Annotated in this window: 98 protein-coding genes, 3 tRNA genes and 1 pseudogene (1 of these 102 running past the window's edge); 70 read left to right on the top strand and 32 right to left on the bottom strand. The window is 64.8% G+C overall.

The window, feature by feature from the left end:
• The 8 genes from sdhC to H3H39_RS18460 form a co-directional block, all read left to right on the top strand.
• Positions 1 to 7 carry the end of a succinate dehydrogenase, cytochrome b556 subunit gene (sdhC, locus tag H3H39_RS18495; protein WP_182155233.1) on the top strand. The gene continues 416 nt to the left of window position 1, outside the view, so the window shows 7 of its 423 coding nt (coding positions 417-423); its start codon lies off the left edge, out of view; it ends in the stop codon at positions 5 to 7.
• Positions 7 to 372 (top strand): succinate dehydrogenase, hydrophobic membrane anchor protein, encoded by a 366-nt coding sequence (gene sdhD / locus H3H39_RS18490; protein WP_182155231.1) that lies wholly within the window; start codon positions 7 to 9, stop codon positions 370 to 372. Before sdhC ends, sdhD begins: the two co-directional genes overlap by 1 nt.
• A gap of 2 nt (positions 373 to 374) precedes the next feature.
• The gene (sdhA, locus tag H3H39_RS18485; protein WP_182155229.1) at positions 375 to 2153 is read left to right on the top strand and encodes a succinate dehydrogenase flavoprotein subunit; all 1779 of its coding nucleotides are present in this window, start codon (positions 375 to 377) and stop codon (positions 2151 to 2153) included.
• A 10-nt stretch (positions 2154 to 2163) separates the two neighbouring features.
• A complete protein-coding gene (locus H3H39_RS18480; protein WP_182155227.1) occupies positions 2164 to 2874 on the top strand; it encodes a succinate dehydrogenase iron-sulfur subunit in 711 nt (236 codons plus the stop codon).
• A gap of 78 nt (positions 2875 to 2952) precedes the next feature.
• Positions 2953 to 3234: an FAD assembly factor SdhE gene (locus H3H39_RS18475; RefSeq protein ID WP_182155225.1), complete on the top strand. Its 282-nt coding sequence runs from the start codon at positions 2953 to 2955 to the stop codon at positions 3232 to 3234.
• A 103-nt stretch (positions 3235 to 3337) separates the two neighbouring features.
• Positions 3338 to 4642, top strand: coding sequence for a citrate synthase (gene gltA / locus H3H39_RS18470; RefSeq protein ID WP_182155223.1), 1305 nt, complete (start codon positions 3338 to 3340; stop codon positions 4640 to 4642).
• Between the two features lie 143 nt (positions 4643 to 4785).
• Positions 4786 to 5490 (top strand): DUF6058 family natural product biosynthesis protein, encoded by a 705-nt coding sequence (locus H3H39_RS18465; protein ID WP_182155222.1) that lies wholly within the window; start codon positions 4786 to 4788, stop codon positions 5488 to 5490.
• A gap of 87 nt (positions 5491 to 5577) precedes the next feature.
• A complete protein-coding gene (locus tag H3H39_RS18460; RefSeq protein WP_182155220.1) occupies positions 5578 to 5868 on the top strand; it encodes a hypothetical protein in 291 nt (96 codons plus the stop codon).
• Between the two features lie 51 nt (positions 5869 to 5919).
• Here H3H39_RS18460 and H3H39_RS18455 read toward each other — a convergent pair whose 3' ends face one another.
• Positions 5920 to 6297, bottom strand: coding sequence for a MerR family transcriptional regulator (locus H3H39_RS18455; RefSeq protein ID WP_182155218.1), 378 nt, complete (start codon positions 6295 to 6297; stop codon positions 5920 to 5922).
• Between the two features lie 108 nt (positions 6298 to 6405).
• Here H3H39_RS18455 and H3H39_RS18450 point away from each other — a divergent pair, with 108 nt between their 5' ends.
• Together H3H39_RS18450 and H3H39_RS18445 are read left to right on the top strand one after the other, a co-directional pair.
• Positions 6406 to 7233 (top strand): SDR family NAD(P)-dependent oxidoreductase, encoded by an 828-nt coding sequence (locus H3H39_RS18450; protein WP_182155217.1) that lies wholly within the window; start codon positions 6406 to 6408, stop codon positions 7231 to 7233.
• Positions 7234 to 7307: 74 nt separating this feature from the next.
• Complete coding sequence (locus H3H39_RS18445) at positions 7308 to 8108, top strand: PhzF family protein (protein WP_182155215.1); 801 nt, start codon at positions 7308 to 7310, stop codon at positions 8106 to 8108.
• An 83-nt stretch (positions 8109 to 8191) separates the two neighbouring features.
• Here H3H39_RS18445 and H3H39_RS18440 read toward each other — a convergent pair whose 3' ends face one another.
• The 7 genes from H3H39_RS18440 to H3H39_RS18410 all read right to left on the bottom strand — a co-directional run bounded on the left by H3H39_RS18440 (position 8192) and on the right by H3H39_RS18410 (position 16157).
• The gene (locus H3H39_RS18440) at positions 8192 to 10333 is read right to left on the bottom strand and encodes a TonB-dependent receptor plug domain-containing protein (protein WP_182155213.1); all 2142 of its coding nucleotides are present in this window, start codon (positions 10331 to 10333) and stop codon (positions 8192 to 8194) included.
• A gap of 143 nt (positions 10334 to 10476) precedes the next feature.
• Positions 10477 to 11427, bottom strand: a complete 951-nt coding sequence (locus H3H39_RS18435; protein ID WP_182155211.1) for a PfkB family carbohydrate kinase — start codon at positions 11425 to 11427, stop codon at positions 10477 to 10479.
• Positions 11428 to 11481: 54 nt separating this feature from the next.
• A complete protein-coding gene (locus H3H39_RS18430) occupies positions 11482 to 12735 on the bottom strand; it encodes an ROK family transcriptional regulator (RefSeq protein ID WP_229218126.1) in 1254 nt (417 codons plus the stop codon).
• The gene (locus H3H39_RS18425; protein ID WP_182155209.1) at positions 12732 to 13184 is read right to left on the bottom strand and encodes an RbsD/FucU family protein; all 453 of its coding nucleotides are present in this window, start codon (positions 13182 to 13184) and stop codon (positions 12732 to 12734) included. Before H3H39_RS18425 ends, H3H39_RS18430 begins: the two co-directional genes overlap by 4 nt.
• Positions 13177 to 13971 carry an ATP-binding cassette domain-containing protein gene (locus H3H39_RS18420; RefSeq protein WP_220459833.1) on the bottom strand — a complete coding sequence of 265 codons (795 nt, stop codon included), beginning with the start codon at positions 13969 to 13971 and terminating at the stop codon, positions 13177 to 13179. Before H3H39_RS18420 ends, H3H39_RS18425 begins: the two co-directional genes overlap by 8 nt.
• 5 nt (positions 13972 to 13976) lie before the next feature.
• Positions 13977 to 14936 carry an ABC transporter permease gene (locus H3H39_RS18415; RefSeq protein WP_182155205.1) on the bottom strand — a complete coding sequence of 320 codons (960 nt, stop codon included), beginning with the start codon at positions 14934 to 14936 and terminating at the stop codon, positions 13977 to 13979.
• 228 nt (positions 14937 to 15164) lie between these two features.
• On the bottom strand, positions 15165 to 16157 hold the full coding sequence (locus H3H39_RS18410) for a sugar ABC transporter substrate-binding protein (RefSeq protein ID WP_182155203.1): 993 nt from the start codon (positions 16155 to 16157) through the stop codon (positions 15165 to 15167).
• Between the two features lie 214 nt (positions 16158 to 16371).
• Here H3H39_RS18410 and H3H39_RS18405 point away from each other — a divergent pair, with 214 nt between their 5' ends.
• Both H3H39_RS18405 and H3H39_RS18400 read left to right on the top strand, forming a co-directional pair.
• On the top strand, positions 16372 to 16992 hold the full coding sequence (locus tag H3H39_RS18405) for a nucleoside/nucleotide kinase family protein (protein WP_182155202.1): 621 nt from the start codon (positions 16372 to 16374) through the stop codon (positions 16990 to 16992).
• Between the two features lie 108 nt (positions 16993 to 17100).
• Entirely contained in the window at positions 17101 to 18351 is a 1251-nt protein-coding gene (locus tag H3H39_RS18400) for an ROK family transcriptional regulator (protein ID WP_182155201.1), read from the top strand.
• A gap of 33 nt (positions 18352 to 18384) precedes the next feature.
• Here H3H39_RS18400 and H3H39_RS18395 read toward each other — a convergent pair whose 3' ends face one another.
• From H3H39_RS18395 to H3H39_RS18385, 3 genes are all read right to left on the bottom strand, one after another.
• Entirely contained in the window at positions 18385 to 19662 is a 1278-nt protein-coding gene (locus H3H39_RS18395) for a maltoporin (protein WP_182155200.1), read from the bottom strand.
• A gap of 185 nt (positions 19663 to 19847) precedes the next feature.
• Positions 19848 to 22229, bottom strand: a complete 2382-nt coding sequence (locus H3H39_RS18390) for a TonB-dependent receptor (protein ID WP_182155199.1) — start codon at positions 22227 to 22229, stop codon at positions 19848 to 19850.
• Positions 22230 to 22615: 386 nt separating this feature from the next.
• Entirely contained in the window at positions 22616 to 23500 is an 885-nt protein-coding gene (locus tag H3H39_RS18385; RefSeq protein ID WP_182155198.1) for an MBL fold metallo-hydrolase, read from the bottom strand.
• A gap of 103 nt (positions 23501 to 23603) precedes the next feature.
• Here H3H39_RS18385 and H3H39_RS18380 point away from each other — a divergent pair, with 103 nt between their 5' ends.
• The 7 genes from H3H39_RS18380 to H3H39_RS18350 all read left to right on the top strand — a co-directional run bounded on the left by H3H39_RS18380 (position 23604) and on the right by H3H39_RS18350 (position 32788).
• Positions 23604 to 24497 carry a LysR family transcriptional regulator gene (locus H3H39_RS18380; RefSeq protein ID WP_182155197.1) on the top strand — a complete coding sequence of 298 codons (894 nt, stop codon included), beginning with the start codon at positions 23604 to 23606 and terminating at the stop codon, positions 24495 to 24497.
• 275 nt (positions 24498 to 24772) lie between these two features.
• Positions 24773 to 27628: a 2-oxoglutarate dehydrogenase E1 component gene (locus H3H39_RS18375; RefSeq protein WP_182155196.1), complete on the top strand. Its 2856-nt coding sequence runs from the start codon at positions 24773 to 24775 to the stop codon at positions 27626 to 27628.
• Between the two features lie 99 nt (positions 27629 to 27727).
• A complete protein-coding gene (gene odhB, locus H3H39_RS18370) occupies positions 27728 to 28966 on the top strand; it encodes a 2-oxoglutarate dehydrogenase complex dihydrolipoyllysine-residue succinyltransferase (RefSeq protein ID WP_182155194.1) in 1239 nt (412 codons plus the stop codon).
• Between the two features lie 62 nt (positions 28967 to 29028).
• Positions 29029 to 29370 carry a PspC domain-containing protein gene (locus tag H3H39_RS18365; protein WP_182155192.1) on the top strand — a complete coding sequence of 114 codons (342 nt, stop codon included), beginning with the start codon at positions 29029 to 29031 and terminating at the stop codon, positions 29368 to 29370.
• 7 nt (positions 29371 to 29377) lie between these two features.
• A complete protein-coding gene (gene lpdA, locus H3H39_RS18360; protein WP_182155190.1) occupies positions 29378 to 30811 on the top strand; it encodes a dihydrolipoyl dehydrogenase in 1434 nt (477 codons plus the stop codon).
• Between the two features lie 100 nt (positions 30812 to 30911).
• On the top strand, positions 30912 to 32009 hold the full coding sequence (gene zapE, locus H3H39_RS18355) for a cell division protein ZapE (RefSeq protein WP_182155188.1): 1098 nt from the start codon (positions 30912 to 30914) through the stop codon (positions 32007 to 32009).
• A gap of 53 nt (positions 32010 to 32062) precedes the next feature.
• Positions 32063 to 32788 (top strand): hypothetical protein, encoded by a 726-nt coding sequence (locus H3H39_RS18350; protein ID WP_182155186.1) that lies wholly within the window; start codon positions 32063 to 32065, stop codon positions 32786 to 32788.
• 1 nt (position 32789) lies between these two features.
• Here H3H39_RS18350 and H3H39_RS18345 read toward each other — a convergent pair whose 3' ends face one another.
• Positions 32790 to 33596, bottom strand: coding sequence for a PP2C family protein-serine/threonine phosphatase (locus tag H3H39_RS18345; RefSeq protein ID WP_182155184.1), 807 nt, complete (start codon positions 33594 to 33596; stop codon positions 32790 to 32792).
• Positions 33597 to 33793: 197 nt separating this feature from the next.
• Between H3H39_RS18345 and H3H39_RS18340 the strand changes: the two genes are divergently transcribed.
• Positions 33794 to 33994 (top strand): YdcH family protein, encoded by a 201-nt coding sequence (locus tag H3H39_RS18340; RefSeq protein ID WP_182155475.1) that lies wholly within the window; start codon positions 33794 to 33796, stop codon positions 33992 to 33994.
• 107 nt (positions 33995 to 34101) lie between these two features.
• Positions 34102 to 36147: a DNA repair helicase YoaA gene (gene yoaA, locus H3H39_RS18335; protein WP_375540445.1), complete on the top strand. Its 2046-nt coding sequence runs from the start codon at positions 34102 to 34104 to the stop codon at positions 36145 to 36147.
• Between the two features lie 119 nt (positions 36148 to 36266).
• Here yoaA and H3H39_RS18330 read toward each other — a convergent pair whose 3' ends face one another.
• Complete coding sequence (locus H3H39_RS18330) at positions 36267 to 37247, bottom strand: NADPH:quinone oxidoreductase family protein (protein ID WP_182155182.1); 981 nt, start codon at positions 37245 to 37247, stop codon at positions 36267 to 36269.
• Between the two features lie 184 nt (positions 37248 to 37431).
• Here H3H39_RS18330 and H3H39_RS18325 point away from each other — a divergent pair, with 184 nt between their 5' ends.
• The 10 genes from H3H39_RS18325 (at position 37432) to pbpC (ending at position 52434) form a co-directional block, all read left to right on the top strand.
• Positions 37432 to 38046, top strand: coding sequence for a tetratricopeptide repeat protein (locus tag H3H39_RS18325; RefSeq protein ID WP_182155180.1), 615 nt, complete (start codon positions 37432 to 37434; stop codon positions 38044 to 38046).
• A gap of 116 nt (positions 38047 to 38162) precedes the next feature.
• Entirely contained in the window at positions 38163 to 38900 is a 738-nt protein-coding gene (gene surE / locus H3H39_RS18320) for a 5'/3'-nucleotidase SurE (protein ID WP_182155178.1), read from the top strand.
• A complete protein-coding gene (locus tag H3H39_RS18315; RefSeq protein ID WP_182155176.1) occupies positions 38897 to 39799 on the top strand; it encodes a protein-L-isoaspartate(D-aspartate) O-methyltransferase in 903 nt (300 codons plus the stop codon). The genes surE and H3H39_RS18315 overlap by 4 nt, the downstream gene beginning before the upstream one ends.
• A 78-nt stretch (positions 39800 to 39877) precedes the next feature.
• Positions 39878 to 40807 carry a peptidoglycan DD-metalloendopeptidase family protein gene (locus H3H39_RS18310; RefSeq protein ID WP_182155174.1) on the top strand — a complete coding sequence of 310 codons (930 nt, stop codon included), beginning with the start codon at positions 39878 to 39880 and terminating at the stop codon, positions 40805 to 40807.
• A gap of 9 nt (positions 40808 to 40816) precedes the next feature.
• A complete protein-coding gene (rpoS, locus tag H3H39_RS18305) occupies positions 40817 to 41842 on the top strand; it encodes an RNA polymerase sigma factor RpoS (protein ID WP_182155172.1) in 1026 nt (341 codons plus the stop codon).
• A 202-nt stretch (positions 41843 to 42044) separates the two neighbouring features.
• Positions 42045 to 43385 carry a 23S rRNA (uracil(1939)-C(5))-methyltransferase RlmD gene (gene rlmD / locus H3H39_RS18300; protein ID WP_182155171.1) on the top strand — a complete coding sequence of 447 codons (1341 nt, stop codon included), beginning with the start codon at positions 42045 to 42047 and terminating at the stop codon, positions 43383 to 43385.
• An 81-nt stretch (positions 43386 to 43466) separates the two neighbouring features.
• Complete coding sequence (locus H3H39_RS18295) at positions 43467 to 44087, top strand: nucleotidyltransferase domain-containing protein (protein WP_182155170.1); 621 nt, start codon at positions 43467 to 43469, stop codon at positions 44085 to 44087.
• Positions 44029 to 44337: a hypothetical protein gene (locus H3H39_RS18290; protein ID WP_182155169.1), complete on the top strand. Its 309-nt coding sequence runs from the start codon at positions 44029 to 44031 to the stop codon at positions 44335 to 44337. The genes H3H39_RS18295 and H3H39_RS18290 overlap by 59 nt, the downstream gene beginning before the upstream one ends.
• 184 nt (positions 44338 to 44521) lie before the next feature.
• On the top strand, positions 44522 to 50326 hold the full coding sequence (locus H3H39_RS18285; RefSeq protein WP_182155168.1) for an alpha-2-macroglobulin family protein: 5805 nt from the start codon (positions 44522 to 44524) through the stop codon (positions 50324 to 50326).
• Complete coding sequence (pbpC, locus tag H3H39_RS18280) at positions 50326 to 52434, top strand: penicillin-binding protein 1C (protein ID WP_182155167.1); 2109 nt, start codon at positions 50326 to 50328, stop codon at positions 52432 to 52434. The genes H3H39_RS18285 and pbpC overlap by 1 nt, the downstream gene beginning before the upstream one ends.
• A 121-nt stretch (positions 52435 to 52555) precedes the next feature.
• Here pbpC and H3H39_RS18275 read toward each other — a convergent pair whose 3' ends face one another.
• Positions 52556 to 53239 (bottom strand): Bax inhibitor-1/YccA family protein, encoded by a 684-nt coding sequence (locus H3H39_RS18275; RefSeq protein ID WP_182155166.1) that lies wholly within the window; start codon positions 53237 to 53239, stop codon positions 52556 to 52558.
• Between the two features lie 251 nt (positions 53240 to 53490).
• On the opposite strand from H3H39_RS18275, the gene ndk reads away from it, so the two are divergent.
• From ndk to H3H39_RS18190, 17 genes are all read left to right on the top strand, one after another.
• On the top strand, positions 53491 to 53916 hold the full coding sequence (gene ndk / locus H3H39_RS18270; protein ID WP_182155165.1) for a nucleoside-diphosphate kinase: 426 nt from the start codon (positions 53491 to 53493) through the stop codon (positions 53914 to 53916).
• 97 nt (positions 53917 to 54013) lie between these two features.
• A complete protein-coding gene (rlmN, locus tag H3H39_RS18265; protein WP_182155164.1) occupies positions 54014 to 55186 on the top strand; it encodes a dual-specificity RNA methyltransferase RlmN in 1173 nt (390 codons plus the stop codon).
• On the top strand, positions 55186 to 55998 hold the full coding sequence (gene pilW / locus H3H39_RS18260) for a type IV pilus biogenesis/stability protein PilW (protein ID WP_182155162.1): 813 nt from the start codon (positions 55186 to 55188) through the stop codon (positions 55996 to 55998). The genes rlmN and pilW overlap by 1 nt, the downstream gene beginning before the upstream one ends.
• A 13-nt stretch (positions 55999 to 56011) precedes the next feature.
• Complete coding sequence (locus H3H39_RS18255) at positions 56012 to 57025, top strand: helix-turn-helix domain-containing protein (protein ID WP_182155160.1); 1014 nt, start codon at positions 56012 to 56014, stop codon at positions 57023 to 57025.
• A gap of 31 nt (positions 57026 to 57056) precedes the next feature.
• Entirely contained in the window at positions 57057 to 58325 is a 1269-nt protein-coding gene (gene ispG / locus H3H39_RS18250) for a flavodoxin-dependent (E)-4-hydroxy-3-methylbut-2-enyl-diphosphate synthase (protein ID WP_182155158.1), read from the top strand.
• Between the two features lie 16 nt (positions 58326 to 58341).
• The gene (gene hisS / locus H3H39_RS18245) at positions 58342 to 59691 is read left to right on the top strand and encodes a histidine--tRNA ligase (protein WP_182155156.1); all 1350 of its coding nucleotides are present in this window, start codon (positions 58342 to 58344) and stop codon (positions 59689 to 59691) included.
• 55 nt (positions 59692 to 59746) lie between these two features.
• A complete protein-coding gene (locus H3H39_RS18240) occupies positions 59747 to 60400 on the top strand; it encodes a YfgM family protein (RefSeq protein WP_182155154.1) in 654 nt (217 codons plus the stop codon).
• Positions 60401 to 60472: 72 nt separating this feature from the next.
• A complete protein-coding gene (gene bamB / locus H3H39_RS18235; RefSeq protein WP_182155152.1) occupies positions 60473 to 61609 on the top strand; it encodes an outer membrane protein assembly factor BamB in 1137 nt (378 codons plus the stop codon).
• Positions 61610 to 61613: 4 nt separating this feature from the next.
• Positions 61614 to 62957, top strand: a complete 1344-nt coding sequence (der, locus tag H3H39_RS18230) for a ribosome biogenesis GTPase Der (protein WP_182155150.1) — start codon at positions 61614 to 61616, stop codon at positions 62955 to 62957.
• Between the two features lie 171 nt (positions 62958 to 63128).
• On the top strand, positions 63129 to 63365 hold the full coding sequence (hfq, locus tag H3H39_RS18225; protein ID WP_182155148.1) for an RNA chaperone Hfq: 237 nt from the start codon (positions 63129 to 63131) through the stop codon (positions 63363 to 63365).
• Positions 63366 to 63407: 42 nt separating this feature from the next.
• On the top strand, positions 63408 to 64634 hold the full coding sequence (hflX, locus tag H3H39_RS18220; RefSeq protein WP_182155146.1) for a GTPase HflX: 1227 nt from the start codon (positions 63408 to 63410) through the stop codon (positions 64632 to 64634).
• Positions 64635 to 64636: 2 nt separating this feature from the next.
• Positions 64637 to 65947, top strand: a complete 1311-nt coding sequence (gene hflK / locus H3H39_RS18215; RefSeq protein ID WP_182155144.1) for an FtsH protease activity modulator HflK — start codon at positions 64637 to 64639, stop codon at positions 65945 to 65947.
• Positions 65947 to 66852 (top strand): protease modulator HflC, encoded by a 906-nt coding sequence (gene hflC / locus H3H39_RS18210; protein ID WP_182155142.1) that lies wholly within the window; start codon positions 65947 to 65949, stop codon positions 66850 to 66852. Before hflK ends, hflC begins: the two co-directional genes overlap by 1 nt.
• A gap of 187 nt (positions 66853 to 67039) precedes the next feature.
• Positions 67040 to 68200 carry an ATP phosphoribosyltransferase regulatory subunit gene (locus H3H39_RS18205; RefSeq protein WP_182155141.1) on the top strand — a complete coding sequence of 387 codons (1161 nt, stop codon included), beginning with the start codon at positions 67040 to 67042 and terminating at the stop codon, positions 68198 to 68200.
• A 4-nt stretch (positions 68201 to 68204) separates the two neighbouring features.
• Positions 68205 to 69518 carry an adenylosuccinate synthase gene (locus H3H39_RS18200; RefSeq protein ID WP_182155140.1) on the top strand — a complete coding sequence of 438 codons (1314 nt, stop codon included), beginning with the start codon at positions 68205 to 68207 and terminating at the stop codon, positions 69516 to 69518.
• A gap of 29 nt (positions 69519 to 69547) precedes the next feature.
• Positions 69548 to 70093, top strand: a complete 546-nt coding sequence (locus H3H39_RS18195) for a phosphoribosyltransferase (RefSeq protein ID WP_182155139.1) — start codon at positions 69548 to 69550, stop codon at positions 70091 to 70093.
• A gap of 121 nt (positions 70094 to 70214) precedes the next feature.
• The gene (locus H3H39_RS18190) at positions 70215 to 70811 is read left to right on the top strand and encodes a MarC family protein (protein ID WP_182155138.1); all 597 of its coding nucleotides are present in this window, start codon (positions 70215 to 70217) and stop codon (positions 70809 to 70811) included.
• 88 nt (positions 70812 to 70899) lie between these two features.
• On the opposite strand, the gene uvrB is transcribed toward H3H39_RS18190, so the two are convergent.
• A complete protein-coding gene (uvrB, locus tag H3H39_RS18185; RefSeq protein ID WP_229218125.1) occupies positions 70900 to 72987 on the bottom strand; it encodes an excinuclease ABC subunit UvrB in 2088 nt (695 codons plus the stop codon).
• A 114-nt stretch (positions 72988 to 73101) separates the two neighbouring features.
• Between uvrB and H3H39_RS18180 the strand changes: the two genes are divergently transcribed.
• From H3H39_RS18180 to H3H39_RS18170, 3 genes are all read left to right on the top strand, one after another.
• Positions 73102 to 74310 (top strand): amino acid aminotransferase, encoded by a 1209-nt coding sequence (locus H3H39_RS18180; protein WP_182155137.1) that lies wholly within the window; start codon positions 73102 to 73104, stop codon positions 74308 to 74310.
• A gap of 121 nt (positions 74311 to 74431) precedes the next feature.
• Positions 74432 to 74507: transfer RNA gene (locus H3H39_RS18175), tRNA-Asn, on the top strand.
• 117 nt (positions 74508 to 74624) lie between these two features.
• A complete protein-coding gene (locus tag H3H39_RS18170; RefSeq protein WP_220461605.1) occupies positions 74625 to 75791 on the top strand; it encodes a DUF6447 family protein in 1167 nt (388 codons plus the stop codon).
• A gap of 45 nt (positions 75792 to 75836) precedes the next feature.
• On the opposite strand, the gene H3H39_RS18165 is transcribed toward H3H39_RS18170, so the two are convergent.
• The gene (locus H3H39_RS18165) at positions 75837 to 76409 is read right to left on the bottom strand and encodes a hypothetical protein (protein WP_229218124.1); all 573 of its coding nucleotides are present in this window, start codon (positions 76407 to 76409) and stop codon (positions 75837 to 75839) included.
• 7 nt (positions 76410 to 76416) lie between these two features.
• On the opposite strand from H3H39_RS18165, the gene H3H39_RS27985 reads away from it, so the two are divergent.
• From H3H39_RS27985 to H3H39_RS18155, 3 genes are all read left to right on the top strand, one after another.
• The gene (locus H3H39_RS27985; RefSeq protein ID WP_229218123.1) at positions 76417 to 76671 is read left to right on the top strand and encodes a hypothetical protein; all 255 of its coding nucleotides are present in this window, start codon (positions 76417 to 76419) and stop codon (positions 76669 to 76671) included.
• Between the two features lie 227 nt (positions 76672 to 76898).
• Positions 76899 to 76974 (top strand) — tRNA-Asn (locus tag H3H39_RS18160).
• Between the two features lie 343 nt (positions 76975 to 77317).
• Positions 77318 to 77893 (top strand): PEP-CTERM sorting domain-containing protein, encoded by a 576-nt coding sequence (locus H3H39_RS18155; protein ID WP_182155135.1) that lies wholly within the window; start codon positions 77318 to 77320, stop codon positions 77891 to 77893.
• Between the two features lie 90 nt (positions 77894 to 77983).
• Here the strand turns inward: H3H39_RS18155 and H3H39_RS18150 are convergent, their stop codons facing one another.
• Both H3H39_RS18150 and H3H39_RS18145 read right to left on the bottom strand, forming a co-directional pair.
• Positions 77984 to 78847: a substrate-binding periplasmic protein gene (locus H3H39_RS18150; RefSeq protein WP_182155134.1), complete on the bottom strand. Its 864-nt coding sequence runs from the start codon at positions 78845 to 78847 to the stop codon at positions 77984 to 77986.
• Positions 78848 to 78925: 78 nt separating this feature from the next.
• The gene (locus tag H3H39_RS18145) at positions 78926 to 79795 is read right to left on the bottom strand and encodes a substrate-binding periplasmic protein (protein WP_182155133.1); all 870 of its coding nucleotides are present in this window, start codon (positions 79793 to 79795) and stop codon (positions 78926 to 78928) included.
• Between the two features lie 267 nt (positions 79796 to 80062).
• Between H3H39_RS18145 and H3H39_RS18140 the strand changes: the two genes are divergently transcribed.
• The 4 genes from H3H39_RS18140 to H3H39_RS18125 all read left to right on the top strand — a co-directional run bounded on the left by H3H39_RS18140 (position 80063) and on the right by H3H39_RS18125 (position 85661).
• Positions 80063 to 82042: a DUF6351 family protein gene (locus tag H3H39_RS18140; RefSeq protein ID WP_182155132.1), complete on the top strand. Its 1980-nt coding sequence runs from the start codon at positions 80063 to 80065 to the stop codon at positions 82040 to 82042.
• Positions 82043 to 82154: 112 nt separating this feature from the next.
• The gene (locus H3H39_RS18135; protein ID WP_182155131.1) at positions 82155 to 82922 is read left to right on the top strand and encodes a substrate-binding periplasmic protein; all 768 of its coding nucleotides are present in this window, start codon (positions 82155 to 82157) and stop codon (positions 82920 to 82922) included.
• A gap of 386 nt (positions 82923 to 83308) precedes the next feature.
• A complete protein-coding gene (locus H3H39_RS18130) occupies positions 83309 to 85495 on the top strand; it encodes a TonB-dependent receptor (protein WP_182155130.1) in 2187 nt (728 codons plus the stop codon).
• 90 nt (positions 85496 to 85585) lie between these two features.
• A tRNA-Asn gene (locus H3H39_RS18125) sits at positions 85586 to 85661 on the top strand.
• Positions 85662 to 85807: 146 nt separating this feature from the next.
• On the opposite strand, the gene H3H39_RS18120 is transcribed toward H3H39_RS18125, so the two are convergent.
• Positions 85808 to 86569: a substrate-binding periplasmic protein gene (locus H3H39_RS18120; RefSeq protein WP_182155129.1), complete on the bottom strand. Its 762-nt coding sequence runs from the start codon at positions 86567 to 86569 to the stop codon at positions 85808 to 85810.
• A 218-nt stretch (positions 86570 to 86787) separates the two neighbouring features.
• Positions 86788 to 87606 (bottom strand): delta-class carbonic anhydrase, encoded by an 819-nt coding sequence (locus H3H39_RS18115; RefSeq protein ID WP_182155128.1) that lies wholly within the window; start codon positions 87604 to 87606, stop codon positions 86788 to 86790.
• A gap of 235 nt (positions 87607 to 87841) precedes the next feature.
• Between H3H39_RS18115 and H3H39_RS18110 the strand changes: the two genes are divergently transcribed.
• From H3H39_RS18110 to H3H39_RS18100, 3 genes are all read left to right on the top strand, one after another.
• A complete protein-coding gene (locus H3H39_RS18110) occupies positions 87842 to 88054 on the top strand; it encodes a FitA-like ribbon-helix-helix domain-containing protein (RefSeq protein ID WP_182155127.1) in 213 nt (70 codons plus the stop codon).
• Between the two features lie 8 nt (positions 88055 to 88062).
• Positions 88063 to 88473, top strand: coding sequence for a type II toxin-antitoxin system VapC family toxin (locus H3H39_RS18105; RefSeq protein WP_182155126.1), 411 nt, complete (start codon positions 88063 to 88065; stop codon positions 88471 to 88473).
• 251 nt (positions 88474 to 88724) lie between these two features.
• Positions 88725 to 89408 (top strand): DUF3334 family protein, encoded by a 684-nt coding sequence (locus H3H39_RS18100; RefSeq protein WP_182155124.1) that lies wholly within the window; start codon positions 88725 to 88727, stop codon positions 89406 to 89408.
• Between the two features lie 98 nt (positions 89409 to 89506).
• Here H3H39_RS18100 and H3H39_RS18095 read toward each other — a convergent pair whose 3' ends face one another.
• Entirely contained in the window at positions 89507 to 90316 is an 810-nt protein-coding gene (locus H3H39_RS18095; protein WP_182155123.1) for a hypothetical protein, read from the bottom strand.
• A gap of 130 nt (positions 90317 to 90446) precedes the next feature.
• Here H3H39_RS18095 and H3H39_RS18090 point away from each other — a divergent pair, with 130 nt between their 5' ends.
• The 3 genes and pseudogenes from H3H39_RS18090 (at position 90447) to tssA (ending at position 93417) form a co-directional block, all read left to right on the top strand.
• Entirely contained in the window at positions 90447 to 91286 is an 840-nt protein-coding gene (locus H3H39_RS18090; protein ID WP_182155121.1) for a M15 family metallopeptidase, read from the top strand.
• Between the two features lie 512 nt (positions 91287 to 91798).
• Positions 91799 to 92335 (top strand): annotated as a pseudogene (locus H3H39_RS27980) (AAA family ATPase); the annotation flags it as partial.
• Positions 92336 to 92349: 14 nt separating this feature from the next.
• Complete coding sequence (tssA, locus tag H3H39_RS18080; protein WP_182155117.1) at positions 92350 to 93417, top strand: type VI secretion system protein TssA; 1068 nt, start codon at positions 92350 to 92352, stop codon at positions 93415 to 93417.
• Here tssA and H3H39_RS28385 read toward each other — a convergent pair.
• The gene (locus H3H39_RS28385) at positions 93414 to 93716 is read right to left on the bottom strand and encodes a PEP-CTERM sorting domain-containing protein (RefSeq protein WP_311196940.1); all 303 of its coding nucleotides are present in this window, start codon (positions 93714 to 93716) and stop codon (positions 93414 to 93416) included. The genes tssA and H3H39_RS28385 overlap by 4 nt on opposite strands.
• Positions 93717 to 93922: 206 nt before the next feature.
• Between H3H39_RS28385 and H3H39_RS18070 the strand changes: the two genes are divergently transcribed.
• A complete protein-coding gene (locus H3H39_RS18070) occupies positions 93923 to 94579 on the top strand; it encodes a tRNA-uridine aminocarboxypropyltransferase (protein ID WP_182155115.1) in 657 nt (218 codons plus the stop codon).
• Positions 94580 to 94604: 25 nt separating this feature from the next.
• On the opposite strand, the gene H3H39_RS18065 is transcribed toward H3H39_RS18070, so the two are convergent.
• The 3 genes from H3H39_RS18065 to H3H39_RS18055 are packed head-to-tail and all read right to left on the bottom strand — an operon-like array spanning position 94605 to position 99963.
• Positions 94605 to 97544 (bottom strand): Hsp70 family protein, encoded by a 2940-nt coding sequence (locus tag H3H39_RS18065; protein WP_182155113.1) that lies wholly within the window; start codon positions 97542 to 97544, stop codon positions 94605 to 94607.
• Between the two features lie 2 nt (positions 97545 to 97546).
• Positions 97547 to 99400: an Hsp70 family protein gene (locus H3H39_RS18060; protein WP_182155111.1), complete on the bottom strand. Its 1854-nt coding sequence runs from the start codon at positions 99398 to 99400 to the stop codon at positions 97547 to 97549.
• Positions 99397 to 99963 (bottom strand): DUF2760 domain-containing protein, encoded by a 567-nt coding sequence (locus tag H3H39_RS18055; protein ID WP_182155109.1) that lies wholly within the window; start codon positions 99961 to 99963, stop codon positions 99397 to 99399. The genes H3H39_RS18060 and H3H39_RS18055 overlap by 4 nt, the downstream gene beginning before the upstream one ends.
• Positions 99964 to 100223: 260 nt before the next feature.
• Between H3H39_RS18055 and H3H39_RS18050 the strand changes: the two genes are divergently transcribed.
• Positions 100224 to 101387 (top strand): PA0069 family radical SAM protein, encoded by a 1164-nt coding sequence (locus H3H39_RS18050; RefSeq protein ID WP_229218122.1) that lies wholly within the window; start codon positions 100224 to 100226, stop codon positions 101385 to 101387.
• Between the two features lie 111 nt (positions 101388 to 101498).
• On the opposite strand, the gene H3H39_RS18045 is transcribed toward H3H39_RS18050, so the two are convergent.
• The 3 genes from H3H39_RS18045 to H3H39_RS18035 form a co-directional block, all read right to left on the bottom strand.
• Positions 101499 to 102077, bottom strand: a complete 579-nt coding sequence (locus H3H39_RS18045) for a gamma-glutamylcyclotransferase (RefSeq protein ID WP_182155107.1) — start codon at positions 102075 to 102077, stop codon at positions 101499 to 101501.
• A gap of 150 nt (positions 102078 to 102227) precedes the next feature.
• Positions 102228 to 102824 (bottom strand): NAD(P)H-dependent oxidoreductase, encoded by a 597-nt coding sequence (locus H3H39_RS18040; protein WP_182155105.1) that lies wholly within the window; start codon positions 102822 to 102824, stop codon positions 102228 to 102230.
• Positions 102825 to 102982: 158 nt separating this feature from the next.
• Complete coding sequence (locus H3H39_RS18035; RefSeq protein WP_182155103.1) at positions 102983 to 103897, bottom strand: LysR family transcriptional regulator; 915 nt, start codon at positions 103895 to 103897, stop codon at positions 102983 to 102985.
• A gap of 94 nt (positions 103898 to 103991) precedes the next feature.
• Here H3H39_RS18035 and H3H39_RS18030 point away from each other — a divergent pair, with 94 nt between their 5' ends.
• From H3H39_RS18030 to maiA, 4 genes are all read left to right on the top strand, one after another.
• Entirely contained in the window at positions 103992 to 104534 is a 543-nt protein-coding gene (locus H3H39_RS18030; protein WP_182155101.1) for a VOC family protein, read from the top strand.
• Entirely contained in the window at positions 104534 to 105556 is a 1023-nt protein-coding gene (locus H3H39_RS18025) for a fumarylacetoacetate hydrolase family protein (protein ID WP_182155099.1), read from the top strand. The genes H3H39_RS18030 and H3H39_RS18025 overlap by 1 nt, the downstream gene beginning before the upstream one ends.
• Before the next feature lie 79 nt (positions 105557 to 105635).
• Complete coding sequence (locus tag H3H39_RS18020) at positions 105636 to 106988, top strand: MFS transporter (protein WP_182155097.1); 1353 nt, start codon at positions 105636 to 105638, stop codon at positions 106986 to 106988.
• Positions 106989 to 107017: 29 nt separating this feature from the next.
• A complete protein-coding gene (gene maiA, locus H3H39_RS18015; RefSeq protein ID WP_182155095.1) occupies positions 107018 to 107662 on the top strand; it encodes a maleylacetoacetate isomerase in 645 nt (214 codons plus the stop codon).
• Positions 107663 to 107692: 30 nt separating this feature from the next.
• Here maiA and H3H39_RS18010 read toward each other — a convergent pair whose 3' ends face one another.
• From H3H39_RS18010 to H3H39_RS17995, 4 genes are all read right to left on the bottom strand, one after another.
• Positions 107693 to 109762 (bottom strand): TonB-dependent receptor, encoded by a 2070-nt coding sequence (locus H3H39_RS18010; protein ID WP_182155093.1) that lies wholly within the window; start codon positions 109760 to 109762, stop codon positions 107693 to 107695.
• A gap of 83 nt (positions 109763 to 109845) precedes the next feature.
• Positions 109846 to 111717 (bottom strand): IucA/IucC family protein, encoded by a 1872-nt coding sequence (locus H3H39_RS18005; protein ID WP_182155091.1) that lies wholly within the window; start codon positions 111715 to 111717, stop codon positions 109846 to 109848.
• The gene (locus H3H39_RS18000; RefSeq protein WP_182155089.1) at positions 111714 to 113030 is read right to left on the bottom strand and encodes an MFS transporter; all 1317 of its coding nucleotides are present in this window, start codon (positions 113028 to 113030) and stop codon (positions 111714 to 111716) included. The genes H3H39_RS18005 and H3H39_RS18000 overlap by 4 nt, the downstream gene beginning before the upstream one ends.
• Positions 113027 to 114805 (bottom strand): IucA/IucC family protein, encoded by a 1779-nt coding sequence (locus H3H39_RS17995; protein ID WP_182155087.1) that lies wholly within the window; start codon positions 114803 to 114805, stop codon positions 113027 to 113029. Before H3H39_RS17995 ends, H3H39_RS18000 begins: the two co-directional genes overlap by 4 nt.
• Positions 114806 to 115046: the final 241 nt, after the last annotated feature.

Genomic DNA, 115046 nt, shown 5'->3' with positions numbered 1-115046 from the left:
TTTCTGATGGCAAATAACAATATCGGCCCCAAGCGCCTCGTCGTGGGCGCGGGCTACGGCCTGAAAGACTGGCTGGCGCAGCGCATGACCGGCATCCTGATGGTGGTCTACACCGTCACCCTGCTGGTGTCCTTCTTGACCGGCAGCAACTTCAGCTATGAAGGCTGGGCTGGCCTGTTCGCCCAACAATGGTTCAAGCTGTTCAGCGCCGTGACCCTGTTCGGCCTGTTCTACCACGCCTGGGTTGGCGTGCGCGACATCTGGATGGACTACGTCAAAGCCGTCGGTCTGCGTCTGACCCTGCAAATTGCCACCATCCTGTGGCTGATCGCGTGCGCGTTCTACGCAGTGCAAATTCTCTGGAGTGTCTAATCGTGGCAGCAATCAAATCTGCAATCCCAACCCGCCGCTTTGACGCGGTAATCGTCGGCGCCGGCGGCTCCGGCATGCGCGCATCCCTGCAACTGGCCGAAGCCGGTTTGAACGTGGCGGTGCTGTCGAAAGTGTTCCCGACCCGCTCGCACACCGTGGCGGCGCAGGGCGGTATCGGCGCCTCGCTGGGCAACATGGCCGAGGACAACTGGTTCTGGCACATGTTCGACACCGTCAAGGGCGGCGACTATCTGGGCGACCAGGACGCGATCGAATTCATGTGCCGCGAAGCACCGAAGGTCGTGTACGAGCTGGAACACTTCGGCATGCCGTTCGACCGTAACCCCGACGGCACCATTTACCAGCGTCCGTTCGGCGGCCACACCGCCAACTTCGGCGAAAAAGCCGTGCAGCGCGCCTGCGCCGCGGCCGACCGTACCGGTCACGCCCTGCTGCACACCCTGTACCAGCGCAACGTGCGCGCCCGCACCCACTTCTTCGTTGAATGGATGGCGCTGGACCTGATCCGCGACGCCGACGGCGACGTGGTCGGCGTGGTCGCGCTGGAAATGGAAACCGGCGAATGCATGATCCTGGAAGCGAAGACCACCATCTTCGCCACCGGCGGCGCTGGCCGTATCTTCGCCGCTTCCACCAACGCCTTCATCAACACCGGCGACGGCATGGGCATGGCGGCGCGCGCCGGCCTGCCGCTGCAGGACATGGAATTCTGGCAGTTCCACCCGACCGGCGTGGCCGGCGCGGGCGTCTTGATCACCGAAGGTGTGCGCGGCGAAGGCGGTATCCTGATCAACTCGGAAGGCGAGCGCTTCATGGAACGCTACGCACCGACCCTGAAAGACCTGGCGCCACGCGACTTCGTGTCCCGTTCGATGGACCAGGAGATCAAGGAAGGCCGCGGCTGCGGTCCGAACAAGGATCACGTGATGCTGGACCTGCGCCACATCGGCGCCGACACGATTCAAAAGCGTCTGCCATCGATCCTGGAAATCGGCCACAAGTTCGCCAACGTGGACGCCACCAAGGAACCGATCCCAGTCGTGCCGACCATCCACTACCAGATGGGCGGTATTCCAACCAACATCCACGGCCAGGTCGTCACCCCGGCCGGCGACGGCAGCCAGAAAGTGGTCAACGGCCTGTACGCGATCGGCGAATGCGCCTGCGTGTCGGTGCACGGCGCCAACCGCCTGGGCACCAACTCGCTGCTGGACCTGGTGGTGTTCGGCCGCGCGGCCGGCAATCACGTGGTCGCGTCGAACCTGAAGCAGAAGGAAAACAAACCGCTGCCGAAGGATGCCGCCGACTACGCGATGGGCCGCCTGAACAAGCTGGAAACCTCGACCGGCTCGGAAAAAGTGCAGGGCGTCGCCAACGACATCCGCGCCACGATGCAGAAATACTGCGGCGTGTTCCGTACCGACGACCTGCTGAAGCAGGGTTACGACGAAATCATGAAGCTCGACGAACGCCGCAAGCACGTCTCGTTCAAGGACAAATCCAAGGTGTTCAACACCGCCCGCGTGGAAGCGCTGGAACTGGACAACCTGATCGAAACGGCCAAGGCCACCATCACTTCGGCCGTGGCCCGCAAGGAATCGCGCGGCGCCCACGCGCACAGCGATTTCCCTAACCGCGACGACGACAACTGGATGAAACACACCCTGTGGTTCTCGGAAGGCAACCGCCTGGAATACAAGCCAGTGGTCACCAAGCCGCTGACGGTCGATACCTTCAAACCGAAACCACGTACTTTCTAAGGGTCAGAACATGGCACGCACTCTCAAATTCAAGATTTACCGCTACGATCCTGACCAGGACAGCAAGCCTTACATGCAAGACCTGACGGTCGAGCTGAAAGACACCGACAAGATGCTGCTGGACGCGCTGCAGCGCATCAAGTCGGACGTGGACGATTCGCTGGCCCTGCGCCGCTCCTGCCGTGAAGGCGTGTGCGGTTCGGACGCCATGAACATCAACGGCAAGAACGGCCTGGCCTGCACCACCAACCTGAACGAGCTGACCGAGCCTATCGTGCTGCGTCCGCTGCCTGGCCTGCCCGTGATCCGCGACCTGATCGTCGACATGACCCAGTTCTTCAAGCAGTACGACTCGATCAAGCCGTTCCTGATCAACGACTCGATCCCGCCCGAGAAAGAGCGCCTGCAGTCGCCCGCCGAGCGCGAAGAGCTCGACGGCCTGTACGAGTGCATCCTGTGCGCTTGCTGCTCGACCTCGTGCCCGTCGTTCTGGTGGAATCCGGACAAGTTCGTCGGCCCGGCCGGCCTGCTGCAAGCCTACCGCTTCATCGCCGACTCGCGCGACGAAGCCACCGGCGCGCGTCTGGACAACCTGGAAGATCCATACCGCCTGTTCCGCTGCCACTCGATCATGAACTGCGTCGATGTTTGCCCTAAGGGTCTGAACCCGAACAAGGCGATCGGCAAGATCAAGGAATTGATGGTACGCCGCGCGATCTAAGCGCGGCCTGGCAGGTTCCCTCGCGGGCGGCGCTGGCCGCCGCCCGCTGTAGTACTCGCTGCAAGGTGCGAAATCAACATGACAGTATCGAATACCGCTGCGCATCAGTCCGACCCGGTCAACCGCGCGCGCCTGCGCTGGCGTGCCCGCCGTGGCCTGCTGGAGAACGATCTTATCCTGACCCGTTTTCTCGATGCGCATGAAACCGAATTGACCGACGAGGAAGTGGACGCATTCACGCGGCTCCTCGATTTGTCGGACAATGCCCTGATGGATCTGGTGCTGGCTCGAAAAGAGCCGGAAGGCGAAGTCGACCTGCCGCATGTGCATGCACTGCTGCAACGTCTGCGCCAAGCTTGACGGCTGAGCGGTCACGCCGCGCACGATGTGGCGCCCGCCGGTCTGCATGTCCAGAATTAACGCCCTTTTTTAATTGCCCCATCTCTCCAAGAAGGAAGAGTCCATGAACACCTCTGACAACAAAGCTACTCTGTCGTTCTCCGACGGCAGCCCATCGATCGACTTCCCCATCTACAAGGGCACCGTTGGCCCGGACGTGATCGACATCCGCAAGCTGTACGCCGGCACCGGCAAGTTCACCTACGACCCAGGCTTCATGTCGACCGCCGCCTGCAACTCGTCGATCACCTACATCGACGGCGACAAGGGCGAGCTGCTGTACCGCGGCTACCCGATCGAACAGCTGGCCGTGAACGCCGACTTCATGGAATCGTGCTACCTGCTGCTGAACGGCGAACTGCCTAACGTCGAACAGAAGAAGAAGTTCGTCGACACCGTCTCCAAGCACACCATGGTGCACGAGCAGATGCAATTCTTCTTCCGCGGCTTCCGTCGCGACGCGCACCCGATGTCGGTGCTGGTGGGTACGGTCGGCGCGCTGGCCTCGTTCTACCACGACTCGCTGGACATCAACGACCCGCACCACCGCGAAGTGTCGGCCATCCGCCTGATCGCCAAGATGCCGACCCTGGTCGCCATGTCGTACAAGTACTCGATCGGCCAGCCGTTCGTGTACCCACGCAACGACCTGTCGTACAGCGCCAACTTCATGCGCATGATGTTCGGCAACCCATGCGAAGAATACAAGGTCAACGACGTGCTGGTGCGCGCCCTGGACCGCATCCTGATCCTGCATGCGGATCACGAGCAGAACGCTTCGACCTCGACGGTTCGTCTGTCCGGTTCGTCGGGCGCCAACCCGTTCGCCTGTATCGCTGCCGGTATCGCCTGCCTGTGGGGCCCTGCCCACGGCGGCGCCAACGAAGCGGCCCTGAACATGCTGAAAGAAATCGGCACGGTCGACAAGATCCCCGAGTTCATCGCCAAGGTCAAGGACAAGAACTCCGGCGTCAAGCTGATGGGCTTCGGTCACCGCGTGTACAAGAACTTCGACCCACGCGCCAAGCTGATGCGCGAAACCTGCCACGAAGTGCTGAACGAACTGGGCCTGCACGACGACCCGCTGTTCAAGCTGGCCATGGAACTGGAAAAGATCGCCCTGAACGACGAATACTTCGTGTCGCGCAAGCTGTACCCGAACGTCGACTTCTACTCGGGCATCGTGCAATCGGCGCTGGGCATCCCCGTGTCGCTGTTCACCGGTATCTTCGCCATGGCCCGCACCATCGGCTGGATCGCCCAGTGGAACGAAATGATCTCCGATCCAGAGCAGAAGATCGGCCGCCCACGTCAGCTGTTCGTCGGCTCGACCACGCGCGAAGTACTGCCGATCGACAAGCGCGCGTAAGCGAGGCTGTCAGGTTGGAACAAAAAGCGGGCTGCGGCCCGCTTTTTTTATTTTAAGGCATGACACCATTTTCGCTTTTCGAATACTACTGTATATAAAAACAGTATAAAATAACTCCCTGTGTTCACTGAGGGAGCCACCGCATGTCTGAATTGGATGTTTATTTATCGCAGCATTTCTTCGATACGGAGCAGATGGCGAATGCGTCCCAGCTGTCCGTGGCGGAATTCCTTGCGCTGGTGCGTGAGCGGCTCGTGCCTGGTCCTTCGTATGTGGTGTCCAACGGCACCGCGCTGAAATCCTACGTGTTTGGCGAGATGGCAACCAGCGGGGCGAAGGATGGCAGTTACTTTCATCCGGCGACCACGGTCTGGGTGGAGCGGGCCATGCAAGTCATCGCCAAAGTGGGACGGGAGCAAGCCGGCGTTGCGCTGCGAGCCAGATTCGCTGATCAGATGCAGGCGGCGCTGGCCGAGTTGAACGCTTCGACCTGGCGCCTGCCTGACTGCTTCGCCGAGGATGGCACGGTGCTCGCCGAAGGTATCGCCAAGCGCATGCAAAGCATCTGGGCGCATTTCATGCACGGCACCTTTGGCTTGTGCGTGGCCAATCCCGTGTCGGAAGGGGCGATAGCGCGCAAGGAGGTGCTGCAGGAAAAGCTCACCGCGCTGAGCACGAACGGAACCCGGTTCGCTTATTCAGCCGACGAGGCGCTGGTCATGCTGGACTTGATCGACGAATTTGCCGACAGCGCCATGCCGTTCTCGCCTATCGAATACCCGGTGAGCAGCCGCAAGCGGCTGGTGGAGAACCTGGCGGCGCGCATCCGGGTCGGATTGGCCGCTTGATGATCGTCGGTTGGCCGGCGGTTGCGGACGACGCGAACCCCTCGCCAGCGGAGTAAGATAGCTAAGAGTGAATTGAAGGAGCAAGCCATGGATATGTCGGACGAACCATTACGAATTTCGCTTGCAGCCCCGGTTGCGCGGAAGGTTGCTGACGCTGCCAGCCGGCTCGGCACCAGTGTTGATGAAATTGTCGAACAGGCGTTGCATCTCTACCTGCTGCGCGCTGAGCAACGGCAAGCCTTCATTGATGATGGAATGAAATCGTTGGCGCACTATCAGGCAACCGGCTTGCACGTAACTGGCGCGGAAGTGGATGCGTGGATCGAACAATTGGAGGCGGGTGACTATGCAGCGTCATTACCGCCATGCCACTCGTAACGTGGAGTGATGTCGCCCGAGCCAATCTGAGACGCCCTCGCCAACAGTGCCTCACCATGCGATATCTTCTTCGGTACAATCGCCGCCAACTTTGGCCAGCGCGTTGAGCAGCCCTGCGCGCAGCGTGGCCAGCGCGCGGCTCTTCTCGTCGAGTTCCGTGAGCTTCGCTTGCAGGCACTCGACCTTTTTCGCGATACCGAACGTGGGACTGTCCCACACATGAATGACGTCGCCAATTTCCGCAAGCGTGAAGCCCAACGCCTTCGCGTGGACGATCAGCCGTATCCGCTGTAACGAGCGTTCGGAATAGTGCTTGTAGGTATTTGTCGTGTGCGGTTGTGTCGCCTTGTCCAGCAGCCCGGTACGTTCGTAAAAGCGCACGGTATCGTGCGAAACGCCGGCCCGCTTGCATAGTTCGCCGATGCGCATGCCGTCTCCTTTCAATGTTGTGCGCCGCCATTCTAAACCTAGCCTTGACCGTTGCCTATGGTCGACGGTTTAGACTCCAGCTCACCTTCCACTACATGAGCGGACTTTATGAAAAATCGTTTCAATTTTCACGGAAAAACAGCGCTTATCACGGGCGCATCGTCGGGCATCGGGCGCGCGTTCGCTTATGCGTTGGCCGAACGGGGTGCGCGCCTGCTGCTGGTCGCGCGCTCTCACGACAAGCTGCACGATCTGGCGGCGGAACTGCGACGCGACTATGCGTGCGACGCCGATTTCCTGACGGTCGACCTGAGCGCAACCGGCGCCATACAGACGATCGATCGCCACCTGAAGGAAACCGGCAGTATCGTGGATGTACTGATCAATAATGCGGGCTTTGCTGCCTACGGCCGCTTCGAAACGGTTCCGTGGGCGCGCCAACGCGATGAAGTGCTGGTGAATTGCATGGCCGCGATCGAACTCACGCATCTTCTGCTGCCGGGGATGCAGGCGCGTTCCGATGGCGCGGTCATCAACGTCGCGTCGACCGCCGCATTCCAGCCCGATCCTTATATGGCCATCTACGGCGCAAGCAAGGCCTTCCTTTTGTCGTTCTCGGAAGCCGTTTGGGCGGAGAACCGGCAGCGCGGCGTCCGCGTCGTCGCCTTGTGTCCCGGGGCGACGCAAACGGCCTTTTTCGACGTCGTTGGCGCCAAGGAGGCGGCTGTCGGCACGCCGATGCCTGTCGCGGCTGTGGTGCAGGATGCCTTGTGGGCGCTGGATCGCAACCGGAGCTATCGGATTGTTGGGACCCAGAACCGTCTGCTTGCCAATTTGCAGCGACTGTTGAGCCGCGAGACGTCGGCGCGACTGGTCGAGAAAATCCTCAGGCCGAGAGACGCCCAGGGGCTGGTGCCGGGCGGGAGCAAGGCCTAGCGTGCGGTCGCTGTACAAATATTGATGAGGCCGATAAGATCGGCCACCACCTCTATTCGAAGGGGCACAATACGATGAAGCTACCGATCTACCAAGTGGATGCTTTCACTAACGAGATATTCAGAGGCAATTACGCGGCCGTCATACCACTCGACCAGTGGCTGCCCAAGCAGTTGATGCAATCGATCGCCTCCGAGAACAACGTGTCGGAAACGGCGTTCTTTGTTCGGAACGCCGAAGGGGCCTACGAGATACGCTGGTTCTCGCCGATCACGGAAATCGATTTTTGCGGCCATGCAACCCTTGCCGCCGCGTACGTCATCTTCCGTCGTGACGCCGCTGACTCGATCACATTTGCCGCGAACTCGGTCGGCACATTGACCGTCTGGCACGAGGCAGACGGTCGCATTAAAATGCGCTTCCCACGCCGGCATTCCGAGCCCGTCACCGCCGTGCCGCAAGCGCTGCTGCAAGGATTGTCGATCCCGCCGAAGGAAGTGCTGGTCAATCAACAGGCCTATGTCGCCATCTACGAGAGCGAGCAGGATATACACGCGCTCGTGTCGGCATCCGACCAGTTGAAGACGCTAGGTCCACGCGATGTCGTCGTGACGGCGCCTGGTCATCAGCATGATTTTGTCTCGCGTTACTTCTGGCCCGCGAATGGCGGCGACGAAGACCCGGTGACGGGGTCGATCCACGCGGCGCTGGCACCGATCTGGGCTGAGCGTCTCGGCAAGCGCGAACTCGTGGCGCTACAGGCTTCGCACCGCGGGGGATTGCTGCATTGCAGTGTCGAAGCCGACCATGTCTTCGTGAGCGGCCACGCCGTCCAGTATCTCGAAGGCACAATTGAAGTCCCGGTTGGCGATTAAGCGCTTGTCGCCGCGTCCCGGGCCACTACACGTCAGGCGCGTGCAAGCATGGGCGGGGATTGATGCGCAGCCACCGCCACGAGTCAAAGTTTGATGCTGGCCTGGAGCGTGAAAGTGCGCGGCGATACCGGGATGTCGAACGGCAGTGCCAGGCCGGGCGCCAGGCTCGGTTCGCGCGCGTCGGCGTTGAACAGATTGTTTACCGTGGCCGACAGGGTCCAGCCGTGCGCCAGCTGGCACGTGAGCGTGGCGTCCACGGTGCGGTAGTTCGCCACAGGCGCGCGCGCGTCGCCTGCCGCGCGGCGGCGGCCGGCCACCCAGTTCAATTGCGGTGTGAGACGCCAGCCCGGGCTTACACTCCAGTCCAGGCGGGTATTGGCGTGGTGGCGCGGCGCATAGCCCGGGTCCTGGCCCGTGGCCTGGTCGCGCGCATTCTGGCGCGCGTAGTTGGCCAGCCAGCGCAGGTCCTGGGCCAGCTCCCAGGTCAGCTCGATCTCGCCGCCATTGCCGTTCACGCTGCCGCTGTTCTGGTAGCTGGCGCCGGGCGCGGGCGCCGGGTTCGCCACGGAACGGATCAGGTCTTTCATCGCATAGCGGAACAGGCTGAGGTTGGCCGACAGGTCGGGGCGCGCCTGCCATGTCAGCGCCGCTTCCGTGGTGGCGATGGTCTCCGGACGTACCTCTGGATTACCCATGTTGACCGGGTTAATGCCGCGCTGCTCGTTAAAGCTGGGCGAGCGGAAAGCGCGGCCATGGAGCAGCTTGACCGTCAGGTTCAGGTCGGCGTCCCACACCAGTGCCAGGCGCGGATTGGTGGTGCCGCCGAAGTCGGAAAAATGGTCGTGCCGTACGCCGGCCGTCAACGCCCAATCGGGCGCGAACTGCCATTCGTCCTGCAGGTAGGCATAGTTGTTGGTGCGCCGCTGGGGCTGGATGTGCGGCTGGATGGCGCCATAGTCGATCACCGGACCGGTCGGTATCGGCAAGCCCGCTGGACTGAGCAGGAAGTTCTTCATGGTGCTGACCTGGTACAGGTTCTGGTCATCATGGCCCGCCCCCAGGCGCAGCGCGTGCCCCCGCCAGCCGCTGTAAGTGGCGTAGGCGGTGCCGCGCAGATTGCGTTCCCAGCGGCCGGGGCCGCCGATCATGCCGTTGGGGAAAAAGCTGGGGCCGATGCGCGCGCCGGCCGGGAACAAGCCCAAACCGTCCGGTGTCTGTTCCGTGAAGAACATATAGCTGAGCGAGCCGCCCACGCTCCAGGTATCGGAAAAGTCGGGCGCGGTCCACGCCAGTTCGCTCAGCGCGAAGCCGCTGCGGGCTTTGTGGTCGGGGTCCAGCGCCGAATTGGCGCCCAGGCCGATGCCCACGTCGCCGCGCCATTTGAGGTTGCTGCGCCAGCGCCAGCGCTGGTAGGTCAGGTCGAGCGCGCCGTCCACGGCATGGTAGCCGGCGTTGATGGAACCGGGGGCCTTGCTGACATGCGTGCCGAAGCGGCGGTCGTTCAGGGTTTGCGCGTCGGCCTCGACCACCTGGTCCGTACCGTCGGTGCGGCCCACTTCCAGATAGGCGGCGACGGCCAGTTGCTCCTGCTTGTGGCCGTACTCGAGCCACGCGTCACTCGACCGCAACGTGCCGGCCCGGGCGCCCACGCGCAGTCCCGGCATCTGTTCCGGCGTCTTGGTGATGATGTTGACGACGCCGGCGAAGGCGTCGGCCCCGTACAGCGCCGAACCGGGACCGCGGATGACTTCGATGCGCGCCACGTTGGTCAGCGGCATGCTGATCCACATATTGCCTTTATCGCCGCCGAAGTCGGTGTTCATCCGCAGGCCGTTGAGCAGGACCAGCACCTGTGGATTGGTGACGCCGCCGGCGCCGATGCCGCGGATGATGTAGTTGGACGCGTACAGCGTCGCCCCGCGCGTGACGTGGATGCCGGCCACCGTCTCCAGCACCTGATTCAGGTCGGTCGCGCCCATGGCGGCGATATCCACGGCCGTGATCACGGATGCCACCGCCGGCGCGCGCCGCAGCGACTGCTCGGAGCCGGTCGCCAGGCTGATGGCGGAGCGGTCCATGCCATACAGGGCCGCGTCTTCGTCCTCCGGCTGCGATGCCCCTGACGCCAGGGGGGGGCATGCCAGGACCAGCAGGGCGGTCAGCCAGGGGAGGCTGTTGCCGGCCAGGCGCGGGCCTGTGGCGTGCAGGGGAGGGGACAGTTTCATTTTGCTAGTCTTACAACCGGGATAGCACCACAATACACGGGCGTGGGCATTTCAACAAATGGCTGTTGTCAATTTACCTCAGGCTTTCCCGCCGGCGCTACGCTTGATGCGCTGCCTCTTGCTATTTGGGCCGCCCACTGCCCTTAAGCTTCGGCGCGCGCGATGAAGCCCGCCACCTCGTCCGCCGTGGGTGGATTGCAGCCTTCGCGCATGGCGTTCAGGCTGGCGCTGGCGATGGCGCGCCCCAGGGCCGGCCGCAGCGTTTCCTCGCCGGCGTCGGCCAGCGCGGCGGCCGACAGGCTTTCCTGCGCGGCCAGCGCGGCCACCAGGCCGGCCAGGAAGCAGTCGCCGCAGCCGACCGTGTCGCGTACCGCGATCCCGGCTGGCGCGGGCAGGGCGATCGTGGCGTCGCGCGACAGCAGGATGGCGCCGTCGGCGCCCAGCGTCAGCGCGATCAGCTCCACCTGGGGCAAGTCCAGCAGCGTGCGGGCCGCTTCCAGCGGCGGCTGCGCCGTCAGGCCCAGGTGCACCAGGTCTTCTTCGCTGACCTTGATCAGGTGCGCCTGGCGCAGCGCGCGCCGCACGCCGGCCGCGTAGGCGGGCAGGTTGTCGCAGGCCAGCGGACGCATGTTGGCGTCGATCGAGATCAGCGCGCCCGCTTCGGCGGCGGCGGCCACGATCTCCAGCGTCGCGTCCAGGTCTTCCGGCACCAGCGCCAGGCCACCCGTGTGGAACAGCCGCACGCCCGCGGGCAGCGCGGCGCGGGCCTGCGCGGGCGTGATGTCGCGGTCGGCCACGCCCTGGCGGTGGAAGGCGTAGCTGGGCGACTTGTTCTCGTCCAGCGTGACGATGGCCAGCGAGGTGGGGCGGGCGCTGCGCACCGGGCTGCCCAGGCGTACGTGGGCCTGGTCCAGCATGCGCGCGAAGCCATTGCCGAAGCTGTCCACCGACAGCGGGTTCAGATACGTCACCGCCAGCGCCTGGCGTGCGCTGGCCAGCGTGAAGTTGCATACGGCGCCGCCGAGGGCGGCGCCAAAGCGGCCGTCCGGCATTTCTATCATGTCCACCAGCGCTTCGCCGTAGGTCACTATCATGGTTCTCTCCTGAGTATATCGTTGTCGTTGGGTGGTGATGGGCGCGGCCGCTGCTCAGGGGGCGGCCGTGTGCAGCAATTTCAAAAACAGTTCGCGGTCGGGCGCGAAGTTGGCATGCAGCGGCAACAGCGCGGCGCCGATGGCGCGCGCGTCCGCGCCGATGACGCCACCGCGCAGCGTGGGCTGGCGCACGCCTTCCCAGCTATAGCGTTCCAATGCCTGCCGCGTTTGTTCCAGCAGCCGCGCCAGCAGGGTGGGGTGGCTGGAGCCGTCCAGCACCACTTCGTCCAAATCCAGCAGGCAGGTGCCGTTGCTGACGGCCAGCGCGATGGCGCGGGCGGCGTCGTCCAGCCACGCTTCCGTGTGAGTCAGCCATGGTTGCGCCATGGCGCGCGCGTCGTAGGCGGCCGTTTCGTCCAGGCTGGCCGCCGCGTACAGCTGTTCCAGGCTGAATAGCGAAGCGGTGCTCAGCATCTGTTCGGGCGGCGCGCCGGCGCCCGGCGCCAGTTGCAGCGGCATGGAACCGAGCGCGCCGGCATTGCCGGACAAGCCGGCATGCACGGCGCTGTCGAGCACCAGGCCGCCGCCGATGAAGGTGCCGACGAAAATGTACAAATAGCTGCCGATGCTGCGGCCCCGCCCCGCCACCAGTTCGGCCACGCAGGCGGCCATGGTGTCCTTGGCGAACACCACCGGCACCGCGCTCACGGCCTGGATTTCGGCGCGGATGTCGAGCCGTTCCCACTGGCCGGCCTGCGCCGGGGCGCTGCCCAGCAAGGCTTGCCAGCCGCCCAGGCCCAGCGGCGCGGCCACGCCGATGCCGGCCAGGCGCGCGGCCCGTAGCGGCCCCAGTTGGTCCAGCAGCTCGCGCTGCAAGGTGGCGATCTGGCCGAACAGCAGTTGCGGGTCGGGATAGCGGTAGGTGAGGGCGCGGCGCGCCCGCACGTCGCCATGAAAGTCGATCAGCAGCAGATCCAGGCTGCGGCGGCCGATCTTGATGCCGATGAAGTAGGCGCCATCGGGATTGAGCATCATGGGCACGGACGGTTGTCCCACCTTGCCCCGTTGCGGCGCGCGCTTGAGCACCAGTCCCTGTTCCAGCAGGCGGTTGATGATGAGCGAGACGGTCTGGGTGCTCAGGTGCGTGAGCCGCGCCAGGTCGGCCTTGGCCAGGCTGCCATTCAGCCGGATCGCCTGCAGCACCACCCGTTCGTTGAACTGTCCCATGCCGCTCTGGTTGGAGCCGCGCGGACGCAGCCAGATGCTGGCGTCGGACGGCGCGGCGGCGGCCTGGGACAAGTTCATCATGCTGGCTGCGCTCCCGTCAGCACGCCTTTGCGGAACAGGAAGTTGGCGTACGGTTGCAGCTCGCCCGTTTGCACGATGGCGTAGGCTTGCTTGACGCGCTCGTAGAACGCGAACCGCTCCACCGCTTCGCACTGTTCCGGCAGCGCGTCGCCGGCCCGCTGGCACAGGGCCAGCATGTCCTGCTGCAGCGGCGTGCGGTAGCCTTCGGGCTGGCCGCAGACGGCCATGAAGTCCACCGGCCGTTCGGCCAGGTCGAGCGGGAACACGGACAGCACGGCGCTGGCGGCGCGCGCCAGGTCCACGCCCGGCAGGCGGATCACCGGTTTGCCCCGTCCCAGCGTGGTGGCCGTAAAGTTGGCGTCCACCAGCACCACGGCGTCGCCATGGCCCATCTCGGCCAGCACCTTGAGCAGCTCGGGGCTGAGCAGGGGATCGATACCTTTAAGCATGAGCCTGCTCCGGTAAATCCTTCGGGTCCTTGGCGCCCGTCATCACGGCCACCGTGTCGGACATGCTGATGTGCTTGGGATCGACCACGGCCACGCGCTTGCCCAGCCGCTGGATGTGGATGCGGTCGGCGATCTCGAACACGTGCGGCATGTTGTGGCTGATGAGGATCACGGGCAGGCCGCGGTCGCGCACGCGCCGTATCAGTTCCAGCACCATATTGCCTTCCTTGACGCCCAGCGCGGCCGTCGGCTCGTCCAGGATCACCACGTGCTTGGCGAACGCCGTGCTGCGCGCCACGGCCACACCCTGGCGCTGGCCGCCCGACAGCGTGCCCACTGCCTGCTTCATGGAGCGGATGCCGATCTTCAAATCCTGCATGTGGCCCACGGCTTCGGCCAGCATGCGCTTCTTGTCGATCAGGCGCAGCCAGCGGCCCAGCAGGCCGGGGCGCAGGATCTCGCGGCCCAGGAACAGGTTTTCCGCGATGGTCATGGCCGGCGCCACGGCCAGGTCCTGGTACACGGTTTCGATGCCGTGGCGGCGCGCGTCGATGGGGGACTTGAAGCGCACTGGCTCGCCATCGAGCGTCAGCTGGCCTTCGTCCGGGATCACGGCGCCCGACAGGGCCTTGATCAGCGAGGATTTGCCGGCGCCGTTGTCGCCGATCACGGCCAGGATTTCACCGGCGCGCAAGTCGAAGTCGGTGCCGTCCAGCGCGGTCACGCCGCCGTAGCGTTTGACCAGGCCGCGTGCCTGGAAGATGGTCGCGGGTATCGTTGCGGTCATGATCATTAGCCTTTCTTGTGCGTCAGTTGGTCGGTGGCGACAGCCAGGATCACCAGCACGCCCGTCACGAGGATTTGGTACACGGAAGGCACGCCCATCAGGGTCAGGCCGTTGCGGAACACGCCCACGATCAGCACGCCGATAAAGGTGCCCACGACGGAGCCGCGCCCGCCGAACAGGCTGGTGCCGCCCAGCACCACGGCCGTGATGCTGTCCAGGTTATCGGTCTGGCCGCCTTGCGGATCGCCCACGCCCATGCGGGCCACGGACAGCATGGCCGCCACGCCGTAGAACAGGCCGGCCATCATGTACACGCCCAGCAGCACGCGCGAGGTGGCGATACCGGTCAGGCGGGCCGCTTCCGGGTTGTTGCCGACCGCGTACAGGTGGCGGCCGGGCGCCGTCTCGCGCAGGAACAGCCAGGTCAGCACATACAAGGCCAGCATCAGCACGGTGCCGTAGGTGAGGGTGGTCTGGCCCAGGTGGAAGGTGTTGCCGAAGAAGGTCATCGCGTCCGGCAGGCCGGTCACGGTCTGGGCTTGCGAGTAAATCTGGGTCACGGCGAAGGCGATGTTCATGGTGCCCAGCGTGACGATGAAGGGCGGCAGCTTGATCGAAGTGACCAGCGCGCCGTTGATGTAGCCGATCAGCATGCACACGCCCATGCCGCACAGTACGGCCAGGTAGGGATGCATGCCGTAGTCGACGGCGAACTTGGTGGCCACCACCGAGCCCAGCGCCATCGCCATGCCGCACGACAGGTCGATGCCGGCCGTGAGGATGATCAGGGTCTGGCCGATGGCGATCACGCCCACCACCATCACCTGTTGCAGGATCAGCGAGAAATTCTGGCCGCTCAGGAAGCGGTCCGATTGGGTAGTGAAGAACAGGCAGGCGGCCAGCAAGGCCAGCAGTGGCCCCAGTACGGTGACTGGCGGCAGTACATCTTTCAGGCGCAGTGACATGGTTTTTCCCGGGAGGGCAGGGGGCTGGCGGACGGCGGCAGCGGCCCCGGAACCCTGGTTCAGATTGCTTTGCATGATATTCCTTTCGGTGCGGTCGGAAGTCACCCAACAAGCCCATGGCGTCGTTGTGGGCCTGGCAGTGCATGCGCACTGTCTTCGGCGCCACGCCGGGCCATGGTCATGTTGAAACGGCTTCTTGGTCCTTGATACGTGCCGTGACTGGCGTGCTTATTTGCCCCAGCAGGCGCTCAGGCCAAAGCCTGTGTCCTGGCTGCTCACGCCGGCCTGCTTGTGGTCGGTGATCAGGGTCACGCCCGTATCCACATAGCCGCTCACCTTCTTGCCGGTCTTCGCATAGGTCATGCCGGCATCGACCGCCAGGCCCGCCATCTTCAGCGGGTACTGCTGCGAGGTGGCCGCGATCACGCCGGCCTTGACGTCGCGCACACCGGCGCAGCCGCCGTCCACCGACACGATCAGCACGCCTTTTTCCTTGCCGGCCGCTTTCAGGGCCTTGTAGGCGCCGGCCGCCGCCGGTTCATTGATGGTGTAGACCAGGTTGATGTCGGGATTTTTCTGCAGGCAGTTTTCCATCGCCGTCTGGCCCTTGCCCTGGTCGCCGTAGCTGTCGGCCATGCAGACCACGTCCGCGCTCTTGGCCAGGCCGCTAGTCTTGGCGTCCACGCCCGGCACGCCGAAGCCGGCCAGGAAGCCGTTGTGGCGGGCGATGCCGACCGGGTGGCCGGGGAACAGGTCCAGCGTGGCGATCTTGACGGGCTTGCCGCCGAACGAAGCCTTGGCGTATTCGCCGATCAGCCGGCCGGCCTTGAAGTTATCGGTGGCGAACAGGGCGTCGGTGGCATCGGCCGGTTCGGCCGGGCTGTCGAGCGCGATCACCATCACGCCGGCGTCACGCGCCTTCTTGATGGCGGGCACGATGGCCTTGGAATCGTTGGGGGTGATCAGGATGACCTTGGCGCCGGCCGACATCATGTTCTCGATGGCCGTCACCTGGCCCGCGTTGTCGCCGTCGGCCTTGCCGGCCGCCGTCAACAGTTTGGCGCCTTGCAGCTTGGCCGCATGTTGCGCGCCTTCCTTCATTTTGACGAAGAAGGGGTTGGTCTCCGTCTTGGTGATCAGGCCGATGACGGGTTCTGCTGCGGCGGCGTAGCCGGCGACGGATGCGATCAAACCCACTGCGATGCAATGCTTGGCGTACATGCTGTCTCCTAAGTGTTTTTTATTTGGATATCCGACCGGGGTGGTCGACGTGGCGCGGGTGTTGGTACCGCGCTGACTGAAATATAGGCTGCTTCGATTAATAAATCAATCTATTTTATTTAATCGGGTCGCGCCGTGGCACAATTGACGCAATGTGGCAACAAAGTTAAGCTCGTCCCCGCTCAACGTGGGCCGAAATCACCCTGGAGAATGTGTGGAGACTGTCGTTTTGGAACAAGCGCTGGCGGGAGTGCTGGCCAAGCTGGTGCCCGGCCAACGTTATATGCTGGGCCTGGCCGGCGCCCCCGGCGCCGGCAAGTCCACCGTGGCCCAGCGCCTGCTGGACGCGCTGCCCGGCCGCGCCGTGGTGGTGCCCATGGACGGCTACCACCTGGCCAACGCGGAACTGGCGCGGCTGGGCCGGGCCGGCCGCAAGGGCGCGCCGGATACCTTCGACAGTGCCGGTTACGTGGCCATGCTGGCGCGCTTGCGCCAGCGTCCCCCGCATGAGGTGGTGTACGCGCCCGAGTACCGGCGCGAGATTGAGGAGGGCGTGGCCGGCGCCATCGCCGTGCCGCCGGAAATCGAGCTGGTGATCACGGAGGGCAATTACCTGCTGCTGGACCAGGGCCATTGGGCCGGCGTGCGCGCGCAACTGGATGCCGTCTGGTACGTCGATGTTGACAGTGAGCTGCGGCGCGAGCGGCTGGCGGCGCGTCACATGCGCTTTGGCCGCACGGCCGAACAGGCGCACGACTGGGTGTGGCAAACGGACGAACCCAATGCCGTGCTGGTGGAAGCGAGCCGGGTGCGGGCCGATCTCGTGTTGCGGTAAGCGGCGTGCCAGGCGGCGTGATACCGCAAGTTGCCAAGCCGGGCGCGATGGTGCAGACTGCCTGCTTTGCCAACACACGGCGCAAGCGCGCGCCCGGGAGCCGTCCCCATGCAGCAAACTCCCCCCACCGCCGCCGACGACGCTGACGAAGCCGTCGCCGACAACCTGCGGCCGCGGGGCTCGAACCAGACCGGCATGCGCCAGTTCAACGAGCGCGTGGTGCTGCAGGCGATCCGCCTGCACGGCAGCCTGCCCAAGGCCGACCTGGCCCGCCTGACCACGCTCAGCACCCAGACCGTGGCGCTCATCATCGCCCGCTTGTCCGACGATGGCCTGGTAATGAAGCTGGAACCGCTGCGCGGCAAGATCGGCCAGCCCTCGGTGCCGATCGCGCTCAAGCCGGACGGCGCCTTTTCCATCGGCGTCAAGATCGGCCGCCGCAGCCTGGACGTGCTGCTGCTCGATTTTGTCGGCGAGGTGCGCGACCGCTATTCGCTGGGCTACCGCTTTCCCGAACCGGACCAGGTGTTCAGCACCATCGCCGAACAGGTACGCCGGATGCAGGCCTCGCTGGCGCCCGCGCTGCGCAGCCGCATCCAGGGCATTGGCGTGGCCGCGCCGCTGTCGCTGGGCAGCTGGCGCGAGTTGATCGGCATGGCGCCCGAGGAGGGCGGACGCTGGAACCGGCTCGATATCGCGCGCCAGATCGAAGCCGACACGGGCCTGCCGGTGCGCTTCGCCAAGGACACGGCGGCCGCCTGCGTGGCCGAACTGGTGGCCGGACGGGGGCGCAGCGTCAAGAGTTTCCTGTATCTGTACATCGACACCTTCATTGGCGGCGGCCTGGTGATCGACAGCCATCTGCACGCGGGTCTGCACGGCAACGCGGGCGCCATCGGCTCGCTGCCGGTGGGGATGGCCGGCGCGGATACGGGCACACCGCCGGCGCAACTGCTGTCCACCGCTTCGTTACTGGGATTGGAAAACCTGTTCCAGCAGGCCGGCCTCGATCCGCTGGCCGCCTACGACGAGCGGGCCACGCAAGGGGAGTGGGATGCGCACAGCACGGCGTGGGTGGCGCAAGCCGCCAACGCGATTGCGATGGTGGTCACCAACGCCAGCTGCCTGCTGGACCTGGAAGGGGTGATCGTGGACGGTTCGTGCAGCCGCGCGCTGCTGGAGCGCTTGATGGCCGGCGTGTCGGACGCGCTGGCGCGCTATAACTGGGAAGGCGTGCAGCGGCCGCAGATCCAGATGGGCACCATCGGCCCGGACGCGCGCGCGCTCGGTGGCGCGTTGCTGCCGCTGTACGCCAATTTCGCGCCGGACCGCGACCTGTTCCTCAAGCTCGAAGCCTGAGGACTGGCCGCTTCCGGCGCTGTCACTCCTCGCTTACCACCAAGCCTCGACCTGCAGGCCGGCCGACAGGCCGCTGGTGTTGGCGCCATACACAGGGCCGCTGTTGTTGGCCGCGTTGACCAGCGGCGTGGCGGCGCCATTCCATTTGCCGTAGGTGACGAAGGCGCGCAACTCCGGACGCGACCAGTAGCTTTCGCCCATCGAGATGGCTGGTGCGAAGGTCAGCTTGGTCAGGCGCGCGGTCTGGCCGGTGCTGTCCTGCTTGAGCGTGGTGACGCCCAGCTCACCCTGCAGCTTCAGGTTGGGCAGCACGGCATACACGGGGCGCACGCCCATGGTGGTCCAGGTGTTGCGCAAGGCGATATCGTCGGCCTTGTCCTTCTGGTACAGGGCCGCGAATTCCATGCTGAACTGGCGGGTAGGCTGGATCACCAGGTCGTCCAGCACGCGCACGCGCGTCACGTCCGAAGCCAGGGTCGTGCTGCCCGAGATCCCCATGCGCGAGCAGCAGGCCCCGATGCCGGTGCCGGCGCCGCTGCCGTACTGCAGGCCCACCAGGTTGGCGCCGCCCAGCATTTCCTGTTTGTGGAACACGCCGGCCGCCCAGCCGCCATGGCTGTTGTCGCCCTGGCCCAATGCCGCGCGGTCGCGGCCCTGGGCCGAGATCAGCGTCAGCGCGATATCGACCGTGCCGCCCGCGTTGACGGGCAAGCCTTCATACAGCACGTTCTGGCGGATGGCGGCCGGGGTGTTGACGATGGCGCCGCCCGCTCCGGTGGCGTTGGTGTCGTTATCCTTGAAGACGGCGTAGCTGATGCGGCCCGCGCCCAGCGGAATCTTGTCCAGGCCACCGCCCGTGCCGTTCATGTGGATGTACTGCATGTCGAGCATGTGGATGTCGGGACGGTAGTAGTAACGCTTGCCCATCCAGGCCGTGCCGCCGCCCAGGAAGGGCAGGCCCTTCGCTTCCACATAGCCTTTCACCAGCCCCAGCTTGGCGTCGCGGAAGTCCGAGCCGGGCGAGTAGGCGTTGACCCACAGCGTGCTGACGAAGCTGACGCCGTTGTCGGCCTTGGCGATCTCCTTGGTGTAGCCGAACTCCGTGTACGAATCGCACTCGTTGCCCAGGCGGTAGGACGAGGTCGGGCCGCCCAGCGCGTAGCAGCTTTGCGGGCCGTGGGTGGAACTGCTGCCGGCGCTGGCGCGCAGGTAGCCGTGGAAGCCTTCCGTGTCGTTGTAGGAATCGGCGTGGGCGAAGCTGCAGGCGATGGCCAGCGCCATGGGGAGGGCATTCCGGGTCAGACGGTTCATCTTGTGTCTCCTGATCGTTGTGGTTGTTGATACAGCGAGAGCGATTGTGCCGCCGCTTCTTAATTAAATCAATTTGTTTTATTTAAGCAGATGCGAAATTGCAACAAAAAAAACCGGGGTCAGGTCATGTCATCACGCAAGATGCGTGATGCATGACCTGACCCCGGTTTATTGGAGTGAAACGCTTACAGGCTGCCGGACACGTTCACGCCCACCGTGCGGGGCACCAGGCGGTACGCCTCCTGGAAGAACTGCACATTGGGACGCTGGATCACCTTGTTATTGTTGGCCACGTTCTTGGCGAACAGCGACACCTGCCATTTGTCGAAGTTGATGCCGACGCTGGCGTCCACGGTCGCATAGGCGGGGCGCTGGTAATCGCTGTCGCCGATGTGGGCGGTGCCGTAGCTGGAACCGGTCCAGTGCGCCGTCAGGCGCGCGAAGCCGTCCGTGGTGCCAGTGATGGTGTAGCGGTATTCGCCGCCCAGCGTGGCGTTGAACTTGGGCGCGCCCGGCACTTTCTGGCCGGCCAGCGAACCGAGGGCTTCATTCGCTTCCACCAGGTAGGCATTGGTGTAACCGGCCGCCAGGTCGATGGTCAGGTCCGGTGTCGGCTTGGCTTTCACTTCCAGTTCCACGCCCGTGCTGCGGGCCTTGCCGGCGTTGGTCTCGTAGTCGAAGGTGCAGCTCAGCGCGCGGTCGACCTGGATGTTCTTCCAGTCGATGTAGTAGGCCGCCGCGTTGATGGACAGGCGGTTGTTCAGGAAGCGCGACTTGTTACCCACCTCGTAGCTCCACAGCGAATCGGAACCGAAGCTGGCTGGCGCTTTCGCCAGCCCCAGGCTGTTCAGTTCCGAACCGCAGATCGACAGCGGAATGTCGCGGTTCTGGCCGCCCAGGCGGAAGCCCTTGGCCGCGTTGAAGTACAGCATATCGGTCGGGTCCACGTTCCACGAGACGGCGAACTTCGGCGTCAGCGCATGGGTGCTTTCGTCGTGCGCCTGCTGGATCGTCATGCCCGGCATGGCGGCGAAGTAGTTGGATGCCTCGCGCGCCAGCGAGTCGGTGGCGTACAGGTCGCGCAGGCCGGCCGTCACCCGCAGGTCGGGCGAGAAGTGGTAGCTGGCTTCACCGAAGGCCGCCTTCTGCGTGGTGCGGTAGTGGCGCGCCGTGAAGTAGGCGCTGTCGTTGGCGAACGCCCCGGGGAAGGTGCCCGACATGACGGCCGGATTTTCCGCGTTCAGGCCGTACTTGGCGAACAGCGCGTTCATGCCCGGCACCGGTTCGTTGTCGTTGACGGTGGTGTGCAGGTTGGAGAAGTAGGCGCCGGCCAGCCAGGTGACGGGCGTCGGGTTCTTGGCGTCGTAACCCTTGGAGGCGAGGCGGAACTCCTGCGAGAACTGGCGCACCTGGTTGTTCAGGTAGACGTAGGCGGGCGTGACGGCCAGCGTGGACGCCAGGTTGGCCGGCGCACCCGGTTGCAGCAGCGAGGCCAGATAGGCGCTGTTGGCCTGGGTGCCGTCCTGGGTGCGGTTGAAATCGCGCTGGTAGAAGCTGGTGACGGACACCAGATCGGCCCGGCCCAGGTCGTAGTTGATGGTCAGGTTGGGCGTGAACAGCTTGTCCTTGCCCGGTTCCAGCACCGGCTTGCTGACCTGGAACGGTTGCAGGGCCGCGCCCGTCGTTTGCGAATATGGATATTCGGTCGGCAGGTCGCCCGTCTTCACTTCCTGGTAGAACAGGGCCGGGGTGATGGTCAGGTCGTGGTTGACGGCCCATTTCAGCGCCATGCGCAGCACGGCGTCGTCTTCCGAATTGGTGCGGCGGCGCACGGTGGCCAGCGTGTCGGGATCGACCTGGGTGATGTAGCCGCTCACGTGGGTGCTCTGCACGCCCACGCGCAGCGCCATTTCGTTGGCCACCAGCGGCACGTTGAGCACCGCGTTGACGCTGTGGTTGATGCCGCCGTGCGAGGTGGAGGACAGTTCAGCCATGGCGCTGTTGTCCATCTTCTTCAGGTCCGGCTGGTTCAGCAGCACTTTCAGCGTGCCGCCCATGGAGCTGGCGCCATACAGCGTGCCTTGCGGGCCGCGCAGCACTTCGATGCGGTCCACGTCGAAGAACTTCGGCTCCGGGCTGCCCAGGCTGTACAGGTTACGGGTGGTCATGGACACGTCGTCCATGTAGATGCCCACCGTGCCCGAACCGGCGGAGGAGGCGATGCCGCGCATCTCGATGTTCGACAGGCCGGGGCCATTGCCCTGGGTGCCGCCCGAGAACGAGATGTTGGGCACGTTGCGGGTGATGTCTTCCAGTCCGGCGATATGCTGGGCCGCCAGATCTTCGCCGCGCACCACGGACATGCTGATCGGCACCTTGCTGGCGTCCTCCTTGCGTTTTTGCGCCGTGACCTGGATGGTCTGGATTTGCTCGCTGCGCGCGGGCTTGGCCGGTACGGCCGCATTGTCGGTGGTGGCAGGCGCATCCTGCTGGGCCCAAGCGAGGGTGGCGCCGGTGGTGCAGAGGGTAGCGATCGCCAGTTGCAATCGGGAGCGTTGGATTTTCATATCAGGACAGGGCTGGCGCGCAAAGCGGCCGCAAATTGGCAAGGGCCGTCATTGTCCTACATTGTTGCGCTGCAGAATTGATTGTATATACAACAATTTTACAGAAAATACGGTTTTTCTTAATGCGCCAGTCAAAAATCGGGGACGGACTCCAATTTTCCCGCGAAGCAAAATTCGGGGTGTAACAAAATTCGGGACGTAACAAGATATTCCCTGCAGGCAAAATGGTGTTACGTCCCGGATTTTGCGCAAAATGGTGTTACGTCCCCGATTTTGATGAGTCACTAATCGGGGACGTACTTCAATTTCGCCGTGAGGCGAAACCGGGGACGTAACAAGATATTTCCCGTAGGCTAAATGGTGTTACGTCCCCGATTTTGAGGGGGTTACCACTTGAGCTCGCCCTTGATCACCTTGGCCGAGATGTCCAGCGCGCCCGCCATGCCGGCGGCCGGGTAGGCGGCCTTCATGGTGGCGATCAGGCCGGCGGCATCGGCCGCCTTGGGCGCTTCGGCTTCGAAGCGTTGCAGGTAGTCGCGGGTGTAGGCGATGCTGTCCGGCGTGTAGCTGACGCCGACTTTGAAGTGGCCTGGCACCACCGTGACCGGCTTCAGCGCGCTGATGGCGTCCAGCGTGGCCAGCCACTGCTGGCGCGATGCCACGGTCTGGGTATCGGCCGTCCACACATGCAGCTCGTTGAACAGCACCACGCCGCCCACCACGGCTTTGATCGACGGAATCCACACGTAGCTGCGCTCGGGCGACTTGCCCTGCAAGCCTTCGATCTTCAGCGTCTGGCCTTCCAGCTTGATGCTGTCGCCCTGCAGCGGCTGCGGCATGACGATGCCTTGCGGAGCGTTGTCCTTCAGGATCGGACCCCAGTAGGCCACTTTGGCGGCGGCCTTCTGCTGCATGGCGGCGATGGTTTGCGGCGTGGCCACGATGCGCGCATCCGGGAACGCGGCGTGGATCACCTCCAGGCCGAAGTAGAAATCGGGGTCGCCATGGCTCACGTACACGGTGGTCAGACGCTTGCCGCTGGCGCGGATGCGCTCGGCCAGCTTGAGCGCTTCGCCGCGTGAGAACTGGGCGTCGATCAGCACCGCGTCATGCTGGCCCGCCAGCAGTACCGAGGCGACCGGGAAGATGGCCGCTTCGCCGGGGTTGTAGACCTCCAGCGTCAGCGGCGCCGATGCGGCGGATGCGGCGGGGACGATACCCAGGGCGGCGGTGGCGGCGAGGGCGGCGGACAGAATGGTGGGCTTGAACATGATCGTCTTTCTGTTGAAGTGGGAGTGACGTCATCTTAAATTGCTTGATTCGAGAGAAAAACCCGGTATTCTGCACTAATTAATTGCATAAATCGGACGAATTATGGATCGCATCACCGCCGCCACCGTGTTTGTCAGCATCGTCGAGCGGGGCAGCATGATCGCGGCGGCGGAAGCGCTGGACATGTCGCGCGCCATGGTCACGCGCTACCTGGCCGAGATGGAGCAGTGGGCCGGCGCCCGCCTGCTGCACCGGAGCACGCGCCGTTTGAGCCTGACGGATGCGGGCGAAGTGACGCTGGCGCGCTGCCGCGGCATGCTGGAACTGGCCGCCGCCATCGACGCCGTGCCGCCCGAAGACCCGGACACGCCCCACGGCCTGTTGCGCGTCAGCTGTTCGCAGTCGCTGGCGCAGGCGGCGCTGGCGGCGGCCGTGCCGGCGTATTTGCGCCGCTACCCGCGCATGGCGGTCGACCTGCAAGTGAATAACCGGGCCGTCAACCTGGTCGAGGAACGCATCGACCTGGCGCTGCGCATCACCAACGCGCTCGATCCCAACCTGATCGCGCGCCGCCTGGCCAGCTGCGATTCCGTGGTCTGCGCCGCGCCGGCCTACCTGGAAGCGCATGGCACGCCGCGCCGGGCCGAAGACCTGGCCGACCATAACTGCCTCACGTATAGCTATTTCGGCAAGAGCCTGTGGCAGTTCACGCGCGACGGTCAGGCGCTGGCCGTGCCGGTGGGCGGCAACCTGTCGGCCAATGAGGACTTGATCCTGCTGTCGGCCGCCGTGCAGGGGGTGGGCATCGCCCTGCAACCGGCCTACAGCGCGGCGCCGCTGATCGCCGCCGGCCAGCTGGTGGCGCTGCTGCCCGAGTGCGTGCCGCAGCGCATGGGCATCTACGGCATCTACAGCTCACGCCAGTATCTGCCGCCGGCATTGCGGGCCATGCTGGACTTCCTGCTGGACTGGTTCGGCAGCCATCCGGGCTGGTAGGGGAGCGTTAATCTTATGGCCATGTTTTGCCCGCATCCAGCCTGGGCGTGGCCCGAGCGCGCAAATTTACTGGCGCTTTGCGTGCATTTTTTACGCAGCAATGGTTGTTGAGATACAATGCCGCGTGCTATCCTGATTGACCGATTTTAGTTCTACCGAAAGAAACAAAAGTCCTTCCCCACAACTTGATGTGCAATCCGCTAACCGGTCAGGCCGTGTCGCGGAAGGTTAGATTAACCCGCTAATCTCGCGAAGCGCGAAGAAAGGTGAGCAATATGATGCAACAAAATACGTCCAACTCCTACCTGTTTGGTGGGAACGCGCCGTACGTCGAAGAGCTGTACGAAGCGTATCTCAACAACCCGGGTTCCGTGCCAGACAACTGGCGCGCCTACTTCGACGCCATGCAGCACGTCCCGGCCGTCGACGGTTCCAACAAGCCTGACGTGGCCCACGCCTCCGTGATCGCCTCGTTCGCCGAGCGCGCCAAGGCTGGCCCGATCCGCACCGTGACCGCCTCCGGCGACCCCGAAATGGGCCGCAAGCGCGTCGCCGCCACCCAGTTGATTGCCGCTTACCGCTACCTGGGTTCGCGCTGGGCCAACCTGGACCCGCTGCAGCGCCAGGAACGTCCGATGATTCCCGAGCTGGACCCCAGCTTCTACGGCTTCACCGATGCGGACATGGACACCGTGTTCAACATCAGCAACACCTACTTCGGTCCTGAAACCGCGACCCTGCGCGACCTGACCAACTTCCTGCGCGACACCTACACCCGCTCCATCGGCGCGGAATACATGTACATTTCCGACCCGGCCGAGAAGCGCTGGCTGCAGGAACGCCTGGAATCGATCCGCTCCACCCCCAATTTCACGGCCGACAAGAAGAAGCACATCCTGGAACGCCTGACGGCGGCCGAAGGCCTGGAACGCTACCTGCACACCAAGTACGTCGGCCAGAAGCGCTTCTCGCTGGAAGGCGGCGAAACGTTCATCGCCTCGATCGATGAGATCATCCAGCGCGCCGGCGAAAAAGGCGTGCAAGAGATCGTGATCGGCATGGCCCACCGCGGCCGCCTGAACGTGCTGGTCAACACCCTGGGCAAGAGCCCGAAAGAGCTGTTCGAAGAATTCGAAGGCAAGCATGGCGACGACCTGCCTGCCGGCGACGTGAAATACCACCAGGGCTTCTCGTCCGACATCTCCACCGTTGGCGGCCCGGTCCACCTGTCGCTGGCGTTCAACCCATCGCACCTGGAAATCGTCAACCCTGTGGTTGAAGGTTCCGTCAAGGCCCGTATGGATCGCCGCGGCGATACGCTGGGCGCGCAAGTGCTGCCTATCCTGGTGCACGGCGACGCCGCTTTCGCCGGCCAGGGCGTGGTCATGGAAACCCTGAACCTGGCCCAGACCCGCGGCTACGGCACGGGCGGTACGGTGCACATCGTCATCAACAACCAGATCGGTTTCACCACCTCCGACCCACGCGACGCCCGTTCCACCATCTACTGCTCGGACGTGGTCAAGATGATCGAAGCGCCCGTGCTGCACGTGAACGCGGACGATCCTGAAGCCGTGGTACTGGCCTCGCAGATCGCGATGGACTATCGCCTGCAGTTCCAGAAGGATATCGTGGTCGATATCATCTGCTACCGCAAACTGGGCCACAACGAGCAGGATACGCCTGCCCTGACCCAGCCGCTGATGTACAAGAAGATCGCCCAGCACCCAGGTACCCGCAAGCTGTACGCCGACAAGCTGGCCGCGCAAGGCGTGGTGCCTGCCGATGGCGGCGACAAGATGGTGGCCGCCTTCCGCGAGGCGATGGACGCCGGCAAGCACACGGTCGATCCAGTGATCTCCAACTTCAAGAACAAGTTCGCCGTCGACTGGCTGCCGTTCCTGAACCGCAAGTGGACCGACTCGGCCGATACGGCCGTGCCGATGACGGAACTGAAGCGCCTGGCCGGCCGTATCACCACCGTGCCGGAAGGCTTCAAGGTGCACTCGCTGGTGGAAAAAGTGCTGGGCGACCGCGCTTCCATGGGCCGTGGTGAACTGAACCTGGACTGGGGCATGGGCGAACACCTGGCCTACGCCTCGCTGGTATCGTCCGGCTACGCCGTGCGCCTGACCGGCCAGGATGCCGGCCGCGGCACCTTCGTGCACCGTCACGCCGTGCTGCACGATCAGAACCGCGAACGCTGGGATGCCGGCACCTACGTGCCACTGCAGAACATCGCTGAAGGCCAGGCGCCATTCACCGTGATCGACTCCGTGCTGTCGGAAGAAGCAGTACTGGGCTTCGAATACGGTTACTCGACCGCTGAACCGAACACGCTGACGATCTGGGAAGCCCAGTTCGGCGACTTCGTCAACGGCGCGCAAGTGGTGATCGACCAGTTCATCAGCTCCGGCGAAGTGAAGTGGGGCCGCGCTTCGGGCCTGGTCATGATGCTGCCGCACGGTTACGAAGGCCAGGGTCCAGAGCACAGCTCGGCCCGTCCTGAGCGTTTCCTGCAGCTGTGCGCGGACAACAACATGCAAGTGGTGCAGCCGACCACCGCGTCGCAGATCTTCCACGTGCTGCGCCGTCAGATGGTGCGCCAGTTCCGCAAGCCGCTGGTGATCCTGACCCCGAAATCGCTGCTGCGCAACAAGGATGCCGGCACGCCGCTGACCGAACTGTCCAAGGGCGCGTTCCAGACCGTGATCGGCGAAGTGGACGACAAGATCGACGCCAAGAAGGTCAAGCGCGTCGTAGCTTGCTCGGGCAAGGTGTACTACGATCTGGTCAACGCCCGCAAGACGCGCGGCCAGACCGATACCGCCATCATCCGCGTCGAGCAGCTGTATCCGTTCCCGCACAAGTCGTTCACGGCTGAACTGAAGAAGTTCCCGAACCTGGCCGAAGTGGTGTGGGCACAGGACGAGCCGCAGAATCAGGGCCCATGGTTCCAGATTCAGCACAACATCTTCGAGAGCATGGAATCGGGCCAGCGCCTGGCCTACGCCGGTCGTCCGGCATCGGCTTCGCCAGCGGTCGGTTACTACGACAAGCACTACGCCCAGCAAAAAGACCTGCTGGAGACGGCGTTCTCGAAGCTCAAGGGCTTCATCCTGACCAAATAAGGTCAACGGCGCCGCGACAGTCGCGGCGCCTGATCGCATTCACTGACGGTGCGCCGCGCGGGGCGCGGCGCCGCAATAACAAAATATACGGAGTTTTACATGGCACAAATCGAAGTCAAGGTTCCTCAACTGTCCGAGTCGGTCGCCGAAGCGACCATGCTGACCTGGCATAAGAAAGTCGGCGAGGCAGTGGCCCGCGACGAAAACCTGATCGATATCGAAACCGACAAAGTGGTGCTGGAACTGCCAGCACCTTCCGCTGGCGTGCTGGTACAGATCATCAAGGGCGACGGCAGCACCGTGGTCGCCGGCGAAGTGATCGCCATCATCGACACCGAAGGTTCGGCTGCCGCCGCTGCCCCAGCTGCTGCCGCCGCTGCTCCAGCCGCCGCTGCTCCTGCCGCTGCCGCCGCCGGCAACAAGGGCGACGTGGCCATGCCTGCCGCCGCCAAGATCCTGTCGGAAGCCAACCTGTCGGCCTCGCAAGTGGCCGGCACCGGTAAAGATGGCCGCGTGACCAAGGGCGACGCCCTGGCCGCCGCCGCCAAGCCTGCCGCTCCTGCCGTCGCGCCGCTGGCGCCAGCCGCTGCCAAACCAGCGCTGCAACAAGTGGCCGTGGCCGCTCCTAACCTGGGCGACCGTCCGGAAGAGCGCGTGCCAATGAGCCGCCTGCGCGCCCGTATCGCCGAGCGCCTGATCCAGTCGCAATCGACCAACGCCATCCTGACCACCTTCAACGAGGTGAACATGGCGCCTGTGATGGACCTGCGTAACAAGTACAAGGACAAGTTCGAGAAAGAGCACGGCGTCAAGCTGGGCTTCATGTCCTTCTTCGTCAAGGCCGCCGTGGCAGCCCTGAAGAAGTACCCGATCCTGAACGCCTCCGTGGACGGCAACGACATCGTCTACCACGGCTACTTCGACATCGGTATCGCCGTCGGTTCGCCACGCGGCCTGGTGGTGCCTATCCTGCGCAACGCGGACCAGATGTCGATCGCCGACATCGAGAAGAAAATCGGCGAATTCGGCGCCAAGGCCAAGGAAGGCAAGCTGACGCTGGACGACCTGACCGGCGGTACCTTCTCGATCTCGAACGGCGGCACCTTCGGCTCCATGCTGTCGACCCCGATCATCAACCCGCCACAATCGGCCATCCTGGGCGTGCACGCGACCAAGGACCGCGCTGTGGTTGAAAACGGCCAGATCGTGATCCGTCCTATGAACTACCTGGCGATGTCGTACGACCACCGTATCATCGACGGCCGCGAAGCCGTGCTGGGCCTGGTGGCCATGAAGGAAGCGCTGGAAGATCCAGCCCGCCTGCTGCTGGAACTGTAATCACCCGCGTTTCGCCAGTACGCCCCTGTCCACCCGGGCAGGGGCCAGCATGAAAGGCCACCATGAACGTAGCCGAAGAAATCAAGCGCCTGCACGAGCTGCACCAGGCGGGCGCCTTGTCCGACGAGGAATTCGCCCAGGCCAAGGCCAGGCTGTTGAACGCCAGTCCGCCTCCGCGTGACGGCGCCGACATCGACCTGCCGGGCGAATTGAATCGCCTGCGCCGCTCGCGCCGCGACCGCTGGCTGGGCGGCGTGTGCGGCGGCCTGGCCAAGGCGTCGGGCATGGAATCGTGGGTGTGGCGCCTGATCTTCGCGCTGTTCACGGTGACTTTTGGCTTCGGACTGGTGGTCTACCTACTGTTATGGATCTTCGTCCCGGACGAGGAACTGATTGGGAATTGAGAAAAATATGAGCACTAAACAATTTGACGTCGTCGTGATCGGCGCCGGTCCTGGCGGTTACATCGCCGCCATCCGCGCAGCGCAGCTGGGCTTCTCCGTGGCCTGCGTGGACGCATGGGAAAACGCCAAGGGCGGTCCCGCTCCAGGCGGCACCTGCACCAACGTTGGCTGCATTCCATCGAAGGCGCTGCTGCAGTCGTCCGAGCACTATGAGCACGCTGGCCATGCTTTCAAGGAGCACGGCATCGACGTCGCCGGCCTGTCGCTGAACCTGGGCCAGATGATCAAGCGCAAGGACACCGTCGTCAAGCAGAACAACGACGGCATCCTGTTCCTGTTCAAGAAGAACAAAGTGAGCTTCTTCCACGGCCGCGCCTCGTTCGGCGGCGCCGCCACCGCTGACGGCTATCCTATCGTCGTCTCGGCACCCGCCAACGAAACCATCAACGCCAAGCAAGTCATCATCGCCACCGGCTCCAACGCGCGTGAACTGCCAGGCGCACCGTTTGATGAAAAACTGATCCTGTCGAACACCGGCGCGCTGGCGATCGACGCTGTTCCGGCCAAGCTGGGCGTGATCGGCGCCGGCGTGATCGGCCTGGAAATGGGCTCCGTATGGCGCCGCCTGGGTTCCGAAGTGACCGTGCTGGAAGGCCTGCCTGTGTTCCTGGGCGCCGTCGACGAGCAGATCGCCAAGGAAGCGGGCAAGCTGTTCGCCAAGCAGGGCCTGTCGATCAACCTGGGTTGCAAGATCGGCAAGATCAGCACCGGCAAGAACAACGTCACCGTGGAATACGAAAACGCCAAGGGCGAAGCCCAGAGCGCCGTGTTCGACAAGCTGATCATCTCGATCGGCCGTACCCCCAACACCAACGGCCTGGGTGCCGACAAGGTCGGCCTGCAGCTCGACGAGCGCGGCTTCGTGGCCGTGGACGGCGACTGCAAGACCAACCTGCCTGGCGTGTGGGCGGTGGGCGACGTGGTGCGCGGCCCGATGCTGGCGCACAAAGCGGAAGAAGAGGGCGTTGCCGTGGCCGAGCGTATGGCCGGCCAGCATGGCCACACCAACTTCAACACCATTCCTTGGGTGATCTACACCTCGCCGGAAATCGCGTGGGTTGGCAAGACCGAACAGCAATTGAAAGCTGAAGGCGTGGCTTACAAGGCCGGTACCTTCCCGTTCCTGGCCAACGGCCGTGCGCGCGCGCTGGGCGACACCTCGGGTATGGTCAAGTTCCTGGCTGACGCGACCACCGACGAGATCCTGGGCGTGCACATCATCGGCCCAATGGCATCCGAGCTGATTTCGGAAGCCGTGGTGGCGATGGAGTTCAAGGCTTCGGCTGAAGACATCGCACGTATCTGCCACGCACACCCATCGCTGTCGGAAGCGACCAAGGAAGCGGCACTGGCGATCGACAAGCGCACCCTGAACTTCTAAAGCAGTACGCGGCGGGCCCCCGTTCGTCCTACGCGGTATCGGTAGGGCGGACGCAGGCCCGCCGTTTTTTTTGTGCAGCCGTCGCACTGAAGTGAATTCCATGAACGTCCAAGAGTTTTATCAGCATGCGCTGGAGCAGCGCGATTTCAAGGCCGACGCTGAACAACAGCGCGCCGTCGACCGCCTGCAGAAGTGCTATGACGAGTGGGTGGCCTACAAGGGCCAGCGCTCGAACGGCCTGAAACGCCTGATCAACCGCCCCGGCGTGCCGCGCGGCGTGTACATGTGGGGCGGGGTGGGGCGCGGCAAGTCCTTCCTGATGGACAGCTTCTATTCAGTGGTGCCGGTGGTGCGCAAGACCCGTTTGCACTTCCATGAATTCATGCGCGGCGTGCACCGCCAGCTCGATGAACTGACCGGCGTGGCCGATCCGCTCAACGAAGTGGCGCGCCGCATCGCCAAGAAATACCGTTTGATCTGCTTCGACGAGTTCCACATCTCGGACGTGGCCGACGCCATGATCATGTACAACCTGCTGTCGGCCCTGTTCGACAACGGCGTGGCCTTCATCATGACCTCCAATTACGACCCGCAGCTGCTGTACCCCGACGGCCTGCACCGCGACCGCATCCTGCCCACCATCCGCCTGCTGTACGAGAAGCTGGACGTGATGAACATCGACGCCGGCATCGACTACCGCGGCCGCGCGCTGGAGCAGGTGCAGTCCTACTACACGCCGCTGGGCGCGGCCACCGACCACGCGCTGCGCGAAGCCTACGCCAGCGTGGCGGAATCGGCCGACGAAGACCCGGTGGTGCGCATCGAGAGCCGCGAAATCCGCGCCTTGCGCCGGGCCGGCACCACCATCTGGTTCGATTTCGCCACCTTGTGCGGCGGTCCCCGCTCGCAAAACGATTACCTGGAAATCGCCAGCCGCTTCCATACCGTGATATTGTCCGGGATTCCCATGATGTCGGCGGCCATGTCTTCCGAGGCGCGCCGCTTCACCTGGCTGATCGACGTGTTCTACGATCAGAAGGTCAAGCTGCTGATGTCGGCCGAGGTGGAGCCGGAAGAGCTGTACACGACCGGCACCCTGGCCAACGAGTTCCACCGCACCGTCTCGCGCATCGTCGAGATGCAGTCGCGCGACTACATGGACAAGGAACAGCGCGGCGCGGCTGACGCGCTGGCATAAGGTATAAGGCATACGGCAAAACGCATCACGCGTAACCGCAACTGAAACTGAACATGACACCAACCACTTTCCTGAAGCTGGCGTTGCTGCTGCCGCTGCTCGGCGCGACCCTGTCGGCGCCGGCGCAGGCCCAGAACATAGGCCAGGCTCCGCTGGGCGAGCCACGGGTGCCGGCCACCCACTCGGTCGAGCAGGCCGACGCCACGCTGGAGCAGGTGGCGCGCGAGCGCGCCGCCGTGCATGCGCGCTACGCGCAGGAAGAGCAAGTCTGCTACGACAAGTTCTTCGTCAACCGCTGCCTGGACCAGGCGCGCGAAAGGCGGCGCGTGGCGTTGTCCGACTTGCGCGCGGTGGAAGTGGAGGCCAGCCATTTCAAGCGCCAGGACTCCGTCAACAAGCGTGACGCCGAGTTGGCCGAGCGGTCCCGCAAGGACGAGGAAGAACAGGCCGCGCGGGCCGCCCAGCCGCGTCCGGTCAAGACCCCGGCCCCGGTTGACGTGGCGCCGTCCGCGCCCAAAGCCGGCCCGTCGCTGGCCGAGCGTCAGGCCGAGCACGACGCGCGCGAACAGCGCCATGAAGCCGACGAAGCGGCCGGCGCCGCCCGGCGCGCCGCCAACGCGGCCGCCTATGAGCGCAAGCAGCAGGAATCGGTCGAGCGCAAAGCAGCCATCGCCAGGAAAAAGCAGGCAGCGGGCGCCAGGCGCGCCGCGCGCGAGGAAGCCGAGCGCAAGAAAGCGGCTGCGGCGGCAGCGGCCGCCGCGTCGGCGCTCAAGCAATAAGTCAGACGGCCCGTTTCAGGCGCTGCACGGTGTAACTGGGTTTTTCCTTGGGTGGCGCGACCAGCTTGATGATGGCCATCGAGCAGTTGTCGCCCTTGCCGGCGGCCCGTTCGATGGCCTTGTTGATCAGCAATTCCGAGGCCTGGCGCGGCGCGTTGCGCGCCAGCGCGGCGGCCAGTTCCAGGTCGGTGAAGTATTGCCACAGGCCGTCAGAGCACAGCAGGAAGGCGTCGCCGGCCTGCAAGCCTTCGTGCCGGCCCACGGTGACGAACGGCGGCTTGAGGTGGTTGCCCAGCACGTTGCTGAGCAGCTTGGAACTGCGGTGTTTCTTGGCCGCCTCCAGCGGCAGCTTGTCGTCGGTGACGAGGTGGTCCACATAGGCCGCGTCGTTGCTGCGGGCAGCGCAGGTCTGGCCGGCGAAGCGGTACAGGCGCGAATCGCCCACGCAAGCCCACACGGCCTGGCGCTGCGGCGTGAGGGCCAGCAACACCAGCGTGCTGTGCGGCTCGCTGCTGGCGGCGATCGGGGTCATCTTGATCACCTCGTGCGCCTCCTGTGCGATGTTGCGCAGCAGTTCTTCCAGGCGTTGCAGGTTGGGTGTGTCGCCCACGCGGAATTCGTCGAACAGGTGTTTGCTGGTCAGCAGCACCTGCTCGGAGGCGATGGGGCCGCCGCTGACGCCGTCGGCCAGCACGGCCAGCACGTAGCCGGGCGCCTGGGCGGCCGTGTACAGGGCCACCCGGTCATTTTGCTGGGCCCGGTTGCCGATATGCTGGGCCGTGCCGGCTTCGATTTTATAGGCGCTCATATCTCACACTGTATCCCGGCTGGGCTAGCCGTGGCGTTCTCTACATCAATTCTGTTGGCGGCTGGGCTGGCGTAGATTAAACTATGCACCGTTACGCGGTTTTGTTGCAAGCATGGTTGTTGGCTAAGCGAAACTATTTGGATTGTATGCGTATCTGCCCGGAACGCACGGAACAATTTGTAACAGAAAACCTCACCATGACTGATGCACAAGAAATACAGCGACGCCTGATAGAACTTGACGTGGAACACCGCGACCTTGACGCGGTGATCGAAATGCTGACGCGGGATGGACACCACGACCAGCTGCAACTGCGGCGCCTGAAAAAGCGTAAACTGCAGCTGAAAGACTATATCACATTGCTGAAAATGCAATTGGTGCCTGACGTCCCGGCCTGACGCCCGACGACTGGCGCCCGCACGCCACCATAAAGCTTATTTTGACCGAACCCCAGTTACCGTCCGCCGCCGCGCCGGCTGAGTCGGACGCGCCCGCCGCGTCTGCCGTGCCCGCGCGCGTATCCGCTGCCGCACCCGCTCCCGCCGCCTCGTCCGCCGTGCCGCACGTACCGGGCCGCCACGATGCCGAGATCGAACGCCTGTTCGGCGCCGGCGGCCCGCTGGGGCCGGCCGTGGGCAGCTATCGCCCGCGCCGTTCGCAGACGGAGATGGCCAAGGCCGTGGCGCAAGCCATCGCCGAGCAGCAGACCCTGATCGCGGAAGCAGGCACCGGCACCGGCAAGACCTTCGCCTACCTGGTGCCGGCCTTGCTGTGGGGGGGCAAGACCATCGTCTCGACCGGCACCAAGAACTTGCAGGATCAATTGTTCCTGCGCGACATCCCCACCGTGCGCGCCGCCTTGCAGGCGCCCGTGTCGGTGGCGCTGCTCAAGGGCCGCTCCAACTACGTATGCCATTACCACCTGGAACGCACGCTGCAGAACGGCCGCATGACCTCGCGCGACGACGTCGGCCATCTGCGTGAAATCTCACGCTTTCTCAAGATGACCAGTTCCGGCGACAAGGCCGAGCTGGCGCGGGTGCCCGAGAATGCCATGATCTGGAACCTGGTCACGTCCACGCGCGAAAACTGCATGGGCGCCGAGTGCCAGTACTACCAGGACTGCTTCGTGATGAAGGCCCGCAAGGAAGCCCAGCAGGCCGACGTGGTGGTGGTTAACCATCACCTGTTCTTTGCCGACGTGGCCTTGAAGGACACGGGCGTGGCCGAGCTGCTGCCGTCGGCCAACACCATCATCTTCGACGAGGCGCACCAGCTGCCCGATACGGCCACGCTGTTCTTCGGTGACACCTTCTCCACCTCGCAAGTGCTGGAACTGTGCCGCGACGTGCTGGCCGAGGGCCTGGCCCACGCGCGCGACGGCGCCGACTGGGGCAAGACCGTGACGGTGGTGGAGAAGGCGGCGCGCGACTTGCGCCTGACCTTCCCGCAAGACATTGTACGCCTGTCGCTGCCCCAGATCGCGCCATCGAGCGACTTCTTCCCGGCCCTGCAAACGCTCAAGGATGAACTCGACGGCCTGATCGCCGTGCTCGACACGCAGGCGATCCGGGCCGAGACGCTGGAACAGTGCCGGGTGCGCGGCGTCGAGCTGGCCCAGCAACTGGCCGCGTGGAAGTACGATCCCAAGGCCAAGGTGGACAAGGGCGAGGAAGCCGTGTTCTGGGTCGAGGCCTACACCATGTCGCTGCAACTGCACAAGACGCCGCTGTCGATCGCGCCCATCTTCAACGGCCAGCGCGAAGGCGTGCCGCGCAGCTGGATCTTCACCTCGGCCACCTTGGCCGTGAAGAACGACTTCAGCCACTTCGCCAACCAGATGGGGCTGACGAACGAGTTGTCGATGTCCTGGCCCAGCCCGTTCAACTACGAACAGCAAGGCATCCTGTACGTGCCGCAAGGCTTGCCCGACCCGAACTCGATCGGCTACACGGACGCCGTGCTGGACAAGGCTTTGCCCGTGATCGAGGCGGCCGGCGGCAAGACCTTCGTGCTGTGCACCACCTTGCGCGCCGTCAAGCGCGCCGCCGAGCGCCTGCGCGATGAATTCGCCAAGCGCCATCTGCCGTTCCCCCTGTTCGTGCAGGGCGACAAGGGCCGCACGGAATTGCTGGACCAGTTCCGCAAGGCCGGTAATGGCGTGCTGATCGGTAGCCAGAGTTTCTGGGAAGGGGTGGACGTGCGGGGTGACGCGCTATCGCTGGTGATCATCGACAAGCTGCCGTTTGCGCCGCCCGACGATCCCGTGCTGGCGGCCCGCATCGAAGTGATGGAAAAGCAGGGCATGAACGGCTTCATGCACCACACCTTGCCGGAAGCGATCATTAACCTCAAGCAGGGCGCCGGCCGCTTGATCCGCGATGAAGGTGACCGTGGCGTGCTGATGTTGTGCGACCCGCGCGTCATTTCCAAACCATACGGACGGCGCATCTGGCAAAGCCTGCCGTCGTTCAAGCGCACGCGCGAGCAGGACGACGTGCTGGCCTTCTTCCGCGACAAGGACGCCCAGCCGGCGCTGCCCGAGGCTTGAGCCGGGATCGCCGCCGGATAAAGCACCGAAGAACCGGGGACCAGGAATCGGGGACGGACCCCAATTTCCGCATAGCGAAAATTGGGGTCCGTCCCCGATTCTTTTGTCCCGTTGTGCGCTTACGCTTCCGGCAAAATCACCACCTTGCCCGTCACCAACCGCGCGGCCATGTCGTTCAGTGCGGCCGCCGTGTCGGCCAGCGGATAGCGGGCCGAGATGTGGGGCTGGATCTTGCCTTCCTTCAGCCAGCCCAGCAGTTGGGTCATGGCGGCCAGGTTGGCCTTCGGTTCGCGCTTGACGAACTCGCCCCAGAACACGCCCATCAGCGACGCGCCTTTCAGCAGCGCCAGGTTCAGCGGCAGGCGCGGAATCTCGCCGTTGGCGAAACCCACCACCAGGTAGCGCCCGCGCCAGGCGATGCTGCGGAACGCCGGTTCCGCGTACACCCCGCCCACCGGGTCGTAGATCACGTCCGGCCCCTTGCCATCCGTGGCGGCCTTGACGGCGTCGCGCCAGTCGTCATTGCTGTAGTTGACCAGCACGTCCGCGCCGTGCGCCTTGCACACCGCCAGCTTGGCGTCGCTGGAGGCGGCCGCGATCACGCGCGCGCCCAGCGCCTTGCCGATGTCGATGGCGGCCAGTCCCACGCCGCCGGCCGCACCCAACACCAGCATGGTTTCACCCGCTTTCAGGCCGGCCCGGTCCACCACCGCGTGGTGCGAGGTGCCGTAGGTGAGGGTGATGGCGGCCGCCGTGTCGAAGTCCATGTCGGCCGGCATAGGCATCAACGCCTGCACCGGCACGGCCAATTGCTGGGCGAAGCCGCCCTGGCCGGCGAACGCGATCACGCGGTCGCCCACTTTATACCCCTGCACGTCGTCGGCCACGGCGCGCACCACGCCCGCCACTTCGCTGCCGGGCGTGAACGGCAGCGCCGGCTTGACCTGGTATTTGCCCTGGATGATGAGCACGTCGGGGAAGTTGACCCCGGCCGCCTTCACGTCCAGCACCACCTGGCCGGGGGCTGGCTGCAAGTCAGGTAATTCCTCCAGGGTGAGGGTGTCGGGCAGTCCCCATGCCTTGCAGACGATGGCTTTCATTATTGTGGTTTCCTCGTTGGTGGGTGGAAATAAAATAGAACGACCGTTAGATTTTTTATTATGCCTCAAATGCGCGACTGTCGTGTGCGGCAGTGCGCCTTTGCGTGTGCGCAAAGTGTGGGGCGGGCGCGGCGCTAGAGTGGGGGCGTCAGTCAGCTCAGGGGAAGAAACGGAGGGGGATGTGATGACGATCCGCTACGGCTGTTTCTTTAGCTACGCGCATGGCCAGCATGCGTACATGAGCAAGTTCAAGAACGATCTGGCCGAGGCGCTCAAGTGCTATCTGGAACCTCATTTCGACTCGGAAAAAGAACTGTTCGTGGACAGTGAGCAATTGGGCGGCGGCGACGACATCGACCAGCGCATCGCGCGCGACGTGCAGGAGCAGGTGCTGGCCGCGCGCATGCGCCTGCTTGGGGCCGAACATGGCGACACGCTGCGCGCCAAGATGGCCCTGGCCGGCATCCTGGCCCAGCTGGATGAACTGGACACGGCCCGCAGCCTGGCCGAACGGGTAGTGCGGGCCCGTTTGCGCCAGCAGGGTCCGGAGCATGCGGACACGCGCCAGGCGCGGGCCCGGCTGGCCGATATCCAGCGCCGGCTGGGCGAGCCGGCCATGGCGGCCCTGTATCAGGAGGCCGGCGTGCCGGAAGAGGGCGGCGCGGACCCGTTGCAGGCGCTCGGCGACCTGGAGTCGACCTTGCTGGGCGCGCGCGAACCGGCGGGCGAGCGGTACCGGCAGGATGCCTTGCTGGCGCTGGAAGGCTGGCTGGCCGCGCCGCGCGGCACGCCTCGCTAGCGGCGGCAGGGGCGGCGGGGATGGTCGTGGGGGCGTATTCGGCAGGCTGGAAATTTATCTGCGCGCCGGTGCCCGGCCATGCGCAGTACGGGCATTGCTTCAGGTAAAATCGGCGTATGAGAATCCTGATCAGTAATGACGACGGCTACCTGGCGCCCGGCATCAACGCCCTGGCCGAGGCGCTGGCGCCCATCGCCGATATCGTGGTGGTGGCACCCGACAGCAACCGTTCCGGCGCATCGAACTCGCTTTCATTGGACCGGCCCCTGTCCGTCCAGCGCGCCGCCAATGGTTTCTATTTTGTTAATGGCACACCCACCGACTGCGTCCACGTGGCGCTGACCGGCATGCTCGATTACCGGCCCGACCTGGTCGTGTCGGGCATCAACAATGGCCCCAACATGGGTGACGACACGCTGTATTCCGGCACGGTGGCGGCGGCCACGGAAGGTTATCTTTTTGGCATCCCCTCGATCGCGTTTTCCCAGGGCTCGTATGGCTGGGAACACGTGGAGGACGCGGCCCGCCATGCGCGCGACATCATTCAGCGCTACGGCGCCACGTTGCCCAGTCCCTACCTGCTCAACGTCAACATCCCGAACCGGCCATACGAACAATTGAACAAGGTGGTGGCCACCCGGCTGGGCCGGCGCCACCAGGCTGAACCGGTGATCAAGGCCTTCGATCCGCGCGGCAAGGAAATATTCTGGATCGGACCGCCCGGCGCCACCCGCGACGCCGGCGAGGGCACGGATTTCCATGCCTGCGCCCAAGGCTGGACGTCGATGACGCCGCTGCAGATCGATCTGACCCACAAGAGCCAGCTCGACGTGCTGGCATCGGGCCTGGCATGAACGACAAACCCCGCACTTTCCCCTTACCCCTGTCCTCGGTGGTCGATGCGGGCGGCAAGAAGCCGGTCGTGCGGGGACCGGTCGCCACGCCGCAGACGGCGACCCAGAACGCGGCCCTGAACGCCGCCCAGCATGCCAGCCGGGGCGGTGCGCCCGCCCAATCGCTGTACCAGGCCGGCCGCGCCGTCGCCTCGCCGTCCAAATCGCACCGCGAGGCGCTGGAGCGGGCCGTGCAGGCCGCCGCCCCCGCGCCGCGCGGCAATCCGCTGGTGTCGGACGCCGTGCGGCGCGCCATGGTGGAGCGGGTGGCCAAGCAGGGCGTGCAGGATGGCGTGGTGCTGGCCGCGCTCGATACCGTGCCGCGCCACCTGTTCATGGAGGAGGGCCTGGCGGCCCAGGCCTATATCGACGCCTCGCTGCCGATCGGCCACCACCAGACCATTTCCCAGCCCTACATCGTGGCGCGCATGATAGAAGTGATGCGCAACGGGGGCGAACTCAAGCGGGTGCTGGAGATCGGCACCGGCTGCGGTTACCAGGCGGCCGTGCTGTCTTGCGTGGCGCGCGAGGTGTGGTCGATCGAGCGCATCAAGCCCCTGCACGAGCTGGCCAAGGCCAATTTGCGGCCGCTGCGCGTGCCGAACCTGCGTTTGCACTATGGAGATGGTATGCTAGGCTTGCCGCAGGCCGCGCCATTTGACGGTATCATTCTGGCCGCGGCGGGCCTGGAAGTGCCGCGCGCGCTGCTGGAACAGCTGGCCATCGGCGGCCGGCTGGTGGCGCCCGTGGGCGCCCGCGCCCAGCACCTGGAACTGATCACGCGCACGGCCAAGGCCGAGTGGGTCAGCACCACGCTGGAAGATTGCCATTTCGTGCCGTTGCGCCCAGGCACCGTCTAAGTACGGTATGTGCCGGCGCCGCGCCAACCACCGGGCGACACACTGCCCTGAGTACCGAATACACAGATTAAGATGAGAATGACGAATAAAAGTTCCCTGTTAGTTGCGACCCTGACGCTCGCCCTGCTGAGCGCCTGTACCACCACCCCCAACCAGGCGCCGGTGGTCGAACGCATGCCCGGCGCGCCCCAATCCAAACCTGTCACCCCCAGCGAGGAAGCGCAGAAAGAACGCGACGAACGGGGCTTGTACACGGTCAGGAAAGGCGACACCCTGATCCGCATCGCGCTGGAACACGGCCAGAGTTACCGCGACATCGCGACCTGGAACAACCTGGCCAACCCGGACGATATCAAGGTCGACCAGGTGCTGCGCGTGCAGCCGCCCGACAGCGCCGCCGTGCAAACTTCGGCCGTGGCGATGCCGCCTGACACCAAGGCGCCGCCGGCCGCGCCCGTCCCCCGCAAGACCGGGCCCAAGGGCGACAAACGGCCTTACACGGACGCCACCCTGGCCGAACTGCAAAAGGCCGACGGCGTGGCGCCCGAGCGTGCCGAGCGCACCGAGGTGGCGCTGGTCAAGCCGGCCTCGCTGCCGCAGCCGGCCGCGCCCGCCGTGCCGGCGCTGGGCGCCGATGACGAAAAACTGAGCTGGATGTGGCCGGCCGACGGTAAAGTGGTGGCCAGTTTCGACGAAGGCAAGAACAAGGGCGTGGACATCGCCGGCCGTGCCGGACAGCAAGTCGTGGCGGCCGGCGCGGGAAAAGTCATGTATGCCGGCAGCGGCATCCGTGGTTATGGTAATCTCGTCATTGTGAAGCACAGTAACAGCCTGTTGTCGGCCTATGCCCACAACCGCAGCATCGTGGTGAAGGAGGGCCAGAGTGTGAACAAGGGACAAGTGATTGCCGAGATGGGCGATTCGGATGCTGATGCCGTCAAGCTGCACTTTGAAATCCGGCAGCAGGGCAAACCGGTCGATCCGTCCAAATTCCTGCCTAACCGTTAGCGTACCGTTATGACACACACGCCGCACGACCCGCTGGAAGACGACCCGGCGCCGGATGAATTTCCGGACGAGCCGGGCGACGACATCGCCGTCGACGCGATCGACCATGGTGATGGCCCGGCCGATGGCGAGGCGGCCGTGGAAGTGGGCACGGTGCTGGAAAGTGTCGACGAACTCAAGAAGGTGCTGGCGGCCGAGCTGTCGACCGACACCACCCAGCACTACCTGAACCAGATCGGCACCCGCCCCCTGCTGACGGCGCCACAGGAAGTGCATTTCGCCACCCTGGCCAAGCAGGGCGATTTCAGCGCCCGCCAGACCATGATCGAGCATAACCTGCGCCTCGTGGTGTCGATCGCCAAGCACTACATCAACCGCGGCGTGGTGCTGCTCGACATGATCGAGGAAGGCAACATCGGCCTGATGCGGGCCATCGACAAGTTCGAGCCGGAGCGCGGTTTCCGCTTCTCCACTTACGCCACCTGGTGGATACGCCAGAGCATCGAACGCGCCATCATGAACCAGGCCCGCACGGTGCGATTGCCGGTGCACATGGTGCGCGAGCTGAACCAGATCCTGCGCGGCAAATACCACCTGGAGGCGCGCCACCACAACGGCAAGGACGCGACCGCAGAGGACATCGCGGAACTGGTGGGCCGGCCGGTGGAGGAGGTGCAGGACATCCTGGCCCTGTCCGAACACGCCACCTCGCTGGACGCGCCGCTCGACAACGACCCCCAGTCCTCGCTGATGGACATGCTGCCCGGCGACAGCGAGGACAGCCCCGACGCCCGCGCCGAACACCATGAAATGACGGTGCTGGTGCGCGACTGGCTCACCAAGCTGCCCGACAAGCAGCGCATCGTCATCATGCGCCGCTTCGGCCTGGATAACGACGATCCGGCCACACTGGAAACCCTGGCCGAGGAAATGGGCGTCACCCGCGAACGGGTGCGCCAGATCCAGCAGGAAGCACTGGTCAAGCTGAAACGGGCCATGGCCGCCCGCGGCGTGGTGCGCGACTCCCTCCTGTAAGCGACGGCCGCAACATGACCGCGGCGTCATTGCGGCTGCTGGCCGCGCAGGCCCACGGTCTTCGCCGCCGTGCCGCGCTGCGCTCATTTTGCAACGGCCTGCCGGCCCGCCGGCGCAGCGTCCCGGCCCCGCTTTCTGCTATCATACGGCCCGCCCTGGCGTCCCGCCGGCCGGCCTGTGCCTCCCTCATTGATTGAACGTTATGCAAGAAAATATCATCGACATCAAATCGCTCGACATGGACGCCCGTGGCGTCGGCCACATCGACAATGAAGACGGCTCGCCGGGCAAGGTGGTGTTTGTCGAAGGCGCGCTGCCGGGTGAGCGGGTCAGCTTCGAGACGTTCAAGAAAAAGAAAAACTGGGAAGCGGCCCGCATGACGGCCCTGCACAAGGAATCGTCGCTGCGGGTCAAACCCAAGTGCGTGCATTTCGATAACTGCGGCGGCTGCTCGATGCAGCACCTGGAGCCGTCGGCCCAGGTCGCCATCAAGCAGCGCGTGCTGGAAGATAACCTGTGGCATATCGGCAAGGTCAAACCGCTGACCGTGATGCGCCCCATGTACGGTCCCACCTGGGGTTACCGCTACCGCGCCCGCCTGTCGGTGCGCCATGTGGCCAAGAAGAACGCGGTGCTGGTCGGCTTCCACGAAAAGAAATCCGTGTTCGTGGCCGACATGAGCAGCTGCCAGATCCTGCCGCCGCACGTGTCGGACATGCTGCTGCCGCTGCGCGCACTGATCGGCTCGCTGTCGCTGTACAACCAGGTGCCGCAGATCGAAGTGGCGGTGGGCGAGGACGTGACGGCGCTGGTGCTGCGCATCATGGCGCCGCTGACGGCCGACGATGAAGTCAAGCTGAAAGCGTTCGCCGACCAGTACCAGATCCAGTTCTGGCTGCAGACCAAGGGCCCGGACACGGCCGCTCCCTACTACCCGCTGGACCGCGAACTGCACTACCTGCTGCCTGAATTCGGCGTGCGCATGCCGTTCAAGCCGGTCGACTTTACCCAGGTCAACCACCACATCAACCGGGTGCTGGTGCACAAGGCGCTGGGCCTGCTGGACGTGCAGGCGGAAGACCGCGTGGCCGATCTGTTCTGCGGACTGGGCAACTTCACGCTGCCGCTGGCCACCCAGGGCCGCGAAGTGGTGGGCATCGAAGGCAGCACCAGCCTGACGGAGCGTGCGCTCGACAACGCCAAGGCCAACGGCCTGTCGGCCAAGACCTCATTCTCGACCCGCAACCTGTTCGAAGTGACGGTGGAAGACCTGATCGCGCTGGGCAAGTTCGACCGCATGCTGATCGACCCGCCGCGCGACGGCGCCATGGCCGTCAGCGAAGCGCTGGGCGCGCTGCGCGCAGTGCGCCCCGACCTGCTGCCCAAGCGCATCGTTTATGTGTCGTGCAGCCCGTCCACGCTGGCGCGCGACGCCAGCGTGCTGGTCAACCAGGCCGGCTACACGCTGAGCAAGGCCGGCGTGGTCAACATGTTCCCCCACACCTCGCACGTGGAATCGATGGCGGTGTTCGACCTCGTTTGAGCCGACACGCCTAGGGTGTTGGCGGTTAAAGATTGTATCCAAAAAAGAGACGATTGACTCTCTTTGTGATACATTCGGATTATGCTTGCCAACTTCCTCCTTGGTCCATTACGCACCCGTGTGCTGTCGGCCCTGCTTTTGCATCCTGACACCGCCTTTCATGTCAGGGAACTGGCGCGCCGGCTTGATGCATTGCCAGGTAGTATCAATCGGGAATTGAACAAGCTCGCCGACGCCGGTATCCTGTCTCGGCAGCATGTAGGCAATCAGGTGCATTATCGCGCCAATCTTGACTGTCCCGTGCATGCGGAGCTTGCCGGTCTGCTGCTCAAGACTACGGGCATGGCCACCGTTCTGACCGAGGCGCTGCAACCCTTGGCCGCCCGCATCCAGTGTGCGCTGGTGTTTGGCTCGGTGGCGCGTGGTGAGGCGAGTGCGCATTCAGACCTGGATGTGCTGGTCTTGGGGGACATCGCGTTTGCCGAAGTGGTCGAAGCCTTGCATCCGGCACAGGAAGTAGTGCAGCGGGAAATCAATCCGGTGGTCTATCGTACGGATGACTTTTGCGCCAAGCTCGCATCGGGCAACACATGGGCGCGTGAAGTGGTCGAGCAGCCTCAGCTCTTTTTGATCGGGAGCGCAGATGACTTTGCAAAACTTGTTGGCGACCCAGAGTCTCATCGCGTTCAGCGCCCGGCGTGAAGATATTCAACGTCTTCTGACTGCTGCGGAACGCAATTTGCATGACGCGAGCATCACGGCCATCAGTGATGAAAATCGCTTCGACGCGGCCTACAAATGCATCATGCAGTGCGCGATGGCAGCACTGTGGGCCAACGGCTATCGCACTTCCACGACGCCCACTGCGGTGGAGGAGTGCCAACGACAGGCGCGTGGGCTTCTGGGACTGGTCAAGTCGTGGCTCAAGGAGAATCGGCCGGACTTCTGCTAGTTGTTGCCACCAGCCGCTGTTCGCGATGCGCGACGTCGCTTTTGTAATGGCTTTTTTATAATTTTATTGACAGCCGCAGGCGCCTTTGTAACACTGGCTCATCCCCCTCATTCCTGAAGCATGCGCCAGGCCGCCCGTGTTCGTGCACCGACAGCTCGGTGCTGCGACACCCACTGGAGCCGGCATGCCTGTCCTGCGTCGTATTCTCGCTTTGATGTTGTTATGCTGCGCGGCCTTGTCGCTGCCCCTGGCCGCGCTGGCGGCGCCGGGTGTGCTGTCGTTTTCGCCCGGCGGCGCGGCCAAGGCCGTGCGCCAGGTGCAGGTGCGCTTCAATACGCAGATGGTGGCATTTGGCGACCTGGCCCTGGCCGACCCGTTCACCATCGATTGCCCCGAAGCGGGCAGCGGCCGCTGGATCGACGGCGCCAACTGGAGCTACGATTTCGCGCGCGACCTGCCGGGTGGCGTGGCCTGCCGCTTCACGCTCAAGCCCGGCCTGAAGAACCTGGCCGGCCAGCCGCTGGCCGACAGCGCGCCGTTCGGCTTCAACACGGGCGGCCCGGCCATCGTGCAGGCCATGCCGCGCGAGGGCAGTATGGTGGTCGACGAACAGCAGGTGTTCGTGCTGGGCCTGGACGCGCTGCCGCGTGAGGAGACGGTGACCGAGCATGCATGGTGCCGCGCCGACGGCATCAACGAGCGCATTCCCGTGCGTGTGCTGGCCGGCGCCGAGCGCGATCAGATCCTGGCCCAGCGCAAGGATTTCACGGAACGCTATTTGTCGCTGTACTTCCGCGCCCGTGGCGTGGTGTGGCGCGCCACCACGGGCGTGCGCAGCAAGCGGTTGGAGCAGTTGCCCATCGTGGTCCTGCAATGCAAACGCCGTTTGCCGGCCGATGCGCGTGTGGCGCTGGTGTGGGGCGCGGGCATCGCGGCCGACAGCGGCGTCGCCAACACGCAGGACCAGACCTTGAGCTACAAGACGCGGCCCGACTTCACGGCCCGCTTCAGCTGCGAACGTTTGCAGCCCAAGGGCGGCTGCATCCCGTTCCTGCCGGTGCGGCTGGACTTCTCCGCACCCGTGCGCATGGCCGACGCGCTGGCCGTGCGTCTGACGGGGCCGGGCGGCAAGAGCTATAGCGCCGCTGTCGACAAGGAGCAGAAGAAGGCAGAATACGTCAGCAACGTCACCATCGCCGGACCGTTCCCTGAGCAGAGCAAGTTGATGCTGTCGCTGCCGCCCGCGTTGAAGGACGATGCCGGCCGCTCCCTGCTGAACCAGGGCCGCTTCCCACTCGCCGTGCGGATGGATGCGCAACCACCGCTGGTCAAGTTCCCGGCCCGCTTCGGCATTATCGAAGCGCGTGGCGACCATATGCTGCCGGTCACGGTGCGCAACGTGGAGCCCGTGCTGGCGGGGAATGTGGCGCGGGTCGAAGGCGCCCCCGCCAAAGACGCAACCGCCAAGGACGCCACCGTCAAGGGCGCCATGCTGCGCGTGGCCGACCAGCAGGACCAGCAGGTGATGGATTGGCTCAAACGTCTGTCCTACGGCAACGACAGCTGGGAACCTGGCGAGCTGTATGCGAGAGACATGCCGCGCGCATTGCTGGGTGGTGACAAGGACGCGACCGTGGACCATTTCACGCTGCCCAAGCCGGGCGGCAAGCGTGCCTTTGAAGTGGTGGGCATCCCGCTGCGCAAGCCCGGTTTCTATGTGGTGGAACTGGCCAGCCCCAAACTGGGGGAGGCGCTCAACGCCAAGCCATCGCCGGCCTACGTCAGCGCGGCGGCACTGGTGACCAACCTGGTGGCGCACTTCAAGCATGGCGCCAGTTCATCGCTGGTGTGGGTGACCTCGCTCGACAAGGGGCAACCGGTGGCCGGCGCGCAGGTGGCGGTGCGCGACTGCGCCGGCAAGTTGCTGTGGCAAGGCACGTCCAACGCGCAGGGCGTGGCCAGCATCGCGCAGGAATTGGCTCTGTCGTCCTGCCGCGGCAACGACGGCTATTTCGTCAGCGCCCGCAGCGGTGGCGACATGACGTTCACGCTGTCGAACTGGAACCGCGGCATCGAGACCTGGCGCTTCAACGTGCCCACCGACGACTTCGAGGCCGACAACATCATCGCCGCCACCGTGTTCGACCGGACCTTATTGCGGGCCGGCGAAACGGTGCACATGAAGCACTTCCTGCGCCGCCACGTGGAGCAGGGCATCCGTTATGTGCGGGCCAGCGACGAGCCGCGCACCAGCAACCGCGATTGGCGCGCCCGCCGCCTGGGCGTGCAGGACCGCGCCGCGCTGCCGGAGAAAATGTTCGTCATCCATGAAGGCAGCGAGCAGAAATACGAACTGCCGCTGCGCTGGAACGCCAACGGCACGGCCGCCAACGAGTGGGTGATTCCGGCCGACGCCAAGCAGGGCTGGTATGAAATCATGCTGGGCGGGCAGAGCGCGGGGCGCTTCCGTGTCGAACAGTTCCGCGTGCCGACCATGAAAGCCATTTTGCAGGGACCGAAGACGCCGGCCGTGCAGGCGAGCAGCGTGGACCTGGATGTGCAGCTCAGCTACCTGTCCGGTGGCGGCGCCGGTGGCGCGGCCGTCAAGTTGCGCACCATGGTGCAACCCAAGAGCGTACAGTTCGATGATTATGGCGATTTCACCTTCAGCGCCGGCGACGTCCGCGTGGGCAAGGAGGACGATGCGCCCGTGTTCGATGAGGATGAAGGCGGCTACGATGAAAGCGGCGACCAGTCTGCATCGCCAGCGGCGGCGCGCACGCGCGAGCTGACGCTGGACCGGGCCGGCGGCGCCCGCGTGGCGCTGGATGGGCTGACGCCATCGCCCGTACCGCGCCAGCTGGTGGCAGAAATGTCCTACCAGGACGCCAACGGCGAAACGCTGACCGCGTCCACCGGCATCGCACTGTGGCCATCGGCCTATGTGATCGGCATCCAGCCCGACGGCTGGGTGATGAGCCGCGCCGCGCTCAAGTTCCAGGTGGTGGTGCTGGACCTGCAGGGCAAACCGGTGGCCGACGCCCCCGTCAACGTGGACTACTTCCAGCGCGAGAACTACTCGCACCGGCGGCGTTTGATCGGCGGCTTCTACGCCTACGAGAACAGCAGCGAGATCAAGGCACTGGGCGCCGCCTGCGAAGGCAGGACCGACAGCAAGGGCCTGCTCATTTGCGAGGTCAAGGCGCCCGCGGCGGGCAACCTGATCCTGCGTGCCCGTACCCGCGACGGCGCCGGCCACGAAGCCGTGACCAACCGCGAAACCTGGGTGGCCGACGGCGACGACTGGTGGTTCAAGGCCACTGACAACGACCGCATCGACCTGCTGCCCGAAAAGAAGCGCTATGAGCCGGGCGACACGGCCAGCTTCCAGTTGCGCATGCCGTTCCGCGCCGCCACCGCGCTGGTGACGGTGGAGCGCGAAGGTGTGATCGACACCTATGTGCGCCAGTTGTCGGGCAGCGCGCCCGTGTTCACGATTCCCGTCAAGCCGCAGTACGCGCCCAACGTCTATGTGTCGGCGCTGGTGGTGCGCGGGCGCGTAGCCGGTGTGCAGCCGACGGCGCTGGTGGACCTGGGCAAGCCGGCCTACAAGCTGGGGATCACGCCGCTGCGGGTGGGCTGGTCGGCCAATGAACTCAAGGTGCAGGTTCGTGCCGACAAGCCGGTGTACAAGATCCGCGAGCGGGCCACGGTGGCCGTCAAGGTCACCCGCGCCGACGGCAAACCCGCGCCGGCCGGCGCCGAGGTGGCGCTGGCGGCCGTGGACGTGGGCTTGCTGGAGCTGATGCCCAATGCCAGCTGGGAACTGCTGGAAGCGATGATGGGCCAGCGCAGTTTGCAGGTGCAGACGGCGACGGCGCAGATGCAGGTGGTGGGCAAGCGCCACTTCGGCCGCAAGGCGGTGCCGGCCGGCGGCGGCGGCGGCAAGGGCGCGGGCCGGGAATTGTTCGATACGCTGCTGTTCTGGAAGGCGCGCGTGACGCTGGACGCCAACGGCGAGGCCACGGTGCAGGTGCCGCTGAATGACTCGCTGACGGCGTTCCGCATCGTCGCCGTGGCCAGCGCCGACGCCGACCTGTTCGGCACCGGGCGCACGGAGGTGCGCAGCACGCAGGATCTGATCCTGTTATCCGGCCTGCCTGCGCTGGTACGGGAAGGCGACAAGTTCCACGCCGGCTTCACGCTGCGCAACACGACGGAAGGCGAAGTGCAGGTGGACCTGGGCGCCAGCGTGGGCGGCAAGGCGCTGGCGCCGCAAAAGCTGGCGCTGGCGGCCGGCCAGGCGCGCGAGATCGGCTGGGATTACCAGGCGCCGGCTGGCGCCGAGGAATTGCAATGGGACGTGAGCGCGGGGGTCCACGGCAACGACGGTGCCGTCGCCGTCGCTGGTTCGGCCGACCGCCTGCGCGTGCGGCAGAAGGTGGTGCCGGCTGTGCCGGTGCGCACGGTGCAGGCCACGCTGCTGCAACTGGAGAAAACCAACAATATGACGGTGCGGCTGCCGGCGGGCGCCATTCCCGGCCGCGGCGGGGTGCAGGCCACGTTCAGCGCGCGGCTGGGCAACGAGCTGCCCGGTGTGCGCGAGTACATGCGCAGCTATCCCTACACCTGTTTGGAGCAGCGGGCGTCGCGCGCCATCGCCTTGCAGGACCGTGACCGTTGGCAAACGCTGGTGGCCACACTGCAGGCGCACATGGACGCCGATGGCCTGCTCAAGTATTTCCCGATCATGGACCAGGGCAGCGACAGCCTGACGGCCTACGTGTTGTCGGCGGCCGACGAGGCGGCGTATGAGATCCCGCCGGAACTCAAGTCGCGCATGGAGGAGGGCTTGCTGGGCTTCGTCCAGGGCAAGGTGATCCGGGGTTCCGCGCTGCGCACGGCCGATCTGGCGGTGCGCAAGCTGGCCGCGCTGGAAGCGTTGTCGCGCAGCCGTCCGGTGGAGGCGCGGGAACTGGAGTCGTTCACGCTGGCGCCGGATCTGTGGCCCACCTCCGCCGTCATCGACTGGTATCTGATCCTGCAACGCAGCGCCGGACTGCCCCACCACGCCGAGCGGATGGCGCACGTGCAGCAGGTGTTGCGCACGCGCCTGAACCTGCAAGGCACGACCATGGGCTTTTCCACTGAACGCAACGACGACTGGTGGTGGCTGATGGCCTCGCCCGACGCCAACGCCAACCGCCTGCTGCTGGCCGTGAGGGACGACCCGTCCTGGCAGGCGGACATGGGCCGGCTGGCGCGCGGCGCGCTGGGACGGCAGCTGCAAGGCCACTGGCGCACCACGGTGGCCAACACCTGGGGGGTGCTGGCGTTCGAGAAATTCACCCGCAAGTTCGAGGCGGTACCGGTGACGGGTATCAGCAGCGCGTCGCTGGCCGAATCGAGCAAGAGCATCGCCTTCGATAAAACCGTCGCCGGCGGCAGCGCCATGCTGCCCTGGCCGCGCGGGGAAGGGCAGCTGCAACTGGAACATGCGGGCAAGGGCAAGCCGTGGGTGACGGTGCAAAGCCTGGCCGCCATCCCGCTGCAAAAACCGCAATCGAGCGGCTATACCATCAGCCGCACGGTCACGGCCATCGAGCGCAAGGTGCCTGGCGTATGGTCGCGCGGCGACGTGTACCGGGTGCACCTGGACCTGGAGGCGCAGGCTGACATGACCTGGGTGGTGGTGGATGATCCGATACCGGCCGGCGCCAGTGTGCTGGGCACGGGATTGGGGCGCGATTCCAAAATACTGAGTGGTGGCGAACAGCGTACCGGCTGGACCTGGCCCGCGTTCGAGGAGCGCAGCTTCGAGGCATTCAGGGCTTATTACGCCTTCATCCCGAAAGGCAAATGGAGCGTCGAGTACACGGTGCGCTTGAATAATGCGGGCCAGTTCGTGTTGCCGCCCACGCGGGTGGAAGCCATGTACAGTCCCGAGATGTTCGGGCAGTCGCCCAACGCGGTGCTGGGAGTGCAGTGATGGGCAGAGAAGTAACCGTCGCCTTGCTGCTGGCGGCGCTGATGCTGGCAGGCGCGCCGGCGGTGGCCGCGCCGGATGGCGTATCGGCCATCCCCACGCCAGAGCAGGTGCGGGCCGCCTATCTGCCGTCGGATGCGCAACTGCTGGACCGCCACGGCCAGCCGGTGCAATCGTTGCGCGTCAATTTGAAGGTGCGGCGCCTGCCGTGGGTGGCGCTGGAAGACATCTCACCGAGTTTGCCGGGCGCCGTACTGCAGGCCGAGGACCAGCGTTTTTACCAGCACGACGGCGTCGACCTGAAGGCCATCGGCAAGGCGGCCTGGGACAACCTGTGGCGCAAGCGCGCGCGTGGCGCCTCCACCATCACCATGCAGCTGGCCGCGCAGCTGGACCCGGCCATGCGGGGCGGGGCGGCAGGCCGCAGCTGGGGCCAGAAATGGGACCAGGCGATGGCCGCCCGCCAGCTTGAAGCCGGGTGGAGCAAGCCGCAGATCCTGGAAGCGTACCTGAACCTGGTGTCGTTCCGGGGCGAGCTGCAAGGGGTGGGCGCGGCAGCGCGCGGCCTGTTCGGCAAGGCGCCATCGGGGCTCAATCAAAGCGAAGCCGTGATCCTGGCCAGCCTGCTGCGCGCGCCGGAGGCGCCGGCACGGCAAGTGGCCAGCCGCGCATGCGCGTTGGCGCGCGAGCTGCGCATGGCCGACAGCTGCGCCGCCATCGAGCAGGGCACGGTGCTGGCGCTGGGCCGCCCGCTGCTGGCATCGCCGCTGCCGCCGGCGCCGCAGGTGGCGCGCCAGTTGCTGAGGGAGGGGGGGGGGGCCGTGCGCAGCACGCTCGATGGCGACCTGCAACGCTACGCCCAGGCCGCGCTGCGCCAGCAGTTGATGGCGCTGCGCACGCGCAACGTGAACGATGGCGCCGTCGTCGTGCTCGACAACGCCAGCGGCGACATCCTGGCCTATGTCGGCAACGCGGGCGGCAGCGATGTCGATGGCGTGACGGCGCTGCGCCAGGCCGGCTCCACGCTTAAGCCTTTCCTGTACCAACTGGCGCTGGAGCGGCGCCTGATCACGGCCGCGTCGTTGCTGGAGGATAGCCAGATCGATATTTCCACCCCGTCCGGCCTGTACATCCCGCAGAACTACGACAAGGAATTCAAGGGTTATGTGAGCGCCCGCACCAGCCTGGCCAGTTCGCTCAACGTGCCGGCCGTGCGCACCTTGCTGATGACGGGGCTGGACCGGTTTTACGAGCGCCTGCATGTACTGGGGCTGGACAGCCTGACGGAAGGCGCCGAATACTACGGCTACTCGCTGGCCCTCGGCTCGGCCGAAGTGAGTCTGCTGGAGTTGAGTAACGCCTACCGCACGCTGGCCAGCGGTGGCTTGCAAGGGACGGTCGGTCTGCTGCCCCGGCCACCGCAGGTGCGCGGCCGCGTGCTCGACGCCGGCGCCACCTTTATCGTCAGCGACATGCTGGCCGACCGCGCCGCCCGCAGCGTGACCTTCGGCCTGAAGAACGAACTGGCCACCACCGTCTGGAGCGCCGTCAAGACCGGCACCAGCAAGGACATGCGCGACAACTGGTGCCTCGGTTATACGGAGCGCTATACGGTGGGTGTCTGGGTCGGCAATTTCGATGGGCAGTCGATGTGGGACGTGTCTGGCGTCAGCGGCGCCGCGCCCGTGTGGCGCGACGTGATCGACTATCTGCACCAGCATGAGCCCAGCCGCGCCCCGGCCGCGCCGGCCGGCGTGCTGCGGCGCCAGATCGCGTTCCAGCCCGCGCTGGAAGCCCCGCGCGCCGAATGGTTCCTGGCCGGGACGGAATCGCCGGTGGTGGCGCTGCTGGACGATGGGCGCCGGGCGCCGCGCATCCTGTATCCGGGCCAGTCCAGCATCATCGCCATCGACCCCGATATTCCCGACGCCAGCCAGCGCGTCACCTTCCAGGCCCAGGCCGGGCAGGGCTTGCAATGGCGGCTGGACGGCGCCTTGCTGGGGCAGGCCGGCGCCGACTACGCCTGGCGCCCCGTGGCCGGCCCGCACCTGCTGGCGCTGGTCGACGCCGATGCCCGCGTGATCGCCGAAACCCGCTTCCACGTGCGCTAATCAAGGGGAGTTCCGCGCTATTGTGTTACGTCCCCAATTTCTCAAATGGGGACGTAACACAATTTACGGGCTCGAAAAAAAAGCCGGCGCGAGGCCGGCTTTGGGAGGAAAGCTTTTTCGCTCAGTCGCGGTTGCCGCCGAAGATGCCCAGCAGCGACAGCAGGTTGACGAAGATGTTGTACACGTCCAGGTAAATGGCCAGGGTGGCGCGGATGTAGTTGGTCTCGCCGCCGTTCACGATCTGCTGCACGTCATACAGGATGTAAGCCGAGAAGATGGCGATCGCGATCACGGAGATGGTGATGGCCAGCGCCGGCAAGCCCAGGAAGATGTTGGCCAGCGAGGCGATGATCATCACGATCACGCCGGCGAACAGCCACTTGCCCAGACCCGAGAAGTCGCGCTTCGATACGGTGGCCACGCTGGCCATCACGGCGAATACGCTGGCCGTGCCGCCGAACGCGGTCATGATCAGGAAGCCGCCGTTGGCATAGCCGAGCGTGCGCGACAGGATAGGCGTGAGCATCAGCCCCATGAAGAAGGTGAAGCCGAGCAGCAGGGCCACGCCCAGGCCGCTGTCCTTGTTACGCTCGATGCCCCAGATGAAGCCGAACGCGATCCCCAGGAACAGCAGCGCGCCCAGGCCGCCGCCCAGCATCGGCACATGGAAGGCCACGCCGATAAAGGCGCCCAGCACGGTCGGCACCATCGACAGCGCCAACAGCCAGTAGGTGTTGCGCAGTACGTTGTGGCGGACCGCCTGGCTGCTGCCGGCATAGTCATAGATGTTTTGCATTTGGTTCATAGTGCCTCCAATTCATTGGTGTTCAGATAACGACCTGATAAAAGCATAGCACGCCGGGGCAAAAACGCGCAAAATCGCCCTCGGTTGACGCTTAAACCTGGCTTAAACCGGGCTTGGACAGGGCCGGGCCCGGTCCGCGCCGCCGTTTTGCCTCGCAATATCCGATATATGGGGTGTTCTATGGTAAAATCAAAGGTTGATTGAGTTATCAATACTTGTTTTAAACCTTTCTTTTTATTGGAGTTTTTTAAATGGCAATCGAACGCACCCTGTCGATCATCAAACCAGACGCAGTTGCTAAAAACGTCATCGGCCAAATCTACAGCCGTTTCGAAGGCGCTGGCCTGAAAATCGTCGCTTCGCGCATGACCCAACTGTCGCGCGCCGACGCTGAAGGCTTCTACGCTGCGCACAAAGAGCGCGGTTTCTTCAAGGATCTGGTGGACTTCATGGTTTCCGGTCCTGTCATGATCCAAGTGCTGGAAGGCGAAAACGCCGTCCTGGCACACCGCGACCTGATGGGCGCCACCGATCCGAAGAAAGCTGAAAAAGGCACCATCCGTGCTGATTTCGCTGAGTCGATCGATGCCAACGCCGTGCACGGTTCGGACGCTGTCGAAGCCGCCGCTGTGGAAATCGCTTACTTCTTCCCAGCACTGAACGTGTACTCGCGTTAATTGACGCCTGGCGCGCGCCGCGTGCGGCGCCGCCGCTGATGTACCCCGTTCCCGCTCCGGCGGGGACGGATTGATTGGAATTGCATTGAATAAGATTATGGATACGACCCTCACCAACTTGCTGGACCTGGATCCCGCGCAGCTCATCGCCTATTGCGCCGAGTTGGGAGAGAAGCCGTTCCGCGCCAAACAATTGCAGCGCTGGATACACCAGTTCGGCGCCGCTGATTTTGACTCGATGACGGACCTGGCCAAGTCGCTGCGCGACAAGCTCAAGACGCGCGCCGAAGTGCGCGCCCCGGCCGTCATCAGCGACCACACCTCGACCGACGGCACCCGCAAGTGGCTGGTGGACGTGGGTAACGGCAACGCTGTGGAAACCGTGTTCATCCCGGAAGAAAACCGCGGCACGCTGTGCATCTCGACCCAGGCCGGCTGCGCCGTCAACTGCCGTTTCTGCTCCACGGGCAAGCAGGGCTTCAGCCGCAACCTGACCGTGGGCGAGATTATCGGCCAGCTGTGGATGGCCGAATTCGAACTGCGCCGCACCAAGGGCATCGAGCCCGGCCCCAAAGGCGAACGCCAGATCACCAACGTGGTGATGATGGGCATGGGCGAGCCGCTGCTGAACTTCGAACCGACCGTCACCGCCCTCAAGCTGATGCTGGACGATAACGCCTACGGCCTGTCGCGCCGCCGGGTCACCTTGTCGACCTCCGGCGTGGTGCCGATGATGGACAAGCTGTCGCAGGAAGTGCCGGTGGCGCTGGCCGTGTCGCTGCACGCGTCGAACGATCCGCTGCGCGATGGCCTGGTGCCGCTGAATAAGAAATACCCGTTGAAGGAGCTGCTGGCCGCCTGCAAGCGCTATCTGGAATTTGCGCCGCGCGACTTCATCACCTTTGAATACTGCATGCTCGACGGTTTCAACGATACCGACGAACATGCACGCGAGCTGGTGGCCCTGGTGCAGGACCGCCAGCACGGCGTGAACTGCAAGTTCAACCTGATTCCGTTCAACCCCTTCCCGGAATCGGGCCTGTTCCGCTCGAAGAATCCCCGCATCAAGGCCTTCGCCCAGATCCTGATGGACGCCGGCATCGTCACCACCATCCGCAAGACGCGCGGCGACGATATCGACGCCGCCTGCGGCCAGTTGGCCGGCGAAGTGCAGGACCGCACCCGGGTCCAGGAGCGGATGGAAAAAATGGCCGAATACCAGCAGAAGTTCGGCGCCAACTTCGGCAAGATCGTGGAGATCCGTTCCTGATGCCACCCCTGGTCCGCCGCCGCCGTCCGTTGCTGTCCGCCCTGGTGCTGGCGGCGACGCTGGCTGGCTGTGCCGCCGGTCCGGGCAACAGCGGCAAGGAGGAATTGCAGACCGCGTCGGATGAGACTTCGGCCCAGCGCCGCGCCAGTATCCGCATGCAGCTGGCGGTGGGCTACTACGAGCAGGGCCAGTACCCCGTGGCGCTGGATCAGGTCAAGCTGGCGCTGGCGGCCGATCCCCAGTACGTGGACGCCTTTGGCATGCGCGCGCTGATCTACATGGCCATGGGAGAGACGGCGCTGGCCGAGGACAATTTTGTCCACGCCCTCAAACTGGCGCCGCGCAATCCCGAGCTGGCCAATAATTACGGCTCGTTCCTGTGCGAGCACGGCCGTGTGCCCGAGGCGCTCAAGCATTTCGAGCAAGCCTTGGCCAACCCGGCCTATCCGTCGCCGGACAAGGCGCTGAACAATGCCGGGTCCTGCGCGCTGAAGATCAAGGACTATGCGGTGGCGGAGAAATATCTGCTGCGCGCCTTGCAGCTCACGCCCGACCTGGCCGCGACCAACGCCAACCTGGCGCAGGTCTACTACGCGCGGGGCGATTATCCCCGTGCCGGTTTTTTCATTACCCGGCTGGGCAAGTTAGCAAAGATGGAGAGCATGACGGCCGATGTGCTGTGGCTCGCGATTAAGGTGCAGCATAAGCTTGGCGACAAGGATGCGGAGGCTGGCTGGGCGACGCAATTGCGGCGCCACCACGCCGGTTCGGTCGAGTATGCTGCGTATCAACGTGGGGCGTTTGATGAATGAAACAGGGGTACCAATGAATTCAGAGTGGGCTGAACCGCCAAAAGACCAGGGCAGCAACCTGGCCACGCCCGGAGTACAACTGGCCGCCGCCCGCGAAGCGGCTGGCTGGACGATCGAACAGATAGCCGATCAACTGAAACTGGCGCCGCGCCAGGTGGTCGCGCTGGAAAAGGGCGACTACGCGTCGCTGCCCAATATGGCCGTGGTGCGCGGTTTCGTGCGCGCCTACGCCAAAGTGCTGAAGATAGACGCCACGCCGCTGGTGGCCATGATCGAAGTGGTCTCGCCCACCAGCCATGAAGCCGCGCCGCCGCGCCGCGAGCGCTCGCCCACCTTCTCCGAGTCGCGCTTCCCGTCGCTGACGGAACGCTCGTCCAAGCCGGCCGGCTGGATGATCGGTGCTGGCGTGGCCGTGGTGCTGGCCGCCGCCGGCGCCTACGCTTACCACGCCGGGCTGATCGCGCCCGGCATGCTGGGGCGGGCCAAGGATGGCGCACCGGCCGCCGCGCCGGCTGTGGCCGAGAAAGCGCCGGAAGTGGCGCCGATCGAAACCACGCTGGTCAAGCCAGGCCAGGAAACGGCGCCCGTCCAGTCGCCATCCGTGCCGCTGATTTCCGTGCCGCCGCAAGGTGGCGCGCCGGCCGCCGGTTCGCCCGGTGCTGGCGCCGCTGCCGGCACGCCGGCACCCGTGACGCCGCCAGCCACCGCGCCGGCTCCGGTGGCCGCCGTCGGTGCGCCTGCCGCGCCAGCAGCCGCACCGGCCGCGGCGCCTGCGCCGGCCGCCGCCAGCGGTAACGCGCTGGTGTTGAAAGTGAACCAGGACTCGTGGATCGAAATCCGCCGTCCCGGCAAGTCGCCGCTCATTTCGCGCCTGGTCAAGGCTGGCGCGACGGAGACGTTCGATATCGCCGATCCAGCCCTGCTCATCGTCGGCAAGCCGTCCGGCGTGGAAGCGACGCTGGGCGGCGCGCCACTGGCGCTGCCCGCCGTGGCGGGCGGCACGATCTCGCGCGTGAACATCAAGTAATCCCGTCTTACCGAACACAATCAGAACACCCATGTCTACTCTCCAAACAGCCATTCCTTCCGGCCCCAGCCCGCGCCGCGCCAGCCGCAGCGTGCTGGTGGCGCACGGCACCCGCCAGGTGTGGGTTGGCGGCGACGCGCCCGTGGTGGTGCAGTCGATGACCAACACCGACACGGCCGACGTGATCGCCACCGCGATCCAGATCAAGGACCTGGCCCGCGCCGGTTCCGAACTGGTGCGCCTGACGGTGGACAAGCCGGAAGCGGCGGCCGCCGTGCCCTACATCCGCGAACAGCTCGACAAGATGGAGGTCGACGTGCCGCTGGTGGGCGACTTCCATTACAACGGCCACACGCTGTTGAACGAATATCCCGAGTGCGCCAAGGCGCTGGCCAAGTACCGCATCAATCCCGGCAACGTGGGCAAGGGCGCCAAGCGCGACAGCCAGTTCGCCCAGATGATCGAGGTGGCGGCCCGCTACGACAAGCCGGTGCGCATCGGCGTCAACTGGGGCAGCCTGGATCAGGCCCTGCTGGCGCGCATCATGGACGAAAACGCCGGCCGTGCCGAGCCGTGGAGCGCGCAGGCCGTGATGTATGAGGCGCTGATCACCTCCGCCATCGAGAACGCCGTACGGGCCGAGGAACTGGGCCTGGGCCGCGACAAGATCATCCTGTCGTGCAAAGTCTCGGGCGTGCAGGATTTGATCGCCGTGTACCGCGAGCTGGCGCGCCGTTGCGACTACCCGCTGCACCTGGGCCTGACCGAGGCTGGCATGGGCAGCAAGGGCATCGTGGCCTCGACGGCCGCGCTGTCGGTGCTGCTGCAAGAGGGCATCGGCGACACGATCCGCATCTCGCTCACGCCTGAACCGGGCGGCGACCGTGCCAAAGAAGTGGTGGTGGGCCAGGAGATTTTGCAGACCATGGGCCTGCGCAAGTTCACGCCGATGGTGATCGCTTGCCCCGGCTGCGGCCGCACCACCTCCACCACCTTCCAGGAACTGGCTGACAACATCCAGACCTTCCTGCGCGAGCAGATGCCGGAGTGGAAAAAGACCTATCCGGGCGTGGAGGCGATGAACGTGGCCGTGATGGGCTGCATCGTCAACGGCCCTGGCGAATCGAAGCACGCCAACATCGGCATCAGCCTGCCCGGCACGGGCGAATCGCCGGCCGCGCCGGTGTTCGTCGACGGCCAGAAAGTGGCCACGCTGCGCGGTGAACGCATCGTCGAAGAATTCCAGACCATCGTATTGAATTACGTGCAGACCAATTACGGCAAGACCGTGGCTGCCTAAGCTAGAGAAGATCGCAATGTCCGAAAATAAAAAAGCTGAAAAGATCGTCGCAGTCAAAGGCATGAATGACATCCTGCCGGGTGATGCGCACCTGTGGGAGCTGTTCCAGAACACCGCGCAGTCGGTGGTGCAGAGCTATGGCTTCCAGCAGATCCGCACCCCCATCCTGGAAAACACGGGCCTGTTCGCGCGCGCCATCGGCGCCGTGACCGACATCGTGGAAAAGGAGATGTATTCCTTCACCGATTCCATGAACGGCGACCAGCTCACGCTGCGTCCGGAGGGTACGGCTGGCGTGGTGCGCGCCGTGATCGAACATAACCTGGTGTACGAAGGCCCCAAGCGCCTGTGGTACACGGGCCCCATGTTCCGCCATGAGCGTCCGCAGCGCGGCCGCTATCGTCAGTTCTACCAGTTCGGCTGCGAGGCCGTGGGCTTCAACGGCCCGGACGTGGACGCGGAAATGATCATGCTGTGCCGGCGCCTGTGGGACGACCTGGGCCTGCAGAACATCCGCCTGGAACTGAACTCGATCGGCGACGCCGAGGAGCGCGCCCGCCACCGCGTGGACCTGATCGCCTACCTGGAGTCGCATGAAGCCCTGCTGGACGCGGAAGCCAAGCGCCGCCTGCACAGCAACCCGCTGCGCATCCTGGACACCAAGAATCCGGCCATGCAGGAAATGGTCAACAACGCGCCCAAGCTGCTGGACTACCTGGGCGAGGAATCGCTGGCCCACTTCAACGGCGTGCGCAAGATCCTCGACCACAACAACATCCCGTACACCATCAACACCCGTCTGGTGCGCGGCCTCGATTACTACAACCGCACCGTGTTCGAATGGGTCACGGACCAACTGGGCTCGCAAGGCACCGTGTGCGCCGGCGGCCGTTACGATCCGCTGATCGCCAGCTTCGGCGGCAAGCCCACGCCGGCCGTCGGTTTCGCGATGGGCATCGAACGCCTGCTGGAACTGATGAAGGAAGAGGGCGAGCCAGAGCAGCCCAACCTGTGCGACGTGTACCTGGTGCACCAGGGCGAAGCGGCGCAGCTGCAAGCGTTCGTGCTGGGCGAGCGTATCCGCGACGCCGGCCTGGATGTCATCATGCACGCTTCCACGGCCACCGGCGCCGGTAGTTTCAAGACGCAGATGAAGAAGGCCGACGGCAGCGGCGCCGCTTTCGCCGTCATCATCGGCGAGGACGAAGTGGCCAATCACACGGCCAGCGTCAAGGCCATGCGCGCGGCCGAAGGCGAGCAGCAGCAGGCGAACGTGCCGTTCGATGAGGTAGTGGACTTCCTGGTCGACCAGATCACCAGCGACGGCGGCCACTATCACGTGCACGACGAGAACTGCAACCACTAAGCTACACGGATTCACCCTCGATTAACCTTTACAACCCCAAACCTGACTTTAACTCATGGCATACGATCTCGAAGAACAAGAACAACTTGCTTCCCTCAAAGCGTGGTGGAATCAGTATGGCAACCTGACCTCGTGGGTGCTGATCGCAGGCCTGGCCGCCTATTCGGGCTGGACCGGCTGGAACTACTACCAGCGCAGCCAGGCGGCCCAGGCGTCGGCCCTGTACGACGAGCTGCAGCACGCCGTCGATGCCAAGGACGCGGCCAAGGTGCTGCGCGCGGCCGGCGATATGGAAAGCCGCTACGCCGGCACCGCCTACGCCCCCATGGGTGCGCTGCTGGCCGCCAAGAGCGCGTTCGACGCCAACGACCTGAAATCGGCCAAGGCCCAACTGCAATGGGCTTCCGAGCACGGCGACGAGGAATACAAGTCGGTGGCCAAGCTGCGCCTGGCCGGCGTGCTGCTGGACGAGAAAGCCTACGACGAGGCGCTCAAGGTACTGGCCAGCGGCATCGCGCCGCAGTTCGCCGGCGCCGTGGCCGACCGCAAGGGCGATGTGCTGGCAGCGCAGAACAAGCTGGCTGAAGCCCGCGCCGCCTACCAGGCCGCGCTGGACGCGACCGACAAGAAGAATCCAGGCCGTCAGCTGATCGAGCTGAAGTTCGAAGCCATCGGCGGCGCTGTGCCTGCGGCCAAGGACGCGGCGTAACACCTTCTGCAAGGGCGCGCGCGACAAGCGCGCCGCCCGCCATGCCTGATCAGTAAGAACAAGGTTAAATTTATGCGCACCACCCAAAAAGTTATTGCAGTAAGCCTGCTGGCGCTGATGTCCGGTTGCTCGCTGTTCTCGTCGAAGGAAACCAAGAACCAGCCAGCCCCGCTGGTCGAGTTCAAGGCCACCATGTCGCCGCACGCGGCCTGGAAGTACGCGCTCGGTTCGTCCGGCCAGGCCGTGTTCACGCCCGCCCTGGTGGGTAACAGCCTGTTCGCGGCCGACGCCGGCGGCACCCTGGTGCGGCTGGACGCGGCGACCGGCAAGGAACTGTGGCGCGTCAAGACCGGCGCCGACCTGACGGCCGGTGTCGGCAGCAATGGCGACGTCACCGTGGTGGGCGCGGCCAAGGGTGTTATCCTTGCGTTCGATGCCAACGGCAAGCCGCTGTGGAAGGCGCAGGCTTCCAGTGAAGTGCTGTCCTCGCCCGTGGTGGGCAAGGACGTGGTGGTGGTCCGTAGCCTCGACAACCAGATCACGGCCTATGAGGCGGCCACCGGCGCCAAGCGCTGGTCCGTGGCCCGCACCACGCCCGCGCTCACGCTGCGCAACGCGCCCGGCATGACCATCAGCGGCCCGAACGTGTATGTGGCCCAGCCAGGCGGCAAGCTGCTGGCGCTGGCCCTGGCCGGCGGCCTGCCGCGCTTCGAAGTGGTGGTGGGCGAGCCGCGCGGCGCGACGGAACTGGAGCGCGTGACCGACATCGCCGGCGCGCCTGTGGTGTACGACAAGGACGTCTGCGCCGTGTCCTACCAGGGCCGGGTCGCCTGCTTCGACCTCGCCACCGGTGTGCCGCACTGGAACAAGCCCGCGTCGTCCGACGTGGGCGTGGCTGTCGACCAGCGCTTCGTGTTCGTCGCCGACGACCAGGGCGCGCTGGCCGCCTACAGCCGCGAAACGGGCACCAGTGCCTGGAAAACGGACAAGCTGGCTTTCCGCCGCCTGTCCACGCCTGTGTCGTATGGCCGCGCTGTCGCGGTTGGCGATCTGCAGGGTTACATCCACTTCCTGTCGCGGGAAGATGGCGCTTTAATAGGTCGCGTCGCTACCGACGGCAGCCCGATACAATCGGTGCCAGTGGTGGCGGGCGCGAATTTGATTTTTCAAACCCAATCAGGGACAGTGACCGCCATCGCGGTCGAGTAATACAATGAAGCCGGTAATCGCACTAGTGGGTCGACCCAATGTTGGGAAATCGACCTTATTCAATCGTCTGACCCGCTCGCGCGATGCGCTGGTGGCGGACTTGCCTGGGTTGACGCGCGATCGTCACTATGGCGAGGGCCGTGTCGGCGAACGTCCCTTCCTCGTGATCGACACGGGCGGTTTCGAACCCGTCGCCAAGGAAGGCATCATGCACCAGATGGCGCTGCAGACCAAGCAGGCCGTGGCCGAGGCCGACGTGGTCGTGTTCCTGGTCGACGGCCGCCAGGGCCTGACGCCGCACGACAAGACCATCACCGACTTCCTGCGCAAGAGCGGCCGTCCGGTGCTGCTGGTGGTGAACAAGTCGGAAGGCATGCGCTACACGGCCGTGGTGTCGGACTTCTATGAGCTGGGCCTGGGCGATCCGTACGCCATCTCGTCCGCCCATGGCGACGGCGTGGCCGACCTGGTGGAGGAGGCGCTCAACCTGGCCTTCTCCCAGCGTCCGGAAGAGCCGGAAGAACTGGAGCCAGCCGACCGTGGCATCAAGATCGCCATCGTGGGCCGCCCCAACGTGGGCAAGTCGACCCTGATCAACACCCTGGTGGGCGAACAGCGCGTGATCGCGTTCGACATGCCGGGCACCACCCGCGATTCGATCGAGATTCCGTTCGAGCGCGATGGCAAGCAGTACACGCTGATCGACACGGCCGGTATCCGCCGCCGCGGCAAGGTGTTTGAAGCGATCGAGAAATTCTCGGTGGTGAAAACGCTGCAATCGATCTCGGAAGCGAACGTGGTGCTGCTGCTGCTCGATGCGCAGCAGGACATCTCCGAGCAGGATGCCCACATCGCCGGCTTCGTGCTGGAATCGGGCCGCGCGCTGGTGGTGGCCGTCAACAAGTGGGACGGCCTGCAATCGGACCGCCGCGACGAGATCAAGATCGACCTGGATCGCAAGCTGGACTTCCTGTCCTTCGCCAAGACCCACTTCATCTCGGCCCTGAAAGCGACCGGCATCGGCCCGCTGATGAAGTCGATCGATTCGGCCTACGCGGCCGCCATGTGCGACCTGTCCACGCCGAAGCTCACGCGCGCCCTGATCGAAGCCGTGGAGAAGCAGGAACCGCGCCGCAAAGGTTCGATCCGCCCCAAGCTGCGCTATGCGCACCAGGGCGGCATGAACCCGCCTGTGATCGTGATTCACGGCAATGCGCTGGACGCGGTGGGCGACCCCTACAAGCGCTACCTGGAAAAGCATTTCCGCGATACCTTCGCTCTGGTGGGGACGCCGCTGCGCATTGAATTGCGCACGGGCAAGAATCCATTTAACAAAACACAGAAATAAGGACGAAACCCGCTGGCGCGGCCTGCAGAAAGTGCGAAAACAGGTTACAGTAGCTTCATGGCATGATTTCCCGCGAGGGAGTGACGCTTGCACCTGTTTTTACACTGAGCCGCACTTGAAAACCAGCGTGTCGTCTTCACATCACAAACAACAACATCAAACGGAGCTGTTATGAGCAACAAAGGGCAACTGTTACAAGACCCATTCCTCAACGCCTTGCGCAAAGAGCACGTGCCTGTCTCGATCTATCTGGTCAACGGCATCAAGCTGCAAGGCCATATCGAGTCGTTCGACCAATACGTGGTCCTGCTGCGTAACACTGTCACCCAGATGGTGTACAAGCACGCCATTTCGACGGTGGTGCCGGCCCGCGCCGTCAATCTGAACATCGAAGCCGACGCGGAATAAACGCTTGCCACATCGTTTCCCGCCCACTCGCCTGACCGCCGTATGCGCGCCGCTTTAGTCGGTATCGACTTCGGTCAGGGCGACTTTGCCGCCAGCGTCGAGGAACTGCAGCTGCTGGCCCGGTCGGCGGGGGCTGACCCCGTCACGACCATCACGGCCAAGCGCTCCAGTCCTGACGCGGCCTATTTCGTCGGCAGCGGCAAGGCCGACGAAATCGGCGACGCCGTGCTCGATCACCAGATCGAGATCGTCATCTTCAACCATGCCCTGTCGCCCGCCCAGCAGCGCAACCTGGAAAAACGCCTCAACGTCCGGGTGCTGGACCGCACCAGTTTGATTCTCGATATCTTCGCGCAGCGCGCCAAGAGCCACGAGGGCAAGCTGCAAGTGGAACTGGCACAGCTGCAGCACCTGGCCACGCGCCTGATCCGCGGCTGGACTCACCTGGAACGGCAAAAGGGCGGTATCGGCCTGCGCGGCCCCGGTGAAACCCAGCTCGAGACGGACCGCCGCCTGATCGGCGAACGCGTGAAAGCGCTGCGGGCCCGGCTCGACAAGCTGCGCAAGCAGCACGACACCCAGCGCCGCGCGCGCGGGCGCAGCCAGACCTTCTCCGTCTCGCTGGTCGGCTACACCAACGCCGGCAAGTCGACCCTGTTCAACGCCGTCACCAAGGCCGGCGTGTATGTGGCCGACCAGTTGTTCGCCACGCTCGACACCACGTCGCGCCGCGTCTATCTGGGCGAGGATGTGGGGCAGGTCGTCATTTCAGACACGGTCGGTTTCGTGCGCGAGCTGCCGCACCAGCTGGTGGCGGCATTCCGCGCCACGCTGGAGGAAACCATCCACGCCGACCTGCTGCTGCACGTGGTCGATGCATCGTCGCCCGTGCGCATGGAGCAGATCGAGCAGGTCAACCTGGTGCTCAAGGAAATCGGCGCCGATCATATTCCCCAGATTCTGGTCTGGAACAAGATCGACGCGGCGGGGCTGGAGCCGTCCATCGAGCGTGATGAATACGATAAGATTTCCCGCGTCTTCATCAGCGCCCGCACCGGCGCCGGTCTCGATCTGCTGCGCGCATCCATCGTGGAATGGGCCCAGGCCGCGCCTGGCGCGCGGCCACCGCGCCCGCGCTACGAGGGCGAAGACTCTGGCTATGGCGATGATGCCGACGATGAAGCGGATCTGCAGGACGACGACACCCTGGCCGCCGATGACGGCGAACCAGGCAAAACACCAACCATCACTCATGTCGGATCACATTAAGTATGCGTGTCTCCACTCTCATGCAACGACTGGGCCTGAAACTCTCGCTCAACGATCCCCGCTGGGGCGCTGACAAGAAGGACGGCAACCGCCACGCCCAGGAGGGCAACAAGCCCGGCGACGGGCCGCCCGACCTGGATCAGCTATGGCGCGATTTCAACCAGCGCCTGAACGCCTTCTTCGGCCAGAAAAAAGGCCCTGACGGCGGCGGTACGCCGTCCGGCCCCCGGCCCGACATGAAGGGCGCGGGCATCACGGCAGGCGCCGTGGGCGCGGTGGTGGGCCTGATCTGGCTCGCCTCCGGCTCCTTCATCGTGCAGGAAGGCCAGACCGGCGTCGTGCTCACCTTCGGTAAATTCAGCCACACCACGCCGGCCGGCTTCAACTGGCGCTGGCCGTATCCGTTCCAGAGCGACGAGACGGTCAAGGTGTCGCAAGTGCGCACGGTGGAAGTGGGTTATCGCGGCAACGTCAAGAACAAGCAGGCGCGCGAGGCGCTGATGCTGACCGACGACGAGAACATCATCGACATCCAGTTCGCCGTGCAGTACACGCTGAAAGACCCGGTGGCCTGGCAGTTCAACAACGCCGACCCCGAGGAAACCGTGCGCCAGGTGGCCGAGACGGCCATCCGCGAAGTGGTCGGCAAGAGCAAGATGGACTTCGTGCTGTATGAAGGCCGTGAGAAGGTGGCGTTCGAAACCCAGCAGCTGATGCAGCATGTGCTGGACCGCTACGCCACCGGCGCCCAGATCACCAACGTCACCATGCAGGGCGTGCAACCGCCGGAGCAGGTGCAGGGCGCGTTCGACGACGCCGTCAAGGCTGGCCAGGACCGCGAACGCCAGAAGAACGAAGGCCAGGCTTACGCCAACGACGTGATTCCGAAGGCGCGCGGCGCCGCGTTCCGCCTGGTGCAGGAAGCGGAAGCCTACAGTGCCACCGTCAGCGAGAACGCGACCGGTAACGCGGCCCGCTTCAAGCAGGTGCTGGCCGAATACCAGAAGGCGCCGGGCGTCACGCGCGACCGCATGTACCTGGAAACCATGCAGCAGATCTTCTCCAGCGCCAGCAAGGTGATGGTGGATGCCAAATCCGGCAGCAACCTGCTGTATCTGCCGCTCGACAAGCTGATCGCCCAGGCGGCGGCCAGCGATGCCGCCGCGGCGGCAGCCAAGGCGGCGGCGGGAGCGCCGGCGCCGGCGCCCGCGCCAGCCGCGTCGACGCCAGCCGACATGCTGCCGACGGTGGAAATGACCCGTCAGCGCGACAGCCGTTCGCGCGAGTCGTCACGTGAACGGGAGGGCCGTTAATGAATCGTATCGTTACTTTCGTTGTGGGCGGTTTCATCGCCCTGATGCTGCTGTCGTCCACCATGTTCGTGGTCGACCAGCGCCGTTATGCCATCGTGTTCGCGCTGGGTGAAGTGAAGGAAGTGATCCGCACGCCGGGCCTGCACTTCAAGTTGCCGCCGCCGTTCCAGAACGTGCTGTACCTGGATAACCGCATCATGACCATCGAGTCGCCCGACGCCGAGCGCTTCATCACGGCCGAGAAGATGAACATCCTGGTCGACACCTTCGTCAAATGGCGCATCGGCCGTGGCGAGGACCAGCCCAAGAAGTATTTCGTCAGCTTCGGCGGCGATGAGGGCCGCGCGCGCGACCGCATGTCGCAGATCGTCAAGGCGGCGTTGAACGACGAGATCACCAAGCACACCGTGCGTGAAGTGATCTCCGGCCAGCGCGGCCAGGTGATGGAAGCGATCCGCACCAAGGTCGTGACCGAGGCTACGCAGATCGGCGTCGAGATCATCGACGTGCGCCTGAAGCGGGTGGACTACGTGGAGCAGATCAACAACTCCGTGTACGACCGCATGAAGGCCGAACGGGTGCGGGTGGCCAACGAACTGCGTTCCACCGGTTCCGCCGATTCGGAAAAAATCCGCGCCGACGCCGACAAGCAGCGCACCGTGATCCTGGCCGAAGCCTATCGCCAGGCCGAGAGCATCCGCGGCGAGGGCGATGCCAAGGCGTCGCAGATCTATGCCGAAGCGTTTGGCAAGAACCCCGAGTTCTACAAGTTCTACCGCAGCCTGGAAGCGTATCGCGCCACCTTCAAGAATCACGGCGACGTGATGGTGATCGATTCCAATTCCGACTTCTTCAAGTATTTCAAGGGTTCGGGCGCTTCGGCGGCCCCGGCCGGCAAGAAGTAACACGGCGGCGGGGCCGGCCGGCGTGGCGCGCTGCCACCCGGCCGGCTTTGCTTTTGCCCGTCCGTGGCACGATTTTCCACCTTCCGTGGCGCATTTTCGCGTAAAATATCAGGTTCGGCCCTGCGCCTGATGGCTGCGCGATGGCGCCACGTTGTTCAAATTTCTTAACTTCCGTATCCAGTTTCCCATGCCGAATTGGCTTTTGCCCGAGAATATCGCCGACGTCCTGCCGTCGGAAGCACGCAAGATTGAAGAACTGCGTCGTCTGATGCTGGATAATTTCCGTCTGTACGGATATGAACTGGTGATGCCGCCGCTGCTCGAATACCTGGAGTCGCTGCTGACCGGCGCCGGCCAGGATACCGACCTGCGCACCTTCAAGCTGGTGGACCAGATTTCCGGCCGCATGCTGGGCCTGCGGGCCGACATGACGACCCAGGTGGCGCGCATCGACGCCCACCTGCTCAACCGCGCCTCCGTCACCCGGCTGTGCTACGCCGGCAGCGTGCTGCATACCCGTCCGTCGGGCCTGCACGCCACCCGCGAGCCGCTGCAGATCGGCGCCGAAATCTACGGCCACGCCGGCCTGGAAGCGGACGCCGAGATCCAGGAACTGGCGCTGGCCTCGCTGTCCATGGCCGGCTTCAACGACGTGCGGCTGGACCTGTCCCACGTGGGCGTGCTGCGCGCGCTGATCGTGGGCGACACGGCGGCCCTGCGCGACGAGGCGGCCCTGTACCTGCTGCTGCGCGCCAAGGACATGCCCGGCCTGCGCGACCTGACGGCCAATTATTCGCCCATGGTGCGCGACGCGCTGCTGGCGCTGCCCAACCTGTATGGCGACATCGAAGTACTCAAGAAGGCGCGCGACGTGCTGCCCGACCTGCCTGGCATCGCCAAGGCGCTGTCGGAACTGGCCGCGCTGGCCGGTTCGGCCATCGGCCGCGCGGAAGTGGCGATCGACCTGGCCGACCTGCGCGGCTACCAGTACGAGAGCGGTGCCATGTTCGCGCTGTACGTGCCGGGCCTGCCCAACGCGGTGGCCCGTGGCGGCCGTTACGACCACGTCGGCGAAGCCTTTGGCCGGGCCCGTCCCGCGACCGGCTTCTCGCTCGACTTGCGCGAGCTGGCCCGTCTGTTGCCGACGGCCGAACGCAAACATTCGATCCGCGCACCGTGGGGTAACGCGCCGGAGCTGAAAGAGAAAATCGCCGAGCTGCGCAAGGCCGGTGAAGTGGTGATCCAGTCCATGCCGGGTCACAGCAATGAACAGGACGAGTTCGAGTGCGACCGTGCGCTGGTGCTCGACGATGATGGTAGTAGCTGGATTCTTAAAAACTTAGGTTAGTGTGATGTCAAAGAAAAATATGGCAAAGAACGTCGTTGTCATCGGCACCCAATGGGGCGATGAAGGTAAAGGCAAGATCGTCGACTGGTTGACCGATCATGCACAAGGTGTGGTGCGCTTCCAGGGCGGCCACAACGCCGGCCATACGCTGGTCATCGGCGGCGTGAAGACGGCGCTGCAGCTGATCCCGTCGGGCATCATGCGCCCAGGCGTGGCCTGCTACATCGGTAACGGTGTGGTGGTGTCGGTGCCGGACGTGCTGCGCGAGATCGACAAGCTGGAAGCGGTCGGCGTGGAAGTGGCGTCGCGCCTGAAGGTGTCGGACGCGGCTCCCGTGATCCTGCCTTACCACGCAGCGCTGGATGCGGCCCGTGAAGCGGCCCGCGGCGCCGCCAAGATCGGCACCACCGGCAAGGGTATCGGCCCGGCCTACGAAGACAAGGTGGCGCGCCGCGCCATCCGCATCGCCGACCTGCTGAACGAAAAGCGCCTGTCGGAAAAGCTGGCCGAGAACCTGGACTACCACAACTTCGTGCTGGAGCACTATCTGAAGGCGCCGAAGGTCGACTACCAGAAGACCCTGGACGACGCGCTGGCCTACGTGCCACGCCTGCGCCCGATGGTGACCGACGTGTCGAGCGCGCTGTACAAGGCCCACAAGGCCGGCGCCAACCTGCTGTTCGAAGGCGCGCAAGGTTCGCTGCTGGACGTGGACCACGGCACCTATCCGTTCGTCACTTCGTCCAACTGCGTGGCCGGTAACGCGGCCGCTGGCGCCGGTGTCGGTCCTGGCATGCTGCACTACATCATGGGCATCACCAAGGCCTACACCACCCGCGTTGGTTCCGGCCCGTTCCCTTCGGAACTGCCAACGGACGCCGGCGTGGGCCACCACCTGGCGCAAGTGGGCCACGAGTTCGGCACCGTGACGGGCCGTGCCCGCCGTTGCGGCTGGTTCGACGCGGCCCTGCTGCGCCGCTCGGTGCAGATCAACGGCGTGACGGGCATGTGCCTGACCAAGCTGGACGTGCTGGACGGCCTGGAATCGCTCAAGCTGTGCACCGGCTACACGGTGGATGGCCAGCCAGTGGACATCTTCCCGTCCGGCGCGGAAGAAGCGGCGCGCTGCGTGCCCGTCTACGAAGAAATGCCGGGCTGGACGGAAAGCACGGTCGGCGCCAAGTCGCTGGCAGCGCTGCCGGCCGCCGCGCGCAACTACATCAAACGAATCGAAGAGTTGGTCGGCGTGCCGGTCGACATGGTGTCGACCGGTCCCGATCGCGAAGAAACGATCGTGCTGCGCCACCCGTTCGAGTAATTCAAGCAACAAACTGAGGAGTTATCATCTTGACCACCCCACAATCGAACGACAAGCATCTCTGGGTGTCCTGGGATGAATACCATCGCCTGATCGAGCGTCTGGCGCTCAAGGTGCATGAGTCGGGCTGGAAATTCGACCAGGTGCTGTGCCTGGCCCGTGGCGGCGTACGTCCCGGCGACATGTTCTCGCGCATTTTCGACGTGCCGCTGGCGATCCTGTCGACCAGTTCCTACCGTGCCGAGAAGGGCACCGTGCAGGGTGACCTGGACATCGCCAAGTACATGACGATGACCAAGGGCCCGCTGCAAGGCCGCATCCTGCTGGTGGACGACCTGGCTGATTCGGGCGTGACCCTGATGAAGGTGATCGACCACCTGAAGAATAACTTCGACGGTGTGACCGAGGTGAAGACGGCCGTGATCTGGACCAAGGGCAGCTCGGCCTTCAAGCCGGACTACCAGATGGAAGAACTGCCGCACAACCCGTGGATCCACCAGCCGTTCGAAGACTACGACGGCCTGCGTCCGCACCAGCTGGCGGCGTGGATCAAGAAGGATGAAAAGACGGCCTAAGCGGTCCGGTCTTCCCCAAAAAGCGGCTTCGGCCGCTTTTTTTTCGAATCTCTTATTGTTACCATCCATCACAATCCATGTACGATAGAGCCGCCAACCGGCTACCGTATGAAAGCGCTTGATGACCCAGAATTTTTTCCAGACCTTTATCCTGCTGTTACTCGTGACCGACCCGTTCGGTAACGTGCCCCTGTTCGCCGCCGCGCTCAATCCCGTGGCGCCGGCGCGCCGGCCCCGCATCGTCGTGCGCGAATGTGCGATCGCGTTCGCCGTGCTGCTGATCTTCATGTTCTTCGGCCGCCACTTCCTGTCCGCCTTGCAGTTGTCGGAAGTGTCGCTGCGCATCGGCGGCAGCGTGATCCTGCTGTTGATCGCGATTCGCATGATCTTTCCCCATCCCGATGGCGTGATGGGCAAGACGGAAGGAGGGGAGCCGTTCATCGTACCGCTGGCCATCCCCGCGCTGGCCGGCCCGTCCGCGCTGGCCACGGTGTTGCTGTTCTCGCGCGAGAGCACGGGCGAAGTGCTGGTGCACGTGGCCGCGCTGGGCGCCGTGGGCGTGGTGTGGCTGTCCGTGTTCCTGAGCGCGGAAAAATTGCAGAAGGCCTTGGGCTCGCAAGTGATGACGGCCTTCGAGCGTTTGATGGGCCTGATCCTGACGGCCATGTCGATCGAAATGCTGCTGGGCGGCGTGCGCGAGTTCATCAAGACGCTGTAACGCCAAAAAATTTGGGACGTAACACACACAGAAATTGGGGACGTAACACAATTATGGCCTCATAAATGTGTTACGTCCCCAAATTCGCTCAGCCGGCCGCCGCGTCCACGTGATCCTCGCCGGGCGCGCCAAACAGCTGCTGCTTGAGCACATGCAGCTGGTCGCGTACCTGGGCCGCTTTTTCGAACTCCAGGTTCTTGGCGTGGTCCAGCATCTGCTTTTCCAGCCGCTTGATTTCCTTGCTGATCTGCTTCTCGCTCATGGCCTCGTACTTGGCCGTTTCCTGCGCCACCTGCAATTGCTCGCGCGCCGCGTCGGGGCTGTAGACGCCGTCGATCATGTCGCGGATCGATTTGCTCACGCCGCGCGGCACGATGCCGTGCTCCTCGTTGAAGGCGACCTGCTTGGCGCGGCGGCGCTCCGTCTCGCCGATGGCGCGGCTCATGGAGTCGGTGATGCGGTCGGCGTACAGGATGGCCACGCCGTTGAGGTTGCGGGCGGCCCGGCCGATGGTCTGGATCAGCGAGCGTTCCGAACGCAGGAAGCCTTCCTTGTCCGCGTCCAGGATGGCCACCAGCGAGACTTCCGGCAAGTCCAGGCCTTCGCGCAGCAGGTTGATGCCGACCAGCACGTCGAAGGTGCCGATGCGCAGGTCGCGCAGCAATTCCACCCGCTCCACCGTTTCGATGTCGCTGTGCAGGTAGCGTACCTTGATGCCGTGGTCGCCCAGGTATTCCGTCAGTTGCTCGGACATGCGCTTGGTCAGCGTGGTCACCAGCACCCGTTCGTTGCGTGCCACGCGCAGCGTGATTTCCGACATCAGGTCGTCCACCTGGCTCAACGCCGGGCGCACGATCACTTGCGGGTCGACCAGGCCGGTGGGGCGCACCACCTGTTCCACCACCTGGTCCGCATGGGTGTTCTCGAATTCGGCCGGGGTGGCCGAGACGAACACGGTCTGCCGCATCTTCTGCTGGAATTCCTCGAACTTGAGCGGACGGTTGTCGAGCGCGGACGGCAGCCGGAAGCCGTAATCGACCAGGTTGGTCTTGCGCGAACGGTCGCCGTTGTACATGGCGCTCAGCTGGCCCACCAGCACGTGGGATTCGTCCAGGAACATCAGCGCGTCCTGCGGCAGGTAGTCCACCAGCGTGGGTGGCGGTTCACCGGGCAGCGCCCCGCTCAGGTGGCGCGAGTAGTTCTCGATGCCCTTGGTGAAGCCGATCTCCGTCATCATTTCCAGGTCGAAGCGGGTGCGCTGCTCCAGCCGCTGTTCCTCGATCAGCTTGTTCTCCTTGCGGAAGAATTCCAGCCGTTCGCGCAGCTCGTCCTTGATGGTTTCGATGGCGCGCAGCACGGTGGCGCGCGGCGTCACATAGTGCGAGCCGGGGTAGACCGTGAAGCGGGGGATCTTCTGCTTGACGCGGCCCGTGAGCGGGTCGAACAGCTGGATCGATTCGAGCTCGTCGTCGAACAGTTCCAGCCGCACGGCCAGTTCCGCGTGCTCGGCGGGGAAGATGTCGATGGTGTCGCCGCGCACGCGGAAGGTGCCGCGGCCGAAGTCCACTTCGTTGCGGGTGTACTGCATCTGGATCAGGCGGGCGATGATGTCGCGCTGCGCCACCCGGTCGCGGGCGCGCAGGGTGAGGATCATCTGGTGGTATTCGTTGGGATTGCCGATACCGTAGATGGCCGACACGGTGGCCACGATCACCACGTCGCGCCGTTCCATCAGCGACTTGGTGCACGACAGCCGCATCTGCTCGATGTGCTCGTTGATCGACGAGTCCTTCTCGATGAACAGGTCGCGCTGCGGTACGTACGCTTCCGGCTGGTAGTAATCGTAGTAGCTGACGAAGTATTCGACCGCGTTCTCGGGGAAGAATTCGCGGAACTCCGAGTACAGCTGGGCCGCCAGCGTCTTGTTGGGCGCGAACACGATGGCGGGCCGGCCCAGGCGGGCGATCACGTTGGCCATGGTGTAGGTCTTGCCCGAGCCCGTCACGCCCAGCAGGGTCTGGAAAAACAGGCCGTCGTTGATGCCTTCGCACAGCGCGTTGATGGCCGTGGGCTGGTCGCCGGCGGGCGGGAAGGGCTGGTGCAGCCGGAACGGCGAGTCGGGAAAAGTGACAATTGTTGCGGTTGTTGAAGTTTTTACGTCAGCTGTGTCAGCCATCTTTTCAGACCTTTGATAGAATAATGGCCTGTCAGCGGCCTGAAGCACTTTATTTAATTCGGAGCCGCCGGCTGAATCCGCCGCGAACCGCTTCCAAACGACATCAATCTTATCATGACGACTCCTTCTGCCAGCCTCTTCAGCGCCATCGACATGGCCCCACGCGACCCTATCCTGGGCATCACCGAAGCGTTCAATGCGGACCAGAATCCCGCGAAAATCAACCTCGGTGTCGGCGTCTATTATGACGACAACGGCAAAGTGCCGCTGCTGTCGTGCGTGCAGAAGGCGGAAGCCATGCTGATCGAACAGCCGACCCCGCGCACCTACCTGCCGATCGAAGGTCTGGCCACCTACGACCAGGCCGTCCAGCAACTGGTATTTGGCGCCGACAGCGCCGTGATTCAAGAGAAGCGCGCCGTTACCGTGCAAGCCATCGGCGGCACGGGCGCGCTGAAAATCGGCGCCGACTTCCTGCAGCGCTTCGCACCAGGCGCCCAGGTCTACATCAGCGACCCTAGCTGGGAAAACCACCGCGCCCTGTTCGAGAGCGCCGGTTTCGTCGTCAACAACTACAGCTACTACGATGCCGCCACCCATGGCGTGAACTTCACCGGCATGCTGGCCGACATCAAGGCCATGCCACGCGGCTCCATCGTGCTGCTGCACGCCTGCTGCCACAACCCGACCGGCGCCGACCTGTCGTCGGCCCAGTGGGATGAAGTGATCGCCGCCGTGACGGCTGGCGGCCTGGTGCCGTTCCTGGACATGGCTTACCAGGGCTTCGGCTCCGGTATCGCTGAAGACGGCGCCGTGGTGCGTCGCTTCGCTGCCGCCGGCGGCCCGCTGCTGATCTCGAACTCGTTCTCCAAGTCGTTCTCGCTGTACGGCGAGCGCGTGGGCGCCCTGAGTGTGATGGCCGCCAGCGCGGAAGAGGCGACCCGTCTGCTGTCGCAACTGAAGCGCGTGGTGCGCACTAACTACTCCAACCCGCCTGTGCACGGCGGCAAGGTGGTGGCCACCGTGCTGACCACGCCAGCCCTGCGCCAGCTGTGGGAAGAGGAGCTGGCCGGCATGCGCGTGCGCATCAAGGAAATGCGCGAAGCCTTTGTCACCAAGCTGAAAGAAAAGGCGCCAAGCCACGACTTCGCTTTCGTGCGCGACCAGGTCGGCATGTTCTCGTACTCGGGCCTGACCAAGGAACAAGTGGAGAAGCTGCGTGCACAGTCGATCTACGCCGTGGACACGGGCCGCATCTGCGTGGCGGCCCTGAATTCGCGCAATATCGATATCGTTATTGACGCGATCGCCAAAGTGCTTTAAGATCTTGCTTCTTCGGACTGATCGACAGATTGGTCCGGAAGGCAGCATGGAGTACAGTAAGAAGTTGCACTATCATAAAGCTTGATGGCGTGAACGAAACAGTATAAAATGTTGCCTCTATTCCCTGATAGCTCAGTCGGTAGAGCGACGGACTGTTAATCCGCAGGTCCCTGGTTCGAGTCCAGGTCGGGGAGCCAGAATTCAGCAAAGCAGAAAGCCCAGCCTTCACCGGTTGGGCTTTTTGCATTGCGCGGGCGGAACGTGTACCATCGGGACTGGTGTTGTAATAATGTCCACCCATTTCCGAGTGCGCCTTGAACACAGCCAGTCGTTTATCCACCGTTCGCCATGTGCCGCTGCCAAACGAGCCGCGCGTGCACGACCAGGCCCGGCAGGCCATGCTGACGGCACGCTATTTGCTGCCCGTCCTGCCGGAACTGGAAGCCTTCTTCCTCGCTGTGCGGGCACAGGTGGATGGCCCGCTCAAGCGCGAGCAGCCAGTCAAGCTGGGTAAGATGTATCCGCTGGGCCAATGCCTGGAGATTTCCCTGGCGGTGCAGCAGTGCTTGCAGACCTTGCGCCCGGATGACTTGGCGCCCGGTAGCGCCGCAGCCGCCGGGTATGCCGCTTTCGCCGCGTTTCGCAAGGCGGGTGGTGTGTGTCGTCAGGTCTGGGGGGATTTGCGGGGCGAGTTCTTCCAGAACGCCTTTCAGCTGGGGACTTTGTATCTCGACGTGTCGAACGATACCGTGACGCCCACCAAGCCGAAGGTGGAGATCCTGCCTTTTGCCGATGCCCGTTTCATCCCCGTCGCGGATTTTCGCCACTTCGCCCGGATCGCCGCGCGCTACTGGCAGCATCACATCTACCCCAATCACGTGTTGCCGGAATTGGCCCCGTATTGTCCGCTCATCCATGTGATGCCCAGTGGCCAGATCATGGTGTGCGAAGGTACGGGGTACATGGTGGCGCTGGCGCAAGCGGGGGAATTTGTGCCCAGCGAGGCCGTGCTATGTGACCGGTCCATGCCGGACGATATTTTCACGCGGGTCAGGGTAGCGCTGGCCGACACCCCATGGCCGCAGGCGCCCGCGCCCGAGGAGGGGCGTGCCATGGCGTTGCGCGCCTGCCGCGAGCATCGCCGCAAGCGATGGCATGCGTCGCCGCAACGGATGGATGCGGCCATCCAGACTGTCCGCGAGATCAATCGCAGGCTGAGCGCAATGACCGCGCCTCAGTCCGCATCACGTAAGGTCCACCAGGAGGCCGGCAGCGCCATGAGCAATATTGAAACAGTCCAGATCGACGGTAAGCAATACAATTTGAACGCGCTGTCCGACGAGGCCCGCCAGCAGTTGAGCATGGTGCGCGCTGCCGACCAGCGGCTGGTGGAGTTGCAGCGCGATCTGGCGTTTATCCAGACCGCGCGCAGTGCCTACATCAGCGCCCTGACGAAGTTGTTGCCCGAGGCGCCCAAGTAAAGCCAAACTTGCCACGCGACGGAATAGCGGGGGCGCTGGTTGGGCTTATTTGGCGTCCAGAACGACGGTGACGCCGCTTTCAATCTGGGTGGCTTGCACGCGGACCAGCTTGGGCACGCCAGCGGCCGAGATGGCGTAGGTGATGGTGTTGCTGCTCTGCGGCGTGCTGGTCAGGCCGTAGTCCGTCGTCACCATCTGGAAATTGAGGGTGTTGGCATCGCTGCCAGCCACCGCCACGTAGGACAACTTCTCAACGTCGACCAGGGTGCGCTTGGTGCTATCGGCATAGCAATTCATCGTGACGATATCGCCGCTCTGGCCGACGGTGGCCGTGGCTGGATAAGCGGGCGTACCGCTGGCCACGCAGTAGCTGTCCGACGAGCGCGCGCCGATAGGGGCATATTGCGCATTGACGATCAATGCGCTGCTGATGGAGATGGGTTGCGACGCGCCGTTGACCGAGACGGTGGCGCTGAGGTTCTCCGTGGCTTGCTGGGCGCCGGCGCCTTCGAAAGTCGTATTGCTGGCCATGCCCAGCGCATAACTCAACGTGCCGCTCACTGGAACGCTGGTCGAGCCGCTGGTGGCGGTACCGCTGATGGACAGATTGGCTTGCATGCCATGCGTGAACGCGTATGTCAGTGCTTGCTGGACGGGGAAGCTGGAGGTGACCGTCGTCGGGCTCGTGCTCGAGTTGGACGAGCCGCCGCCACCGCCGCAGGCGGACAAGGTTGCGGCGAGCATCGCGGCTAGCGCGATTGGTGAGAGTTTGATTGCTGTTTTTTTCATCGTGTCGATTCCTTTTGCAGTTAGCCGGCTCGGTGGTTTGATGGCTCGGTGGTTTGAATTGTTGCAATGCGAAAATGCCGATGAAGATTAGCAGCTTAGTAAAGGATGGAATCTATTCAATTGTCGCCGTCCCTATGGTCTGGCATGCGCATTGTTCCAGGCGGAGTGCTGGCCACGGCGTGGCTGGTGGCGTACCGTGCAATCGCAGGCGTAGGCAGGACGGGAGGCCGGTAGTCGGGCCTGACGTGGCACGTTGAAAAATTATTTCTCCTAGGTCTCGCATTTTTTTATTTGACCCGCTATAATTCGGGCCTCAATTCCCTGATAGCTCAGTTGGTAGAGCGACGGACTGTTAATCCGCAGGTCCCTGGTTCGAGTCCAGGTCGGGGAGCCAGAATTTTAGTTGTACAGAATCAAGGGGTTACATGCTTAGTCGTGTAGCCCCTTTTTTCGTTTTGGGACCATACCGGGACTCGGGTTTCGGAAGTCCGCTGCTGATGAGGGGGGAGGCAAAGAAGGGCTGCGCTGGCACAGTGCCTTTCCATACTTGGTGCTGACATTGCCCTTGAGAACGAACGGCCCCGAGAAGCCATAATTTTGGCTCTTTAGGCAATGTGCGATTGCTTTAAATGTAATTGTAAATTTGCTATTTTAACTACGCTGCCGCATATAGATTCATGCGTCGGGATTCGGCTTGTCGCAAAAGCCGCCGGATAACTGGTTAAAAAGGAAAATACATGAAGAGGCTCGTGCTGGCCGTGCTCTTTTTTAGCGCTGGATTTGGTAGCGCCAATGCAAGTAATCCAACCCCGCCTTACCCGGCTTCAATGCCGATACCTGTTGCGGACATACTGGTCAACTTCAATGGAGGCGGGTTGGACTGGGTTTATGCGGGGCCGGTTGCCAATGTCCCTGGTCACGCGAACTTGATCGCCCCAAGTTCGACTCGCGCAGCGGAAGGGTGGCGGGCAGCAACTGCGGCTGAATGGCAACACCGACCTACTTGGGATAGCTTTATCGCGCCAGGGAACCCAGGGCATCTGACTCGGAACAGTAGTACGGTGGCCTTCAATAATCATAACAACTATATATTCGCGTCAGAGTACTGGACGAGCCATAGTACCGTTGATATTGATGATTTTTGGCGCGGGAACGTTACTGACGGCGTCAATTTCAGCGGTGTTCTTGGCACTGGTTCGGAAACCATTTACGTACGGAATACGTTAGCGGTGCCAGAGCCGGAAACGTACGCAATGATGCTGGCTGGATTGGTCTTACTGGGTGTTGCTTCACGCCGTAGAGTCGCGAAATAAGGGATTAGAATTCAGGGCGAGTCAATCTGACAGGGGCAATCCGGCCAGCAAACGAACAGGCATCTCCACTGGCGGGACAGGCAGCGCCATTCAGTTGTGCGTCTCGCTCCACCACTCGCTGAGCTTCTTGCACTTTTGCGGCGCCAGTTCCGGCCGGAACTGGCAATCGAGTGTGATGAAGAAGTCTCGTGTGACGCCATAGTCGCGCTGGTAACGCTCCAGGATGCGGTCCATCTCCCCGGTGGCGTACAGCTGCGCGATGCCGTGCTCGAACGTGGTGCGTTGCGCCTCCGTGCGGAACCGCAGCCAATAGAAGCGGCCGTGTCCCAGTACGTCGTGAAAGGCCAGCTCCGCCTCGGGATTATGCTGCTGGGGTAATTGCTGCCTGAGGTAGTAGCGGAACACGTCGGGTTGCGAAATGATGACGTCGGTGCGGCCGAGGAAGAGGGCGCCGGACGGCATGGTCACCGCTTCCCGGTAATGGGTCTGGTCGGTGGTGGCGGCCGCATAGGCCGGCCCCAGCACCTCACGCGCGTTGCGGAATGCCGTGACACGGTACTTTTTCAAGTCATCTACGCTGGACAGCACCGGTATCTTGCCGCGCAAGGTGATTGCCATGTTGTGGAAATAGGATACCGGCCACCGGCTCAGATAGCTGTCCGGCGACTGCCGCGTGGCGGTCGCCGCCGTACTGACGTCGAACACGCCCTGGCGAAACAGCTCTTCGAAGCCCGCATTCGGCAAGTACAGGAATTCGACCTTGACCTGCTGCGACGCGAACGCGGCGCGCAGCACGTCGGCGAACATGCCGCTCGCGTGATCGGCCAGCACGAAGGGCGCGATCGCACTCTGCAGCCCGATCTTGACGGAAACAGGGCTGGCGCTGGCCGGCACCGGTTCAGCGGCGGCACCGGTGACGGCGGCGGCCGCGAACACCACGGCGGTTAACCACATCGGCGCTCCTTCCCTGTCCGGTTACATTTTTTATTATAGTCCCGTTGGTGGAGGACTCGGGCGCCAGTTGCCTGGCCGCTAGCGCGCTTGCCGCTCTGGCGGGAACAGGAAATATTCCGGATGTTGTCGGATCATGTCCGCCGTCTGCGGCGACAGCAAGGGATTAGGCAATTGAAACACGCGCCGGTTTTTCATCTGGTTGACCAGCTGCGCCTTGCGCCAGCGCTTGTCGAACAGGGCGTTGAAGCTGCCATCCTTTAGCATCAGCTGCAATCCTTTTTCGATCCGCTCCGCCAGCGCCGGGTTGCGCGGCGAAATGAAGAAGAACACCGGCGCGGGGTAGGACAGCGCGATGTGCTGCTCGATGACGAGGTCGGGGTCATGCTGCTTGGCCAGTTCATCGTCGATCTCGTTCACCCCCAGGGCGATGCCGTCGAAACGCTTGGCCCTCAACATCTGGAACAGCGTTTCATACGACGACGAGGTGACCACGTGCAAGCCGGCCGCGTGTATGATGGCCGTGTCTGGCCAATCGAGGCCTTGGCCTATCGCGATGTGCTGCTTCAAATCATCAAGGGTGTTGATCTGGCTGAACTTGTCGATCGCGTCCTTGCGGATGATCATCAGCCGGCTGCCCAGCAAGCCTTTCATCAACGGAATGCGCACCGTGAGCACGCCCTGTTCACGCGGCGCCGACGTCATGCTCCAGTACACATCGAGTTCCTTGCCGGTGCGCAGCAGGGCCATGGCGCGGTCCTGGGTCATCCGGGTTTCCACCCAATGCCATTGATCAGGCGTGGCGCCGGGCGCGCGGGCGAGGGCGCCAGTCAACAGTTCGACAATATACGGGGTCCACGGTTCCCGTTCGTTGAACCTGGGGACGTACAAGTCCTCGGCCCGGATCGATGAGCACGCCAGTGTGAACAGCAACGCCAGAATATATCGCATGCCTATGCCTTCCCGTTCGGATCTGGCGACACTCAAACATACGCCCAACGCGCGCCACGCTCAACGCGCATCTTGACATTGACACTACTCTGTTGCTGTCGTGCTACGTCTGCCGCGACGGCGTGGGGCGCCCCTGGCTGAGTGCGGTCCTTGCCGGTCAGGCAATACTTCGCGCTATACTGGTGGCGAGCCCGGCGCGAGTTATTCCAGGAATGGGGGGGCGCCGCGTGTCCCATGATCGCAGTGCTAGCCGCCACGGAGTGTGCCATGCAACGCTGGAATTGGTGGATCGCGTCTTTCCTCCTGGCGGCCTCGTGCCAGGCCGCGCCGGCAGCCGCGCCGGCCCAGCAATTCCCCTTCATCTGCCGGGCCCAGGAGGCGGGATTGGGCCAGCCCGTCGTCGATAGTTTCGATGCCACGGCCCATCCGGTGCTGGACAGCGCCAGTCACCAGCCGTTCGGCTACAGCAGGCAATGCGCCATCACGCCGCGCATCGCCTACTTCTACTACACCGGCAGCGAGTTCAAACCGTTCAAGCCCGCCACCGATTACGCGCATCCGCCGGCCGACATGCGCCGCGCCCGTTACGGCGACGCCAGTGTGCCCTTCGTGGTGCGGGTCGAGGTGGGCACCATCAACCGCTTCTTCTACACCATCGCCATGTTGGCGCCATCGCCCGAACCGGGCGCGCCGGCCTGGAACCACAAGCTGTTTTACTGGCTGCGGGGCGGGGTGGGTATAGGCCACCAGCAGGGCTTGCCCATGTGGATCAACGGCGCGCTGAGCCGGTCGGAGCGGCAGTTGCTGCCGCCGATACTGGAGCAGGGATACGCTGTGCTCAGTTCATCCGGCAACGAGACTGGCGTGCATTACAACATGCGGCTGGCTGGCGACACGGCGGCCAAGCTCAAGCAGCACTTCATCGCCAGCTACGGCCAGCCGCTGTACACCATCGCCATGGGCGGCTCGGGCGGCGCCGTGCAGCAATACCTGTTCGCGCAGAACCTGCCGGGCCTGTTCGATGCCGGTGTGCCGATCCAGTCGTTTCCCGACATGATCACCCAGACCATCCCCATCTCGGACTGCCCGCTGCTGGGCCAGTATTTCAAGGACGCCGTGGCGAAGGACCCGGCTTCCCCATGGGCGCGCTGGAGCAGTCAGACCCTGGTGGAAGGCATGAACGCGAGCGACACGGTGCGCAACGCCCAGTCCGGCCAGCCGGGCACGACCGAGTGCATCAACGGCTGGCGCATGGCCATGCCCACCGTGCTCAACCCGCTGTACCGCGATCACCGTTTCGACCTGGGCGCGCACGCCTACGGCTATCCGGATGGGGCGCTCGACAAGGTGAAGTGGACTCACTGGAACGACCTGGCCGACATCTACGGTGAGGACCAGCATGGCTACGCGCCCATCCCCATCGACAATGTGGGCGTGCAATATGGCCTGGCCGCGCTGGCGGCGGGCCAGCTCGACGTGGACGAATTCCTGCGCCTCAACGCCTGCGTGGGCACGTGGAAGGAGCAGCCCGACTTTGTGCCGTGGAAGGGGGCGGCCGATCCCTTCGACAGCGCCAACATGCTGCGCGGCGAGCGCTGCCGCTTTCCCGATGGCACACCCGCGCCGCGCCGTGCGGGCGACCTGGGCGCCATACGGCAAGCCTACACGGCGGGCCAGGTGTTCACCGGGCAAAGGCTGGGCATCCCCATGATCGATCTGCGCCCCTACCTGGAAGCGACATTGGACATGCACAACGCGCGCCAGTCGTTCGCCGTGCGCGCGCGCCTGCAGGCCAACAATCCGGCGCAGGCCGCGCAGCAAGTGATCTGGTTCGTGCGGCCGGAGGCGGACCTGGTGCCGGTGGCGCTGGAAGCCGTTGGCGTGCTCGACCGCTATCTGGCGCAGCATCAGGCGCCGCCGATGTTCACCGACCGTTGCCTGGACGAGCGGGGCGCCACCATCGCCGCCGGCCCCGCCGTGTGGGATGGCGTGCTCGACCAGCGGCCGGCGGGCGCCTGCACCCAGGCGTTTCCTCTTTTCTCCAGTGCGCGCATGGTGGCGGGCGCTTCCATCCGGGGCGACACCTTCAAGTGCGCGCTCAAGCCTGTGGCCAGCGCCCTGGCCGACGGCACGTATCCGCCCGGCGTGCATTTCTCCGCCAGCCAGCTGGACTGGCTGGCCCGCATCTTTCCCCAAGGCGTGTGCGACTACACGCGGGGCGACGTGGGCCGGCCTGCGTCGTGGTAGCGCGTACCCGCTCCGCCGCTGGATAATGTTGCAATGCTGATATAAGCATGGCTTGGCGGATAGTTATTGCGGTATATTTGCAAAGCGGCCTGTGCGAAGGGGAGAGTGGGGAATGTTGAAGCGGTGGTGGGACACGGCCTGGCGTAAGGCGCTGGGCGTTCTTTTGCTGAGCCTGCCGTTGGCGGGCGGCGCCGCCAGCCAGGCGCCGGTGCGGCTGGTGGTGGGCGAGTTGCCGCCATTCGCCATGGAAGGCGGTGAGCGCGGCCCCGGCTCACTGGTGGAAATCACCCAGGAACTGGCGCAGCGCCTGGGCCTGTCAGCGCCGGTTGAATTCTATCCCTGGCAACGGGCATTGAAGATGACGGAAGGCATGTCGCGGGTGGTGGTGGTGCCGCTCACCCGCACGCCCGAGCGCGAGCCGCGCTACAGTTGGCTCACCCGCTTGTACCGCCAGGATTTCGTGTTCGTATCCCGCCATGGCACGCTGGACTTGCGCAACGTCGAATCGTTGAAGTCGCGCCGCATCGCCATCCTGCGCGGCTCGCCCCACAAGGAAGTGCTGGCGGCCGAACACTTCACGGCCGTGTTCGAATGCGCCACCGTGCGCGAATGCATGCGCATGGTGCAGACCGGGCTGGCCGACGCCACTTACGGCGGCGAAGTGATCCACCGCAGCGCGGCCAACCTGGCTGGCGCCTCGGTATCGGATTTCGACTACAGCGCGCCTTTCCGGTCCGGCGAAATCTGGCTGGCCGGCTCGCTCGATTTTTCCGCCGCCGACATCGCCCAGTGGCAGGCGGCCATGAACGCCATGCGCCACGACGGCAGCTGCGCCCGCATCCTGCGCAAGTACGGCCTGCCGCTCGACACTTGCAAATAACTCCATATTAATCAATTGCTTAGCTCGCCATGCCGGGATGCCCAACGGGCCCCGGCCTGCCGCCGTTTGGTCCGCTGATTGTTTTGTCTGGGCGGCCCCGGACGGCAATTTCTACCAATTGCAGGGTCACTCGGTATATTGCTCTTGCAATACATGGTATCAATGCAAGACAATACTGCCTTCTTGCAAGTCGGTGCATTTTAGACATCATAGATATGCGGAACAGACCCGCCACCGTTCATGAGACGAAGTGGCAGGCTGTTCCAGACTCACCGAAAGCGGCATCGCCCGCTTGCGCCGTCCCTCCGGGCACGGTGTCGACAAAAGAGAGAACAGGAGACAACTGTTTACCCCTCTTTGCATACATTACTTAATCGGGAAATTGAATGATCAAATTGTCCAAGATGCACAAGCGCCTGCTGGCGCTGAGTGCCGTCATGCCTATGGGCGCCGCCGTGGCGCAAACCGCACCGGCCGCCGCCGCGCCCCAACTGGAAACGATTACCGTGACGGCCCAGCGCCGCACCGAGAACATCAAGGATGTGCCGGTGTCCGTGTCGACCCTGAAGGATGAGAAGCTGGATGTGCTCGTTTCCGGCGGCCAGGACATCCGCCTGTTGTCCGGCAAAGTGCCCAGCCTGAGCGTGGAATCGACCAACGGCCGCACCTTGCCCCGTTTTTACATCCGCGGCTACGGCAACACCGACTTCAGCGCCTTCGCCTCGCAACCGGTATCGCTGGTGTATGACGATGTGGTGCAGGAAAACGGCATCCTGAAAGGTTACCCGATCTTCGACCTGGCCAACGTGGAAGTGCTGCGCGGCCCGCAAGGCATCCTGTTCGGCCGCAACACCCCGGCCGGCGTGGTCAAGTTCGAATCCGCCAAGCCCAACACCAACGGTATCGAAGGCTATTACAACCTGTCGCTGGCCACCCGCAACACGGCCACCGTGGAAGGGGCCGCCAACATTCCGCTGTCGAAGGAATGGGCGATGCGCGTGTCGACCCTGCGCCAGCACCGCGACAACTTCGTCGACAATACCTTCACCGGCCAGAACAACGTGATGGAAGGCTACAACGAACACGCCGAGCGCGTGCAGTTCCTGTACCAGCCAGGCACCGCCTTCAACGCCCTGTTCAACGTGCACTCGCGCACCACTGACGGCAGCGCACGCCTGTTCCGCGCCAACCTGATCAAGAAGGGCACCAACGACTTCACCGACGGTTACGACTTCACCAAGATCAACACCAACGGCCAGAACATGCAGAACCTGAGCACCAATGGCGCCAACGCGCGCCTGACGTGGGACTTGGGCGCGGTCAAGCTGTTCTCCATCACCGGCTACGAAGCCGTGGACAATTACTTCAGCCGTGGCGACATCGACGGCGGCGCGCCCGGCCAAGTGCCATTCCAGGTGGAGACCGGTGGCGGCCTGACCGACCTCAAGCAATACACCCAGGAATTCCGGGTCGAATCGAAGAACGCCGGTCCCCTGAACTGGCAGTCGGGCCTGTACTACTTCTCGGAAGACGGCAACGGCTACAGCAACAACTTCAACAGCACCACCGGCGCCCAGACCTCGCACCTGGCCAGCCATCAGCGCAACAAGGCCTGGGCCGCGTTTGGTTCGGTCAACTATGCCGTCAGCGATGCGCTCATGCTGCGTGGTGGCCTGCGCTACACCAACGACAAGAAAGACTTCAACACGGTCGAAGCGGTCAATGTGGTGCAGACCGGCCCGAACGCCGTCAGCGAAAGCAAGAGCAAGGTCAACTGGGACGCCAGCGCCACCTACAAGATCGACAAGGACGTGAGCGCCTATGCACGCGTGGCCACCGGCTTCCGCGCACCGAGCATCGCCGCCGCCAACAGCACGGTGCCGATCACCGTGGCCGACGCGGAAACCATCGTCTCGTACGAGGCCGGCATCAAGGCCGACCTGTTCAACCGCCGCGCCCGCGCCAGCGTCAGCGTGTTTGACTACGACGTGAAGAACCAGCAGCTGACCGTGGTCGGCGGCACCTCCAACGTCACCAAGTTGATCAACGCGGCCAAGACCAAGGGCCGTGGCGTGGAAGCCGAGCTCGAAGCCTTTGTCACCAGCGACTTCAAGGTCACGGCCGGCGGCAGCTACAACTTCACGGAAATCCGCGATCCTAGCCTGTCGATGGACAAGAACCCATGGAGCACGGTGACCAATCCGGTCAACGCGGCTGGCCGCGTGGTGATCGACGGCAATCCCCTGCCGCGCGTACCGAAGTGGAGCTTCAACGCCACCGCCAAGTACAACTGGGCGCTGGAGAACGGCAACCTGTTCGTGCTGACGGATTGGTCGTATCGCAGCACGGTCAACTTCTTCCTGTATGAAGCCAAGGAATTCACCGGCAAGGAACTGCTGGAAGGCGGCCTGCGCGTGGGTTACAACTGGGATGGCGGCAAGTATGAAGTGGCAGCGTTCGGCCGCAACATCACCAACACCCAGCGCATCATCGGCGCGGTCGACTTCAACAACCTGACCGGCATGGTCAACGAGCCACGCCAGTTCGGCGTGCAGTTCAAGGGTAATTTCTAAGCCTTGGATGATGGGCTGAAGGAGGGCGGTGAAATTTTTTTGCCGCCTTCTGGACAGCCCGAAAATGGCCGTATATAATGCGGCCTCTTTTCCCTGATAGCTCAGTTGGTAGAGCGACGGACTGTTAATCCGCAGGTCCCTGGTTCGAGTCCAGGTCGGGGAGCCAGAACACAGAAAAGCCCATCTGCACTGAGCGCGATCTTGAGCGCGTTCAGGCTGATGGGCTTTTTGCATTCCAGAGGGCTGTTTATGTGCGCACGGTGGGCCAAGGTGCGGCCGTTGGGCTGCCGGGATGGGGTGGGCTGTTAAGGATTACATCGGTGTTTCGTAGCGGTACTTGTTGAGAATGCGCTGATACGTACCGTCGCGCCGCATGGACTCGAAGGCGCGCTTCCACAGCGCCAATCGCGCGGCCGGCATGCTACGCGAGCTGACCAGGTATATTTGCACCCGACCCAGTACGGCACCGCGTCGCAGGTCGGCTAGGGGCAATCCAGCTTGCTGCTGTGCTGCCCGGATCGCGTTCCAGGCGCTGATCCAGACGTCTATATGCCCGGCACGCAGCTTGCGGGCATTGATTACTTCGCTGGCAACCATTTCCACGTGTTGCCAGCCGCGTTCCCGGGCAGTAATGGCCGAGGCGCTGTAGCGCACTACGCCAACGGACAGCTGCTGCAATTTGTCTGGTGACGAGATGTCCGCCGTGGAGTCCTGTCGAGTGACTGCAACCAATTCATCTTCAAGTATTGGTATTTGCCAATCATAAGTCGCCTCGCGCGCGGGAATGCGGGCCACCGGGGCCAGTAACACGTCAGGTGTCGCGGCGGCAATGACCAGGGCGCGCGGTAAGGGATACATTTCAAGCTTGCCACTGTGGCCCGCACGATGGGCCATCTCGACGAGCACATCACATGCCAGGCCGGAGGGGGGCCGGTCCCGCTCGGCTTGGCAGTAGTACGGCACGGCGCCGGCAAGCAAGCGTACTTCGGAGACTTGAGCGCTTCCCGGCTGCGCGTCAGCGCTCACGCTGGCACATAACAACAGCCATGCTGGCAACAGTTGCAAGATGCGCATACGGATTCCCTCAGGAACGGATCGGTTAATTTGTAGCTCGCGACCAGGTCGGGGAGCCAGAATACAGTAGCATGCCAAGAACCCAGCCCTGACCCGGTTGGGTTTTTTCTTTCTAGGGCTCGGCTATCTGCGAATACAGAAAAGCCCCATCAGCACTGAGCGCGATCTTGAGCGCACTCAGGCTGATGGGGCTGTTTGCGTTGGCGCGTCGGATTACATCACTTCATCGGCGCGAGCAGCTTGTCGTCGGTGATGAGGTTGCGCACGCCATGGGCGTGGTCTTCCTTGAAGACATTGGCTTTGCACCATGCACCGACGGACTCGGCATTCACTTTCAGCACTTTCGGGCGCACGCTCCACGAGACTTGCAGGGGCGAGCCTTTTTCATTGTAAGTCGGGCCAGTGGTCGAGCCCGCATATTGGATGGGCTTGCCAGTATGGCGCGGGATGTGCACGGCCTGCTGGTAGCCGTTGATTTCGCCGATCTTGGCAAGCTCGGCAAAATCGGCCGCCTTGGTGTCGTTGACCAGCACCAGGACTTGGGCTTCGACCCGCAGTTGCGGATTGCTGTCGACTTCGCTGAGACAAGCGTTCAGCGTCGGGCCGGGCGTCACTGGCGCCGTACTGTGCACGTAGTGGAGTTCGATGGTGTCGCCCACTTGCAGGCCGCCGTGCTCGCCGGGGCAGACCTCGGTGCTGAGCGGGGTGGCTTCGGCAGGCGTCAACTTGCCCCTGTATTTGAAGCCCGCATCGGACTGCGCCGTGAATTCGCCGCCTTTGTGTTCGGCGTCCTTGTGCAAGTGGATATTGCAAAGATTCATTTTTGATGCGGCCGGCGCGGCGGCGAACACGCGCGGATTGCTGCCGCCCTTGGCGTTCAGGTCGCGCGGCGACTGCGGACCGAAGCCTTTACCTTCCGTGTTCTTGATCAGGGTCGCGTTCTGGGCTGCGACCGCGTCGACGCCTTCGTGGTGGGCATCTTGGGCGCTGGCGCTCAGCGCGAGGGCCAACAGAGTCAATACGAGGGGCGCTTTCATCCAGCATTCTCCAGGTTGGGAAGAGGGGACTTTGATTCTATCGCCTTTGGGCATGGGTTGCCATGGCGCCGTTTCTCACTGCGCTGGTACTCCCCGACTTGCCAAGCGAAACCAAGACGGACTGTTAAGACACGCTAGCGAGCTTCAGGCCGATCGTCGGTGCTGACCGATCATTGCGTGCTTCGCCTTGCACGCGTATATTGCAATCAATGATAGCACCTGCGTGGGGCTCGTTATGGCAACCAACTTGATTGTGCGAAACATCGATGAAGATATCGCGCTGGCCCTGAAACAACGGGCTGCGGCCCATGGCCGGAGCGCCGAGGCTGAGCATCGCGAAATCCTGAGAAGTGCCTTGCAACGGCCGCCGCGTCGGCCATTCGGTGAGGTGCTTGCCAACATGCCCAACGTGGGAGAGGACGCCGACTTTGACGCCCGCCAGGGTTAGGTGATTCCATGTACCTGGTCGACACCAATGTGATCAGCGAGGCGCGCAAGGGGCGCAAGGCGAACCCCGGCGTCATCGATTTCTTGCGGGCGAATCAGGCGAACGACCTGTATCTGTGCGTGCAAACCGTCGGTGAAATTCGCCGTGGCGTCGAGATCATCCGGCACCGGGGTGACCGACCGCAAGCTGATCGGCTGGCGGCCTGGCTGACGCACGTTCTGGAGGAGTATGGCGACCATCTCCTGGATTTCGATATTGACTGCGCGCAAGTATGGGGGCGCTTGATGGCGCCCAGCGCACAGCATCCGATCGATAAACAGATAGCCGCGATCGCCTTGATTTATGACCTTGCCGTCGTCACTCGCCACACCCAGGACTACGCCGGCACTGGCGTAAAGTTGTTAAATCCCTTCATTTGATGCGCGTGATCCGCGCATTTGCTGACAATTACCTCCAAAGCGTCAAATCCCGGTGGACGAAAAAGTTGCACTTCAGTATTCTCTTGGTATTCGTGCGGGCGAGGGCGCCTGCCGGGCCAGCATGGTGGCCGGACCATGGACGATACGGAACGGCGCGCGCACATCGCGTGCCTGCTGACTGACGTGACATTGTTTCGCCTGGCGCTCGGATAGAGCATAATGCTCAAATAACAAAGGAAGGGGCCTAGGCCATGGAAGAAACAAAAATTGTTTACGGTACGGAAGACTTGCTGACCAGCCTGTGCAATTCGGTCACGCGCGTGTTGGGCATCGCCACCCAAACCAAGGTGCACTATTCGGCCATGGTGCAACGGATCACCAAGGTGGGCCTGAAGCCTGACATCGGTTGCTTCGTGCTGTTCGACGGCGGCTTCACGGGCCTGGTGGTGCTGAACTTCGCGGCTGAAACGGCGATGGAGATCTATTCGCGCTACATGTTACACATGGGTATGCCCAAGTCGGAACTGGCCAGCTCGCACACGTCCGACGAGGTGTCCAACATCCTGGGCGAACTGATGAACCAGATCGTGGGCGATTTCACGGGCAAGGTACGGCGTGAATTGCAGACCAATATCACCCAGAACCAGCCCAAGATGCTGGTACTGACCAAGCAGGTCATGCTGAGCGTCGATACGCCGCTGGACCGTCCGGAAATGCGCCGGGTATCGTTCTACACGGAAAAGAGCAACGTGTTCTACCTGGAACTGGCCATCGACCGTACCGAATTCGTGCGCCTGTACGAATTCGACGCCAACGAGATCCCCGACCCCGACGCGCTGCTGGCGTTCGAGCAAGAGAATCAGGCGGCCGAAGCGGCCCCCGCGGTGGTGGAAGCCGAGGACAATGATGAGCTGCTGAGGTCGCTGGGCATGTAAGCCGGCGGCAAGTTGTGACTGACGAGGCCCGCGAGCGATCGCGGGCCTCGTTCGTTTCAGGCATGCATGCAGCCATGCTGTAGCCATACGCAATCGGCTCAGCGGCTGGGCGTGCGGCAGGCTGCTTCATTTTCCCAGCGGCCCGAGCAGATGCGCGAACGGCACATCATGCCTTCGATCAGCCCCAGTTGCTTGCAGCGGCGCAGCAGTTCGGCCGTGTTGTCGTTGTCGCCGCGCTCCACGACATCGCGGCTGGGCTGGGCGAGGACGGTGGCGGGTTGGCTGGCGTGGGCCACCAGGGCCGCCAGCAGGGTGACGTCGGTGTCCGCCAGTGGTGCGGCGGGGACGATGGGGTTCAGTTTCGCGTTGTGCGGCGGGGCAGCGTGTGCGGCCGCCACCGCCTCGCGCATGGCCTTGGGTGCGGTCTTGGGCACGGCCCTGAGTACGACCTTGCTCGGCACGAGTGCGGACCTGACGGCAGTATCCATGTTGACCGGTAATTGCCCGACGGCCACACGCGGTTGATCGGCGCGACGCACGCTTTCCACCTGGACTGGCGCGGCCGTGTCGTTGATGATGGCCGCCGCCTGGTTGGCGGCGGAGCTCGTGGCGGCGGGCGTCATGACATGGGCCAGCACCGGCCCGGCCGTCGCCGGCCCGGCCGGGACCGGTGCGCCATCGGGTGCGGGCGGTGTCGTGAGTGCGGATTGGTGGATGGCCCACGCCAGCGCCGTCATCACCAGCAACAGCGCGCACAAGCCCGTGGTCCAGCCATTGAGTTTCCAGCGTGGCACACCTTGCTGTTCCAGCGTGAGCGCGCCATGTTCCAGGCTGGCCAGAATGCGGCGCCTGCCTTCGCGTGCCGGGCGCCTGGCCGCCTGCAGCGTCGGTTTGTTCAGTCTCTCCAAAATACCACCCCCGAATTTGATCTAGCCTTCGATGAAGTTTTCTGGGCGGCCTACGATGGGGCGATCCCGGCGTACATGGCCGCTCTTAGTGTCCAATCTGCGCCAGCCGACGGTATTGATGGAGCGCACGATGTTACTTCTTTCCATGTCGATCTTCTTCCTGCTGGTCTGCGGCGGGGCCTGGCTGTCGCTGTTTCCGTCCGGGCGCGACCTGGTGCGGCAGTCGCTGGCCCTGGTGGGGCAGTGGACCGGCCGCCGCGTGCGCCAGGCGGGCCAGCGTGGCACACATGGCGCCGGAGCGCTGGCCGATGGCGCCGGCTCGGTGCTGCGCTCGGGCGGGCGGCTGTTGCGCCGCCACTGCCTGACGGCGTTGGCCGCCGCCGTGCTGCTGACGGTGCCGCCCATGCTGGCCTGGCTGGTCAGCGGCCGGGGCATGCTGGGCGGTTACGATGGCGGCGCCGGCGAGGTCAACCCGCAGGTGGCGGCGTTGTTGCAAGGCGAGCAGTTGACGCTGCCCGCGCCGCTGCCGCCGGTCGCCTTTATTTCGGCCGAGGTGGCGCACGTGCGGCCCATGCTCGACAGTGCCAACCGCAATTGGCGCTTGCTCGACGCTGAATTTGCCCAGCGTTTGCTGATGGTGTTCAAGATCATGCGCGAGCGTTACGGCTATGACATGGCCATCCTCGAAGGTTATCGCAGCCCGGAGCGCCAGAACCAGCTGGCCACGGCCGGCCCCGCCGTCACCAACGCCAAGGCGTTCCAGAGCTATCACCAGTTCGGCCTGGCAGCGGACTGCGCCTTCCTGCGCGACGGCAAGCTGCGTATATCCGAGCAGGACCCGTGGGCCATGCGCGGCTATCGTTTGTATGGCGAAGTGGCGGAATCGGTGGGCCTGCATTGGGGCGGACGCTGGGCCATGATGGACCTGGGCCATACGGAATTGCGGGTGCCGGGCATGGTCAGGAAATAAGTGGACGTGTGGAAACGTTGTTCCCGCTCAAACATACTTGGCGGTGGCGGTGGCACCATGGATCGGTCTGCCTGTACCTTCCTCCACCCCAACCTGGCGGTCCGCTCATGATGCGAAGAATCTGGTACTTCATCACCGATAGCCACAAGGTGGCCGTGGTCGGCTTTGTCGGCTTCCTTCTTTTCCTTTACCTGGGCTCGGCGGCGCTGGAACTGACCTTGCTCTGGACGCTGGCCGCGCTGGTCGCCGCCCTGGTCGGCGGGGGCATCTGGTACGGTGTGCGCTGGTACCGCGGCCGGCGCGCGTCGCGTGCGATGGAGGCCGAGATCAGTGGTGAGGCGGTGGCGGCCGCCCCTGTGGCCGGTGCGGGCGCCACCGATGGCAGCGATGCGTCGGCGGCGGCGCGCGCCGAAGTCAACGCCATCCGTGAAAGCATGCTCAAGGCGATCGCCACCATCAAGGGTTCCAGGATGGGCATGGTGTCCGGCGCGCGGGCCCTGTACGAATTGCCGTGGTTCCAGGTGTTCGACAAGGGCGTGATGGACGATGCGGAAGGGCGCGAGATCGACTTCCGCAACACCATCATCATCGCCACCTCCAACGTCGGTTCGGCCGCCATGATGCAGGCTTGCCTGAACAAGCCCGCGGACCAGCTGCCCACGCCGGAGGAACTGGAGGAACTGTTGCGGCCGCAGTTGATGCGGCAATTTAAGCCAGCCTTCCTGGGACGCATGAAGATCGTGCCGTTCTATCCGCTGGGCGACGAGGCGCTGGCCAGTATTATCGGCCTCAAACTGGCGCGCATCGGCCAGCGCGTGCGCGACAACCACCAGGCCGAATTCAGCTACGAACCGTCGCTGGTGGAAGCGGTGCTGGCGCGCTGCACCGAGGTCGATTCCGGTGCGCGCAGCGTGGACCATATCCTGAACGGCACGCTGCTGCCCGAGATCGCGGAAGCCGTGCTGGCGCGCATGGCTGATGGCGCGGCCATCGCCAGGATCAAGGTCGGCGCGGGCCGCAACGGCCAGTTCAAATACACCATCAAATAGACCGGAGGCTCGCCATGTTCAGCATCGCGCAACTGCTTCTACCCATCAGCCCAGCGCAGACCTGCGGCGAAGACCTGTCCTTCAGCAGCGAACTCGATGATATCGCCAAGGCCCGCACCTACGACGACCCCACGCTGGACCAGGGCGAATGGGTGGTGGCGTTGAAGGAGGCCGACTGGGGCTTTGTCGGCCACCGCTGCGCGCGGCTGATCGAATCGAAGAGCAAGGATTTGCGGCTGGCCGTCTGGCTGGCCGAGGCGCACGCCAAGACGCGCGGCCTGCGCGGCCTGGGTGATGGCTTCGCCGTGCTGGCCGGCCTGTGCGAACACTACTGGGACGGCCTGTTTCCGCTGGCCGACGATGGACAGTTCGAACAGCGCGTGGGTAACTTGGGCTGGCTGCTGGGGCGCACCCCGCGACTGCTGCGGGAAATGGCGGTGACGGAGGAAATGGGCTACACCTGGGCCGACTTCGACGCGGCGCGCCAGCGTGGCGCAGGCGGCGGTGGTGGAGACGGCGGCGGCCAGGGCTGGGGCGGCGCGCCCGACACCGGCCTGGCGCTGGCCGACCTGGACGCGCAGCGGCGCCGCAACAGCGTCGACTACAACGAGGCATTGCTGGCGGACGCGCAATACTGCCTGGCCATGCTGGGCGACCTGGAACGGGCCGTGGATGCGCGCCTGGGCGCGGACGGCCCGGCCTTCACCGCCGCCCGCGAGGCGCTGCAAGACTTGATCCACTTCGTCGCACCGCTGGGCGGTGGCGCCGCCTCGGGCGCGGTCGCTGGTGAGGGGGACGGCGCGCGCCGCGAAGGCATCGACGCGCCTACGGCTAATGGTGCCTTGCTGGCGGGCGACGCGCTGCGCAGCCGCGCCCAGGCCCTGGCCCAGTTGCGGCTGGTGGCCGACTTCTTCCGGCGCACGGAACCGCACAGCCCCGTGGCCTATCTGGCCGAAAAGGCGGCCAGTTGGGGCGAACAGCCGCTGCACCTGTGGCTGCGCGCCGTGGTCAAGGACCCGGCCACGCTGGCCAGCCTGGAAGACATGCTGGGCGCCGCGCCGTCCGGCGCTGCCGGCGGCTAACGACGGCGCCGCGTGGCGGCCACGCTCACGCCGGCCAGGCCGAGCAGCAGCATGGCGTAGGCCGACGGTTCAGGCACGGCCGGGGCGTAGGTGGCGTAGCTGGTGCTGATGTGGCTCTGGTCGGGATCGGTCAGGTCGTACTGTGCCGTCTTGCCGTAGCTAGTGGCCGAGGTGTCGAGGAACATGAAATACGATTCCGAGCCCGGCGTCAGATACGGATCGCCATGTGCATTGCCGAACGCGTAATTGACGTAGCCCACGTAGGGCGTACCGAACAGGTAGGCCGCATCCGGCGCCACCGAACCGAGGCCGTCGCTGCGCCCGTTCGGCTCGTCCAGTATAAGCAGAGGTTTTTGTGATTTCTATTGCATGTTTTATATTTTGAGAACTATTTTTGGCATCGTTGTATTTCTACTATTTATATCAGTCAATTCTTATTGGGTGGCGCATAGAGTTATTGCCGCATCGTTAGCGTACCGATCATGCTTCGGTACAATGTCGCCCTATGACTTCCCTCCAGCATCCTGTCGCCGCCGGCGGCCACCGCCGCGCCATGTGCGCCACCTGCCTGCGCGCGCAAGCGGCCTGCATCTGCCGCTGGGTGACGGCACTCGACAACGCGGTCTATGTCCTGATCCTGCAACATCCGATGGAAGTGGCGAACGCCAAAGGCAGCGCGCGGCTGTTGCATCTGAGCCTGGCGCACAGCCGGATGGAAGTGGGGGAGGCATTCGCGCCGGAGACGCTGGCCCAGTGGCTGGGCGCCGATGGCCGTCGGCCCGTGCTGCTGTATCCCGAGACGGTGGAAGCGGGTGGTCCGCCGATGGCGCCGGCCGCGCCGTTCGATCCCGCCTGGTGCGCGCAACCGGAACGTTTGCGACTGGTGGTGCTGGATGGGACGTGGCGCAAGAGCCGCAAGATGCTGTACCTGAATCCGGCCCTGCAAGGCTTGCCCCGCCTGCCGTTGCGTGACACGCCGCCATCCCACTACCTGATCCGCAAGGCGCACTTGCCCGACCAGTTATCGACGCTGGAGGCGACATGCTACGCGCTACAACAGCTGGAAGGCCGGGCCGCGGCGTTCGATCCGTTGATGACCGCCTTCGATGGATTTGTCGGGCAGCAGCAAGGCTACGTGCCGGGGACGCGCGAGCAACGTTGATATGCTGGCCGGGCCGCCGGCGACGTTACGCGATCAGCTTCAGTCCCGGCGGCAGCGCATCGCCGAGCAGGCGTTTTTCGTCCGCCTGGTCCAGTTGCACCACTTCGCGCACCATGGCGCTCCAGTTGGCGGGCGCGCCAACGGCGGCCAGGCGGCGCAGGATCTCGGCCCGCAAGGCTTCGTCCACGTCGCGCGAGCGGTCGCCCGTCATGCGCGCCAGATGGGCGGCGGCATAGCCGGCCGGCTCCACCTTCTTCCAGTCCAGCGCCAGGATCGCGGCCAGCCACTGCGCCACGGTCTCCGTGGCCACCGTGTCATGCGCGCTGCCGTGGAAGGGCTGCCGCGCGCCCACCCGGCTCAAACCCCACAGATAGCGCGCCTGCGCCGCTTCCGCCTTGGCTGTCGCGTCGGCCTTGGCGCTGCTGGAACGCGCGGCCGCGCCGCCCTTGGCCGCCGCCGTGCGTTGCAGCGCCGTGGTGGCCTGCTCCAGCTGCATCAGCATCCAGGCGCCGATTTCCGCTTTGTAGTTGCCGGGGATGCGCTCCAGCGAGGCACCCAGGCGCAGCATGTCGTCGTCGCTGCCATCCACCAGCGTGTGCGGGCGGCGGCCCCGTTCCTGCGCGTCCGCCTGCACGTTGAAGGCGAAATCGTCCAGGATGCGTAACTGGGCGATTGCATCGAGCCCGCCGGACACGCGCCGCCACAGGGTCCACCACTCGGCGCACACCTGGCTGTCCTTGTGATGCTGGACGCCCGTTTCGAACAGCGCCCATAGCTGCTCGATGCGCCATTCGTCGAGCGTGTAGCCAAAGCCGGGCCGCAGGCAGTAGCCGCACAGGTTGAGCCACACGCGTTCATGGTCGGCCGAACGGCGCCGGCCCTTGGCGCGGGCCAGCAGCGCGTCGAACAACTGCCGCAGCAGGGGCGTGGCCCACCGTTCGCGGCTGCCCAGCGCCTGTTCGAGCTGGGCGCGCAACTGGCGCACTTCCTTCAATTCGACCTGCTGCGCGCGGGCGCCGAAAATGCGGTCGATTTTCTCGATGGCCGCGCTCAGGCCGGGATGCGCGGTGGCCGGTTGCGCGTCCGGTGCTTCGGCGGCTTCCGCATTCGGCGCGCTTGCTTCGCGCAGCTGGAACTCCACCAGCCAGCGTGCTGGCGGCTGGCTTTGCGGTTGGTCGTCGGCCATGGCCACGCAGTGCACTTCCAGCGTGCCCACTTCACTGAGCGAGGTGGCCAGTTGCACGGGGATTTCCTTGCGTGTCGCGCCGCCGCTGTCGCGCAGCACGGTGGCCATGGCTGGCAGCCGCACGTATTCGCCCTGCGCCCCTTGGTTCAGGTCCACCATTTCGCCCGCCAGCGGCGCGGCGCCCGATTGCGCGGTGGAGGAGGCCAGGTGGAAGCGGACCGGCCGTCCCAGACGCAGCGCGAAGCTGCGATCGGACAGCAGCACTTCACTCCCTTCGGCGGTGCCGCGCGGCAGGATGCAGATGGCGCGGCATGGTTTGTCCGCGCGCTGTTCCTCATCCAGTACCAGGAAGTAGCTGCGCGGCGAACCACCTGTGATGGCGGGCGCCGCGCCACGCCGGGCCAGCGCGTAGGCCACCCCGCCACGGGCCACGGCCACGTCGGGATTGTCGTTGTGGAGCACACGCAGCGCTTCGCCGCGCCATTGCGCCAGCGTGGCCTGCAAACGGCGCGCGAGGGCGTCGGCGCGGAACACGCCGCCGTTGAGCAGCAAGGTGTCGGGGATGGGGAGGGCCGCGTCCTCGGCCAATCCGAGCGCGGCGCGGGCGGCGCCCGCGTGCTGTTGCAGGAAGCTGGCCAGGTGGCGCGTGATGGCCGGGTCGCTGGCGTAGGGCAGGCCGAATTCGACGATGGCCGCCCGGCCGCGCCGCGCGCCTTCGTCCACCGCGCCCATGGGGAAGAAACCGTCCACCACCAGCCGTTCCACTTCCTCGCGCGTGAATTCCACGGAGCGGGTGCCGCCGATCAGGCGCGAACCGGCGCCCAGCAGCGTGACGGTGACGCGTTCGGGCGCGTCGGCCGCCAGCAGTTGTTCCTTGGCGGCGCGGCAGCGTTCCGTCAGTTGCGCCATCCGGCCGGCGGACAGGCGCGTCGGGTTATCGGTTCCGCCGGCGGCCATGCGGCTTTCAGCCAGGTGAGCCAGCGCCAGGTCCATATTGTCGCCGCCCAGGATCAGGTGGTTGCCCACGCCGATGCGGCTCAGTTGCGGCACGCCGCCGGACAGGTCGACCTTGATCAAACTGAAGTCGGTGGTGCCGCCGCCCACGTCGCACACCAGCACCAGCCGGGTGTTGGCCAATTCCTCGTGGAGCGTGGCGCGGTGGCGGAACAGCCAGTCGTAGAAAGCCGCTTGCGGTTCCTCCAGCAGCCGCAGGGCGGGCAGGCCAGCCATGCGGGCCGCTTCCAGCGTCAGCGCGCGCGCGCCTTCGTCGAACGAGGCGGGAATGGTCAGCACCAGTTGTTGCTGTTCCAGCGGCTGCTGCGGGAAGCGCGTATTCCACGCGGCCCGCAAGTGGGCCAGATAGCTGGCGCTGGCCGCCACCGGCGACACGCGCGGCACGCCTTGCTCGGCGCCCCACGGCAGGATGGGCGCCATGCGGTCCACGCCGGGATGGGACAGCCAGCTCTTGGCGCTGGCCACCAGCCGGCCCGGCACCTGCGCGCCCAGCACGCGGGCCAGCCGGCCCGTGACCACTTGCGCCAGTCCGGCCACGTCATCCTGCCGCCACGGCAGTTGCAGTTCGCCTTCGGCCAGTTCGCCCTCGGCCGGGTGATAGCGCAGCGACGGCAGCAATGCGCCCGGCGCCACTTCGCCCGGCGCCACCAGCTGTTCGATGTCGAACAGCTGGATCTGCGCCGTTTCCGGCGCGGCGCCCAGTGTCGAGTAAGCCAGCACCGTGTTGGTGGTGCCCAGGTCGATGCTGACGAGGTAGTGCGCCATTGTCAGACAGCGGCTCCCGCGCGCACGTCGAACTCCACCTTCCAGCGCTGGCCATCATTGGCCACGGCCAGCAGTTCCAGCGTGCCCGATTCGGTGGCCAGCGCGTGCAGCTTGACCTGCACCACGTCGCCCGCCTGACGGCCTTCCGGCGACAGCGTGGCCGCGATCTCGTTCAGTTCCTGCAGTTCGTCCGGCTGCCAGTTGTCGAGCAGGTCGCCGATCTGGTCCTGGCGCCGCACGGAGGAACCGAAGAAGCGGAACTGCACCGGCTCGCCCACCACCAGGCCGAATTCCTGCGCCGGCAATTCGATCTCCGCGCCTTCTTCCATGCCGAACGGCGCCACGCACAGGGCCTGGATCGGCGGTTCCATGCCGGGGATGGCCGGCATGGCCGATTCGATGGCCACGTAGTAGGAACGGGCCGTGCCACCGCGAATGCGCACGCCGCTGCCGCGCCGCACGTAGCTGTAGTAAGCCGCGCCACGCGCCACGGCCAGATCGAGGTCGGCGCCGCCCAGCATACGGGCTGGTTCCGCGCCTTCCAGATATAGCCAGTCGTTGAGGGTGGCCATCACGCGCTGGGCCAGCAGTTCGGATTTGAACACGCCGCCGTTGAACAGCACGGCCGTTGGGTGCAGGAAGGTGGCGTCCGCGTTCTGGCGGCCGGCATAGCCTTCCAGCTCCGCCGTCGCGCCCAGTTGGCGCGCCAGGAAGGCGGCCAGGTGGCGCGTGATGCCGGCGTCCTGCGCGTACGGCAGGCCAAGCTGGGTCAGGCCGGCGCGGGTGCGCACGGCCGGCCGGGCCGACGCTTCCACGGTGGGGAAGAAGCCGTCCAGGATGAAGGTGCTCACTTCTTCGCGCGTCAGTTCGGTGCGGATCGAACCGCCGATCAGTTTGGAACCCCGGCTCGGCACGACGATGGGCCAGGTGGCTGCGTTGGCATCGGCCAGCAAGGCTTCCTTGGCGGCGCGGCAGCCGTAGGTCAGTGCGCGCATCTGCCAGGCGTCCAGCGTGGTGCCGTTGGCGGCGACCTTGCGCGCCACCAAGTGGGCCAACGCCAGGTCCATATTGTCGCCACCCAGCAGGATATGGTCGCCCACGGCCACGCGGTGCGGTTCCAGCACGCCATCGCGTTCCAGCACGGCGATCAGCGAGAAGTCGCTGGTGCCGCCGCCCACGTCCACCACCAGGATCACGTCGCCTGGCTTGACTTCCTTGCGCCAGCGGCCGGCGCTGCCCTGGATCCAGCTGTACAGGGCGGCCTGTGGTTCTTCCAGCAGTGTGAGGGCGTCATAGCCGGCCGCGCGGGCCGCGTCGGCCGTCAGTTCGCGCGCGCCCGGGTCGAACGAGGCGGGGATGGTGACGGTGACGGCTTGCTGCGCGAACGGCGCGTCCGGATGGGCCGCGTCCCACGCCGCGCGCAGGTGCGACAGGTAGCGCGTGGAAGCGTCCAGCGGCGACACGCGCGCCACTTCTTCCGGCGCGTCGTTGGGCAGGATGGGGCCACGGCGGTCCACGCTGGGGTGGCACAGCCAGCTCTTGGCGCTCGATACCAGCCGGATCGGCGTGGTGGCGCCACGACTGCGGGCCATCTCGCCCACCGCGCAAGTCTGCTCGGCGGCGCTTTGCGCCCATGGCAGGCTCAGATCGCCCGGTGCCAGTTCATCCGCGTGCGGCAGGTACAGGAACGATGGCAGCAGCGGCAGTTCCTCCACCGTGCCGGGTGCCGTCAACTGCGGCACGGCCAGCACGCCGTGGCTGGTCTTCTCGCCATCGCTGGCGGCCAGGTCGACGTAGGACAGGGCGCTGTGGGTGGTGCCAAGGTCGATGCCGATGGCGTAGCGTGGTTCGCTCATAATTCCACCTCCGCCGGGGCCAGCACGCTGGCGTCGTGCGCTTCGGCCAGTTTCGGCAGCAGCACATTGGTGGCGCGCCAGCCGCGGTGGCTCAGCGTACCGCGGAACGGCGCCTTGCCGACCACGTTGCCGGTCAGGCGCACGGCGCCCGCGTCGAAGCCTTCCTCCAGCACCACGCGGCTGCCTTCGGCTTCCGTGCGCACCGGTTCGATGTGGAAGTGTTCGCGCAGCACCTTGCCGCAGCCTTCATGTACCACGCGGGCGGCGGCGCCGATGTCGGCGTCGGCGTAGGCGCTCAGGTTTTCCTGGGTGAAGTCGATCAGGCGCGCTTCCCGTTGCAGCAGGCTCAGCAACTGCAGGGCAGCGTCGGGCGTGGCCACGCGCAGCGGCGTGGGCGCAGGTGCGGGCGCCGTTACCGGGGCCGGCGGATAAGTGGCGGCGTCATTCATGCGTTGCAGGCGGCTGGCGTAGGCGGCATCCGACAGCGTATTGACGAAGGCGCTGAAGGCCAGCGGCAGCCGGTTCCAGAACGACAATGCTTTGACAGGTGTAGGTTGTGTCATGGGGTACTCGCGTAAGGTAACTCAGGGCGCCGCCATGCTCCGGGCGGCATCCTGATCAGTTATTGGGTGGGGCAGGGGCGCTACAGGCCCGCCGGCGCGGCATTCCGCGCGCGCGGCGTGGGGATGACATCTCCCCAAGTTTGTTCGCATGATACCAGCTTGCGGGCCGTAACTGCAGAGACAGGGATCAAATCCGGCTTGCTATTGCGGCCGCATGTGCCTAAAATACTGTTTAAATATACAGTATTTTCAGGTGCACCATGTCCGACGGGGAAGAACAGTTTCAGCAAGTTATGTTGCCGCCCCGGCCGCTGCGGGCGACCAAGGGACGCGGGGCCGTCAGCAACATGCAAGGCCGCTTTGAACGCGACGCGCGCGAGGCGTTCGACGATGGCTGGGAGCACGAGGAAGGGGGACAGGAAGCGCGCGGCTGGAAAACGCAGGTGACGCACGAGCAGGCCCGCAGCATCCTGAGCCGCAATGCCTCGCCTGATCTGCCTTTCAGCGTGTCGCTCAATCCCTACCGGGGCTGCGAGCACGGCTGCATCTATTGCTACGCGCGGCCCACCCACAGTTACCAGGGCTTGTCGCCGGGGCTGGATTTCGAGAGCAAGATTTTCGCCAAGGTCAATGCGCCCGAAGTGCTGCGGCGGGAGCTGGCCAAGGCGTCCTACGTGCCGGAATCGATCGCGCTGGGCGTCAACACGGACGCCTACCAGCCTTGCGAGCGCGAGCTGCGCATCACGCGCCGCGTGCTGGAAGTGTTGCAGGAGTGTGAGCACCCCGTCGGCCTGATCACCAAGTCGGCCCTGATCGAGCGCGACATCGATATTCTTGCCGCAATGGCGGCCAAGCAGCAGGCGGCCGTGGCCATCACCGTCACCACGCTGGACCCGGCCATCGCGCGTACGCTGGAGCCGCGCGCGGCCGCGCCCGCGCGCCGGCTGCGCACCATCCGCACGCTGGCAGAGGCGGGCATACCGGTGGGGGTGAGCATCTCGCCCATCATCCCCTTCATCACGGAACCGGAGATCGAACGCTTGCTGGAGGCCGTGCACGAGGCGGGCGCCAGCTCGGCCCACTACGTCGTGCTGCGCCTGCCGTGGGAAGTCAACCCGCTGTTCCAGCAGTGGTTGCAGGCCCACTTTCCGGAGCGGGCCCAGCGCGTGATGAACCGGGTGCGGGAAATGCGCGGCGGCAAAGACTACGACAGCGATTTCGCCACCCGCATGAAGGGCGAGGGCGTGTGGGCGGAAATGATACGGCAGCGCTTCCGGATCGCGGCCGCGCGGCTGGGGCTGGCCGGCCACGGGGGACGTTTTCATCAACTGGATGCCAGCCAGTTCCGCCGGCCGCTGGTGATTCCCCCGCTGGGCGCGCGCGCCAACGGGAACGGTGAGGGGCAGCTGGATTTATTTGGCTGATGGCGCTGGGCGCGTACGGAGGGTAATGGCTGGGGCCGTCGGCAGGGCAGGCGTCAGCGTCGACGTTGGTGTTGGCTTTGGCGTTGGCTTCGGTTTAGGTTTTGGTGCTGTTCAGCTCGTCGGGCTGCCGTTCAGTTCGGCCAGGTGGCGTTCGATGGCGAACACATGCTGGTCATGCTGGCCCAGTTCGCGCAGGGCGGCGGCCAGGTGGTTCAGATAGTCGCTGTTGGGGCCGCTGGGGCCGGACGAGCGGGCGATGTGGCGTGCGATTTCCTGTTCGGAGGCGGCGCCGAGGAAGGCCGTGTTGTCTTCCGTGGCGATGTAGACCAGGCCTTCCTCGCTGCGGCCATCGTCGAATTGGATGGGGATGGCCAGGCGCAGGTAGCCGTTCTTCTCGCGGTGGTCGAGGTGGCCGAACACGTCGGGGGTGATCAGGTAGGCCATGCCGTGGCAGATGGCGCCGGCTTCGCGGATCAGCGTCACCACGCGGCCCGGTGCTTCCGGCGTGCCGCGGTGGTCGTGTGAACCTTGCCAGAAGCGGCGCGTCCAGTTCGCGATACTGGCTGGGCGGCGCTCAAGGTAGGGGAAGTCGGCCTTGTAGATCAGCGAGCCGTAGCCGAACAGCCAGACGCTGTGGCAGCCGTCGAACTTGTCCATCTTCTCGTTGACGGCGATGGTATTGGCAGTCATGTTGCGTAATAGTTCAGGTGACAAACCGGCGACATCGGGCCGGCACCTGTGCATTATAGGACGGACACGCATGCTTGCGTCCTGCAATATGGGAGCCAAAAGGCGCCAGTGACCAGCGACCAGCGACCAGCGGCCAGCCCGCAGCCAGGCTCAGGGCACCAGCGTGGGCGTGGGTAAGGTATCGGGCATCATCAGCTTGCCGTCGTCATCCGTCGCGATGCGCAGGAATTCCGGCTGGGCGATGCCGATGTGGCGGAACACGCGGGCCAGATGTTGCTCGTGCTCGATCATCATGTCCTGCTGGACGGGCGGTGCGGCCGGGCTGCAGCAGGAGGTGATCAGCAGCAGGCGCTTGCCGCTGATGGCCGCGTTAAGCTTATCGGCGCCCAGCGCTTGGGCCAGGTGCAGGATCCGGTCCAGCCACGCCTTGAGCACGGACGGGATGGAGAAGTTGTACAGGGGAGCGGCCAGCACGACCAGGTCGGCGTCCAGGAATTCGCGCAGCAGCGATTGGCTGAGTGCGGCTTCGGCCCTTACTTCGGCGTTGAGTGGGATGGTGTCGTCCCATTGCTGGCGTAGCACTTGCAGTAGCGGGCCGCTGATGTGCGACAGCGGGGCGGCAGCCAGGTCGCGATACACGATGCGCGCCTGCTCCGCCGGGCACAGCCTGGCGACCACGGCCGCCGTGGACTGGCGTGAGCCGTTGCTGTCACCGAGGGCGCAGGTATCGATTTGGAGGATGTTCATTCGTTATATTTTTCAACTGGCGTAAAGCATCACATAGTATATCCCTGCGGCAATAATGTTACAAATAGATAAAATGTATATACTTTGTCGCAATTGGGCCAGCGATTGCAGGCCGCGACGGATGGGGCGGTTCACGCGATGGCGGCAGCCGGACCGCTTCAATCCAGCGTCACGTTCCATGCGTGGGCGGCCACGAACTGGTGCAGGAAGGCGGCGAAACTGTCGGCCGCCGGCGACAGCGCGCGTGCGTTCTTGGTGTAGACGAAGAAGCGCCGCGTCAGCTCCGGCTCGTACAGCTGGCGCATCTGCAGTCCGTACAGTTTGACCATCGGTGCCGCGTAGGGCAGGCAGACCGTGATGCCCAGCCGCGCGCTGACCATGGCCAGCGCCGTCGTCATGAACGTGACCTCGTTGTAGGGACTGAGCGAAATGTCGCGGAACGAGGCGTGCATGTCGCGCAGCAGCCGTTCCGTGAACTGGCCTTGCAGCGAAATGAAAGGGTAGTCGCCCACGTCGGCCCAGGTCACGCGTTCGCGCTGTTCGAGCGGGTGGCCGGGCGGGTAGACCAGCACGAACGGCATTTCCAGCAACTGCACGGCGTCGATCTCGGCCGTGGGGTCGCGCTCGGGGCCGACGCCGAAATCGACTTCGCCGCTGAATACGCGGGCCGACACCTGCTCCAGCGGGCAGTCCACCAGCCGCACCTGGATCTCGGGGTGGGCAACCCGGTACGCCGCGATCACTTCCGGCAGCATGGTGCACGACATCATCTGTGGCGCCGCCACCCGCACCATGCCCTTGTTGAGCGCCTTGCGGCTGGCGATGTCGGCCATGGCGCCGTCCAGGTCCTGCAGCATCTTGTCGAACAGCGGGTACAGCTCGCGTCCCAGTTCGGACAGCTGGGCGCGGCGGGTGGTCCGCTCGACCACGGTCACGCCCAGCACCTGTTCCAGCTCCTTGATCTGGCCGCTCAGGGCGGATTGGGTTACATGCAGGTATTCCGCGGCCAGCGTGAAGCTGCCGGTCTTGGCCACGGCCACCAGGGCGCGCATCTGTCGCAGGCTAGGATTCATAAGAAAATCTGATAAATAGTCAGGAAAATACCGTTTGTATGATATCTGAAACTGGATTCTAATGGTCTGCATGAGGACTTAACCGGAGACACAAATGAAGATCAAGCAAATCCACCACGTCGCCTACCGCTGTATCGACGCCAAGCAGACCGTCGAGTGGTACGTCAAACACCTGAACATGGACTTCGTGCTGGCCATCGCCGAGAACGAAGTGCCGTCGACTAAGGCGCCGGATCCGTACATGCATGTGTTCCTGGACGCCGGCCATGGCAACGTGCTGGCCTTCTTCGAGCTGCCGACCCAGGCGCCGATGGACCGCGACCGCAACACCCCGGCCTGGGTGCAGCACCTGGCGCTGGAAGTGGCCAGCATGGACGAACTGCTGGCCGCCAAGGAGCGCCTGGTGGCCGCTGGCATCGACGTGCTGGGCCCCATCAACCACACCATCTTCAAGTCGATCTACTTCTTTGACCCCAACGGCCACCGGCTGGAACTGGCGGCCAACACGGGCACGCCTGAAATGTACAAGCAGCTCGACGACGTCAAGTGGGAGATGCTGGAGGAATGGTCGAAGACGCGCAAGGCGCCACGCCACGCGGCCTGGATGCACGCGCCGCAGGCGGAGGGCCAGCAATAATGAAACTCGCCACCCTGAAAAACGGCAGCCGTGATGGCGCCCTGGTGATCGTCAGCCGCGACCTGTCGCGTTGCGTGGCCGTGCCCCAGATCGCCGCCACCCTGCAGCACGCGCTCGACAACTGGGACGCCACCGCGCCCCGCCTGGAACAGACCTACGCCGCCCTCAACGCCGGCGCCCTGGCGGACGCGCAACCGTTCGACCAGTTGCGCTGCCACTCGCCGCTGCCACGCGCCTATCAGTGGGCCGATGGTTCGGCCTACATCAACCACGTGGAACTGGTGCGCAAGGCCCGCAACGCGGAAGTGCCAGCCTCGTTCTACACCGACCCGCTGATGTACCAGGGCGGTTCGGACAGCTTCATCGGCCCGCACGATCCGATCTACGCGCTCAGCGAGGAGTGGGGCATTGACCTGGAGGCCGAAGTGGCCGTCATCACGGGCGATGTGCCCATGGGCGCCAGCGCGGACGACGCCGCCAAGGCAATCCGGCTGGTCATGCTCGTCAACGACGTCTCGCTGCGCAACCTGATCCCGAACGAACTGGCCAAGGGCTTCGGCTTCTTCCAGTCCAAGGCGGCCAGCGCGTTTTCGCCGGTCGCCGTCACGCCCGATGAACTGGGCGCGCACTGGGCCGACACCAAGCTGCACCTGCCGCTGCTGGTGGAACTGAACCACCGTCCGTTCGGCCGTCCCAACGCGGGCGAGGACATGACCTTCAACTTCGCCCAGCTGGTGGCGCACGCCGCCGCCACGCGCGAGCTGGCGGCCGGCACCATCATCGGCTCGGGCACCGTGTCCAACAAGCAGGGCAACCTGCATGGGTCGAGCATCGAGAACGGCGGCGTCGGTTACTGCTGCCTGGCCGAAGTGCGCATGTACGAAACCATCGAGAGCGGCAAGCCGCAGACGGGCTTCCTGAAGTTCGGCGACAGCGTGCGCATCGAAATGCGCGACGCGCAAGGCGCCAGCATCTTCGGCGCCATCGAGCAAACGGTGACCCACTACCGCGAACGCGGTTGATACACGACCGCGAACGCGGTTGATGACGGCGCCGGGGGCGCAACCCGGCGCGAGAAAATATAAAAGACAAGGAGACAGCATGGAAAGTCAGATCGATATTCCGGCCCTCATCGACCGCAACCAGGTCGGCGGGTTCCAGCTACGCGTATTGCTCTTGTGCGGCTTATGCATCCTGATGGACGGCTTCGACGTGCAGGCCATGGGCTATGTGGCGCCGGCCATCATCCAGGAGTGGCATGTCAGCAAAGCGGCCCTGGGGCCGGTGTTCGGTGCCGGCCTGCTGGGCATGCTGGTCGGCTCGCTCGCGTTCAGCGTGCTGGCCGATAAGATTGGCCGCCGCCCGGTGCTGATCGGCGCCACGCTGTTCTTTTCGGTGTGCATGCTGGTCACGCCGTGGGCGACCACGCTGGAGCAGTTGCAGGTGCTGCGCTTCATCACGGGCCTGGGCCTGGGCGCCATCATGCCCAATGTGATGGCGCTGGCCGGCGAATACAGCCCGGCGCGCAAGCGCGTGACGCTGATGATGCTGGTGTCGTGCGGCTTTACCGTGGGCGCCGTGGTCGGCGGCCTGGTGTCGGCCGCGCTGATTCCGGCGTTCGGCTGGCGCGCCGTGTTCTACATCGGCGGCCTGGCGCCGCTGGTTATCGCCCTGCTGATGCTGCCGCTGCTGCCCGAGTCCATGCAATTCCTGGTGCTGCGCGGACGGCGCACGGACAAGGTGGCGCAGTGGCTGCGCGCCATTGATCCGACCGTGGTGGCCGGCGCCGGCAGCCGCTATCTGGTGCAGGAAGCGCCGCAAAAGGGCGGTTCCGTGCTGGCGCTGTTCCGCGAGGGCCGGGCCTGGACCACCACACTGCTTTGGCTGGTCAACTTCCTCAACCTGCTGAACCTGTACTTCCTGTCCAACTGGCTGCCTACCATCATCAAGGGTGCCGGACTGTCGACCAGCATGGCGGTATTGGCGGGCACCGTGCTGCCCATCGGCGGCACCATCGGCACCCTGGTCATGGGCCAGTTGATCGACCGCTCCAGCTTCCGCCGTGTGCTGATTCCCTGCTTCCTGGTGGCGGCCGTGGCGATCGTGCTGATCGGCCGTCCGGAAGCGTCGCTGCTGTTCCTGTTCGCCAGTATCCTGGTGGCGGGCTTCTGCATCGTCGGCGGGCAACCGGCCGTCAACGCGCTGGCCGGCAGCTACTACCCGACCACCTTGCGTTCGACAGGCATAGGCTGGAGCCTGGGCGTGGGCCGCATCGGCTCCATCATCGGCCCCGTGCTCGGTGGCGAGTTGATCCGCATGAATTGGCCCAACAGCACCATCTTCGCCGTGGCGGCCGTGCCGGCCCTGCTGTCGGCCATCATGCTGTGGCTGATGGAACGCCCTGCGGTGGTAGAGGGCGCCGCGCCAGAAGGTATGCCTGCCGCCAGCCACTAGGCGCCAGATTTTATTGAAAGATGCGAGCAATGAAGCTTTACACCTACTTCCGCAGTTCCGCCGCTTACCGCGTGCGTATTGCGTTGAACTTGAAAGGGCTGGCTTACGAGGCCATCCCCGTTCATTTACTGCGTCATGGCGGCGAGCAGCTGGCGCCGGCATACCGCGACGTCAACCCCAGCGCCCTGATCCCGGCGCTGGACGATGACGGCGCCATCGTGCACCAGTCGCTGGCCATCATGGAATACCTGGACGAGCTGCATCCGGCCGTTCCGCTGCTGCCCACCGGCGCGCTGGCCCGCGCCCGCGTGCGCGCGCTGGCCATGACGGTAGCGTGCGACACCCACCCGCTCACCAACCTGCGTGTGCTCAAGTACCTGAAAGGGGCACTGGGTTTGTCGGAAGAAGTGAAGACGCAGTGGTACAAGCACTGGCTGGGCGAAGGCATGGCCATGCTGGAAGCGCATCTGGCGAACGAGCCGCAAACGGGCCGCTTCTGCCATGGCGACACGCCCACCATGGCCGATTGCTGCCTGGTGCCGCAGGTGTTCAACGCCCAGCGCTTCGAGCTGGACCTGGCACCGTACCCCACCATCATGCGCATCCACGCCAACTGCGTGGCGCTGCCCGCGTTCGCGGCCGCCCACCCATCGCAGCAGCCGGACGCCGAGTGACGGCGGCGCCGGCCGGCGCGGCGGGCGGCGTCAGAACCTGGTGCTGAGCGTCAGGCTGGCGTTGCGCGGCGCGCCCGGCTGGATCTGCACGTTGTTGATGGCCGACTCGTAGTAGCGCGCATTGCCCACGTTGTTAAGCTTCAGGCGCAGGTCATAACGGGGCTGGTGGTAGGCCAGCATGGCATCCATGCGCGCGTAGCCGGGCAGGCGCACCGTGTTGTCCGACAGCGCGAACTGGCTGCTGTTCATCAATACCCCCAGGCCTGCGCTCCAGGTGGCGTCGAACGCCTGATCCAGCCACAGGCTGGCGCGGTGGCGCGGCGTCATTTCGGCCCGGTTGCCGCGCGCGACATCGTTCGACGCGACGATGCGGGCATCGTTGTAGGTATAGCCCGCATTCATGCGCGCGCCTTGCCACAGCGCCCCTTGCAGTTCCAGTTCCACACCCTGGTTGCGCTGCTTGCCAATCTGGAGCTGGCGCAGCCCGGCCGGGTCGTTCGGGTCCATGGTGAGCTGGTTGCGCTGTTCGATGCGGAACAGCGCCACGGTGGCGAACAGCCGGCGCGCCAGCCAGTCGCGCTTGTAGCCCACTTCCTGCAAATCCGTCTGCAAGGGACGGACCTGCGACAGCGGCGTGTTGCCGGTGTAGAGCAGCTCGCCGCCGCCCGGCTGGAACGAGCGGCTCAGGTTCGCGTACCACGACTGATGGCCGTCGGGCTGGTACACCAATCCCACCCTGGGCGAGGCCACGTTGTCGGTGCGTTCGCTGCGTTCGTTGTTCTTCAGGCGGTTGGTTTGCTGTTGCTGGAAGCGGTCGAAGCGCGCGCCCAGCAAGGCCTTCCAGCCAGTCGCCACGTCGATCTGGTCCTGCACATACAGCGCTTGCGTGCGCGCGACGAACGCGCTGTCGAGCGAAACGGGGAAGGTGGACACTTGCGGCGCCGGCAGCTTGGGCTGGGGGGCGTACAGGTCGATCGGATAGGCGATCCCCGTCTGCGCCGTGCGCACGTCGCGCCGCTGTTCGGACAGTTCCAGGCCTGCCAACACCGTGTGGCCATCGCCCGTGTAGGTCAATTCCGTCTGGTTGATCAGGTTGCGCTGCCATTGCGGGAAGTAGGTGATCTGGCGCGACAGCGTGCCGTCCGCGTTGACGCGGCGGTTGCGGGTGTTGACTCCCTCCAGGCCAGTGCGGGTGTATTGCAGCGTGTTGTCCAGCGTGAGGCGTTCGTTGATGCGGTGTTCCAGCCTGGCCCTGGCCAGGTCGTTGTCGGTGCGGGTGTAGTCGTAAGCCTCGCCGTAGTAGGTGGAAGGCGCCACGGCCAGCGGCCGGCCCTGCAGCGACGGCACGCCCCGGTCCGGGGTGTGGTCCTCGCGTTGCACTTCGGCCTGCAGCAACAGCGACGTTTCCGGCGCCAGCGCGAACTGGATGGACGGCGCCAGCAGCTTGCGGGTGTGGTGCACCACGTCGCGGTAGCTGTTGCCTTTATCGTAGACGGCGATCACGCGGCCGTTGGCGCTGGCGCTGAGCGCGCCGCCCGCGTCCACGCTCACGCGCCGTTCGCGGTCGGCGCCGATGGTGGCTGTCACCTCCGTGTCCTGGCCGGCGCGCGGCTTCTTGCTGACGCGGTTGATCAAGCCACCCGCCGAGCCGCGTCCATACAGGGCGGCGGCCGCGCCCTTGATCACTTCGATCTGGTCCACCGTGGCCAAGTCGCGGAAGTACAGGTTGTCGTCACGCAGGCCGTCGAGCAGGGTGTCGCGCAGCGAATAAAAGCCACGGATATAGAACTCGTCGCGCCGGCCTTCGCCTTGGCCGGCCACCACGCTGCTCACGTATTCGAGCGCGTCCTTGCTGGTGAGGGCGGCGCGGTTGCGCAGGCTGTCGCGGTTGACGACGGTGACCGCCTGCGGCGTGTCGAGCATGCTGCTGTAGGTCTTGGTGGCGCCGCCGCTGGAGGCCTCGCCGCCGCTGCCGCTGATGGTCACCCGCGCCACGTCGGGCAGGTCGTCGGCGCGCGCTGCGCCATGCAGGAGGAACAGGCCGGCCAGCAACAGCGGCAGGGTTTTGGGCTTGGGGGAGGTCGGGTACGTTGGGTACATAAGTTCTTGACGTGAAGGTGGATCAAAAAAGGGTGGAAGAAAAAAATGGATCGGACCAAATAAGGTGGATCAAATAGGGTGAATCACATCGATGCGGCCGACGCCCCGTTGACGACGGCCAGCGGGTGATACAGCGGCAGGTAGCTGGCCTGGCGGTCGGCCTGGCGCAGGAAGCGGGTCAGCAGATTGCCCTTGGCCGGCAGCGGTTCGCCCGCCAGCAAGCCGTGGATACGGCGGCTGGCGTTGGGATGCGGGTAGCGCGCCAGATAGTCCTGCAAGATGTGGCGCAGCACGCCCCACAAGCCCAGACCGAGCTGGTTGTCGCCGTTGGCGATGGTGGCGATCACTTCGCACAGGTTGTTGACGAACAGGCAGTAGCCGATACGGGTCCAGGCCCGCTCGTCGTCGCAGCACAGTTCGGACAGCGTGGCCGGGTCCAGCGCCAGCGCGCGGGCCAGCGGCTGCGCTTGCGGGGCCAGCCGGGTCAATTCCAGGTCGCGCAGGATGAAGTGGCTGGGCGCGCCATCCGCATCCAGCCCGGTGAGGGTGTTCTGCATGTGCGGTTCGAAGGCGATGCCGTGCTCGAACAGCAGGTAGAGAATGGGATGGACGGCTGTCTCCGCGTAACGGGCGAACCACAGCCGCGCGGCCCGCTCCCGCGTGTAGCCGTGGTGCTGGGCGTAGCGTTCGATCAGCGCGAACACGCGCGCACGGCCGTGCGCGCCGTTGCCGAACAAGGCGGCGCAGACCACGGGCCGGACGCCTTGCGCCATCAGGTCCGCCATGCCTTCGCGCGCCAGCACGCCGAAGCCGTCGGCCAGCTCCTCGTCGGCGCCGGCGTCGGCGGTACCGGGGAAGTTCACCGTGACGAAGGCGCGTTCCTCCAGTACGTGAAAGCCGGGGAAGCGCTGGCGCATGTCGTCGCGCAGGCCACGGTACAGGCGGGTGCCCGTCAACGCGCTGCGCAGCTCATGGCGCGCGTTGTTGCGGATGCAGTTGGTGATGCGCATGTTGAGCGACAGTTTGAGGAAGTGGCGCGCGTCCTCGGCCAGCAGGGTGCGGATCGAGGCGGTGGGATGGAACGGCAGGCCGCGCGACCCCAGGTCGCGCACCTGGCCGCCGCGCAGGGCGCTGGCGATGCGCGGCTGGCGCTGCATCCAGCCCGCCTGCCACGGGTGCAGCGGTACGATGGCGCTGCCCGGTTCCGCCATCAGGCCATGGCCGCACAGCCGCGCCAGCAAGGTGGCCGCCGGCTCGCCGTCGACGTTGTCGCTGACCAGCCAGGATTGCGGAATCTGGAAGTAATGCAGCGCCATGCTGGCCTTGTGCTCGGGCGAGTAATGGCGTTGCTCGGCGGGCGACCAGTCGGCCCGGCTTTTTGGGGCAGGGTGGAAGGGGTGGCCGGTGAGCAGGCTTTGTTCGCTGTCGATATAGCCTTGCAGCGCGCTCCAGGCGGCCGGCTGGCTGGGTACGGCGCTGGCTGGCTGGCGGTCCAGCACATCCTGCATGGTGGCGATGCTGTCGCCGATCTGTTGCAGCAGTTCGTCGTTGAAGGCGGTGCCCGCGCGGCGCGACAGGTCCTCGATCAGCAGGCGGGACAGGTCGCGCCAATCCGCCTCGCGCCAGTGGTCGCCGTCCGCGCGCAGGAAGACCGGCGAGGTGTAGTCGAAATTGGCGGTGGCCGATACGTGCAGCACCCCGACCCGCAAGCGGCTGGTTACCCGTGGCAGGGCGATGTCGAGCACTTGGCCGTGGTGGTTGGCCAGTTGCGGCACCGGGTCGGCCAACTGGTACACGGGCAGCACGGCCAGCGTGTGCTCCTGCATCGCCACTTCGCGGGCGTAGCAGTTGATCAGCAACCGGCAGTGTTGGCGTTCCGCGAAGCGTGGTTCGCCGCCGGCAGCGGCGGCGGCTTTGGGAGGCTGCAAATAGGTGTGCGACAGGGGAGAGTTCATGACAGTTTCCATTTCAGTGAGATGAACAGCGAGGCAAGCAGGGCGCAGCCCAGCCACATGGGGGCGGCGTAGCCCAGCGGGGCGACCAGCGCGCTGGCCAGCAGGCCGGCGGCCACGCCGCCCCATTTGCTGGCGCCTTCGAGCTGGCCGAAGTGGCGTCCGGCCCGCTCATTGCGGACCGTGGCGGCGGCCAGTGCGTTGATGGCCAGGCAGGCGCCCGTCATGCCAGCGCCCATCAACAGGCGACCCGCCACCATCCACGCCAGTCCACTGGCCAGCAGTTGCAGCAGCAGGCCGGCGCAGGTGAGGGCGGTGTAGCCGGCCAGGGCGGCGGCCGCGTTGGTGAAGTGCAGCCGGCGGCCCAGTGGCCAGGCCAGTAGCAGGAACACGGCGTGCGGTAGCCCGAACAGCATGCCGGCGGTGGCGGCGCCCAGGTGCAGGCGGTCGGCCAGGTCGGTGACGAAATAGGGGGAGCTCAGTGCGGTGCCGATCGTGAACACGGCCTGCAACCAGTACAGCGCGGCGGCGTTGATGCCACAAGTGGCGTGCGGCGCCGCATCTCTGCCCGCGATGTCAACGGTAGCGGGCGCCCCACAGTGCGTCGGCGCGGTCGCGCGATGTTCCTGCACGGCGCTCGCACATCGCTCCTGGCTGGCGCTTGCACGCCGTTCCTGTGCGGCGCCCTTGCCCCATGCCGGGACGGCACCCACACGCGGCGCCGCATGCGCCGCCTGCTCCGGCAGCCACCACAGGACGGCGCAGGCGACGGCGGGGAGCAGCGCCAGGTAGAGGAACAGGTGCAGCAGGTCGGTATGCCCTTCGAGCAGGCCGACCAGCGCCGGTCCGGCGAACAGGGCGGCCCGCGCCGATCCTTGCATCACGCCCAGTACGGCGGCCAGGCGCGAGGCCGGTAGCTGGTCGGCCAGATAGGCGTTGGAGGCGGAGAAGGTGCCGCCCAATAGTCCCTGCAGCGTCAGGCCGAACGCGAATTCCAGCGGTGTGCGGGCCAGGCCGGTCACGATGAAGGCCAGGCACAAGCCGGCATGGGCGCGCATCAGCGCGGCGCGCCGGCCGATGCGGTCGGCCAGCCAGCCCCACATGGGACTGGTGAGGGCGGCCGCCAGCGTGGGCAGCGTGAAGTACCAGCCGGCCAGCACCAGCGACGGCGCCTGCAGCGCGAAATTCGCCTGCAGGATATGGGCGTAGAACGGCGGCATGCACAGGGCGGCGAAGGCGGCGCCGAAATGGCCGCCCACGGTGGCCAGGACGGGGCGGGTGAGCAGGGGCGCCGGCCGCAAGGCCAGCGTGGTCATGGCGCCGCTCCCGCCAGCGCGTCGAACAGCGGATTGCGCACGGTGCGCAGGCGCTGCGTGCTGCCACCGAGCAGGCGGCGCGCCGCCAGGCATTCGATGCGCAGCGTGGGGCCAAGCAGGTCGAACTGGCGCTGGCGTTCGGCCATGGACGGGAACTGCTCCTGGTAGTCCAGTACGGCGCAGGCGGCCGCGTGCCAGAAGCGCTTTTCCGGATAGCCGTGCTGACGTTCCAGCAGCCACGCCAGTTCACCCAGGTTGATGAAGAACATGACTTCCAGCAGATAGTCGCGCGCTTCCGTTTCGGAGCCGAACAGGAACCCGGCGCTGGCGTTGAGCGCGTCGCGGTAGGCGGGGGCCGCGCGCAGTCCGGCCTGTTGCGCCGAGTCGGCGGCGGCGCCGGGCAGGTAATGCAGGCCGCCCGGCAGGTCGCGGATGGCGATCCGGCATGGCAGGCCGTCGCCCAGGATCAGCAGCGTGTTCTGCGCATGGCATTCGAGCAGCACGCCGTACGCCATCATCAGGTGCAGCATGGGTGGGACCATGGCGGCCAGCAGGGACTGGACCCAGTGTTCGGTTCCGTGCCGCGCCATCCACGGTGCGATGGTCAGGCCACCTTCGGATGACAGCGTGGTCAAGGCCGTCATCGGGAACAGTTGTTCGCCCGGCGCCAGCAGCGATTCCGGCGCCGTGCGCCAGATCGCGCCCAGCATGCCGTAGGCGCCGGGCAGTTGGCGGTCGCGCGCCACCGTGATGCCGGCCGGTTCGGCCAGCAAGGCTAGGCGGGGGCCGTCCGCGAGAAACGGATCGTCGCGGCAGATGCCGTCCAGCCAGCGCGAGATGCGCGGCGCGTTGTGCACATGGTGGTCGGACAGGATGCGGTCGGCCGAGCTGTTGGCGATGGCCAGCGGCAGCTTGATATTGCAGCGCTGTCCGTCATCGAGGCTGCTGAGCGAGCGTATCGATTGCTGCGCCAGCCAATGGCCCTGTCCCTGACCCAGGTGGAGCAGGGTGCCATCGGCCAGCCAGCCCGCGTAGTGCTGGCGCACGCCATGTTCCCATTGCCACGGGTGGACCGGCAGCAGCCGGTAGTCCGCCGGTGCATGGCCCTGCTGCGCGACACGTTCTTGCAGCCATTGGTATTCGGACTGGCCCAGCTGGCCGGCGATGAACTGCTCGTAGCCGATGCCGGGCAGGGTGTGCGCTTCGCTGGCGCGGCGGGCGATGGCCAGCCACACCAGCGCGAATGGGCGCGCGAATTCCGGGCCGTAGCGCAGATGGTCGTCCACCGAGAAGCCCATGCGCGAGCGGAAGCACGGGTGGTACAGGTGGCCGTCGCCCAGTTGCGCTTCCTGCCAAGGGTAGGGCGATTCCAGCGTGGCCTGGGGCGGGGCCGTCATCGACCATGCGTGCTTGAGCGCCGTGTGCTGCAACTCGGCCACGAATCGGCCCAGCGCCGCCGGCGGCGGCCGCAGGTGGCGCAGCAGGTCGTTGGCGACAGTGGCGATGTCCGGTTCCACCAATCCCTGATCCGACGCAAGCACCGGGCCGCACAGCCGCAGGCGCTCGAACCCGCCATGGCCGGCGATGGCGATGGCGTAGCCGCGCGGCCGGCCATCCTCGCGCTGGCCCTCCAGCCGCAGCAGGGCGGTTTGGCCGTGCCGTGTTTGGATGGCGCCGGTCAGGCAGCCTTCATTCCAGAAAGCTTCGATGAACTGGCGCAGGGTGCGTTCCCGCGCTGGCGGGTAGTAGGGCAAGAAAGTGAGTGGATGGGACATGGGACAGCTCTTTCCTCAAAAGAAAGCTTATTTGAATGGCATGCCGCTACCTTATCGCTCGCAAATGCGAATGTCAATGCGAATGAGAATGATTCGCATTTAATTTATGTTAAAGGGGGGTGTCCCTATGTCGTTCGTCAAGCAGTTGTGACGGAGGCAGGACAATAAAGTGTGCCGTCTCGCATCATGGCGTAGATGACATCGCAGCGCCGCCTGGCGAGAGCAATTAGCGCTTGGTTGT

It is taken from the genome of Rugamonas apoptosis (assembly GCF_014042355.1).
In the GTDB taxonomy this organism is placed as follows: domain Bacteria; phylum Pseudomonadota; class Gammaproteobacteria; order Burkholderiales; family Burkholderiaceae_D; genus Rugamonas; species Rugamonas apoptosis.
This window is presented reverse-complemented; position numbering and strand designations above follow the sequence as displayed.

Bases quoted from the DNA above. Each gene is read 5' to 3' on its own strand.
- sdhD (WP_182155231.1), top strand. From the start codon at position 7: ATGGCAAATAACAATATCGGCCCCAAGCGCCTCGTCGTGGGCGCGGGC.
- H3H39_RS18480 (WP_182155227.1), top strand. From the start codon at position 2,164: ATGGCACGCACTCTCAAATTCAAGATTTACCGCTACGATCCTGACCAG.
- H3H39_RS18475 (WP_182155225.1), top strand. From the start codon at position 2,953: ATGACAGTATCGAATACCGCTGCGCATCAGTCCGACCCGGTCAACCGC.
- gltA (WP_182155223.1), top strand. From the start codon at position 3,338: ATGAACACCTCTGACAACAAAGCTACTCTGTCGTTCTCCGACGGCAGC.
- H3H39_RS18465 (WP_182155222.1), top strand. From the start codon at position 4,786: ATGTCTGAATTGGATGTTTATTTATCGCAGCATTTCTTCGATACGGAG.
- H3H39_RS18460 (WP_182155220.1), top strand. From the start codon at position 5,578: ATGGATATGTCGGACGAACCATTACGAATTTCGCTTGCAGCCCCGGTT.
- H3H39_RS18455 (WP_182155218.1), bottom strand. From the start codon at position 6,297: ATGCGCATCGGCGAACTATGCAAGCGGGCCGGCGTTTCGCACGATACC.
- H3H39_RS18450 (WP_182155217.1), top strand. From the start codon at position 6,406: ATGAAAAATCGTTTCAATTTTCACGGAAAAACAGCGCTTATCACGGGC.
- H3H39_RS18445 (WP_182155215.1), top strand. From the start codon at position 7,308: ATGAAGCTACCGATCTACCAAGTGGATGCTTTCACTAACGAGATATTC.
- H3H39_RS18440 (WP_182155213.1), bottom strand. From the start codon at position 10,333: ATGAAACTGTCCCCTCCCCTGCACGCCACAGGCCCGCGCCTGGCCGGC.
- H3H39_RS18435 (WP_182155211.1), bottom strand. From the start codon at position 11,427: ATGATAGTGACCTACGGCGAAGCGCTGGTGGACATGATAGAAATGCCG.
- H3H39_RS18430 (WP_229218126.1), bottom strand. From the start codon at position 12,735: ATGATGAACTTGTCCCAGGCCGCCGCCGCGCCGTCCGACGCCAGCATC.
- H3H39_RS18425 (WP_182155209.1), bottom strand. From the start codon at position 13,184: ATGCTTAAAGGTATCGATCCCCTGCTCAGCCCCGAGCTGCTCAAGGTG.
- H3H39_RS18420 (WP_220459833.1), bottom strand. From the start codon at position 13,971: ATGACCGCAACGATACCCGCGACCATCTTCCAGGCACGCGGCCTGGTC.
- H3H39_RS18415 (WP_182155205.1), bottom strand. From the start codon at position 14,936: ATGTCACTGCGCCTGAAAGATGTACTGCCGCCAGTCACCGTACTGGGG.
- H3H39_RS18410 (WP_182155203.1), bottom strand. From the start codon at position 16,157: ATGTACGCCAAGCATTGCATCGCAGTGGGTTTGATCGCATCCGTCGCC.
- H3H39_RS18400 (WP_182155201.1), top strand. From the start codon at position 17,101: ATGCAGCAAACTCCCCCCACCGCCGCCGACGACGCTGACGAAGCCGTC.
- H3H39_RS18395 (WP_182155200.1), bottom strand. From the start codon at position 19,662: ATGAACCGTCTGACCCGGAATGCCCTCCCCATGGCGCTGGCCATCGCC.
- H3H39_RS18390 (WP_182155199.1), bottom strand. From the start codon at position 22,229: ATGAAAATCCAACGCTCCCGATTGCAACTGGCGATCGCTACCCTCTGC.
- H3H39_RS18385 (WP_182155198.1), bottom strand. From the start codon at position 23,500: ATGTTCAAGCCCACCATTCTGTCCGCCGCCCTCGCCGCCACCGCCGCC.
- H3H39_RS18380 (WP_182155197.1), top strand. From the start codon at position 23,604: ATGGATCGCATCACCGCCGCCACCGTGTTTGTCAGCATCGTCGAGCGG.
- H3H39_RS18375 (WP_182155196.1), top strand. From the start codon at position 24,773: ATGATGCAACAAAATACGTCCAACTCCTACCTGTTTGGTGGGAACGCG.
- odhB (WP_182155194.1), top strand. From the start codon at position 27,728: ATGGCACAAATCGAAGTCAAGGTTCCTCAACTGTCCGAGTCGGTCGCC.
- H3H39_RS18365 (WP_182155192.1), top strand. From the start codon at position 29,029: ATGAACGTAGCCGAAGAAATCAAGCGCCTGCACGAGCTGCACCAGGCG.
- lpdA (WP_182155190.1), top strand. From the start codon at position 29,378: ATGAGCACTAAACAATTTGACGTCGTCGTGATCGGCGCCGGTCCTGGC.
- zapE (WP_182155188.1), top strand. From the start codon at position 30,912: ATGAACGTCCAAGAGTTTTATCAGCATGCGCTGGAGCAGCGCGATTTC.
- H3H39_RS18350 (WP_182155186.1), top strand. From the start codon at position 32,063: ATGACACCAACCACTTTCCTGAAGCTGGCGTTGCTGCTGCCGCTGCTC.
- H3H39_RS18345 (WP_182155184.1), bottom strand. From the start codon at position 33,596: ATGAGCGCCTATAAAATCGAAGCCGGCACGGCCCAGCATATCGGCAAC.
- H3H39_RS18340 (WP_182155475.1), top strand. From the start codon at position 33,794: ATGACTGATGCACAAGAAATACAGCGACGCCTGATAGAACTTGACGTG.
- H3H39_RS18330 (WP_182155182.1), bottom strand. From the start codon at position 37,247: ATGAAAGCCATCGTCTGCAAGGCATGGGGACTGCCCGACACCCTCACC.
- H3H39_RS18325 (WP_182155180.1), top strand. From the start codon at position 37,432: ATGACGATCCGCTACGGCTGTTTCTTTAGCTACGCGCATGGCCAGCAT.
- surE (WP_182155178.1), top strand. From the start codon at position 38,163: ATGAGAATCCTGATCAGTAATGACGACGGCTACCTGGCGCCCGGCATC.
- H3H39_RS18315 (WP_182155176.1), top strand. From the start codon at position 38,897: ATGAACGACAAACCCCGCACTTTCCCCTTACCCCTGTCCTCGGTGGTC.
- H3H39_RS18310 (WP_182155174.1), top strand. From the start codon at position 39,878: ATGACGAATAAAAGTTCCCTGTTAGTTGCGACCCTGACGCTCGCCCTG.
- rpoS (WP_182155172.1), top strand. From the start codon at position 40,817: ATGACACACACGCCGCACGACCCGCTGGAAGACGACCCGGCGCCGGAT.
- rlmD (WP_182155171.1), top strand. From the start codon at position 42,045: ATGCAAGAAAATATCATCGACATCAAATCGCTCGACATGGACGCCCGT.
- H3H39_RS18295 (WP_182155170.1), top strand. From the start codon at position 43,467: ATGCTTGCCAACTTCCTCCTTGGTCCATTACGCACCCGTGTGCTGTCG.
- H3H39_RS18290 (WP_182155169.1), top strand. From the start codon at position 44,029: ATGACTTTGCAAAACTTGTTGGCGACCCAGAGTCTCATCGCGTTCAGC.
- H3H39_RS18285 (WP_182155168.1), top strand. From the start codon at position 44,522: ATGCCTGTCCTGCGTCGTATTCTCGCTTTGATGTTGTTATGCTGCGCG.
- pbpC (WP_182155167.1), top strand. From the start codon at position 50,326: ATGGGCAGAGAAGTAACCGTCGCCTTGCTGCTGGCGGCGCTGATGCTG.
- H3H39_RS18275 (WP_182155166.1), bottom strand. From the start codon at position 53,239: ATGAACCAAATGCAAAACATCTATGACTATGCCGGCAGCAGCCAGGCG.
- ndk (WP_182155165.1), top strand. From the start codon at position 53,491: ATGGCAATCGAACGCACCCTGTCGATCATCAAACCAGACGCAGTTGCT.
- rlmN (WP_182155164.1), top strand. From the start codon at position 54,014: ATGGATACGACCCTCACCAACTTGCTGGACCTGGATCCCGCGCAGCTC.
- pilW (WP_182155162.1), top strand. From the start codon at position 55,186: ATGCCACCCCTGGTCCGCCGCCGCCGTCCGTTGCTGTCCGCCCTGGTG.
- H3H39_RS18255 (WP_182155160.1), top strand. From the start codon at position 56,012: ATGAATTCAGAGTGGGCTGAACCGCCAAAAGACCAGGGCAGCAACCTG.
- ispG (WP_182155158.1), top strand. From the start codon at position 57,057: ATGTCTACTCTCCAAACAGCCATTCCTTCCGGCCCCAGCCCGCGCCGC.
- hisS (WP_182155156.1), top strand. From the start codon at position 58,342: ATGTCCGAAAATAAAAAAGCTGAAAAGATCGTCGCAGTCAAAGGCATG.
- H3H39_RS18240 (WP_182155154.1), top strand. From the start codon at position 59,747: ATGGCATACGATCTCGAAGAACAAGAACAACTTGCTTCCCTCAAAGCG.
- bamB (WP_182155152.1), top strand. From the start codon at position 60,473: ATGCGCACCACCCAAAAAGTTATTGCAGTAAGCCTGCTGGCGCTGATG.
- der (WP_182155150.1), top strand. From the start codon at position 61,614: ATGAAGCCGGTAATCGCACTAGTGGGTCGACCCAATGTTGGGAAATCG.
- hfq (WP_182155148.1), top strand. From the start codon at position 63,129: ATGAGCAACAAAGGGCAACTGTTACAAGACCCATTCCTCAACGCCTTG.
- hflX (WP_182155146.1), top strand. From the start codon at position 63,408: ATGCGCGCCGCTTTAGTCGGTATCGACTTCGGTCAGGGCGACTTTGCC.
- hflK (WP_182155144.1), top strand. From the start codon at position 64,637: ATGCGTGTCTCCACTCTCATGCAACGACTGGGCCTGAAACTCTCGCTC.
- hflC (WP_182155142.1), top strand. From the start codon at position 65,947: ATGAATCGTATCGTTACTTTCGTTGTGGGCGGTTTCATCGCCCTGATG.
- H3H39_RS18205 (WP_182155141.1), top strand. From the start codon at position 67,040: ATGCCGAATTGGCTTTTGCCCGAGAATATCGCCGACGTCCTGCCGTCG.
- H3H39_RS18200 (WP_182155140.1), top strand. From the start codon at position 68,205: ATGTCAAAGAAAAATATGGCAAAGAACGTCGTTGTCATCGGCACCCAA.
- H3H39_RS18190 (WP_182155138.1), top strand. From the start codon at position 70,215: ATGACCCAGAATTTTTTCCAGACCTTTATCCTGCTGTTACTCGTGACC.
- uvrB (WP_229218125.1), bottom strand. From the start codon at position 72,987: ATGGCTGACACAGCTGACGTAAAAACTTCAACAACCGCAACAATTGTC.
- H3H39_RS18180 (WP_182155137.1), top strand. From the start codon at position 73,102: ATGACGACTCCTTCTGCCAGCCTCTTCAGCGCCATCGACATGGCCCCA.
- H3H39_RS18165 (WP_229218124.1), bottom strand. From the start codon at position 76,409: ATGCAAGCCAATCTGTCCATCAGCGGTACCGCCACCAGCGGCTCGACC.
- H3H39_RS18155 (WP_182155135.1), top strand. From the start codon at position 77,318: ATGAAGAGGCTCGTGCTGGCCGTGCTCTTTTTTAGCGCTGGATTTGGT.
- H3H39_RS18150 (WP_182155134.1), bottom strand. From the start codon at position 78,847: ATGTGGTTAACCGCCGTGGTGTTCGCGGCCGCCGCCGTCACCGGTGCC.
- H3H39_RS18145 (WP_182155133.1), bottom strand. From the start codon at position 79,795: ATGCGATATATTCTGGCGTTGCTGTTCACACTGGCGTGCTCATCGATC.
- H3H39_RS18140 (WP_182155132.1), top strand. From the start codon at position 80,063: ATGCAACGCTGGAATTGGTGGATCGCGTCTTTCCTCCTGGCGGCCTCG.
- H3H39_RS18135 (WP_182155131.1), top strand. From the start codon at position 82,155: ATGTTGAAGCGGTGGTGGGACACGGCCTGGCGTAAGGCGCTGGGCGTT.
- H3H39_RS18130 (WP_182155130.1), top strand. From the start codon at position 83,309: ATGATCAAATTGTCCAAGATGCACAAGCGCCTGCTGGCGCTGAGTGCC.
- H3H39_RS18120 (WP_182155129.1), bottom strand. From the start codon at position 86,569: ATGCGCATCTTGCAACTGTTGCCAGCATGGCTGTTGTTATGTGCCAGC.
- H3H39_RS18115 (WP_182155128.1), bottom strand. From the start codon at position 87,606: ATGAAAGCGCCCCTCGTATTGACTCTGTTGGCCCTCGCGCTGAGCGCC.
- H3H39_RS18110 (WP_182155127.1), top strand. From the start codon at position 87,842: ATGGCAACCAACTTGATTGTGCGAAACATCGATGAAGATATCGCGCTG.
- H3H39_RS18105 (WP_182155126.1), top strand. From the start codon at position 88,063: ATGTACCTGGTCGACACCAATGTGATCAGCGAGGCGCGCAAGGGGCGC.
- H3H39_RS18100 (WP_182155124.1), top strand. From the start codon at position 88,725: ATGGAAGAAACAAAAATTGTTTACGGTACGGAAGACTTGCTGACCAGC.
- H3H39_RS18090 (WP_182155121.1), top strand. From the start codon at position 90,447: ATGTTACTTCTTTCCATGTCGATCTTCTTCCTGCTGGTCTGCGGCGGG.
- tssA (WP_182155117.1), top strand. From the start codon at position 92,350: ATGTTCAGCATCGCGCAACTGCTTCTACCCATCAGCCCAGCGCAGACC.
- H3H39_RS18070 (WP_182155115.1), top strand. From the start codon at position 93,923: ATGACTTCCCTCCAGCATCCTGTCGCCGCCGGCGGCCACCGCCGCGCC.
- H3H39_RS18065 (WP_182155113.1), bottom strand. From the start codon at position 97,544: ATGGCGCACTACCTCGTCAGCATCGACCTGGGCACCACCAACACGGTG.
- H3H39_RS18060 (WP_182155111.1), bottom strand. From the start codon at position 99,400: ATGAGCGAACCACGCTACGCCATCGGCATCGACCTTGGCACCACCCAC.
- H3H39_RS18055 (WP_182155109.1), bottom strand. From the start codon at position 99,963: ATGACACAACCTACACCTGTCAAAGCATTGTCGTTCTGGAACCGGCTG.
- H3H39_RS18050 (WP_229218122.1), top strand. From the start codon at position 100,224: ATGTCCGACGGGGAAGAACAGTTTCAGCAAGTTATGTTGCCGCCCCGG.
- H3H39_RS18045 (WP_182155107.1), bottom strand. From the start codon at position 102,077: ATGACTGCCAATACCATCGCCGTCAACGAGAAGATGGACAAGTTCGAC.
- H3H39_RS18040 (WP_182155105.1), bottom strand. From the start codon at position 102,824: ATGAACATCCTCCAAATCGATACCTGCGCCCTCGGTGACAGCAACGGC.
- H3H39_RS18035 (WP_182155103.1), bottom strand. From the start codon at position 103,897: ATGAATCCTAGCCTGCGACAGATGCGCGCCCTGGTGGCCGTGGCCAAG.
- H3H39_RS18030 (WP_182155101.1), top strand. From the start codon at position 103,992: ATGAAGATCAAGCAAATCCACCACGTCGCCTACCGCTGTATCGACGCC.
- H3H39_RS18025 (WP_182155099.1), top strand. From the start codon at position 104,534: ATGAAACTCGCCACCCTGAAAAACGGCAGCCGTGATGGCGCCCTGGTG.
- H3H39_RS18020 (WP_182155097.1), top strand. From the start codon at position 105,636: ATGGAAAGTCAGATCGATATTCCGGCCCTCATCGACCGCAACCAGGTC.
- maiA (WP_182155095.1), top strand. From the start codon at position 107,018: ATGAAGCTTTACACCTACTTCCGCAGTTCCGCCGCTTACCGCGTGCGT.
- H3H39_RS18010 (WP_182155093.1), bottom strand. From the start codon at position 109,762: ATGTACCCAACGTACCCGACCTCCCCCAAGCCCAAAACCCTGCCGCTG.
- H3H39_RS18005 (WP_182155091.1), bottom strand. From the start codon at position 111,717: ATGAACTCTCCCCTGTCGCACACCTATTTGCAGCCTCCCAAAGCCGCC.
- H3H39_RS18000 (WP_182155089.1), bottom strand. From the start codon at position 113,030: ATGACCACGCTGGCCTTGCGGCCGGCGCCCCTGCTCACCCGCCCCGTC.
- H3H39_RS17995 (WP_182155087.1), bottom strand. From the start codon at position 114,805: ATGTCCCATCCACTCACTTTCTTGCCCTACTACCCGCCAGCGCGGGAA.